This window comes from Ensifer sp. R1-3 (assembly GCF_056739175.1).
Genome location: NZ_CP096516.1, coordinates 339,670 through 453,211, shown reverse-complemented (window position 1 = coordinate 453,211; position 113,542 = coordinate 339,670). Strand labels below are relative to the sequence as shown.

103 protein-coding genes and 2 pseudogenes (2 of these 105 running past the window's edge) are annotated in these 113,542 nt (G+C 62.1%); 37 read left to right on the top strand and 68 right to left on the bottom strand.

The features are described from left to right. From M1D43_RS19465 to M1D43_RS19455, 3 genes are all read right to left on the bottom strand, one after another. Nucleotides 1–1,388, bottom strand: partial view of a tetratricopeptide repeat protein gene (locus tag M1D43_RS19465; protein WP_498814506.1) — the 5' portion only. The gene continues 334 nt to the left of window position 1, outside the view; 1,388 of the gene's 1,722 nt are visible here — the first part of the coding sequence; the start codon lies at nt 1,386–1,388; the stop codon falls past the left edge of the window. Nucleotides 1,389–1,437: 49 nt separating this feature from the next. Beyond that, entirely contained in the window at nt 1,438–1,683 is a 246-nt protein-coding gene (locus M1D43_RS19460; protein ID WP_015243329.1) for a DUF1127 domain-containing protein, read from the bottom strand. A 558-nt stretch (nt 1,684–2,241) separates the two neighbouring features. Continuing rightward, nucleotides 2,242–3,138, bottom strand: a complete 897-nt coding sequence (locus M1D43_RS19455) for a LysR family transcriptional regulator (RefSeq protein ID WP_027989199.1) — start codon at nt 3,136–3,138, stop codon at nt 2,242–2,244. A 122-nt stretch (nt 3,139–3,260) separates the two neighbouring features. Between M1D43_RS19455 and M1D43_RS19450 the strand changes: the two genes are divergently transcribed. From M1D43_RS19450 to M1D43_RS19435, 4 genes and pseudogenes are all read left to right on the top strand, one after another. Then, nucleotides 3,261–3,995: an SDR family oxidoreductase gene (locus tag M1D43_RS19450; RefSeq protein WP_015008520.1), complete on the top strand. Its 735-nt coding sequence runs from the start codon at nt 3,261–3,263 to the stop codon at nt 3,993–3,995. A gap of 114 nt (nt 3,996–4,109) precedes the next feature. Next, nucleotides 4,110–5,012: an SDR family oxidoreductase gene (locus tag M1D43_RS19445; protein ID WP_027989197.1), complete on the top strand. Its 903-nt coding sequence runs from the start codon at nt 4,110–4,112 to the stop codon at nt 5,010–5,012. Between the two features lie 321 nt (nt 5,013–5,333). Next, the gene (locus M1D43_RS19440) at nt 5,334–5,912 is read left to right on the top strand and encodes a cysteine hydrolase family protein (RefSeq protein WP_014530694.1); all 579 of its coding nucleotides are present in this window, start codon (nt 5,334–5,336) and stop codon (nt 5,910–5,912) included. A 313-nt stretch (nt 5,913–6,225) separates the two neighbouring features. Then, nucleotides 6,226–6,961: pseudogene (locus M1D43_RS19435) on the top strand (DUF899 family protein). A 108-nt stretch (nt 6,962–7,069) separates the two neighbouring features. Here the strand turns inward: M1D43_RS19435 and M1D43_RS19430 are convergent. The 7 genes from M1D43_RS19430 to M1D43_RS19400 form a co-directional block, all read right to left on the bottom strand. After that, nucleotides 7,070–7,768, bottom strand: coding sequence for a class II aldolase/adducin family protein (locus tag M1D43_RS19430; RefSeq protein ID WP_088202744.1), 699 nt, complete (start codon nt 7,766–7,768; stop codon nt 7,070–7,072). Further along, nucleotides 7,761–9,233 (bottom strand): FGGY-family carbohydrate kinase, encoded by a 1,473-nt coding sequence (locus M1D43_RS19425; protein WP_088202745.1) that lies wholly within the window; start codon nt 9,231–9,233, stop codon nt 7,761–7,763. The genes M1D43_RS19430 and M1D43_RS19425 overlap by 8 nt, the downstream gene beginning before the upstream one ends. Nucleotides 9,234–9,277: 44 nt before the next feature. Continuing rightward, a complete protein-coding gene (locus M1D43_RS19420; RefSeq protein ID WP_015243338.1) occupies nt 9,278–10,126 on the bottom strand; it encodes a sugar phosphate isomerase/epimerase family protein in 849 nt (282 codons plus the stop codon). Nucleotides 10,127–10,128: 2 nt separating this feature from the next. Next, nucleotides 10,129–11,127, bottom strand: coding sequence for an ABC transporter permease (locus tag M1D43_RS19415; RefSeq protein ID WP_088202746.1), 999 nt, complete (start codon nt 11,125–11,127; stop codon nt 10,129–10,131). Next, nucleotides 11,124–12,125, bottom strand: coding sequence for an ABC transporter permease (locus M1D43_RS19410; protein ID WP_088202747.1), 1,002 nt, complete (start codon nt 12,123–12,125; stop codon nt 11,124–11,126). The genes M1D43_RS19415 and M1D43_RS19410 overlap by 4 nt, the downstream gene beginning before the upstream one ends. Further along, a complete protein-coding gene (locus tag M1D43_RS19405; RefSeq protein ID WP_457813200.1) occupies nt 12,118–13,647 on the bottom strand; it encodes a sugar ABC transporter ATP-binding protein in 1,530 nt (509 codons plus the stop codon). The genes M1D43_RS19410 and M1D43_RS19405 overlap by 8 nt, the downstream gene beginning before the upstream one ends. A gap of 108 nt (nt 13,648–13,755) precedes the next feature. Further along, the gene (locus M1D43_RS19400) at nt 13,756–14,748 is read right to left on the bottom strand and encodes an autoinducer 2 ABC transporter substrate-binding protein (RefSeq protein ID WP_010975344.1); all 993 of its coding nucleotides are present in this window, start codon (nt 14,746–14,748) and stop codon (nt 13,756–13,758) included. Between the two features lie 273 nt (nt 14,749–15,021). Here M1D43_RS19400 and M1D43_RS19395 point away from each other — a divergent pair, with 273 nt between their 5' ends. Further along, nucleotides 15,022–16,092 carry a LacI family DNA-binding transcriptional regulator gene (locus M1D43_RS19395; RefSeq protein ID WP_015008525.1) on the top strand — a complete coding sequence of 357 codons (1,071 nt, stop codon included), beginning with the start codon at nt 15,022–15,024 and terminating at the stop codon, nt 16,090–16,092. A gap of 7 nt (nt 16,093–16,099) precedes the next feature. Here M1D43_RS19395 and ngg read toward each other — a convergent pair whose 3' ends face one another. The 7 genes from ngg to M1D43_RS19360 form a co-directional block, all read right to left on the bottom strand. Beyond that, nucleotides 16,100–17,887, bottom strand: coding sequence for an N-acetylglutaminylglutamine synthetase (gene ngg / locus M1D43_RS19390; RefSeq protein WP_127539784.1), 1,788 nt, complete (start codon nt 17,885–17,887; stop codon nt 16,100–16,102). Between the two features lies 1 nt (nt 17,888). After that, the gene (locus M1D43_RS19385) at nt 17,889–19,664 is read right to left on the bottom strand and encodes an N-acetylglutaminylglutamine amidotransferase (protein WP_088202750.1); all 1,776 of its coding nucleotides are present in this window, start codon (nt 19,662–19,664) and stop codon (nt 17,889–17,891) included. Nucleotides 19,665–19,787: 123 nt separating this feature from the next. Further along, on the bottom strand, nt 19,788–20,570 hold the full coding sequence (locus tag M1D43_RS19380) for a FadR/GntR family transcriptional regulator (protein ID WP_010975340.1): 783 nt from the start codon (nt 20,568–20,570) through the stop codon (nt 19,788–19,790). A 6-nt stretch (nt 20,571–20,576) separates the two neighbouring features. After that, nucleotides 20,577–21,374, bottom strand: a complete 798-nt coding sequence (locus M1D43_RS19375) for an ATP-binding cassette domain-containing protein (RefSeq protein ID WP_028009627.1) — start codon at nt 21,372–21,374, stop codon at nt 20,577–20,579. After that, on the bottom strand, nt 21,371–23,173 hold the full coding sequence (locus M1D43_RS19370; protein ID WP_127661936.1) for a dipeptide/oligopeptide/nickel ABC transporter permease/ATP-binding protein: 1,803 nt from the start codon (nt 23,171–23,173) through the stop codon (nt 21,371–21,373). Before M1D43_RS19370 ends, M1D43_RS19375 begins: the two co-directional genes overlap by 4 nt. Continuing rightward, nucleotides 23,170–24,117 carry an ABC transporter permease gene (locus M1D43_RS19365; protein ID WP_088202801.1) on the bottom strand — a complete coding sequence of 316 codons (948 nt, stop codon included), beginning with the start codon at nt 24,115–24,117 and terminating at the stop codon, nt 23,170–23,172. Before M1D43_RS19365 ends, M1D43_RS19370 begins: the two co-directional genes overlap by 4 nt. A 77-nt stretch (nt 24,118–24,194) precedes the next feature. After that, entirely contained in the window at nt 24,195–25,760 is a 1,566-nt protein-coding gene (locus M1D43_RS19360) for an ABC transporter substrate-binding protein (RefSeq protein ID WP_017276099.1), read from the bottom strand. A 339-nt stretch (nt 25,761–26,099) separates the two neighbouring features. Between M1D43_RS19360 and M1D43_RS19355 the strand changes: the two are divergent. From M1D43_RS19355 to M1D43_RS19345, 3 genes and pseudogenes are all read left to right on the top strand, one after another. After that, nucleotides 26,100–26,595: pseudogene (locus tag M1D43_RS19355) on the top strand (VOC family protein). Further along, nucleotides 26,582–26,803 carry a DUF4287 domain-containing protein gene (locus tag M1D43_RS19350; RefSeq protein ID WP_017276097.1) on the top strand — a complete coding sequence of 74 codons (222 nt, stop codon included), beginning with the start codon at nt 26,582–26,584 and terminating at the stop codon, nt 26,801–26,803. Before M1D43_RS19355 ends, M1D43_RS19350 begins: the two are co-directional and overlap by 14 nt. 556 nt (nt 26,804–27,359) lie before the next feature. Further along, nucleotides 27,360–27,857, top strand: a complete 498-nt coding sequence (locus M1D43_RS19345) for a hypothetical protein (RefSeq protein WP_088202802.1) — start codon at nt 27,360–27,362, stop codon at nt 27,855–27,857. Between the two features lie 314 nt (nt 27,858–28,171). On the opposite strand, the gene M1D43_RS19340 is transcribed toward M1D43_RS19345, so the two are convergent. From M1D43_RS19340 to M1D43_RS19330, 3 genes are read right to left on the bottom strand one after another with little or no spacing between them, the layout of a single operon-like run. Continuing rightward, on the bottom strand, nt 28,172–30,004 hold the full coding sequence (locus M1D43_RS19340) for a carbamoyltransferase family protein (RefSeq protein ID WP_010975332.1): 1,833 nt from the start codon (nt 30,002–30,004) through the stop codon (nt 28,172–28,174). Nucleotides 30,005–30,017: 13 nt separating this feature from the next. Continuing rightward, on the bottom strand, nt 30,018–30,167 hold the full coding sequence (locus M1D43_RS19335; protein ID WP_010975331.1) for a DUF5989 family protein: 150 nt from the start codon (nt 30,165–30,167) through the stop codon (nt 30,018–30,020). Between the two features lie 30 nt (nt 30,168–30,197). After that, complete coding sequence (locus M1D43_RS19330) at nt 30,198–30,629, bottom strand: hypothetical protein (RefSeq protein ID WP_017264347.1); 432 nt, start codon at nt 30,627–30,629, stop codon at nt 30,198–30,200. A gap of 416 nt (nt 30,630–31,045) precedes the next feature. On the opposite strand from M1D43_RS19330, the gene M1D43_RS19325 reads away from it, so the two are divergent. Further along, entirely contained in the window at nt 31,046–32,374 is a 1,329-nt protein-coding gene (locus M1D43_RS19325; RefSeq protein ID WP_026030659.1) for an SGNH/GDSL hydrolase family protein, read from the top strand. 29 nt (nt 32,375–32,403) lie between these two features. Here the strand turns inward: M1D43_RS19325 and M1D43_RS19320 are convergent, their stop codons facing one another. The 3 genes from M1D43_RS19320 to M1D43_RS19310 all read right to left on the bottom strand — a co-directional run bounded on the left by M1D43_RS19320 (nt 32,404) and on the right by M1D43_RS19310 (nt 36,273). Further along, complete coding sequence (locus tag M1D43_RS19320) at nt 32,404–33,084, bottom strand: response regulator transcription factor (RefSeq protein ID WP_040121066.1); 681 nt, start codon at nt 33,082–33,084, stop codon at nt 32,404–32,406. Next, nucleotides 33,045–34,871, bottom strand: a complete 1,827-nt coding sequence (locus M1D43_RS19315; protein ID WP_498814401.1) for a histidine kinase — start codon at nt 34,869–34,871, stop codon at nt 33,045–33,047. Before M1D43_RS19315 ends, M1D43_RS19320 begins: the two co-directional genes overlap by 40 nt. Nucleotides 34,872–35,115: 244 nt before the next feature. After that, entirely contained in the window at nt 35,116–36,273 is a 1,158-nt protein-coding gene (locus tag M1D43_RS19310) for an osmoprotectant NAGGN system M42 family peptidase (protein WP_088202755.1), read from the bottom strand. Between the two features lie 174 nt (nt 36,274–36,447). Here M1D43_RS19310 and M1D43_RS19305 point away from each other — a divergent pair, with 174 nt between their 5' ends. Together M1D43_RS19305 and M1D43_RS19300 are read left to right on the top strand one after the other, a co-directional pair. Beyond that, nucleotides 36,448–37,518: an ROK family protein gene (locus M1D43_RS19305; RefSeq protein ID WP_014527460.1), complete on the top strand. Its 1,071-nt coding sequence runs from the start codon at nt 36,448–36,450 to the stop codon at nt 37,516–37,518. Nucleotides 37,519–37,682: 164 nt separating this feature from the next. Then, nucleotides 37,683–37,985 carry a hypothetical protein gene (locus M1D43_RS19300; protein ID WP_010975324.1) on the top strand — a complete coding sequence of 101 codons (303 nt, stop codon included), beginning with the start codon at nt 37,683–37,685 and terminating at the stop codon, nt 37,983–37,985. A 188-nt stretch (nt 37,986–38,173) separates the two neighbouring features. Here M1D43_RS19300 and M1D43_RS19295 read toward each other — a convergent pair whose 3' ends face one another. The 6 genes from M1D43_RS19295 to M1D43_RS19270 are packed head-to-tail and all read right to left on the bottom strand — an operon-like array spanning nt 38,174 to nt 44,170. After that, nucleotides 38,174–38,683, bottom strand: coding sequence for a DUF995 domain-containing protein (locus tag M1D43_RS19295; protein ID WP_014527461.1), 510 nt, complete (start codon nt 38,681–38,683; stop codon nt 38,174–38,176). Further along, nucleotides 38,683–39,660, bottom strand: coding sequence for a glycoside hydrolase family 26 protein (locus tag M1D43_RS19290; protein ID WP_010975322.1), 978 nt, complete (start codon nt 39,658–39,660; stop codon nt 38,683–38,685). Before M1D43_RS19290 ends, M1D43_RS19295 begins: the two co-directional genes overlap by 1 nt. Next, a complete protein-coding gene (locus M1D43_RS19285) occupies nt 39,657–40,271 on the bottom strand; it encodes a DUF995 domain-containing protein (protein ID WP_017276091.1) in 615 nt (204 codons plus the stop codon). The genes M1D43_RS19290 and M1D43_RS19285 overlap by 4 nt, the downstream gene beginning before the upstream one ends. Before the next feature lie 4 nt (nt 40,272–40,275). After that, nucleotides 40,276–42,141, bottom strand: a complete 1,866-nt coding sequence (locus tag M1D43_RS19280) for a glycosyltransferase family 2 protein (RefSeq protein WP_017276090.1) — start codon at nt 42,139–42,141, stop codon at nt 40,276–40,278. Then, nucleotides 42,138–43,124, bottom strand: a complete 987-nt coding sequence (galE, locus tag M1D43_RS19275) for a UDP-glucose 4-epimerase GalE (protein WP_014527464.1) — start codon at nt 43,122–43,124, stop codon at nt 42,138–42,140. Before galE ends, M1D43_RS19280 begins: the two co-directional genes overlap by 4 nt. Further along, entirely contained in the window at nt 43,124–44,170 is a 1,047-nt protein-coding gene (locus M1D43_RS19270; RefSeq protein ID WP_010975318.1) for a UDP-glucuronic acid decarboxylase family protein, read from the bottom strand. Before M1D43_RS19270 ends, galE begins: the two co-directional genes overlap by 1 nt. 359 nt (nt 44,171–44,529) lie before the next feature. Between M1D43_RS19270 and M1D43_RS19265 the strand changes: the two genes are divergently transcribed. Then, nucleotides 44,530–45,678, top strand: a complete 1,149-nt coding sequence (locus M1D43_RS19265) for an AraC family transcriptional regulator (protein ID WP_010975317.1) — start codon at nt 44,530–44,532, stop codon at nt 45,676–45,678. Between the two features lie 80 nt (nt 45,679–45,758). Here M1D43_RS19265 and M1D43_RS19260 read toward each other — a convergent pair whose 3' ends face one another. Next, complete coding sequence (locus M1D43_RS19260; protein ID WP_010975316.1) at nt 45,759–46,505, bottom strand: SDR family NAD(P)-dependent oxidoreductase; 747 nt, start codon at nt 46,503–46,505, stop codon at nt 45,759–45,761. Between the two features lie 104 nt (nt 46,506–46,609). Between M1D43_RS19260 and M1D43_RS19255 the strand changes: the two genes are divergently transcribed. Further along, nucleotides 46,610–47,224, top strand: coding sequence for a TetR/AcrR family transcriptional regulator (locus M1D43_RS19255; protein ID WP_014527465.1), 615 nt, complete (start codon nt 46,610–46,612; stop codon nt 47,222–47,224). 104 nt (nt 47,225–47,328) lie between these two features. On the opposite strand, the gene M1D43_RS19250 is transcribed toward M1D43_RS19255, so the two are convergent. Beyond that, on the bottom strand, nt 47,329–47,748 hold the full coding sequence (locus M1D43_RS19250; RefSeq protein ID WP_010975314.1) for a DUF1236 domain-containing protein: 420 nt from the start codon (nt 47,746–47,748) through the stop codon (nt 47,329–47,331). A 280-nt stretch (nt 47,749–48,028) separates the two neighbouring features. Here M1D43_RS19250 and M1D43_RS19245 point away from each other — a divergent pair, with 280 nt between their 5' ends. Then, on the top strand, nt 48,029–48,940 hold the full coding sequence (locus M1D43_RS19245; RefSeq protein WP_457813197.1) for an SMP-30/gluconolactonase/LRE family protein: 912 nt from the start codon (nt 48,029–48,031) through the stop codon (nt 48,938–48,940). Nucleotides 48,941–48,975: 35 nt separating this feature from the next. Here the strand turns inward: M1D43_RS19245 and M1D43_RS19240 are convergent, their stop codons facing one another. From M1D43_RS19240 to ehuR, 23 genes are all read right to left on the bottom strand, one after another. Beyond that, a complete protein-coding gene (locus M1D43_RS19240) occupies nt 48,976–49,314 on the bottom strand; it encodes a slr1659 superfamily regulator (RefSeq protein WP_010975312.1) in 339 nt (112 codons plus the stop codon). Nucleotides 49,315–49,328: 14 nt separating this feature from the next. Further along, nucleotides 49,329–49,892: a slr1658 superfamily regulator gene (locus tag M1D43_RS19235; RefSeq protein ID WP_014527467.1), complete on the bottom strand. Its 564-nt coding sequence runs from the start codon at nt 49,890–49,892 to the stop codon at nt 49,329–49,331. Between the two features lie 4 nt (nt 49,893–49,896). Then, nucleotides 49,897–52,257, bottom strand: a complete 2,361-nt coding sequence (locus M1D43_RS19230) for a SpoIIE family protein phosphatase (protein ID WP_010975311.1) — start codon at nt 52,255–52,257, stop codon at nt 49,897–49,899. Beyond that, a complete protein-coding gene (locus M1D43_RS19225) occupies nt 52,254–53,432 on the bottom strand; it encodes a class I SAM-dependent methyltransferase (protein WP_015243357.1) in 1,179 nt (392 codons plus the stop codon). Before M1D43_RS19225 ends, M1D43_RS19230 begins: the two co-directional genes overlap by 4 nt. Then, nucleotides 53,429–53,947 carry a hypothetical protein gene (locus M1D43_RS19220; RefSeq protein ID WP_003525909.1) on the bottom strand — a complete coding sequence of 173 codons (519 nt, stop codon included), beginning with the start codon at nt 53,945–53,947 and terminating at the stop codon, nt 53,429–53,431. The genes M1D43_RS19225 and M1D43_RS19220 overlap by 4 nt, the downstream gene beginning before the upstream one ends. Nucleotides 53,948–54,022: 75 nt before the next feature. Next, on the bottom strand, nt 54,023–55,717 hold the full coding sequence (locus M1D43_RS19215) for a putative bifunctional diguanylate cyclase/phosphodiesterase (protein WP_010975308.1): 1,695 nt from the start codon (nt 55,715–55,717) through the stop codon (nt 54,023–54,025). Nucleotides 55,718–55,992: 275 nt separating this feature from the next. Further along, the gene (uxuA, locus tag M1D43_RS19210; RefSeq protein WP_010975307.1) at nt 55,993–57,201 is read right to left on the bottom strand and encodes a mannonate dehydratase; all 1,209 of its coding nucleotides are present in this window, start codon (nt 57,199–57,201) and stop codon (nt 55,993–55,995) included. Between the two features lie 9 nt (nt 57,202–57,210). Beyond that, nucleotides 57,211–58,269, bottom strand: a complete 1,059-nt coding sequence (locus tag M1D43_RS19205) for an L-idonate 5-dehydrogenase (protein WP_010975306.1) — start codon at nt 58,267–58,269, stop codon at nt 57,211–57,213. Continuing rightward, entirely contained in the window at nt 58,269–59,675 is a 1,407-nt protein-coding gene (locus M1D43_RS19200; RefSeq protein ID WP_010975305.1) for a TRAP transporter large permease, read from the bottom strand. The genes M1D43_RS19205 and M1D43_RS19200 overlap by 1 nt, the downstream gene beginning before the upstream one ends. A gap of 5 nt (nt 59,676–59,680) precedes the next feature. Then, nucleotides 59,681–60,253 (bottom strand): TRAP transporter small permease, encoded by a 573-nt coding sequence (locus M1D43_RS19195; protein ID WP_003525902.1) that lies wholly within the window; start codon nt 60,251–60,253, stop codon nt 59,681–59,683. Between the two features lie 67 nt (nt 60,254–60,320). Beyond that, complete coding sequence (locus M1D43_RS19190) at nt 60,321–61,295, bottom strand: sialic acid TRAP transporter substrate-binding protein SiaP (protein WP_003525901.1); 975 nt, start codon at nt 61,293–61,295, stop codon at nt 60,321–60,323. Nucleotides 61,296–61,334: 39 nt separating this feature from the next. Then, nucleotides 61,335–62,135: a FadR/GntR family transcriptional regulator gene (locus M1D43_RS19185; protein WP_013849962.1), complete on the bottom strand. Its 801-nt coding sequence runs from the start codon at nt 62,133–62,135 to the stop codon at nt 61,335–61,337. A gap of 194 nt (nt 62,136–62,329) precedes the next feature. Then, on the bottom strand, nt 62,330–63,604 hold the full coding sequence (locus M1D43_RS19180) for an MFS transporter (RefSeq protein WP_027988372.1): 1,275 nt from the start codon (nt 63,602–63,604) through the stop codon (nt 62,330–62,332). Between the two features lie 397 nt (nt 63,605–64,001). Beyond that, a complete protein-coding gene (gene doeB / locus M1D43_RS19175; protein ID WP_014530717.1) occupies nt 64,002–65,012 on the bottom strand; it encodes a N(2)-acetyl-L-2,4-diaminobutanoate deacetylase DoeB in 1,011 nt (336 codons plus the stop codon). Between the two features lie 4 nt (nt 65,013–65,016). Continuing rightward, nucleotides 65,017–66,198: an ectoine hydrolase DoeA gene (gene doeA / locus M1D43_RS19170; RefSeq protein WP_010975302.1), complete on the bottom strand. Its 1,182-nt coding sequence runs from the start codon at nt 66,196–66,198 to the stop codon at nt 65,017–65,019. Between the two features lie 44 nt (nt 66,199–66,242). Then, nucleotides 66,243–67,232: an ectoine utilization protein EutC gene (gene eutC / locus M1D43_RS19165; RefSeq protein WP_014530719.1), complete on the bottom strand. Its 990-nt coding sequence runs from the start codon at nt 67,230–67,232 to the stop codon at nt 66,243–66,245. After that, on the bottom strand, nt 67,229–68,233 hold the full coding sequence (gene eutB / locus M1D43_RS19160; RefSeq protein ID WP_088196533.1) for a hydroxyectoine utilization dehydratase EutB: 1,005 nt from the start codon (nt 68,231–68,233) through the stop codon (nt 67,229–67,231). Before eutB ends, eutC begins: the two co-directional genes overlap by 4 nt. After that, entirely contained in the window at nt 68,230–69,015 is a 786-nt protein-coding gene (gene eutA / locus M1D43_RS19155) for an ectoine utilization protein EutA (protein WP_498814396.1), read from the bottom strand. The genes eutB and eutA overlap by 4 nt, the downstream gene beginning before the upstream one ends. Continuing rightward, nucleotides 69,015–69,677: an ectoine/hydroxyectoine ABC transporter permease subunit EhuD gene (ehuD, locus tag M1D43_RS19150; protein WP_014530722.1), complete on the bottom strand. Its 663-nt coding sequence runs from the start codon at nt 69,675–69,677 to the stop codon at nt 69,015–69,017. The genes eutA and ehuD overlap by 1 nt, the downstream gene beginning before the upstream one ends. A gap of 2 nt (nt 69,678–69,679) precedes the next feature. Then, nucleotides 69,680–70,339 (bottom strand): ectoine/hydroxyectoine ABC transporter permease subunit EhuC, encoded by a 660-nt coding sequence (gene ehuC / locus M1D43_RS19145; protein ID WP_498814394.1) that lies wholly within the window; start codon nt 70,337–70,339, stop codon nt 69,680–69,682. A gap of 102 nt (nt 70,340–70,441) precedes the next feature. After that, a complete protein-coding gene (ehuB, locus tag M1D43_RS19140; RefSeq protein ID WP_014530723.1) occupies nt 70,442–71,293 on the bottom strand; it encodes an ectoine/hydroxyectoine ABC transporter substrate-binding protein EhuB in 852 nt (283 codons plus the stop codon). Nucleotides 71,294–71,351: 58 nt separating this feature from the next. After that, nucleotides 71,352–72,137, bottom strand: a complete 786-nt coding sequence (gene ehuA, locus M1D43_RS19135; protein WP_013849969.1) for an ectoine/hydroxyectoine ABC transporter ATP-binding protein EhuA — start codon at nt 72,135–72,137, stop codon at nt 71,352–71,354. Between the two features lie 170 nt (nt 72,138–72,307). Beyond that, nucleotides 72,308–73,693 (bottom strand): MocR-like ectoine utilization transcription factor EhuR, encoded by a 1,386-nt coding sequence (gene ehuR, locus M1D43_RS19130; protein WP_020479480.1) that lies wholly within the window; start codon nt 73,691–73,693, stop codon nt 72,308–72,310. Nucleotides 73,694–73,797: 104 nt separating this feature from the next. Between ehuR and M1D43_RS19125 the strand changes: the two genes are divergently transcribed. From M1D43_RS19125 to M1D43_RS19110, 4 genes are all read left to right on the top strand, one after another. Further along, nucleotides 73,798–74,292, top strand: a complete 495-nt coding sequence (locus M1D43_RS19125; protein ID WP_003525883.1) for an Lrp/AsnC family transcriptional regulator — start codon at nt 73,798–73,800, stop codon at nt 74,290–74,292. A 163-nt stretch (nt 74,293–74,455) separates the two neighbouring features. Next, nucleotides 74,456–75,952: an NAD-dependent succinate-semialdehyde dehydrogenase gene (locus M1D43_RS19120; RefSeq protein WP_014530725.1), complete on the top strand. Its 1,497-nt coding sequence runs from the start codon at nt 74,456–74,458 to the stop codon at nt 75,950–75,952. Between the two features lie 119 nt (nt 75,953–76,071). Beyond that, nucleotides 76,072–77,448, top strand: a complete 1,377-nt coding sequence (locus M1D43_RS19115) for an aspartate aminotransferase family protein (protein WP_003525879.1) — start codon at nt 76,072–76,074, stop codon at nt 77,446–77,448. A gap of 11 nt (nt 77,449–77,459) precedes the next feature. Further along, nucleotides 77,460–78,533: an alcohol dehydrogenase family protein gene (locus M1D43_RS19110; protein WP_014527483.1), complete on the top strand. Its 1,074-nt coding sequence runs from the start codon at nt 77,460–77,462 to the stop codon at nt 78,531–78,533. A gap of 376 nt (nt 78,534–78,909) precedes the next feature. Here the strand turns inward: M1D43_RS19110 and M1D43_RS19105 are convergent, their stop codons facing one another. The 5 genes from M1D43_RS19105 to ugpB all read right to left on the bottom strand — a co-directional run bounded on the left by M1D43_RS19105 (nt 78,910) and on the right by ugpB (nt 83,854). After that, nucleotides 78,910–79,536 carry a glutathione S-transferase family protein gene (locus tag M1D43_RS19105; protein WP_013849973.1) on the bottom strand — a complete coding sequence of 209 codons (627 nt, stop codon included), beginning with the start codon at nt 79,534–79,536 and terminating at the stop codon, nt 78,910–78,912. Nucleotides 79,537–79,656: 120 nt separating this feature from the next. Next, the gene (locus tag M1D43_RS19100) at nt 79,657–80,706 is read right to left on the bottom strand and encodes a sn-glycerol-3-phosphate import ATP-binding protein UgpC (protein WP_014530726.1); all 1,050 of its coding nucleotides are present in this window, start codon (nt 80,704–80,706) and stop codon (nt 79,657–79,659) included. After that, nucleotides 80,706–81,554, bottom strand: a complete 849-nt coding sequence (gene ugpE / locus M1D43_RS19095; protein ID WP_015008542.1) for a sn-glycerol-3-phosphate ABC transporter permease UgpE — start codon at nt 81,552–81,554, stop codon at nt 80,706–80,708. The genes M1D43_RS19100 and ugpE overlap by 1 nt, the downstream gene beginning before the upstream one ends. 8 nt (nt 81,555–81,562) lie before the next feature. After that, nucleotides 81,563–82,444, bottom strand: coding sequence for a sn-glycerol-3-phosphate ABC transporter permease UgpA (ugpA, locus tag M1D43_RS19090; protein ID WP_498814391.1), 882 nt, complete (start codon nt 82,442–82,444; stop codon nt 81,563–81,565). A gap of 117 nt (nt 82,445–82,561) precedes the next feature. Continuing rightward, the gene (gene ugpB, locus M1D43_RS19085) at nt 82,562–83,854 is read right to left on the bottom strand and encodes a sn-glycerol-3-phosphate ABC transporter substrate-binding protein UgpB (RefSeq protein WP_014530729.1); all 1,293 of its coding nucleotides are present in this window, start codon (nt 83,852–83,854) and stop codon (nt 82,562–82,564) included. A 367-nt stretch (nt 83,855–84,221) separates the two neighbouring features. On the opposite strand from ugpB, the gene M1D43_RS19080 reads away from it, so the two are divergent. The 3 genes from M1D43_RS19080 to M1D43_RS19070 all read left to right on the top strand — a co-directional run bounded on the left by M1D43_RS19080 (nt 84,222) and on the right by M1D43_RS19070 (nt 86,393). Then, complete coding sequence (locus M1D43_RS19080; protein ID WP_014530730.1) at nt 84,222–85,511, top strand: SDR family oxidoreductase; 1,290 nt, start codon at nt 84,222–84,224, stop codon at nt 85,509–85,511. Next, on the top strand, nt 85,511–85,984 hold the full coding sequence (locus M1D43_RS19075) for a DUF2269 family protein (RefSeq protein ID WP_015008545.1): 474 nt from the start codon (nt 85,511–85,513) through the stop codon (nt 85,982–85,984). The genes M1D43_RS19080 and M1D43_RS19075 overlap by 1 nt, the downstream gene beginning before the upstream one ends. A 181-nt stretch (nt 85,985–86,165) precedes the next feature. Continuing rightward, complete coding sequence (locus M1D43_RS19070) at nt 86,166–86,393, top strand: hypothetical protein (protein ID WP_014530732.1); 228 nt, start codon at nt 86,166–86,168, stop codon at nt 86,391–86,393. A gap of 33 nt (nt 86,394–86,426) precedes the next feature. Here the strand turns inward: M1D43_RS19070 and M1D43_RS19065 are convergent, their stop codons facing one another. Genes M1D43_RS19065 through M1D43_RS19055 form a run of 3 tightly spaced genes read right to left on the bottom strand, consistent with a single transcriptional unit; the run spans nt 86,427 to nt 90,555 of the window. Further along, nucleotides 86,427–88,667 carry a xanthine dehydrogenase family protein molybdopterin-binding subunit gene (locus tag M1D43_RS19065; RefSeq protein ID WP_014530733.1) on the bottom strand — a complete coding sequence of 747 codons (2,241 nt, stop codon included), beginning with the start codon at nt 88,665–88,667 and terminating at the stop codon, nt 86,427–86,429. Beyond that, a complete protein-coding gene (locus tag M1D43_RS19060; protein WP_014530734.1) occupies nt 88,667–89,164 on the bottom strand; it encodes a (2Fe-2S)-binding protein in 498 nt (165 codons plus the stop codon). The genes M1D43_RS19065 and M1D43_RS19060 overlap by 1 nt, the downstream gene beginning before the upstream one ends. A 2-nt stretch (nt 89,165–89,166) precedes the next feature. Continuing rightward, a complete protein-coding gene (locus M1D43_RS19055; RefSeq protein ID WP_014530735.1) occupies nt 89,167–90,555 on the bottom strand; it encodes a c-type cytochrome in 1,389 nt (462 codons plus the stop codon). 143 nt (nt 90,556–90,698) lie between these two features. Between M1D43_RS19055 and M1D43_RS19050 the strand changes: the two genes are divergently transcribed. Beyond that, complete coding sequence (locus M1D43_RS19050) at nt 90,699–90,872, top strand: hypothetical protein (protein WP_013849987.1); 174 nt, start codon at nt 90,699–90,701, stop codon at nt 90,870–90,872. Between the two features lie 26 nt (nt 90,873–90,898). After that, the gene (locus M1D43_RS19045) at nt 90,899–91,162 is read left to right on the top strand and encodes a hypothetical protein (protein WP_010975274.1); all 264 of its coding nucleotides are present in this window, start codon (nt 90,899–90,901) and stop codon (nt 91,160–91,162) included. A 9-nt stretch (nt 91,163–91,171) separates the two neighbouring features. Here the strand turns inward: M1D43_RS19045 and M1D43_RS19040 are convergent, their stop codons facing one another. Together M1D43_RS19040 and M1D43_RS19035 are read right to left on the bottom strand one after the other, a co-directional pair. Then, entirely contained in the window at nt 91,172–91,762 is a 591-nt protein-coding gene (locus tag M1D43_RS19040; RefSeq protein WP_010975273.1) for an alpha-ketoglutarate-dependent dioxygenase AlkB, read from the bottom strand. Between the two features lie 83 nt (nt 91,763–91,845). Then, nucleotides 91,846–92,508 (bottom strand): metallophosphoesterase family protein, encoded by a 663-nt coding sequence (locus tag M1D43_RS19035; RefSeq protein WP_014530738.1) that lies wholly within the window; start codon nt 92,506–92,508, stop codon nt 91,846–91,848. Between M1D43_RS19035 and M1D43_RS19030 the strand changes: the two genes are divergently transcribed. From M1D43_RS19030 to M1D43_RS19020, 3 genes are read left to right on the top strand one after another with little or no spacing between them, the layout of a single operon-like run. Next, nucleotides 92,507–93,073 (top strand): (2Fe-2S)-binding protein, encoded by a 567-nt coding sequence (locus M1D43_RS19030; RefSeq protein ID WP_014527493.1) that lies wholly within the window; start codon nt 92,507–92,509, stop codon nt 93,071–93,073. The genes M1D43_RS19035 and M1D43_RS19030 overlap by 2 nt on opposite strands. Continuing rightward, nucleotides 93,070–94,053 (top strand): FAD binding domain-containing protein, encoded by a 984-nt coding sequence (locus M1D43_RS19025; protein WP_014530739.1) that lies wholly within the window; start codon nt 93,070–93,072, stop codon nt 94,051–94,053. The genes M1D43_RS19030 and M1D43_RS19025 overlap by 4 nt, the downstream gene beginning before the upstream one ends. A gap of 1 nt (nt 94,054) precedes the next feature. Continuing rightward, on the top strand, nt 94,055–96,346 hold the full coding sequence (locus M1D43_RS19020; RefSeq protein WP_014530740.1) for a xanthine dehydrogenase family protein molybdopterin-binding subunit: 2,292 nt from the start codon (nt 94,055–94,057) through the stop codon (nt 96,344–96,346). A gap of 39 nt (nt 96,347–96,385) precedes the next feature. Here the strand turns inward: M1D43_RS19020 and M1D43_RS19015 are convergent, their stop codons facing one another. Next, nucleotides 96,386–97,714, bottom strand: coding sequence for a four-carbon acid sugar kinase family protein (locus M1D43_RS19015; RefSeq protein WP_014530741.1), 1,329 nt, complete (start codon nt 97,712–97,714; stop codon nt 96,386–96,388). Nucleotides 97,715–97,737: 23 nt separating this feature from the next. Further along, the gene (gene oiaX / locus M1D43_RS19010; RefSeq protein WP_010975267.1) at nt 97,738–98,994 is read right to left on the bottom strand and encodes a 3-oxo-isoapionate-4-phosphate decarboxylase OiaX; all 1,257 of its coding nucleotides are present in this window, start codon (nt 98,992–98,994) and stop codon (nt 97,738–97,740) included. A gap of 138 nt (nt 98,995–99,132) precedes the next feature. On the opposite strand from oiaX, the gene M1D43_RS19005 reads away from it, so the two are divergent. Beyond that, the gene (locus M1D43_RS19005) at nt 99,133–99,846 is read left to right on the top strand and encodes a transcriptional regulator NanR (RefSeq protein WP_014527496.1); all 714 of its coding nucleotides are present in this window, start codon (nt 99,133–99,135) and stop codon (nt 99,844–99,846) included. Between the two features lie 35 nt (nt 99,847–99,881). Here M1D43_RS19005 and M1D43_RS19000 read toward each other — a convergent pair whose 3' ends face one another. Further along, on the bottom strand, nt 99,882–101,876 hold the full coding sequence (locus M1D43_RS19000; protein WP_014527497.1) for a glycosyltransferase: 1,995 nt from the start codon (nt 101,874–101,876) through the stop codon (nt 99,882–99,884). After that, nucleotides 101,858–103,090, bottom strand: coding sequence for an HlyD family secretion protein (locus M1D43_RS18995; protein WP_010975264.1), 1,233 nt, complete (start codon nt 103,088–103,090; stop codon nt 101,858–101,860). The genes M1D43_RS19000 and M1D43_RS18995 overlap by 19 nt, the downstream gene beginning before the upstream one ends. Nucleotides 103,091–103,525: 435 nt before the next feature. Here M1D43_RS18995 and M1D43_RS18990 point away from each other — a divergent pair, with 435 nt between their 5' ends. The 10 genes from M1D43_RS18990 to M1D43_RS18945 all read left to right on the top strand — a co-directional run. Then, nucleotides 103,526–104,569: a sensor domain-containing diguanylate cyclase gene (locus M1D43_RS18990; RefSeq protein ID WP_014527499.1), complete on the top strand. Its 1,044-nt coding sequence runs from the start codon at nt 103,526–103,528 to the stop codon at nt 104,567–104,569. After that, the gene (locus M1D43_RS18985; RefSeq protein ID WP_014530742.1) at nt 104,566–105,546 is read left to right on the top strand and encodes an NADPH:quinone reductase; all 981 of its coding nucleotides are present in this window, start codon (nt 104,566–104,568) and stop codon (nt 105,544–105,546) included. Before M1D43_RS18990 ends, M1D43_RS18985 begins: the two co-directional genes overlap by 4 nt. A gap of 388 nt (nt 105,547–105,934) precedes the next feature. Continuing rightward, nucleotides 105,935–106,654 (top strand): IclR family transcriptional regulator, encoded by a 720-nt coding sequence (locus M1D43_RS18980; RefSeq protein WP_014527501.1) that lies wholly within the window; start codon nt 105,935–105,937, stop codon nt 106,652–106,654. Nucleotide 106,655: 1 nt separating this feature from the next. Then, a complete protein-coding gene (locus tag M1D43_RS18975; protein WP_014530744.1) occupies nt 106,656–108,392 on the top strand; it encodes a hypothetical protein in 1,737 nt (578 codons plus the stop codon). Further along, nucleotides 108,389–109,117, top strand: a complete 729-nt coding sequence (locus M1D43_RS18970; protein WP_014530745.1) for a hypothetical protein — start codon at nt 108,389–108,391, stop codon at nt 109,115–109,117. Before M1D43_RS18975 ends, M1D43_RS18970 begins: the two co-directional genes overlap by 4 nt. A gap of 13 nt (nt 109,118–109,130) precedes the next feature. Then, nucleotides 109,131–110,102, top strand: a complete 972-nt coding sequence (locus M1D43_RS18965; protein WP_010975258.1) for a membrane dipeptidase — start codon at nt 109,131–109,133, stop codon at nt 110,100–110,102. A gap of 105 nt (nt 110,103–110,207) precedes the next feature. Further along, the gene (locus tag M1D43_RS18960) at nt 110,208–111,281 is read left to right on the top strand and encodes an extracellular solute-binding protein (protein WP_014530747.1); all 1,074 of its coding nucleotides are present in this window, start codon (nt 110,208–110,210) and stop codon (nt 111,279–111,281) included. A gap of 125 nt (nt 111,282–111,406) precedes the next feature. Continuing rightward, the gene (locus M1D43_RS18955; protein ID WP_014527504.1) at nt 111,407–112,258 is read left to right on the top strand and encodes an ABC transporter permease; all 852 of its coding nucleotides are present in this window, start codon (nt 111,407–111,409) and stop codon (nt 112,256–112,258) included. Continuing rightward, nucleotides 112,255–113,085, top strand: a complete 831-nt coding sequence (locus M1D43_RS18950; protein WP_015008569.1) for an ABC transporter permease — start codon at nt 112,255–112,257, stop codon at nt 113,083–113,085. Before M1D43_RS18955 ends, M1D43_RS18950 begins: the two co-directional genes overlap by 4 nt. A 15-nt stretch (nt 113,086–113,100) precedes the next feature. Continuing rightward, nucleotides 113,101–113,542, top strand: the 5' end (the start) of a protein-coding gene (locus M1D43_RS18945) for an ABC transporter ATP-binding protein (protein ID WP_014530750.1). Its footprint extends 608 nt past the window's final position; 442 of the gene's 1,050 nt are visible here — the first part of the coding sequence; the start codon lies at nt 113,101–113,103; the stop codon falls past the right edge of the window.

Below are 113,542 nucleotides of genomic sequence, written 5' to 3'. Positions count from 1 at the left end.
ATCCGCGCGGTAAGGACGTGCCCGGCTATTGCCAGTACGTCAGCAGCGGGCATTCCGCCGTCCTCTAGCGCATTCAAGTCAGCGGAACGGGCGATTTCGGCAATCGCCGCTCCCTCGGATCGAGCAGCATCAAGGTCACCGCGCCGAGCTTGAGCAACCCCGCGCATATAATGCCAGGCGGCATCGACGAATGGGAAGTCGCCTGTCGGACGCGCAACCGCGAGGATCGTTTCCGGATCGCTGAACTGGGCATGCGCGAATAGGGGCGCGGCCTTGATCGGCTGAACGAACGCAGGTGCAGCGCGCGCGAGCTCGTCCGAAATTACCCCTGAGAGCTTCTGCGCCGCCTCGATGGCAGTCGGCCCGTCACCGGCCATTTGTGCCGAAACCAGCAGGAAGTGGATGTTGTGTGGATAGTAGCCGCCGGCATAGAGCCCCTCAGGTGCCACCGCTTGAAAGAAAGACTCATCCGTTGCGACCGCACGGCGATTTACCGCAAGCGAATCCGCATAACGTCCGACCCGGTAGTAAATGTGAGAGGGCATGTGAACCAGATGACCGGCTCCGATATCCATCTTCGCCAGGCGATCGGCGTGCCGCTCCGCCCGCTCAGGCGTAGTCGAGGCCTCGACTACATGGATGTAAAGATGGATCGCACCAACATGGTCCGGGTTGCGCGCTAGCACCCGCTCAAGTGTCGAGATAATCACCGCAGTCTTTCCCTTCGGTTTTGCGCCGGCGTCGGTCCAGTAATCCCAAGGGTTCAGGTCCATCAACGCCTCTGCATAGAGAACGGCGATATCGTCGTCTTTCGGAAACTTGTCTGCGACTTCAGCCATGGCCTCTGCATAGGCCTGGTCAAGAACTGTACGTTCGGTGTCTGGAGCATAGCGGCGGCTCAGGGCTGCGATCAACGCTTGCTCACGCGGAGATGCATTGGGCGCCAAGGCCACGGCTTTCGCCACCGCGGCCAATGCCACAGCATTTGCGTCGGGATCCATCGGTGCGTTGATGTTCGGGCCGAGCACGAGCGCTTCGCCCCAGAAACAAATCGCGCAAGATGGGTCAAGCTCCTGAGCTTGCTTGAAGCTGCGGGCAGCCTCGGCATGGTTGAAACCGAAGCTGAGCATCATCGCTTGGTCGACGTAAGCCTGCGCTTCCTTGCTGGCGGTAGAGGCGAAGGAACGATGACCGGTTAGATTTGGCCACAGAGGCACCTGTGCGCCCTGGGTAGCTGGCGTCGGAAGCTGGTTGCCGCTGAACTGTTTCAGCTCAGTGTTCTTCGCCAGGTGGTACTTCGCGTCATGGGCAAGGGCCGGAGCGGCGGCGAAGAGGATCGCTACGGACATAGCGCTGGAGAGAAGGTGCATTTTCATGGTCACTCTCATTGTCATTCTCAATGTTTCGATCTGACAGAGACGGTGGCATTCGGCCGCTTCACTCGCTCTGGCGCCATCTGCAGGCTCGTCCAGATTTGACGAGGTATTCAATTTCGAAACGCGTCACGCCGATGTCCTTGAGGATGTAATCCGGCATTTCCTGCAGAGTGCACCCGCGTGCACGACCGCTTTGCCGGCGCCGGTGGATTGCCTCGGCCACCTGTGCCGCGCAGCTCAAGAAGGCTGTGCCTAGCGCCGTGGTCAGAATGGCCGACGGATGGATGTTGAAGGACGTCTTAGACATGGTGCTTCCCTCTTGGTCTGAGTGCCGGCCTGTCGGTGGCCACTCGCCAATGCGGCTGCTGCGACAGAGTCACCGCCTCGTTGTTCGGGATGTGGCAGCAAAGGCTCGTCCCGCGCGCGCCGTCCTCGTTCCGCCCGCACGCAATCCCGTTGTTACTTAATACCCGGAGTAAGCCACTGCGGCAGTTCCGGAAGTAACAGGGACCAACCTTGGCATCGCCTCAGCCCACGCAACCGCGCACCACTGGGTGCTCACGCCCAGTCGACGCGACGTTTCGCGCCGGAGCTGTAAGTCTTTGGCCTGTCCTCCACGCACGGAGAGCATCTGCACCGATGTACTTCCATACCATCCAACACGGCAGGTTCTTATTATCTCTGGGAAAAGGTTGGTCATCAAAGAAAGATCTAAGTAAAAGTCGTACAAACAGTACGCATCGACGGACTTGTTGATTCACCAGATTTCTACAGGATCGGCTGACGGTGAGCCCTGTGCGCTCAAACCCGAGGCATGACGTCAGGGCGCCGATCGCGGGAGACCGTTGGCCTTTCTCGGTTCAGATCAACTCTCGCGGAGCCGGTATCGCTCAGTGATCCAATCGATGAACACGCGCAAGCGGGGCGAAAGCTGACGCGTGTGCGAATAAAGGACGTGCACTGGCAGTGGCGATGGCGGAAAATCCGTTAACACTTCTACGAGCGCGCCGCTCGCAAGCTCGGAAGCAACCCGATAGCGCGGGACTTGAATGAGTCCCAGACCGGCACAGGCCGATGCGACGTTCGTCTCGGGGCCAGTCACCGTGACGACAGTTGGCAGCGTCAGCTCGCGCGCCTTGCCCGCGACGACGAATGCAAAGGGCGCAACCGAGGGCGTATCGGAGGAGAGGAGCCCCACCATTTGGTGACCGTCAAATAGGTCCTCGGGGACGTGGGGCGTGCCGAAGCGAGCGAGGTACTCAGGGCTCGCGAAGGTGCCGCGCTTCAGCTCGGCCAATTTTCGGCCGATCAGCGGGGAGTCTGCGAGATGGCCCGCGCGCACGATGCAATCATACCCCTCGCGCACGATGTCCACCGGCTGGTGGGTTTCGCTGATATGCAATCGGATATCGGGATAACGATCGAGAAAAACCTGTAGGCCAGGCAGCAGGAAATGGCGCGCCTGCGTACCGTGAACATCAATACGCAACAGGCCCGACGGACTAGCGCCGCTGAAGACGGCCTCGGCGTCTTCCAGATCGGCGATGAGTCTGACGCAGCGGTGATAGTAAGCTTCTCCATCCAAGGTGGTCCGGACGACGCGCGTGGTCCGCTGCAGCAGGCGCACGCCCAGACGCCCCTCCAACTGTTTGACGGCATCGGTAATTGTCGAACGGGGCAGTCCAAGGTCCTCCGCCGCCAGCGTGAAGCTGCGCCTTTCGGCGACGCGGGCAAAGACTCGCATAGCATCGAAACGGTCCATGGCTATTATTCGACTCTTCCGGATAGTGATGCCGGACTATGCACCATTATCCGCTTTGCGAGAAGTGTCATATTTCCGTCGTCACCTACCCGCTTCGGCGCACCACACGAAGGAAGAAGCATATGGAAACGAACAAAGTAGCGATCGTCACCGGCGCGTCGCGAGGCATCGGCGCGGCAATTGCGGCGCGTCTAGCGAGTGACGGCTTCACGGTCGTCATCAACTACGCCGGCAAAGCCGCTGCCGCTGAAGAAGTTGCCGGAAAAATTGAGGCGGCTGGCGGCAAGGCGCTAACGGCGCAAGCCGATGTGAGCGATCCGGCGGCCGTCAGGCGCCTGTTTGCCACGGCGGAGGAAGCTTTCGGCGGAGTCGATGTCTTGGTCAACAATGCCGGCATCATGCCTCTCACCACTATTGCGGAAACCGGTGATGCGGTCTTCGACCGGGTCATCGCTGTAAACCTGAAAGGCACGTTCAACACCCTGCGCGAGGCGGCGCAACGCCTGCGCGTAGGAGGTCGCATCATCAATATGTCGACCAGCCAGGTTGGGTTGCTGCACCCGAGCTACGGCATCTACGCCGCCGCGAAGGCCGGCGTCGAGGCTATGACGCACGTGCTGTCGAAGGAATTGCGCGGCCGCGACATCACAGTCAACGCCGTAGCGCCCGGACCGACTGCTACTGACCTGTTTCTCGAGGGCAAGTCGGACGAGGTCAGGGACCGCTTTGCGAAGCTCGCGCCGCTCGAGCGGCTCGGCACTCCGCAGGACATAGCGGGTACCGTCGCCTTCCTCGCAGGACCGGACGGTGCCTGGGTCAACGGCCAGGTGCTGCGCGCCAATGGCGGCATCATCTGACGCGTCCTTAAACTCCAAGGCGCCCTGGCGCGATCCGCCCGCGACTGGGCACGCTGGGGTCCAGGATACGACTCCCAAGGCATCAACAAACGCACATCAAGTGAGGACCGCACCATGTCGAAGAAAATCATTCTGATCACCGGGGCATCGAGCGGCTTCGGGCGCCTGACTGCCGAGGCCCTCGCTGGAGCCGGCCACCGGGTATACGCCTCGATGCGAGACATTGTTGGCCGCAACGCGTCCAATGTTGAAGCTATAGCCGGCTTTGCTAGGGACAATGACGTTGACCTGCGCACCCTGGAGCTCGACGTCCAGTCGCAGGTTTCGGTAGACAGGGCCATCGATCAGATCATTGGCGAAGACGGACGCATCGACGTTTTGATACACAATGCCGGCCACATGGTGTTCGGACCCGCCGAAGCATTCACGCCAGAGCAGTTCGCCGAGCTTTACGATATCAATGTACTGAGCACCCAACGCGTCAACCGGGCGGCGCTGCCGCACATGCGCCGGCAAAAGCATGGGCTTCTCATCTGGATCTCAAGTTCAAGCTCGGCAGGCGGCACGCCGCCTTATCTTGCCCCTTACTTCGCCGCCAAGGCGGCCATGGATGCCATCGCTGTGCAGTACGCACGTGAGCTGTCGCGTTGGGGCATCGAGACGTCGATCATCGTGCCCGGTGCCTTCACGAGCGGCACCAATCACTTCGCCCATTCCGGCGTACCGGACGACCACGCCCGCCAGGCCGAGTATGAAGCCGGCCCGAATGCCGGTCTCGGCGAAGAGATCAAGAAGGCTTTCGCCGCGATCGTACCGCCGGACGCCGATGTGTCACTGGTTGCCGATGCCATTGTTCGGGTTGTGGGCACCGCGTCCGGCAAGCGTCCGTTGAGGGTGCACGTCGACCCGGCCGAAGACGGCGCCGATGTGGGATTCAGCGTTCTGGACCGGCTTCGCGCTGAGATGCTCCACCGGGTCGGCCTCTCCGATCTACTAAAACCCAGGTCCCTTGCTTGAAACTGGCCGCAACCGGGTTCAGAACGACGGCCTGACTGACATCAGCACACCGGAAGCTGGAGCGATACTGAGCCGGGGTCAAAGAACGGATAGGCGGCGGTCTCATTTGGCCACCTGTTCGATAGCGGTTGCGGACCGAGATCCTGCTGGGCAATTCCTCGGGGCTAGCACTTCCATTACCAACGCAGCCGCAGGGTAATCCGCGCACGTTTCGCGCACCTCGCCAGACCGTGAGAGCTGGAACTCCACTCCTTTCTTGGAGTTCTTACCGTCATGTTCGCTCTCAGGCTCGCACTCAGAATAAAGGACGCGGCGTACGAAATGAATCCAGAAAGGTGGACGCATCTGTGTGTAGATATGCAGCGCATGTTCGCCGAGGATACTCCTTGGCAAGTTACATGGATGCCGAAGGTATTCGACCAGGTTGTTGAAATTGCAACCCGGTTTCCGGAGCGCACGATATTCACGCGTTTTGTGCCGCCGTCCGCTCCTGAGGAACTGCCAGGCATGTGGCGGGCGTACTACGAGAAATGGCCGATGATGACGACCACCCAACTTGATCCGGTTTTGGTGGATCTGGTTCCGGACCTGAAAAGACTGGTTCCGCCAGCGCGCATTTTTGACAAAAGGACCTACTCGCCCTGGACGAATGGTCGCCTGCATAGCGCCTTACTTCATCAGGATATCGGCACACTGGTCGTAACAGGAGGCGAGACGGACATCTGCGTGCTGGCCGCGACGCTTGGGGCTATCGATCTCGGCTACAAGGTTATCCTGCTGAAGGACGCGGTATGCAGTGCGACCGATCAAACGCACGATGCATCGCTGGAACTTCTCAGCAAGCGCTTCTCAGTTCAAGTGAAGGTTATGAACACCGAGGAATGGTTGTCGTCATTTTAAAGCCTGCGCGAAACGAGCAGCGCGGTGTTCAAGGACGAGCCGGCTGGCGATAGTCTTGCTGCTTGCGGTCCGTAGCGCATTTTCGATGCGAGCGAGGTTGGCTGTTGCGAAGGTCCTCGGACGAGACCGACATTCGTCGTGCCGATTCTGTCTATGTCTCACCGGAACCTAAGCAAACTGTGCGCCGGAGATGCTGAACGGTATTGACGGCAGTGTTGCGGCACGACCGCCGTCCGGCGAGCCGATCAGCCGGCTGAGCGGGTCTCCTCAAGCTGTGTTACACTCCGGTTCATCGCTTCAATGGAGTGGTCCCATGGGCATAACGTTTCCGAACGAAAGTTCGAACTATCGCACTGCTCGCGACAAGCTGCTGCAGCGAGAAGCAGCACTCAGGCGCGAAATGGAAGCTGTAGCCGCAGAGATCCGAGCACTCCCCCCGCGGGGTCGTTCCCGAGGACTATGAATTCGACCACATCGACGGAAAAGGGAGACCGGCGAAGGTGCGACTCTCCGAACTGTTTCGGCCCGGTACCGATGTCTTGATCCTCTACCACTATATGTTCCCACGCCATCGCGGCGATAAGCGGCCCAAACCGAGCAGCGGGCCGATGGAAGAGCTGCCGATTGAAGACGGGCCGTGCCCCTCTTGTACTGCCCTCCTGGACAACTGGGAGGGAGCGGTGCCGCACGTAGAGGGTCTGGGAGCAAACATTGCGGCTGTTGCAAAGGCGCCGATAGAGCAGGTTGCGGCCTTTGCGGCTCATCGGGGCTGGCGCAATCTGAAGCTTCTTTCTGCGGCGAACAATAGCTTCAAACGCGACTACCACGGCGAGGACGCGGAAGGCCAACAATTGCCGATCCTCACCGTGTTTCACAAAGGCGCGGACGGGCTAATTAGGTTGAGCTGGGCTTCTGAACTGTTGTTCTTGCCTGCCGATCCGGGGCAAGATCCACGACATTTGGGCACTGTTGAGCCGATGTGGACCCTCTTGGACCTCACTCCGGGAGGGCGGCCTAGTACCGACGAACAGTTCGAATACCAAGGCTAGAGCGATTCCAGGAAAAGTGCGTAGCGGTTTTCCGTCCGGAATTACGGAAAAACAAGTGCCCCCCACCCCGCGGATCACCCACGCGGAGTGGCCAGCCCCTGCCCGCCCTCACGACACGCGCGAGCGCGCCACGTCGTTCACTCCCTCCGGGTCCGGCGCCTGGCCGTAGCTCATGCGCCGCATCTGGGCGATCACCCGCTCCATTTCGTCGTCCGGCAGTATGGGGGGCTCGCCGAGCGTCAGGGCCTGGACATAGATCCGCGACAGCGTCTCTACCTCGATCGCAAGCCACAATGCCTGTTCCAGCGTTTTGCCGAGCGATATCTGGCCGTGCTGCCCGAGCAGGCATGCAAGGCGGTCTTTAAGCGCGAGGAGCGCGTTGTCCGACAGGGCCTGCGTGCCGAAGGTCGCATATTCGGCGCAGCGGATCGTCGTGCCGCCGGCAATCCCCGTCATGTAGTGAAAGCTCGGAATGGTCTTGTGATGGCAGGCAAGTGTCGTCGCGTAGATCGAGTGGCAATGCAGGACCACGTCGATATCCGTGCGCGCGCGCAGAATGTCGCGATGGAAGCGCCACTCCGATGAGGGTCGATGGCCCACATAGGTGCCATCGAAGCCCATTTCCACCAGGTCGTCCGGCTGCATCGTGTCATAGGGCATGGAGGACGGCGTGATGAGGAAGCCGTCATCGGTGCGGACGGAAAGATTGCCGGCCGTGCCCTGGTTGATGCCGCTCGAATTCATCCGCCGGCAGATGTCCACCATTTCCCGCCGGAGTGCCAGCTTGTCCGTCTCAGTCTCAGCCATGAAGATTTCCTTCCGTGTTCTCGAATTTATCTCTGTTGCCCCGCATTGCTCGGGCGACCGCGCGCCAATCGGCGGCATAGCGGGAAAGGTCGGGATTGAGCCGCGCAAGATCGATGGACTCGCTGAGGGCAAGCGGCGCCGGCTTCTCGCGCGTCTCGTGACCGGCCAGCAGCGCCGCGCCGGCGGCAACACCATAGGCGTCGAGATTGAAGCGCACCTGACGCTCGGGAAGCAATGCCGCAACGACGCCCGCATAAAGAGGATCGCGCAGGAAGCTGCCGTCGAGCACGACAAGGCGATCCGCGGAAAGCGCCTCGATGCATTCCACCGTCAGCAGCGCACAATAGAGGAGCGCCAGGGCCTTGCGCTCCATTGCCGTCTCGGCATCAGGTCCAAGGATGCGCCCGCTTCCGGCGCTGCCGGGGAAAAGACCATCGTCGTCGCCGAAGGAGGGCGCCGCGATGGTCCGCTGCGCAACCAGACGCCCGAGGACCTCGATGGGGGCGTCGTCCGTCGGCGGATTGGAACCGGCGATATGGGAGAATTCCCGTCCGCCCATGGTCAGTATCCCGCCGAGGCGGTTTCCGAAAACGTCGCTGTTGAGCGTCATGCCCCGGTGCTCGTCGAGACGCTCGATTGGTGTCGAGCGTGAAAAGCCGACGATCCAGGTGCCCGTCGAGATCACCGTGAAATCCCGCAGTCCCGCGGCGTGATACCGATAATGATTTAGGCTGCTGTCGTGGCCGCCGGCCAGCACGCGCATTTCTGCCGGCAGTCCGAACCTCCGGACGAGTTCGGGCCGGATCCATCCAATCGTCTGCCAGGCCTTCGAGAATGGCGGCATCAGCCGCTCCCAGCCGCGGGCACTAACGATCGGTGAGAAGCGCCTTTCGGCGACATTCCAGAGATGCGACTGTGCCCCGAGAAAGCTCGCTTCCGACGCGGCGACGCCGGAAAGCCGCCAGGCCCAATATTGCGGCAGGCCGAGATACCAGCGGGATTTCCCAAAAGCATCCGGTTCGCGCTCCTCCATCCAATAGAGTTGGCGGGCCTGATGGGTCGCGCCATGCATGGTCGCGCTGCCGCGGTCGAGAAACGTACCGGCCAACGGGCTATAGCCGTCGCGGATATCCGGTGGCAATGGCTGTTCGTAATCGATCATCGGGAGGGCGGCGCCATCGCCGACGTCCGGATCCGCACCCGTCAAAACGCCGCCCGAGCCGTGCCCCGCCGCTACGACGGCAGCAAGACCGTGGCGCCGCGACAGAACCGCCAGCGTCTCGAAAACCCATCCGCCCAGCCTCGTGAGGTCGTGGTGGCGCCAGGGCGGTCCGGGGAGGACGGGATTTGGGACGCTGATCGTTTCGACCAGCGTCCCGTCGGCTGCAACCGCGCTCAGCTTGACATTGGTCTTGCCAACATCGAGGACCGCGACCGGAGCCGCACCGCTGTCTCGATCGTTCATCGCAACCACCGTCTCTTCTCCCCGACCGTCTTCGTTGCACTCCTTCAGATCAGGCCGTACTGCGTGGCCTTGTTGCGCAGGAACGGCAGGCCGTTGCCCATCACCTCTTCCTCGTCCTTTGCGACCGGGCGCCAGACGGCGAGGCCATAGGCCACTTCCGGCGGCATGTTGATGAAGCTTTCCATGGCGAGGCCGCCCTTGAAGCCGATCGCCGCAAGCGTCGAGAAAATCTCGTCCCAGCCGCAGGTGCCGTAGCCCGGCGTGCCGCGGTCGCTTTCGGAAAGATGGATGTATTTCAGGTGCTCGCGGGCATCGAGGATACCTTTGCCGACACCCTTTTCCTCGATGTTCATGTGATAGGTATCGAGGTGCACGAAGACGTTGTCGGCTCCGACCCGCTCGATCATCTTGACCGCCTGCCAGCCGGTATTGATCAGGTGGTTCTCGTAGCGGTTGACGGCTTCGACGCCAAGCTCAATGCCGCGCGACTTGGCGTGCTTGGCCGCGGCCTGCAGCACGCGGGCGATATTGTCATACTCCTCGACGGTCGGCGGCACGCCGGTGCGCTCGCCGATGCCGCCATAGATGACGCCCGACAGCGCCTCGCCGCCGAGATCGGCAGTCTTGTCGATCGCGATCTTCAGATGGTCGATCGCCGCCTCGGGCCGAACCGAGGCCCAGGCCCGCTCCGGCAGGCCGAGCGAGCAGACCGCGCGCAGACGGTTCTTCTCGAGGAGGCCACGGGTGTGCTCCGTGTCGACGGCAGGCGGATTGAGCATCGGGATCTCGATGAAATCGACCTTGTATTTGACCGCTGCGGCTACCGCCCGTTCGGCGCCGGGACGGTCCCAATTCATTGTCCACATGCTCGTATGAACGCCAAAACCCTGCATCGTCATAATCCTCTTCTGACAATTGAAATCTTGATCCTGGAAACGGCCCAACGCAGGATCATCACGCCGACGAGAAGGATGCCCCAGACGGCGGTAGCGAGATGCTGGTTGGCTCCGATGAGATTGAGCCCGGACGAAAGAAGCTGCAGCACCACCAGCGCGACGAAGACGGGGATCACCCGGCCGAAGCCCCCGAACGGATTGACGCCGCCGAGGAAGCACGCGAGCACCGTGATCAGCAGGTAGGACTCGCCATGCCCGATGCGCACCGAATTGAAGCGTGCCAGCATGATGATGCCGGCGATCGAGCACATGACCCCGGAAAGCGTGTAGACGAGCACGATCGCCTTGCGCGTGTTGATGCCTGAATAGCGCGTCGCCTCGAGATTCGAGCCGATCATATAGGTGTTGAAGCCGAGCTTTGTGCGGCCGAGAAGCAGATGCCAGGCGAGCACGCAGACGACGAAGACGATCAGCGGCACTGGAATGCCGGCGACGGAGCCATGGCCGATCACGCCGACGAAGGGCGGGAAGCCGGAGATGTCGCCCCCGCGCGTCAGGAACTCGCCGAGGCCGCGCAGGAAGATCATCATCGACAAGGAGACGAGGATCGGATGGGCGCGTGTGAACGCGATCACCAGGCCCATGACGACTCCGCTTGCCGCACCGACCATCACGGCAAGGAGGGAACCGACGAGGAAAATGCCGAAGCCCGCGTCGGCCCCTCCGTTCGCCTTGAGGACCCAGGCAAGGGTCAGTCCGGCAAGATTGGCGGTGAAGGTGATTGCGAGATTGAGGCCGCCCGTCAGGATCGGCAGCAGCATGGCAAGCGTCAGGAGTCCGAGTTCCGGCAGCTGGAAGGCGACGGAGCCGAAGGTCGCGGCACTCAGGAATTGCGGTGAGGCGATCCCGAAAACGAGCACGACAGCGACGAAGGCGAGCCCCGGACCGGCCATTTCCGGCCCTATGGCGGCCTTGATCCTTTCGAAGACTGTGGTCATCGTCCCGTTCCCTTCTGACCGACAAACGGCAGCAGGCGCTCGATCCGCGTGTTGGAAAGGGTGATGGCGATCAGGATGATGGCGCCGATGATCATCTTGAAGGCGAAGGGCGACACGCCCATCAGGTTCAAACCGTTCTGGGTGATCGAGATCAGAAGCACGCCGAGCACGCAGCCGAGCACGGTGCCCTTGCCGCCGCCGAGGCGCGCGCCGCCGAGTACGACCGCGGCGAGCACGTCGAGTTCGCGGCCATAAAGCGCATTCGGCACGACTTCCTGAGCATAATGCGCCTGGATGAGACCGCCGATGCCGGCCATCAGGCCAAGCCAGCCGAAGGCAATGAATTGCATGGCACCGATATTGATGCCGAAGCGCCGGGCGCCTTCCGGATTGTCGCCGAAGGCGTAAAGCTGGCGGCCGGTCGTGGTCCGCGTGATCAGCGTCCATGTGGCAATGACGCAGACGATCATGACGAGAACCGGAAGCGTGATCTCGATCCAGGTACCGTCGGGCATTTCACGCTCGAAGAAGATCACGCGGTCCGTCAGCCAGTCGGGCAGGTCGTAGATCGACACGCCCCGGGTGAAGAACATGAGCAATCCGAAATAGATATTGAAGGTGGAGATCGTGGCGACGATCGAAATGATCCGGAAGCGGTGGATCAGAAAGGCGTTGAAGCAGCCGAGCAGCACGCCCAAGGAGCCCGCGATGAGAAGCCCGGAGATCCAACCGCCGCCGCCGATCCAGCCGAGCGCGATCGCCGTGCCGTATTGGACGACGGAAGCGGCCACGGCGAAGGAGATATCGATGCCGCCGGCGATCAGCACCACCAGGAGGCCGACAGCGAAGATGATGTTGACGGCGCTGATGTTCAGGAGATCGAAAGCGTTGCCGAGCGAGAAGAAATTCGGCGTTGCGAAGGAAAGCACTGTGCTGATGACGACGATTACCCCCAGCAGCGAAAATTCCGTCGCATGAGTGCGGATCAAGCTACGCATAGACGGCCGCCTCGATTTCTTCCAGCCGCGACTGGCGCGGATCATAGGTTCCGACGATGCGGCCCTGCGCCATGTGCAGGACACGGTCGGCGTTGAAATAGACTTCCGGCACCTCGTCCGAGATCAGGATAATCGCAAGCCCGCTGTCGGCGAGCTTGGCGACGATGTCGAAGATCCCGGCCCTTGCCCCGACGTCGACGCCGACTGTGGGCGAATCGAGGATCAGCAGCTTGGGCTCGGTCGCAAGCCATTTGGCGATCGCCACGCGCTGCTGGTTGCCGCCGGAAAGCGTCGATATCGCGTCGGCCTGATGGCCGATCTTGACGCCGAGATCGGCGATCCAGCGGGAGACGAGACTTCTTTTGCGGTCTTCGGAAAGAAGCCCCCCGGAGAGAATCTTTCGCAGCGAGGCGATAACCAGATTGTCGGCGATCGGCTGCGGCTGGATGAGCCCGAGTGACAACCGGTCCTCCGACAGATAGGCGACGCCGGCCCTGATCGCCTCGCGGTTCGAGCCGAAGCGGACCTCCCGGCCATCGATACTGATCGTCCCGGTTGCGGGCTTGAGCATGCCGAAGAGGGCGAGCGCCAGTTCGGTCCGCCCTGCCCCGAGCAGGCCGGTTATGCCGACCGTTTCGCCGCGGCGAACGGTCAGCGAAATGTCTTCGAAGTCGCCCGGCCTCGTCAGGCCGCGAACCTCGAGAACGGCCGGCTGGTCCGTCTTCGGGCGCGCGCGGACGTGCTGATCGAAGGTCTTGCCGGTCATGAGTTCGGTGATTTTCGACTGCGTCATGCCGGCTGCGGGATAGACCCCGACCAGCGCGCCGTCGCGCAAGACCGTGATCCGGCTTGAAATCTCCAGCACCTCGGCAAGCCGATGGCTGACGAAGACGACCGCGACGCCCGAGGCGGACAGGCTACGGACGATTTCGAGCAGATGGTCCGTCTCCGACTGCGTCAGCGATGCCGTCGGCTCGTCCATGAAGACCAGCTTCGCCTCACCGACGAGCGCCCGGGCAATCGCCACGATCTGACGTTGGGCGATCGCATATTCCTTGAGTGGCAGGTCGACGTCGAGCGTGATGCCGAGGCGGCCCAGCGCATCGACCGCGATCCTGCGCATGCGGCCGTAATCCACCAGCCGCGGCCGGCCGCCGAGCACCTCGTGGAAGGCGATGTTTTCCGCGACGCTCATCTCCGGGAAAAGCGCGAGATCCTGCCAGATGACCTGAATGCCGCGGTCCTGTGCCGTAACCGGCGACATATGCGGATAGGTGTCGCCGTCATATTCGATCACCGCCCCCTCCGCGGGGCGATAGACACCCGTGATCACCTTGATGAGCGTGCTCTTGCCGCAGCCATTCTCTCCGGCGAGGCAATGGACCTCGCCCGGGCGCACCTCGAAGCTCACATTCTTCAGTGCTTTGACGCCGCCGAAGGTCATGTTGATGTTGCGAAGAGACAGAAGCGGCTTGTCCGTGCTCGCCGCGCTTGCCGACTGGTGCATGCTGCCGAGGCCCATCGATGGTGTTTCCAGAGGATCTGCCAGGCCGGCCGGAGCCGGCCCAGCAGCCGGGAGAACCCGTTGGTGGGGCGGGATGCGCTTGGCTCCCGCCCAACTTCTGTCCGTTCAGAGACCCATCGCGGCGAGGTCGGCGACCGTCTCCTTGTTGATCGGCACGAGCTGGTCGACGATGATGTTTCGATTTTCGAAGTCGGGGTGGATCACGCCGAGACCTTCGATTTCCTCGCCGTCCTTGATTTCCTCGCCCTTCATGAGCTTGGCGGCGAGCGTCACGAAGACTTCGCCGGCCTGCTTGGGATTCCACATGAAGCCGCCGGAAATCGCATCGGACTTGATGAGCTTCTGGCCCTGGCCGGGCGAGAAGGGCCCGAGAACGAAGATTTCGCCGACCTTGCGGCGCTCCTCGATAGCGCGCCCGGCACCAATTGGGCCCTGACTTCCGAAGGCAAGGAAGCCTTTGAGATCCGGATGAGCGGAGATCAGATCGAGCGCCGTCGAACGGCTCTTGTCCACGTCCTCTGCGACGCCGTAGCGATCGCCGACAAGGGTCATCTCGGGATGGTTTTTCTTGATGTATTCAATTGCTGCGTCGGCCCAGGCATTGTGCAGCGGCACGGTCAACGAGCCCACGAAGACGGCATATTCGCCCTTGCCGCCCATCTTCTCCGCAAGCAGCTTTGCATGCGCCTCACCGAAGCCGGTGGCCGACGCGAGCTCGAAATCCCAATCCGCGCCCTTCTGGCTGGGGGATTCATGCGTAATGACGATGATGCCCTTTTCCCTGGCCTTGGTGAGCACCGGCTCCAGCACCTTGGCGTCGTTGGGTACGACGCCGATCACCTTGACGTTCTGGGCGATCAGGTCTTCGATCGCGCGAACCTGCAGTGCCGGGTCGGCACTGGTCGGCCCGACCATGAAAGCGTCGACGCCAAGCTTTTCGCCGCGCTCCTTGATACCCGCCTCCATGGCGTTGAACCACGGTATGCCGCCGATCTTGACGACGACACCGACCTTGCCCGTATCCTGCGCCGCGGCGGTATAGGCACCCGCAAGCGAAAGCGACGCCGCCAGAGCGGCGGCAAGAATTTTCTTGATCATGTTTCTCCTCCACATGTTTCCCCGAGGGGAACGCTCCCGGGCGCTTCACGCGCCGGCCTCCAGCTTAATTCTTTTGCACGGAAGGGGATATCCCGCCGCTGACGGCCGCCTCCTCAGACGGCACCAACAACTTGCACAATCGATATTTCTTTTTTGCACAATCGATGGTGCAATGACTATCATTCAGACTTAATCTTTCGTCAAGCCGAAATCGGCACTAGAGCAATTCCAGGAAACGTGCGCATCGGTTTTCCGGGGTTTGGAGGAGGTCAGATGACGAACGGCGGCAGGAAAAAAGCGACGATCTATGATCTCTCGGTGCTGTCGGGAAGTTCGCCCTCTACCGTCAGTGCGGTGCTAAACGGCACGTGGCGCAAGCGACGGATCAAGGAAAGCACCGCGGAGCTCATCCGAAGCCTCGCCGAAACCCACCAGTACACTGCAAACCGGCAAGCGCGGGGCCTACGCAGTTCCCGTTCCGGCCTCGTCGGTCTGCTCCTGCCCGTACACGACAACCGCTACTTTTCTTCGCTTGCCCAGACCTTCGAGGCGCATGTGCGTAGCAAGGGCCAATGTCCGATCGTTGTCAGTGCGAGCCGGGACCCGGAGGAGGAGCGCAGGACGGCCGAAACGCTGATCTCCTATTCCATCGACGAATTGTTTATCTGCGGCGCGACGGATCCCGATGGCGTGCACGAGGTCTGCGAAGCGGCCGGCCTAAGGCATATCAACATCGATCTCCCCGGTACGAAAGTGCCGTCGGTCATCAGCGACAATTTCGAAGGCGGCCGCCTCCTGACCGAGGCGATCATCCGCCACTTCCCCGCCGAGCGGCCGCTCGAGCCCGACGATCTCTACCTGTTCGGCGGGCGCGATGATCACGCCACGCGCGAGCGCATCCGCGGATTTCGGGCGGTGAAGCAGGAGCTGCTGGGAAGCGATCCGGACGAGTGCATATGGCCGACCGGCTATGCCGCCGACAACGCGCGAAAGGCCTTCGAAGCCTTCTACGAACAGCATGGAAAACTGCCGCGCGGCTTCTTCGTCAACTCATCGATCAATTTCGAGGGATTGCTGCGTTTCATGGCCGAGCATCCGCTCGAAAATTTCACGGATCTCGTCGTCGGCTGCTACGATTACGACCCGTTCGCCTCCTTCCTCCCCTTCCCCGTCATCATGATCCGGCAGAATATCGAGGGAATGATCGCCAAGGCCTTCGAAGTGATCGAAGAACCGAGAGCATCCTTGCAAATACACATGATCGAGCCGCAGCTCGTGCCGCCGAGGACGGCGCTGACCGGCCCGCTCGATGCGCTGATGGACAGCGAGATGCCGCAGGAATAACGAGTCCCTACAGCGCTGTGCGACTGCCGGGGAACAGCAGCTCGATGAAGCTTGCCGCCGTCGGCTGCGGCTCGTGATTTGCAAGGCCGGGACGCTCATTGGCTTCGATAAAGACGTAATCCGGCTCCGCCGGATCGCGAACCATCAGATCGATACCGACCACCGGGATGTTGATTGCCCGCGCCGCGCGGCAGGCGGCGTCGACGAGATCGGGATGCACGATTTCCGTCACGTCATGGATGGACCCGCCCGCATGGAGATTGGCGGCCTTGCGAACGGTAATCTCCCGCCCCTCGTCCAGTATCGTTTCGAGATCGAGACCCTGCTCCGCTAGGCAGCGATCGGTTTCCGCGTCCAGCGGAATCCGGCTTTCGCCGCCCGTAGCGGCCTCGCGGCGGCGCGACTGTTTTTCGATTAGGGAAGCGATTCTGCTGCGGCCGTCGCCGACGACGCGCGGCGGCAAGCGAACCGCGGCGGCAACAAGCGTATAATCGATGATCACGAGACGGAGGTCTTCTCCCTCGAAACAGGCTTCCAGCAGTACCCGGTCACAGACCTGACGGGCCGCGGCAATTGCCTCCTCCAGCGCTTCCATCGTCGTGATGCCGACCGAGATGCCCCGGCCCTGCTCGCCGCGCGCCGGCTTGACCACCAGCTTGCCGTGTTCTTCGAGAAAGGCGCGAACGGCCTCCCGGTCCTCCCCCACTTCCACCTGGTCCGGGACGACGAGCCCTGCCGCGGAGACCATACGGCGCGTGATCGCCTTGTCGTCGCAGATCGACATCGCGACGCCGGAAGTCAGTTCCGATAGGCTCTCGCGGCAATGAATCGAGCGGCCGCCATGGGACAGGCGGAAAAACCCGCCTTCCGCATCGGTGATTTCGACATGGATCCCGCGGCGCGTCGCCTCATCCACGATCAGCCGCGCATAGGGATTGAGCGCATCGTAGGATTGATGCGGCATCGCGAAAAACTTCTCATTGATCGCATTCTTCCGCTTGATGGCGAAAAGCGGCATGCGCCGGAAATTCAGCTTCTCATAGAGCCCGATCGCCAACGTATTGTCGTGCATCACCGACAGGTCGACATAGGAAAGGCCGCGTGCCTGGAAATGCTCGGCAAGCTTGCGGACCAGATGTTCGCCGATGCCCGGCTGGCGCGCCTGCGGATGCACCGCGAGACACCACAGCGAAGCGCCGCGGTCCGGATCGTCAAACAGTCTCTGGTGGTCGATGCCGGTGACCGTGCCGACGATCTCGCCCGTGGCGTCGTCCTGCGCCACGAAATAGGTCAGCGACCGGTCGTCCCGCTCGGACGAGAAGAAATCGGATCGGATCTGGACCATGCCGCAAGCGGCATAGACCCGGTTGACGCCGTCTCCATCAGCTTCCGAAGCGAGCCTGCGGATCGTGATGCCTCGCGTGCGGCGGGTGTTTGCACGGTAGGTCCACAGGTCGAGCCGGTAGGTGTGGGACGGGTCGAGGAAAATCTCCTGTGGCGCCCGTGACAGAAGCACATGCGGGTCCCGTACGTAGAAGGCAATGTCCCGGCTCGAGGGGGCTTCCTCGCGCAATTCGGACAAGAGTTTCTCGTCGTCGGAAAACGTTTGGGCGAACAGGAGCCTGCCCCAACCGCAGTCGAGCACGACGTCCCGCTTCGCCCCTCCGGCGGTTCTCGACCCCTCGGCATCGCGCCCCGGCTGAGTATGCGTCCGCAACCGGTTCAGCCGGTGCGTGACCGCCTTGGTGCCCTTGCCGCGTTGACGCGGCAATGCGATCTCGCGCGACTTCTTCATGCTATACCCCCTGCGCTTCAAGCCACATTTCAAGCAGTCCGACCTGCCACAGTTCGGAGCCGCGCAGCGGCGTGATGTGATCCGACGGCTCCTGGAACAGGCGGTCAAGATAAGCATCTTGGAAGAGGCCCCGCTCGCGCGCCTTCTGCGAGCGCAAGGTATCGCGGATCAGATCGAGATACGGACCGGCGATATATTTGAGCTGCGGCACCGGGAAATAGCCCTTCTTGCGGTCGATGACCTCGCTCGGAATGACCCGGCGCGCCACGTCCTTCAGAATGCCCTTGCCGCCGTCGCGCAGCTTTTCCTCCGGGGGCATGCGCGCGGCAAGTTCCACCAACTCGTGGTCGAGGAAAGGCACACGCGCTTCCAGGCCCCAGGCCATGGTCATATTGTCGACGCGCTTCACGGGATCGTCGACGAGCATGACGTTGCTGTCGAGGCGGAGCGCCTGATCGACAGGCGTATCGGCGCCCTTGCGCAGGAGATGCTCGTTCAGCAAGTCGCCACTCACGTCGTCGTCGGCAATCCAGGCATCCGACAACTGGGTGGTCAAAACCGCGTGGGAGCGGTCGCGGAAGGCCTTGCCGTAATCCGCAACGACGTCGTTGGAGTTCATCAGCGGCGGGTACCAGTGGTAACCGCCGAAGACCTCGTCCGCACCCTGTCCAGACTGTACGACCTTGACGTGCTTCGAAACCTCCTTCGAGAGCAGATAGAAGCCGACATTGTCATAGGAGACCATCGGCTCGGACATTGCGGCGATGGTCCCGGGCAAGGCCCCCATCAGATCGGCGGAGGGGACGAATATCTTGCGATGATCCGTACCGAAGTGACCGGCGATCAGGTCCGAATAGACGAATTCGTCACCCTTTTCGCCGTTCGCCTCCTCGAAGCCGACGGAAAAGCTCATGAGACCGCGCTGGCCCGCTTCCGTAAGCAGCCCGACGATCAGGCTAGAATCGACGCCGCCGGAAAGAAGCACGCCGACCGGCACGTCGGCGATCATGCGACGCTTCACGGCAATCCGCAGCGCGTCCAAAAGCTGCTCCTGCCATTCCTCACGCCTTATGGCTGCGTCACCTGCCTGGCGGCGATAGGGCGGATCCCAGTAGCGCCGGTCCTTGAAGCTGCCGTCTCGTTCATAAACGCGAAGGGTCGCAGGCGGCAGCTTGCGCACGCCGTTCAGAATCGTGCGCGGCGGCGGCACGACCGCGTGAAAGGTCATGTAGTTGTGAAGGGCAGCCACGTCGATCGAGGTGTCGACTCCACCCGCCTTGACGAGCGCGGGCAAGGCGGAAGCGAAGCGCAAGGCGCCTTGGACTTCGGCGATATAAAGCGGCTTGATGCCGAAGCGGTCGCGCGCCATGACGACACGTCCGCTGTCACGTTCGTGAATGACGAAGGCGAACATGCCATGGAAGCGCGAGACGCATTCCTCGCCCCAGGCATGCCACGCCTTCAGGATGACCTCGGTATCCCCGGACGAGAAGAATCTGTAACCCTTCTCCTCAAGCTCCGACCTCAGTTCGCGAAAATTGTAGATGCAGCCGTTGAAGACGAGCGACAGGCCGAGGTCAGAATCGACCATCGGCTGCTGCGACTTGTCGGACAGGTCGAGAATACGCAATCGCCGGTGCCCCAGTCCGACATTCCCGCGCACCACCACGCCTGACGCATCCGGCCCGCGAGGGGCAAGGACGTCCGCCATGATCGAGACTGCCGTAACCGACGGCGAACCGCCATCGAACCTGACTTCTCCACAAATTCCACACATGAACCGGGTCGAAACCTCCATTGTTGGTACGAGACGCGCCGTCAGGGCCGCGGATCGATCCGCGGCCCTGACGCCGCTATGAAAACCCAATGCCCCACCGGGCCGACAGTTCCGCCATGGGCGTCACTTGGTCGCGGCTGCACGTTCGAGCATGTAGCTTTCGGCGAAAGCCATATGCTCGGCGGCGATCACGCGCGCATCCTCCGACCGCCCGTCCTTGAGCGCGGCCATGAGCCGGTACTGGAACGACAAGCCCGTTTCTCGCGAAAGCGACGTCGGGTCGGCATAGATCGCTCGTGCGGCCGGGAGTTCGCGCAGCAGATTGTGCATGAGCCCGCACACGAAGCCGAGAAGCGGATTCGGGCAGAGTTGCGCCAGCATCGAATGAAAGTCGAGCTCGGCGACGCGCTGGCGATACTGCTCGTCCAGATCGGCGGGGGGATGATCGTAGATGCGGATCGTGTTTTCGAGGGCGATGAGCTCCTCCCGCGTCACCCTGCCGGCCAGGAGCGCCGCTACCTCCGGCTCCAGCACCTTGCGCATGGCGTATATGTCGGAAATGCTCGGCTGATCGAAGAAGAAGTGGGTCGACAGAAGCTCCATGGCGTGCCGCGCCGAGGGCTTGGCGACGAAGGCGCCGCCTCCCGGGCCGCTGCGTGTGAAGACGAGGCCCTGCGTCTCCAGCGCTTTCATCGCCTCGCGTACGGTCCCCTTGGCCGCCTTGAACGTGTCGATCAGGTCGCGCTCCTGCGGAAGACGGTCGCCCGGCCCCAATCCTTCCGAGCGGATGTAATCCTTGATGCGATCGGCGATCGCCTCAGGTCTGCGTTTCGTACGCTCGGCCGGGACGAAGAGACGCTGGCCATCTCGACCGGTTTCCTTTTTCTTTTCGATGACCACTGGCATGAACCGTCACTCTTTCCTGATGCGGGGGGCGCTTGCGACAAGCTGTCGTGTATAGGCGTGCTCAGGGTCGGTAAAAAGGCGGGCGGCCGGTGCAGTCTCGACCACCTCGCCGAAATACATCACCGCCACCCGATCCGAGATCGCCTCGACCACCGCCAGATCGTGGCTGATGAAAAGATAGGAGAGGCCGAAGCGCTGCTTCAGATCGCGCAGCAGAAGCAGGACCTGCGCCTGGATGGACACGTCGAGCGCGCTCACCGGCTCGTCGAGCACGATGATCTCGGCCTCCGTCGCGAGCGCCCGGGCGATCGCGATCCGCTGCGCCTGCCCGCCGGAAAACTCGTGCGGGTAGCGCAAGAGCGTATCCTCCGGCATCTGCACCGCGTGCAGCAGCTCCTGCATCCGGGCGCGACGACGCGGGGCTTCGTAGCCGCACAAAAGCTTCAGCGGCGTCTCCAGGATTTCCTGGATCGTCTTGCGCGGGTTCAGCGAAGCGACCGGATCCTGGAAGACATATTGGATCGTTTTGCCGAAGGCCCTCGGGCCGGATCGCCGCAGTGCCGCCGCATCTCTGCCTGCGATCAGCATGCTGCCGGATGTCGGCTCCTCGAGGCCGACGAGAATGCGCGCAAGCGTGCTCTTGCCGGACCCGCTTTCGCCGACGACAGCGAGGGTCTCGCCCCGCGCGACATCCAGCGACACCGCTTTCACGGCCCTTATCTCATGCTTCGCCTTACCGAAAAAGCTGCGGCCTCCGCCGAAGGTCTTGCAAAGGTCCCGAACCTGAATGGCAGCACCCGTCATTGCGCCACCTCCGCCTTGCCGCCGGCAAAAAGCCCGGCAACACGATCCAGGAAGCGCTCGCCCGTTCCGAGCTCGGGCACGCAGGCGATCAGCCGCTTCGTATAGGGATGCTGCGGATTGGCGAGTACCTCCCGGGTTTTACCGGTTTCGACGATCTCGCCATCCTTCATCACGGCCACGCGGTCGCAGAATTCCGAAACGATGCCGAAGTCGTGGGTGATGAAGAGCAGCGCCATGCCCTGCTCGCGCTGAAGATCGCGCAGGAGCTCCAGGATGCGGGCCTGAACGGTCACGTCCAGCGCGGTCGTCGGCTCGTCCGCAATGATGATCTCCGGATCGTTGGCGAGCGCCATCGCGATGCCGACACGCTGGCGCTGACCGCCGGAAAGCTGGTGGGGATAATGCACCGACCGCTCGCGGGCGTCCGGGATATCCACCTTTTCCAGAAGCGCGACGGCTTTTTCCCGCCGTTCGGCCGCCCTGACCTGCTGATGCGCTGCGATCGCCTCCTCCACCTGCCGCCCGACGGGATACATTGGATGCAGCGTCGTGAGCGGGTCCTGGAACACATAGGCGAGGCGGCTGCCGCGTTTCGCGATCAGCCTGGTTTCAGGCATGGAAAGTACATCGTCGTTTCCGAGATAAACCGCACCGTTGCGGATCACACCCGGCGGCGAGGCGACGAGGCCCATGACGGACAGGGCGGTGACGCTCTTGCCCGAGCCGCTCTCGCCGATGAGCCCGAGGCATTCGCCCGGTTTTACATGCAGCGAGACGTCTCGAACCGCAGGGATTATCTCCTTTCCCTGCCGAAAACCCGTTTCCAGCTTCTCGATCGCCAGGCAAGCACCTTCAGCCGTGTTTGCCGGCGCGGTGCGGTCGGGGGCGACTTCGGTGACCGGCCCCGGCCGCGCGAGAGCGCCCGAGCGAAGCCGCGGGTCCAGCACGTCGCGGATTCCGTCGCCGAGAACGTTCAGGCTGATGACGATCAGGAAGATCATCGCGCCCGGCACGACCGAGACATGCGGGGCCGTGAATAGCTGCGCTCGCCCCTCGCCCAGCATGGAGCCGAGGTCGGCCTGGGGCGGCTGCGCGCCGAGGCCGAGGAAGCTGAGCCCGGCCGTCTCGAGGATCATCCAGCCTGCCGTCGTCGACATGGTGATGACGATGACCGGCATCACGTTCGGCAGAACTTCGGTGAGAATAACAGACAGATGTCCCTTACCGGAGAGCCGCGCCGCGTCGACGAATTCGCTATGGGCGTAGCCGAGCGTCACGCCGCGCACATTCCGGGCGAAGAACGGAATATTTACGAGGGCGATCGCATAGAGAGCATTCATCAGTCCGGGCCCGAGGGCGGCGACGATCGCGAGCGCCAGCAGGATGTAGGGAAAGGCCATCAGCATGTCGATGCCGCGCATCATGGCGTTATCGGTGCGCCCGCCGGCGTAACCGGCGATGATGCCGATCGCCGATCCGATCCCGGCCGCAATGAGGGTCGCGGCGAAACCGACCGCGATCGAGACCCGCGTGCCCCAAAGCAGGCGGCTCAGTATGTCCCGCCCGAGCTGATCCGTGCCGAGAAGATGTCCGGCGGTCAGCACCGGCTGCAACCGGTCGACGGGTGCCGTGGCATCCGGATCGGGCAGCGGCAGGATCGGGACCAGAACAATCAGCAACAGGATCAGTCCGAGCAGCACGAGCCCCCCCGTGGCGAGCCGGTTGTTGAGCAGCAGGTGCCAGGACGTGATCCGTCCCGATCCCCTCCGCGGAGCCGGCGATGCTGCGAGCGCGCTCATGTGCGAATCCTCGGATCGAGCATCGACTGCACGACGTCGGCGAGAAGGTTGAACAGCACGTAGCTCGCCGCCACGACGAGCACGCCGCCCTGTACCAGCAGGATATCGCGCGTAGAAATCGCCTTCACGAGCATCGCGCCGATGCCGGGCCACTGGAACACCGTCTCGACATAGACGGCGCCGCCGAGCACGAAGCCCGCCTGGATGCCTATTGCGGGAACGACGCTGACCAGCGCCGCGCGGAAGGCATGGGCGTAGATCACACGCCGCTCGGGCAGCCCCTTGGCGCGGGCCGTGCGCACATAGTCCTGCCTCAGGACCTCCAGCATCGCTCCGCGCGTCAGCCTCGCTATGACGCCGGCGGCAACGACGGCGAGCGTGGCGGCCGGCAGGATCAGATGGAGCAGAAGATCCTTGAGGTCACCGCCGCCGTAGACGGCGTACATGCCGGAGGCCGGCAGGATGCGCCAATGAACGGCGAAGAGGTAGATGAGCAGGAGCCCGAGCCAGAACGAAGGCGTGGAGATGCCGGCCAGCACGAAGAAGGTGATGACGCGGTCGGCCCAGCCGAACTGGCGCACGGCGGAGACCACACCTGCGAGAAGCCCGATCACCGAGCACAGGACCAGCGATACGCCGGCCAGCACCAGCGTTGCCTGAAACCGTTCCAGCACCTCGTCGAGCACGGGCCGGTTCAGCGCGAAGGACCGGCCGAAATCGCCCTGCAGCACGTTGCCGATCCAGATCGCGTACTGCTGCACCAGCGGCTTGTCGAGCCCGAGGTCACGATTGATGCGCTCGACGTTTTCCGGCGTCGCATAGGAGCCGAGAATGGCCGTCGCCGTGTCGCCAGGAATGAGACCCATGACGAGAAAGACGATGATGGAAAGCCCGAACAGGACGGGCACCACGGCAACAAGCCGCTTCAGGATATAGGCCTGCATGGATAACCCTCCGGGGAGGTCCGTGTTGGTCGCCACCGGCAGAACGAACATGCCGGCGGCGATTTCCGGTGCGCGAGCTACTCTTTCGTCACGCCATGGAGATCGAGGAGGAAGGAGGGCTGCAGCTTGAAACCCTTGACGGCGGCGGTCGTCACCGCATTCTGCTTCCAGTTGGCGACGAAGAGCCACGGCGCGTCGTCATGCACGATCGACTGGACCTCGCCATAGAGCTTGCCGCGTTCGGCCTGGTCGGTGGACCTGCGCGCCTTTTCCAGAAGCTCGTCCAGCTGCGGATTGGAATAGTAGCCGGAGTTGAAGCCTCCCTTGTCGGGCATGGCATCGGTGCGCAACGTCAGATAGGGGACGGTATCCGGATCGTTTGTCATCCAGGCCATCTCGGCCATGTCCGCCTTGCCCTCGAGGCCCGGATTTACGCGGCCAAGGAAGGTGTTCCACTCGTAGGTTTCGATCTTGACCTTGAAGCCGACAGCCTGGAGATCCGCCTGGATCGCCGCACCCATGGTGATCGGATCGAGCATGCCCGAGCCGCCTTCGGTGACGTAGAACGTCACCTGCGGATTTTCGACGCCGGCTTCCGCGAGCAGTGCCTTGGCCTTTTCGGGATCATGGGCATAGGGCTCCACCGAGCTTTCCACCCAGTTGAAGGCGGGCGGTATCGGGCCGGCCGCGACCGTCGCCGTTCCCCGCAGCACGTCGTCGACCAGCGTTTGCTTGTTCACCGCATAATTGGCCGCCTGGCGCACGCGCTTATCCGCAAAAGGCCCCTGCTTGGTGTTCAGGATGGTGAACCAGACATGTGGCCCCGCCTGCTCGGCCACGGCAAAATTGGCATCCTGCTCAAAGGTCGCGAGATTGTCCGGCGGCACCTCGACCATCACGTCGATACCGCCAGCCATCATCTCGGCGACGCGGGTGTTGGCGTCCGTGATGGGGCGGAAGACGACGGCCTGAAGCTTCGCGGCGCTATCCCAGTAGTCCGGATTGCGCTCCACGACGACACGCTGGTTCGACAGCCACTCGACGAATTTGAACGGGCCGGTCCCCGACGGGCTGCGGCCATATTCCTTGCCATGTTTTTCCACGGCGACCGGCGAAACGATCAGACCCGTGGGATAGGCGAGATTTGAAAGGAACGGCGCAAAGGCTTCGCTGAGCTTGAACTCGACCGTATGCTCATCCAGCACGTTAACCGCTTCGACGGAGGCGAAGTTGAAGGAAAGCGGGAATGGCCCGGTGTCGTAGAACGGATGGTCTTTCTTCAGCATGCGGTCGAAGTTGAACTTCACCGCCTCGGCATCGAAATTCGAACCGTCGTGGAACTTCACCCCCTGCCTTAGCGTGAACGTATAAGTCTTGCCGTCGTCCGAGATTTTCCAGCTTTCCGCAAGCGCCGGCTCGACCTCCAATGTACCGTCCTTGAAACGGACCAGGCCATCATAGACGTTGACCAGAATGCGGAAGTCATTGGTTGCGGTCACCGTATGCGGGTCCAGAGACTGCGGCTCGGCAATCTGGCCAATGACGAGAACGTCGGGCGGAGTCTGCGCTGCGGCCGGCGCGGCGGCGGCACCTGCAAAAGCAAGAGCGGCCAAGGCGATGGCGCTCCGAAACAGCCTCTTCATGGGGAAGATCCTTTCGATTTGGCTTCAGTTCGCGAGGGCTATTTATAACGATAAATATTCGCCTTGCAATGATTTATCATGATTGAATTACAGACCCTCCATCGAGCGCGACATAGAGAGGATGCCCCTCGACGAAGCCCCGCCCATGGTGACCCTCTCAATGGCGCAAAGGCGATCGACGTTGCCTCGGCCCGAGGCGTTCGGTCCCCAAAACGAGATGGATCGAAAGAGAGCACCGATTTTTGATGATGACGATGTCGGATCGGTTGCGGCTGGTGCGTCATCGTATCATCAGGTCGGGCTCTCGATCTGAAGGACAACGACCAGGAGGACGACGCGATGTCTAAGAACACCATTTGTCTATGGTACGACAAGGACGCTGAGGAAGCCGCCCGCTTCTATGCGGACACCTTCCCAGACAGCAAGATCGGAGCCGTCATTCGCGCGCCCGGCAAATACCCCGACGGAGAGGAGGGAGACGTGCTGGTCGGTGGAGTTCACGGTGGCAGGTGTCGCGTGCATCGGATTGAACGGCGGCCCCACATTCAAGCACAGCGAAGCTTTCTCATTCCAGATCAGCACCGAGGATCAGGAAGAAACAGATCGCTATTGGAACGCCATCGTCGGCAATGGCGGTCAGGAAAGCGAATGCGGCTGGTGCAAGGATAAGTGGGGCGTATCGTGGCAGATCACACCTCGCACTCTAATGGACGCGCTTTCAGCAGGTGGCGAACAAGCAAAACGCGCATTCGACGCGATGATGTCGATGAGGAAAATCGACGTAGCTGCGATCGATGCGGCACGAAAAGGGGTGACACGCAATGACCACCGATAAGATCAAAGGACCTGCTTCCTATTTTCCATCGATCGAGAAGAAATACGGCCGTCCGATCGGTGATTGGCAAGCGCTCGTGCGAAAGCACTATCCAGCAAAGCACATGGAACTCGTCGGTATGCTGAAGAGCGAGCATGGAATGGGCCACGGCCATGCAAATGCGCTCGTGGCGCACACTCTCGCGGAAGACAAGCAGGCAGCCGCCTAACGGAGTACGGTGCGAGGCGAAACATCTCGCTTGTTTCCGCCCCTTTGCGGTCGGAGCAAAGATCGTTGCAAAATGGGCGAGACTATTGTCCCACGGAAAATTGGAACTGTTGATTTTGCGATAAACTATGCCACAGAGGCAAAATAATCTGGCAATCGACAGCAGCAGCTGCCGATTGCCGCGCTACCCGGTAGGACTCGCAGCCACGTGACCTTTGAATCCCTCGTCGGTGTCGATCTTTGCCGCGCCTGCCTAAACGTCGAAAGCGACACGGATCGGGCATGGTCCGGACGCGCTGTCCGCACATTCCTTCGACAGCCGCTGCAAACATCCCGCGCACGCTGCAATCGGCGAAGGAATAGTCCAGGCCGCAGACACTGGGCCGGGATATATATCCAAGGGCATATGGCGCAAGCGGTATGATGACGATAGTCTCTGTGCCGTACTTGAAGCAGACATCAGGCATTCATCAAATTTTGAAGCGATCACGCGCCACCCGGGCGCCTTGCTATTATTGATATTGGCCTCGGCCCTCTTTCATAGACGTGGGCACAACATGCAAGCGCGACGCGTTATCGAGATTGTCCAGTCCGCCGGCTATCTGCCTGCTGAACTGATCTTGACCGGCTATTGGGCAAGCCAGTCCGGCCTCGTGGTTTTCATTCTCAACGGTGTTACTCCTCAGGCCGTCGATTTGGTGCTGGACCCGATCGTTGTGACGCTGCCGATGACGATCCCCGGCGTGCTTTATGTCGACGTCGGGGACAAGACGCGCGTTCGCGAGGCTGTGCTTTTCGCCCAGGAGATTTACGCCGCTACCAGATTGTTCCGTCGTCTGACAATTCGTTGTGGGATAGCTCCCAAGCTCATTGCGCCCGTCGACAGGGCAATTCGAAGCCTGGAAAGCCGGACCCTATTTGAAAGAGACGCACGCACGCCAGACGTCGCAAAGCCACAGGTTGCCACGCCTGTTCCCACCGGAAACCGCCTCGGCTGGCGTGCCACTGAGGCAAGGGCCTGGATTCAGTTGCAAACGTCCGACAGCTCCATCTGACGCAAATCTGCACAACTGCTTTATTGCTTCGATGATCCCCTTCCGCATCTCGATGCTTGTCACAAAGATGCGGGCAGCGCCGCGTCTGCGGCGCGGAAAGCCTTCTTTCAGCCCAAGGACTTGGTCTGGCTGGAGCCCCGTGACGAGCACAGCGATGAGGAAATCGAACAAGCTGCGGCGGGTATCCGGCTCTCAACAGGCCTTGGAGCGGGATGAGGAAAAGTGTGTGCGGTTTTCGGCCCGCATCCGCTCTAACGGCTTGGTATCGATCACGTTCTTGCTTTTAGGTCAGCCCGACCTAAAAGCATCGTGATCTAGTCGAGCTCGAACCGATCTTTGTAGTCCTGCCGCAAGTTCGAGGACTGATCTTCTTTCCGCAAGAAACAATTGCCCACCACGAGGCATTCGATCTCGGTCCCCATGAAGCAGCGGAAAGCATCCTCCGGGGTGCATACGATCGGCTCGCCGCGAACGTTGAAGCTGGTGTTGACCAATACGGGACAGCCGGTTCGCTGCTTGAACGCACTTAAAAGCTCCCAATAGCGTGGATTGGTGTCGCGATGGACGGTCTGCACCCGGGCGGAATAATCCACATGCGTGACGGCTGGGATACCCGATCGCGGAACGTTCAGGCGGTCTATGCCGAACAATGCCGCCTCACCGGCACCGAGAGGCAGCCTGTGGCGATCGAGTACGTCGCCTACAAGCAGCATATAGGGGCTGTCTACGTCGACATCGAACCACTCCGCCACGTCCTCACGTCTGACGGAAGGGGCGAAGGGGCGGAAGCTCTCCCGATATTTGACCTTCAGGTTGAGCGTCTTTTGCATGATCGGCGAACGCGGATCGCCCAGTATCGACCGTCCACCCAGGGCCCGCGGTCCAAATTCCATCCGCCCCTGCATCCATCCGACCGCCTTCTCATCGACGATCGCGTCAACGGTACGCGCGATCAGATCGTCGTCGCTCAAGACCGTGTAGACCGCGCCACTGGCAGTCAGCCGCTTCTCGACCTCCCGTTGGTCGAAAGCCGGGCCAAGATAGGCCCCTGTCATGCGGTCTCGACCGTCTGGGGATCGCCCGTTACCGAGATAGCCGTGCCAAGCCGCCAACGCCGAGCCGACCGCCCCGCCCGCATCACCAGCCGCCGGCTGGATCCAGATGTCGTCGAAAATCCGCTTCTTGAGGAGCTTGCCGTTTGCGACGCAATTCAGCGCAACGCCACCGGCGAGACAAAGGTGACGCTCGCCAGTTTCCTGACGGGCAAAACGGGCGAGCTTCAGAACGACTTCTTCCGTGACCGCCTGCACCGAAGCGGCGAGATCCATCTCGCGCTGGGTCAGGGGCGATTCCGGTCTTCGAGGTTCTGCGCCAAACAGTTCATGAAAGGCAGGAGACGTCATGGTGAGACCGGCGCAGTAGTCGAAATAGCGCTGGTCGAGGCGGAACGAACCGTCCTCCTTCAAGTCGATCAGGTGATCCAGTATTTTCTGTACGAATAACGGGCGTCCATAGGGTGCCAGGCCCATCACTTTATATTCGCCGGAGTTGACCTTGAAACCCGTATAGTAAGTAAATGCGGAATAAAGCAGACCCAGCGAATGTGGGAAGCGAATTTCCTTAAGTATGTCGAGGTCCTTGCCGCGGCCATGCCCCAGCGACGTGGTGCACCATTCTCCGACTCCGTCCATCGTCAACACCGCGGCGCTCGCAAAGGGCGACGGAAAGAAGGCACTGGCCGCGTGCGCCAGATGATGCTCCGTGAACAGGAGCGAGCCGGGCCATTCCTTCACTCCGGCAAGCTTGCCTAGATACCTGCGCAACAGCTTCTTTTGAAAAAGCTTTTCCTTGATCCAAAGCGGCATCGCCATCCTGAAGGAGCGGAAGCCGCGCGGACTTGTGGCGAGGTAGGTCTCCAGCAACCGTTCGAACTTCAGGATCGGCTTGTCGTAGAAGACGACATGGTCGACCTCCGTCATTTCGCACTCGGCGGCAGACAGGCAATAGGCCACTGCATTGGCAGGAAAGTCGGCATCGTGCTTCTTGCGGGTGAACCGCTCCTCCTGCGCCGCGGCGACGATGCGTCCGTCCTCAATCATCGCTGCCGCGCTGTCGTGGTAGAACGCCGAGATACCTAGAATACGCATGGGACCGGCCGGCTCAGAACAAGGTGTAGATGAACGGTGCCACCGCGGTACCCTGCGTCAGCACGACCAATGCGCCAAAGACGCCGAGGACGATGAAGATCGGCAGCAGCCAGAACTTCTTGCGGATACCCATATAGGTCCAGAGTTCGCGTACCAGTTCCATCCCGTTTCCTCCACTCGTGAACCCGAACGATCAGAACTGATTGCGCATCGTCGCCGGGTCCGGTTCGTTTTGTTCCCGCGTCGTCCAATATGTGTCGGCAGACTTGTCCAGGGAGGCTGCGAGCGGATCGTAGCCGCGCCACTTCAGGAACAATCCCATAGGCACGATGGCCGTGCCGTAGATCAGCAGCATCACAACAGGATTGACGACCTTGAACATAAGTAGACCGAGCCGCATCCAAAGCCGGTTCGGTACGGAAAGCGAGTTGGGGAAAGCAAGCGCCAGCAGGACGAGGACCGTGCCGATAGCGGCAAGTCCTACGGAAATGGACGATAGTGACCCGGTGACCAGCCACCTCACGAGCACGATACCAAGGAGGATGCCGCCGACGGTATAGCCGAAGCTCCGGTTCGACGGCCCCTCCACGGTGTGCTCGGAAAAGGACTCGTGAGACTTGCTCATTGGGCACTTCCTGCGCGGCCAGTGCTAATCGCTCTTTGAAATACCATCGGCGCGCGGTTTTCGTTCGCGCCATCCTTGAAATCAATAAGATAAGAGATGTGTATAGAACAAGCGGCGGTCGACCCGGTCAATATACCATTGGATATAGACGGCCATCGATACCAGTGCGAGGCAGAAGCTCCCCGGATCGCGCTCAAACTTGAAGTATTCAGCATTTCCATGAGACACGAGCAGAAAAATGGCGTATATACCGCTGCGCAAGTTTTTCCGTATTAATTTTATCTGAAAAAGCATTTTTGTGAAACAATCATGAGAGATTGAAACTCATATCAGCCTGACCATCAAGAGTGGGTCACCTGAGCCAGGGGACTCACAAAAGCTTTTTCGTTGAACGTTTCGCGAGAGGATAGGCCATCGTGACAAAGCGGCATCTTGGGCTTTTGGTATGCGCTATTCCCGGCCTGTACCTGTTGTTAAGTCCCATTTACGCCCTGCTGCATTACGAACTATTCGCAGCTGAAATTCCGCATTTCCTCCGTTACGTGCTGATCCCGGGCGTGCTAGCAGTAGCCTTCATCGTCGTAGGCCTGTTTGCAAAGCCGCAGTTTTCACTGCTCGTCGGTATCTGTGGTGCGAGCCTGTTGGCGGCTCTGTTTCTTTTTGAGGCGATGCACACCGTCTCGGTCGTGTCCGTTCGGCTGGGAATGTTCGGCCAACTCAGCGAAGCCGAGGCTGAGACGCTCACGCGCAACGAAAAGGTGGTTCCGGGATTCACGCTCCGTGGCCTGAATCGGCTTGCAGGCACTGACGAACTTTCCGAAGCGCTTCTGTCGGGTTTCCCGTCGACACAAGTGGTGCTCTGCACCTCGAACAAGGGCGTCGTCAGCTATACAGCGGACAGGTTCGGTTTCAATAATCCCGACCATGTATACGACAAGCGGCTCGACGTGATGCTTCTCGGAGATTCATTCGTCGAAGGCTTCTGCCTGCCTCCGGGCGAGGACCTTGCGTCTAGGCTGCGCGGGCGCGGCCTTAGCACGGCAAGCATCGGCATAAGGGGAAATGGTCCGCTGATGGAACTGGCGACGCTCGGCCGCTTTGGTGAGACTCTGCGACCCCGTCGCGTCGTCATGGTCTTCTTCGAAGGCAATGATTGGGAGAATCTGGAGCGCGAACTTACAGTTCCGTGGCTTCGCGCCGCGCTTTCGCCCAACGCGAACTATGGTTTGCAGGCAACCGCGAAGGAAACGATGGATCAGGCCCGAGAGATTTTGGCGGAGCGTAAGAATGCGCCGGTCACAAGTGTCGACCTCCTGACGAGAACAGCCTTGTTCCGCAATTTTGTCGCGCTGCAACAAACCCTCACGAGACTGGGACTCGTCTATCCGAAGATTACGCCGAGCAACCCCGAGTTCAGGCGTATATTGCACCGCGCGAAAGCACTCACCGAGAGCTGGGGCGGCTCCTTTACACTGGTCTACGTTCCCAGAATTGACCGTTTCATCGGGCCTTTCTCCTCGGATGGGCCTTTCGACCCGCTGCGGATGGAGGTTCTCGGTGCTGCGGCGGCAGAGGGCATCGAGGTCATCGATCTCCAAGAGGCCATACGCACTCGCCCCCAACCTATTCTCATGTACGCCCCTGACGCCCATTTCAGTCGCGACGGCGCCAAATTCGCAGCGAACGAGATCCTCACACGCTTGGCGGCAATGCCCGAGAATGGACAAATCGTCGGAAGCAATTGATCTTCCGGGAACGCGCCGACGGAATGCTGTCAACGGGTATCGAAACGCAGTCGCTGGGAAATATTGGCAAGCTCCACGCGGGTGGCGATGTTGAGCTTGCTGTAGACGCTGTGAAGGTGGAGCTTGACCGTGCCGGGAGCGATTCCAAGCCTTGCGGCTATTTCCCGGCTGCGCAAACCTGCGGCGGCCAGGCAGGATATCTCGAGCTCGCGGGGCGTCAACTTCTGCATGACCGAGCGGCGCTCGGTGTCGCTCTCACGGATCCGATCGATAGCGGCATTTAAACTGCGATCCGTGAAATAGGTGCGACCCTCAAGCACCGCCCGGATGCACTCGATGAGGGCGCTCGGCGCCTGTTCCTTGAGGACAATGCCACTCACCCCGTTTTCTATCGCCTCGGCAAGTTCTTCATCACTGATATCCGCCGTCAGAATGACGCACGCCAGTCTCGGTTGGTCGCTGCGAAGACGGCGAATAAGATCCGATCCGCCCATTTCAGGCATCCGTAGATCAACGACCGCGAGGTCGACGGGCTTGCTGGCGAGCGCTTCGATTGCATCTGCAGCTGTCCTGCACGTTGCAACCACCTCCCAGCCGGACTCGGCGCCGAGCAAACGGCGCAAACCATCGAGGACTATCCGGTGATCGTCGACGACGAGGATACGCACACTCACGGGTGAGCCGGGATTTTGATCGTTATCCGTGTCCACTGATCCACCTTGTCTATCGAAAGATTCCCACCCGACATTGACACGCGTTCGCGCAGGCTTCGCGGACCGCACTTGCTGGTCTCCAGTTCCGCATGCTCCAGCCGCCGGTCGAACCCGAAACCGATACCGTCATCATCCAAGGTCAAGGTCACTATTCCGTCATCGCGTCGGATCCGAGCCTCGAGGGTTCGCGCATTGCCATGACGTGCGGCATTGGCGGTCGCTTCTGCTATCATATGCATCAGTTCGTCGATCATCGCCACCGGCAAGCGAAGATCTTCGGGATATAGCACAAAGCGAAATTCTATCGACCATTGCTGCCGCAAACGCTGGGCCAAGGCCCCCATCCGAAGCGCCAATCGAGAGTCGCTGGCGTGGCGGCCGGACCCCGGTTCGAGCCTGCGGATGAGAGCACGTAGATCAGTCTGCTCTTCAGAAAGCATAGCCTGAATCGCCATTAAGCGCTCGTCGATCTCATGATATTCTCTCGACGAGCGCAATGTCTGAAGCTGCAGCGAGGTGCCTGCGAGTGCTTGCAGGACACCATCGTGGATATCTCTTCCAATCTTGACGCGCTCTTCAAAGGCGGCTGCATCGCTAAGGCGGCGCAGCAATATCGTTTGCTCGAAGAGTGTTTTCAATCGGTCAGCGACAATCTCGGCCAAGGCCACACCGTCGATGGTCAGGGCCGGCGGATCGAGGAGGAAAAGACGCGCCTCGACATCGCTCGCCTGGAACTGCACCGAAATTGCGGAGGCGATAGAGAATTCCGCAACGAGAGCCGGGGACACCGGCAGGCCGTCGCCACGCCATCGGTCGAAACGCCCCCCGCCGCGATGAACAAGAGCTCGGGAGCGCTTCGCGTCGATGACCAGAAGACTTGCATGCTCCAACGCCTCCGGTGTCCAGGGCAGATAGGTGGCCGGCGATAAGTGCCTGACGGCGCACACGCCGCTCTCCCAGATGGCCAGATTGGTCCAGGGCTCGTCACCATCGCTCCAGATTAGCAGTGCACGAGGAACACGCGCCACCTGCACCGCATATTCCAACGCCGCCTCCGCCGGCCATTCGAGCCCGTCGGACGCGGAGGGTGTCCCCTCGACCAGACGTAACAACTCCGAGCGCACCGCCTCTTGATGGGTACCCAGCCACGTGAGAAGAATGGTTGCCGTGACCAGGAAAAGAATGAACGACAGCGCGACGGCCGCGTCGGCGTCCGAACTGAACGGCCAGACCGTATTAGAGAGCGCAAGGTATATCAGGATCGCGACGCCAACGGATCCGGTCCATAGGGCACCGCGCCAAAGCCAGTGCAGGGTCGCTGCCAATTGGACAAATGGTATCAGCATGAAGACCGGACCGGATACGCGGTCCGCAAGGAACGCCAGGATCACCAAGCTGGAGACGTCGATCAGATGCCTGATGAAGGTCCCGCGCACCCGATGGACCTGGGCTTTCCAGACAAAATGGGCCGCCGCGATTGCATAGAGCAGATAGATGACGAGGAACCAGAAGACGAGGTCCGAGCGACCGGGCCGAATGGTAGCATCGATCCAGGTGATCCAGAGACTTCCGATCGCCAGAAGAATGCGCGCAACGGCGATAACACTGTCCGAGCGGGCGCGAAATGTATTCATCCATGTTTGCCGGCTGGTCGCAATAGCGGGCGCGCCTTCGAAGAGCGCGGCCGCCCAACCCGTCTCGGCGGCCATCCTGCCCTTGAGCGTGGTGTACCACTTGCGGAGATTGAAACCCCGCCGCAAGAAGCCCCGCGGCACCCTCATCATGCGCTCCTTCGATGACGATCAACCGTCTTCTGTATTGCGCGACGGATCGCCTCGAGGGGAGGAAATCCGCAGCGGAAGGCAGGTAACCGACAAATTCCGTGAAACTTACGGGGGATTATGTCGAATCGCAGCCTAAAGAACCAGCTTCGTTTCCGGCCCACAGCGCCATTCAACCCTTCAGGTGGCAGCGTAAACGATCGGGGCCGGTCTCGTCGCATGCAGCGAGTCAGAAAAGCGAGACGCCTCAGGATACGTCAGGCTCGTCCGCTTTCAGGTCCTGCTCGGCCTGTCGCACCTTCTGCCGGGTAAAGCCCCGAAGACCGGAGACCTCCTCGGCGTCGCGCTCGATCTGGACCTCGCTTGCCGCGTGATACACCGCGAGTTTCGCAACGGACATCAGCGCATGGAGGTGGATACGCTCGTAGCCGTGCGACGCGTCGACACCGAAAGTGACAAGGGCCGTACGGACGTCGTGCCCCGCCTCGACCGCGGAAGCAGCATCGGAACGGTAGTAGCGGAAGACGTCCTTCTGGACGCGGATGCCATGCTCGCCGCAAAGCTCGTAAAGCTTTTTTGAGAGGTGATAGTCGAAAGGTCCCGTCTGGTCCGCCATTGCGAGAGTCGCGCCGAACTCGTCCGAATTCTGGCCCGGCGCGGTCGTGCCGTTGTCTATCGCCACCAGCGAGGCGATTTCCGGGACGATTGCCGCTGACGCGCCTACACCTACTTCCTCGCCGATGGTGAAGAGCCAATAGGTGTCGACCGGCGTGTCCACCTTCTCACGCTGCATGGCCTCAAGCGCCGCAAGCATGATGGCGACCCCCGCCTTGTCGTCGAGATGCCGCGAAACGATGAACCCGTTCTCGAGGAATTCCGGCTGCGGATCGATGGCGACGATGTCGCCGACGTCTATTCCGAGCTGTACCAGGTCGTTGCGGTCGCGGGCGAGGGCATCGACGCGCAGCTCGATATGGCGCCAGCCTGTCGGTTGCGTGTCGACCTCCTCGTTGAAGGTGTGACCGGAAGCTTTCAGAGGGAGAATTGAGCCGCGATAGGTGCCCTTGCCGGAAAAGATCGAGGCGCGAGCCCCCTCCGCGAACCGTGCCGACCAGTGCCCGATCGATACCAGTTCGAGGCGGCCGTTTTCCTTCAGCGCCTTCACCTGAGCGCCGAGGGTGTCCAGGTGCGAGACGATCCCGCGGGCCGGCCGCTCGGCAGCCCCCGGCCGAAGAGCGCGGATCGCACCCCGGCGGGTCAGCTTGACTTCAAGGCCGAGGCGCTCGAGCTCACGCGCCGTGTAGCGCACCGCCTCATCGGTGAAGCCGGTCGGGCTCGCAATGTCGAGCAGAGCTTTCAGTCGGCTGGTGAGATATTCCGGGTCGATATTGATCGGTGTCTGCATGAATGCGTTGTCGCAAGCATGGATGCCCGCGTCAACAATGTTGCCGAAGCGACGGGCTCCCGCAGATCGTCACGCGCGTATCGAAAGTCGCGGACGGGAACATCGCACCGCCCGCTACGTTGTAAGGTACTCAGCTATTCGGCAAGTCCAGCGAGGCGTCGCTCGGGAGGTTGCGTGGGCAGATCCGCGAACGAAAAACGAAATGGCGTCCCGCTCATTCATGGGGCCAGCGATCTGCCGTCGGTGACGGTTGACGATTATAATCTGGAGCTGCGTGACGGCGACGGCTTCCTTGGCGACAGGGCCAACAAATTTGCCTTCCAGGAGAAGCTCGACGCGTGGCGCAAACGCGTGCGCAAAGGTGGCGACGATCCGCTGGGGCAGGCTTTGACCCAGGATCTGTCCAAAAAGCAAGTCGATGCCCTTCTGCGCGGCGACGACAAGGAGGCGGCCGCCCTGATCATCGGTGCGGTCGACGATTTCGCCGGCGAACTCGCCAGCGTTCTCGAACGGTTTCTGCAACAAAAGAACTGGAAGAATACGGAACGCGTGGTAATCGGCGGAGGCTTCCGGGGAAGCGCAGTAGGTGAATTGGCCATTGCCCGGGCAATGGTGCTACTGAAGGCTGAAGGCATCAAGATCGAACTCTCCCCTATCGTTCACCATCCGGATGATGCGGGACTTATCGGTGCCGCGCATCTCATGCCCGCCTGGATGCTGAAGGGACACAAGGCAATCCTCGCCATCGATATAGGGGGCACCAATATCCGCGTGGGCATAGTCGAGCTGCACCTGAAGGATGAAACCGATCTCTCCAAGGCCAAGGTCTGGAAATCGGATATCTGGCGACATGCGGATGACAAGCCCAACAGAAGCACGACCATCGAGGGGCTCATCGGCATGATCGAGAAGCTTATAGCCAAGGCGGACAAGGCGGACCTCGCGCCGGCGCCGGTCATCGGCGTGGCCTGCCCCGGTGTGATCAACGAGGATGGCTCGATCCTTCGCGGCGGCCAGAACCTGCCGGGCGGCAACTGGGAAAGCGAACATTTCAACCTGCCCGCCGCCCTTAAGGACGCCATTCCGCAAATCGGCGATCACGAGACCTTCGTGATCATGCACAACGACGCCGTCGTGCAAGGTCTGTCGCAGATACCCTTCGTGCAGAATGCATCGAGTTGGGGGATCCTGACGATCGGGACTGGCCTCGGCAACGCGCATTTCAGCAACAAGGCCGAAAATTGACGGCTGCTGGGCCGGTTCGACAGCAACTCCAAAATCAGGCGCGACAGGCCGAATGGTTAAGGGCCTGATGCGCAATCCCGGCGAATTGTCGGCTTTTCCTCGACCGTGAATTAAATCCTTTCGGCTAACCTTCCTTCACAACCAAAAAACGGGGAGTTGCAATTGTGAAGGTAAAGACGAAAGCATTGTTCGGACTGTTCGAAGCCCGCAAAACTGTCGCCCGCAGCACTCTTGCGGTGATGCTCGCCGCCGCTGCCTGGGGCTGCTCCTCGACGGTCAGCCAGGAAACGACCGCTTCGATCACGCGGGAAGTCGGCTACCCCTCGCCTGAAAGGAAGCCCGCGCTGGGCAAGCAAGCGGTCACGCAAAAAACGCCAAAACTCGTGCGCTCGGCCTATCTCGGGCGGGCTCCCTATATCTGCACGCCCAGCGGCTTCGGAAGCACCTCGCGCTGCTTCCTTCGTTAGAAGCAGTGCCGGAAAGGTGCGTATCGTTTTCCGTTCGGAATGCGCAGTTTCAAAAAATGAGGTCGTTTCACTGTTTCAGTGAAACCTACCAAGGGCGGGGTTGCGGGCCGTTCGATGCCGGGCTCATCTGCGGAGCCAATTTGCACTGCTGACACCGGCCGACCGCGCAACCCCTTCCCGGCCGGTGGTTACTCGACCCGGCCGAGTCTCGCCTCGATGCGGTTCAGGCTTGCGCCCACGTAATTGCCGCGTCGAAGCTTGGCGAACTCGTCATCTGGCCTCACCCGTGCGTTCTTGAAGACGTACCAGGCGCCATCCGGCTCCCGCCTCTGATAGATCACGCCACCCCGCTTGGCGTGGCTGAAGCAGGTCGTCGCTGGCGACGAGCCATCCCTGGCATGCCATTCGGCACGGAAGCATAGTTTCCCAGGACCGGTGATGAACCAGCGGCCTACCCCATAGGACGGTTTTCCGTTCTCCTTGGACCAGGCGATGAACCGGCGCGCCTGCACCGAGAAATAGCCTGCGCCCTCTTTCCATATCCAGGATTTCTGGCCGTAGAGTTGGTACAGTTCTGCGTGCGTCAGGGGAGTGGTCTTCCTCTCGGCACGCCCAGCGGCGGCTTCGGCGAACGAAGCACCGGCTATGCTGGCGGCCAGCGCGATGGCCAAAGGTATTCCTCGATATATCGATTTCATCACATGCCTCCATCGGGCACTTGCCCGCTAATGGTATCGCGGACGACCCGCCAATCGGGCCGGCCGTAGCCCTGCGGCCAGTCATAAATCTCGCGATCGTTGAAGTAGACCACGGCTGTCAGTTGCGGGAATTCCGCGTGGCGCTCGGCGACCGTTGCCGCCCAGCTTGCTACGTATGAACCACCGCCCTCGTAGCCGAGCTCGGCGACCATGATCGGCTTGCCGTAGTTCATCACCCGGCCGTATCCGGGCGCTAGCCGCTCCGCAAATGTCTGATCGCGGCCGGTCGTGCCCTGGTCGTAAGGCTGGTAACCGAATACCGAGAGCCCGACGATATCGACGACGTCGTCACCTGGATAGAAGGCCTCCAGCCCCTCGTTGCCTTTGGGAGACCACATGAACTTCGCGTTCTTCAGGTGGCTGCGGCAGACGTTCACCACGCGGCGATAGGCTGCCTTGAAGTCCTCGCCCCGCCAATGCGACCAGGAAAACTGGTTATCAGTTTCGTCCATTTCCTGACCCCAGCGGATGATGACGGGACTCTTGAGGGCAGCGGCGGCCGAACAGACCCGGGCCATGTTCTCGTCGCGTTCGCCGCTCAGGATTGAACGCAGGAGTTCCCCTTCGGTCACGCGCCACTCGGGCGACCATGACCAGGGTTCGATGGTGATCATGAGCGAGCGGCCGCGCGCTTGGGCATAGTCGTCGGCAAGCGTCAGCGTCGACAGATCGACGTCTTCCCACGGCAGGAAGAGATGCTCGATCTTTGAGCTGCCCGGCGTGCCGAAGTCGCCGTGAGGATCGTAAGCGCCGAAATCGACCGAGTTCTCCGTCAGTACGGGCCGCTTGTCCGATGGTGTCGCCATCGTCGGCGAATTCGGTTCGGGGATACCCCGCGGCATATTGGCCGCGAGCACGGTACCCGACAGCAACAGGCCAAGAGATGCGAAGGTAATGGCCTTTGATTTCCTGTTCATTGAACACCTCCAACCGCGTTCATCCCGGCTTTCCGGCGAACGCTATTCTTTGTTTCTTTCACTTGGCCCTCGAGACGCTCCTTGACGGCTGCGAGTTTGGCGGCGACCAGATCCTCCCTGACCAGCCGGTTGAACTCGTCGCCTGTCTGCGCCTCGGCATGTTTGAAGACGTACCAGTCGCCGGACGGCTCCCTCTTCTGGTAGATGGTTCCGTCGAGCGTGCGGTGGCTGAAGCAGGTCTTGTCGGGAGCGGCAGCACTCTGGCTGTGCCACACGGCCATCAGGCAGAGTTGGCCGCGGTCATTCACGCTCCAGCGGCCTTCGGCCCAGCTCTCCCCCGTTGCCGATTGCGCCCAGGCCCGGAACGCACGGTCTTCACTCTCCATCCGGCCGGCGCCGCTCTCCCATGTCCAGGTCTTGCCCTGGAAGATCATGTAGAGCTCCACGCCCGTCATGGTGCGGGCGTTTTCGGGAACGGCAACTTCCGCGGACGCCGGTGAATTCCAGAGGAAAAGGACGGTCGGCAAGATGCCAAGGACGAAGTGCCGGCCGAGCAGCGTGTGTCGGGTGCCGCGGCCCTCTCTCCCGAAGAATGGGACTTTCACTCTCATGTTCCTATCCCCTCTCTGAATTGCCGTCCCGCTGTTCCGCCGGGGCGGAAATCCAGCGTGGACGGAAGACGATCTTTCGCAATGCCGTACCGCCCTGCCCGGCTCCGGCCACCGCATAGCGCTCTTCGAAGAGGCGCAGGTGCCCACTGCCCCATGCGAGTGCCTCGAGCCCATCTTTCCCGTGTTCGGCCGTCGCGATGCCGGGCAGTGCGACGATCGCCAGGAGCCCGGCCCCTATTGCGGGACGATAAAAACGGGAGGCGGTGCCTACGGCGTTCTCCCTCGAATGCCGCAGGACGATGACCAGCAGAAGCAGGCAGTAAACTGCCGCATTGAGGATTGCGAAGAGGTAGAACCCCTTGGCGTTCGCGGCATCGTCGACGAAAAGGACAGGCAGGACGGCCGCAACCGCCAGGAAAAAGTAGGGCGCGAGCACGCGCAGGGGCAGCGGGTCGACCTCGGATGATCCCTTTGGCGTGACACGGAAATCCACGAAGGACCCGGTGATCCAGTCGCGCAGGGCGGCCAGCGTACCGGCAAGTGCCCATGGCCAGCGTGCAAAGAGGAAGAGCATGCACTCCCAGCTCAGGATCTTTGCGTCGTAAGGCCGAAAGGCGCCGGTTGCCCGCCAGCGATAGGCTAGCAGGACGAGGATGATCGAAAGCGGCGCGAAATAGGCCAGAAACTCCGGATAGGTCACAGCGACAAAGGTCTCTCCGCGTGCAAGGGCGATGATCGGCATTGCAAACATCAGCGCCATGAAGCACGCGAAGAGCGGATACCAGAGCTGCGAGAAGAGGAACTGGAACTTCAGTCGCAGCGGCAGCCGGCCAACGAGACGCGGCGAATATTGCAGCAGGAGCATGACGAGACTACGCGACCACTGGAACTCCTGGGTCACCAGGTCGGCAAAGGTGCGCGGACCGTCGCCATGGGCGATCGCGTCGAGTGCGTGAATGCCGCGCCAGCCTGCCGCATTCATCATCAATGTCGTCGAATGGTCTTCGGCAAGCTCCGGGCCGAGACCGCCGATCTCCTTGAGTGCGGACGTGCGCACCGCGTAGTGAGAGCCGATACAGAGCGGCGCGAGACCGCCATTGTATCCGGCCTGGAGAGCACCGTGCATGCTCGCCTCCGCATAGAGCCGACCGCGCGCCGACCAGCTCTCGGAAGCATTGCGGTCGCAGATGCTCGGCGCCGAGACGTAACCGACGTCCTGGTCGGCAAAGGGGCGAAGCATTTCGAAAAGATAACCGGGTGCGGGGACATGGTCGGCGTCGAGCTGAGCCACGAAGTCGTACCGGTCATAGCCGTAGTGATCGTAGAAGAAGGCAAGATTGCCCTCCTTGCAGCGCGTGCGCCGTGGCCATGTGGCCCGGTGATAGTCTTCCCGGCCTTTGCGGGTCGAGACGAGGACGCCATGGCTGCGGCACCAGTCTAGCGTCGCCTCAGACGGGTCCTCGTCGGCAAGCCAGGTGTCGTGCGGCACGTCCTGCGCAAGCATTGCCTCCAATGTCTCAGCCACGACCGAAAATGGTTCCGACGGAGCCTTGGTGACGACCATGGCGATGCGACTGCCCGCCGGGAGCCGCAACGGTCCATTTGGTTTCAGCGCGCCATAAAAGACGGCGATGAAATAGGCCGGCAGCAGCGTGACCCAGGCAAGGACCGCGGTCACGATGGTACTGCCCAAGGCGTCCACGTGATGGCGCGGCTCCAGCCACCAGGCCCAGAAATGGACGAGCGCTGCTACCCAGAGTCCTGCGCCGAGCAAAAATTCCATCCGGCGTTCGCGCGTGAGCACAGGTACGAGCCGCGGCTCACCGTCCTCGGAAATGCGCGTCGGTCCATTGGTGGAAAGGACGGTCATGACCGGACCTCCAGCCCGAAGAACGGGGCCGCCGTTCGCACGATCGTCTCGAGATCGGAATATCGCGGCAGGAAGCCGAGCGTCCGGCAAGCAAGCCCGGCATCCGCATAGAGAGCCGGCGGATCTCCGGCACGACGGCGGCGAAACACGACCGGGACGTCATGCCCGGTAATTTCGCCGATCGTTCGCAGGACTTCCTTTATTGAGAAGCCGCGCCCGGTACCGAGGTTAAGCGCGACGTTCCCGCCGCCCTTGGCGAGATGCCGGTATGCCAGCACATGAGCGCTCGCAAGATCGGCAACGTGGATATAGTCGCGTACGCAGGTTCCGTCCGGGGTATCGTAGTCCTCGCCGAAAATCTCCAGATGCGAAATCCTGCCTGCCGCGGCCATGAGCGCCCGCGGAATGAGGTGCGTTTCCGGGTCGTGCCATTCGCCGAGGTCACCCTCAGGATCAGCGCCACATGCGTTGAAATAGCGCAGCGAAACATAATTCAGCGCAAAGGCGGCCGCATAGTCGGCGAGCATGTGCTCGGCCACCAGTTTCGTCTTACCATAGGGGTTGATCGGTGCCTGCGGCGTCGCTTCGTCGATGGGCAGTACCGCCGGTACGCCATAGGTGGCGCAGCTCGATGAGAAGATCACTTTGTCGACACCCGTCTGGCGACATGCATCGAGGAGCGACAGCGTGCCGCGGACGTTGTTGTTGTAGTATTTCGCGGGATCGGCGACGGATTCGCCAACATAGGCGGAGGCGGCGAAGTGGATGACGGCATCCGGCTGGTGGGCCTCGATGACTTCGATCAGGTGCCTCCCGTCCAGGATATCTCCCTGAACGAATGGTCCCCAGCGCACGGCGGAACGGTTCCCGGTCGTCAGATTGTCGTAGACGACGGGCTCGATACCCTCCAGGCGCAATAGCTTTGCGGTGTGACTGCCGATATAGCCGGCGCCACCGGTGACGAGGATACGTGGCGCAACCATCAGACCAGCTCCGCACTTTCCCGCATCGACCGGGAGAGAAGGTCGTCGAAATAGCGGATCGTGTGCGCAAGGCCTTCGGCCAGATTGACCTTCGGACGCCAACCGAGCTCTTCCGTCGCGAGCGAGATGTCGGGACGGCGCTGGCGGGGATCGTCGACAGGCAGGGGCCGCCGGACGATCTTCGAGCGCGAGCCGGTCAACCGGATCACCTCTTCGGCGAGTTCGCCGATCGTGAACTCTGCCGGATTGCCGAGATTGACCGGCCCGGTAAGCGACGGCGGCGATGCCATCAGGCGCACGAAGCCGTCGATCAGGTCCTCGACGAAACAGAAGGAACGGGTCTGGGAGCCGTCACCGTATATCGTGATATCCTCACCCTTCAAAGCCTGGACGATGAAGTTGGAAACGACACGGCCGTCATCCGGTCGCATCCGCGGGCCGTAGGTGTTGAAGATACGGACGATCTTGATTTCGACCCCATGGGACTTGTGGAAGTCAAAGAACAGGGTCTCTGCGCAACGCTTGCCCTCGTCGTAGCAGGAGCGCGGACCGAAGGGATTGACGTTGCCCCAATAGCTTTCCACCTGCGGGTGGACATGCGGGTCGCCGTAGATTTCCGATGTGGACGCCTGGAAGATGCGTGCGCCACGACGAGCAGCCAGATCGAGGAGGTTGAGCGAGCCGATCACGCAGGTTTTCGTCGTCTGGATCGGGTCTGCCTGGTAATGCGGCGGCGATGCCGGGCAGGCCAGGTTATAGATCTCGTCGACCTCGAGGTCGATGGGCTCAACGACGTCGTGGGCGATGACGCGGAAAGTATCGAAGCGCTTGAGGGGCGCGATATTGCGCCTCAGGCCCGTCGAGAAGTTATCGAGGCAAATGACCTCGTGCCCGGCGCCGAGAAGCAGCTCGCAAAGATGCGAGCCCAGAAAGCCGGCACCGCCGGTAACAAGTATTCTCTTTTGGAGGCTTCGGCGCCGCAGTGAATCAGTAGCTTCATTCGTTCCGAAGAGAGTTCCCCTGAAGTCATTTCTAAAATAATTCACGGAATATTCCTCACACTATCTGCTAACTTCTAAAATTCATCCACAGCAGGCACAATAAATTGGTGATCGAAACTTTACCGTTCGAAACTACCTTAATTAATTTTCGGCAATGCTTGGAACAACTGTAGGTGTTTAATACAATCAGCGGATGGGGATTGTCATTATCACCCAATCCCGATTGTTATCCCGCCGTGCATTTCTACATATAAAGGGGTATAAACTGGAAACTGGAAGGTGTGCGCCGCCGATTCGATTCCACCCTGAGGCGAGTTGCGTCAGTGTGGGACAGATTCGACGCCCCGGGTAATCGCTCGTATGGGCTCACCCAAACGGGCAATCCCATTTCGCTGGAGGGTTGCATGACGAAGGACTCCGGATCAGGAGATGACCCTGTCGAAGTTCCGGCCTGGCCCGCTCATATGGAGCGGCGCCGTTGGCCGCGCGATCCAACAGCTCGAAAGGACCGTTTGGCCGAAAGGTCACCGGCGCTCGTACCTTCGCGATTCTCGACGCGCGATCTGCCGCCGCAAGAGCAATTTAGATCCTGGCGTGCGCATATGGCGCCGCTCGTGGACGTGCGCTTGCCCGACGGAGTGTCCGAAGAGGACGGCTTTCCGGCCGAGCTGACGGGTTGGCACCTAGGCGATTTGCTGATCGTTCAACAGGTGACGCCGGCACATAGTTACGAGCGCTCCCAGACGATGTTGCGCTCGAGCCCGATCGACCATTGGAACGTCGGCCTCTTTCGCAGCGGCCGGTCATGGACCGAAGCCGACCGCCGCGTGACCGAGACGGGGCCGGGAGAGTTCTTCTTCCGCTCGCTCGGCTATCCCTATCGTGGGCGGATGACGGATGCCGCATCGATCCTTCTCTTCATGCCCTATGAACTGCTTGCGGACGATGCGGGCAAGCTCGAAGGCGCCAACAATTCGGTCCTGTCCGGCAACCTCGCCGACCTCCTCGCCAATTATATCAACGGCATGGAAGAAAACCTCGGCAACATCACCGTGGAAGAAGTGCCGCGCATCGTTCGCACGATACGCGACATGGTCGTCGCCTGCGTGGCGGCGGTGAGACCAGATGCGGGAGGCTCCCAGGCGAAAATGGGAGTGATGGAGCGGGCGCACCGATATATCCATCTCAATCTTAACTCGGGCGACCTGACGCCCGAAACCATATGCCGGGAGCTCGGAATTTCCAGAACCCGCCTCTATCAGCTTTTCGAGCCGAGCGGCGGCGTGCTGAACTATATTCGAAGACGCCGGCTCCTGCAGGCCTACGCGGAGCTCAGCGATCCGACGAACAACCGGCCTATTGGGGAGATCGCGGAAGCGGCCGGCTTCGACCTTGCCGCGAATTTCACCCGTGCCTTCAGCCACGAATTCGGAGCGAGTCCGCGCGAGATCCGCAAGGCCGCGGCCACCGAACGCCTCGCCACGCCTGTTGCGCCGCGGGAGCGGGACCGCGGGGCTACGATCGGCGACTGGCTCAAATCGGTTCAAGGATGAGGGTTGAGCCGCGTACCCGCGGCACATGTTCGGGCGCCGTGCATTATTGACACTGTGATCATGGCCGCGGTTTTCCGGAATCAAGCGTTGGCACCGCCGTCGATGGTCAGCGAAGCGCCGGTGACGAACTTGCCTTGCGGCCCCGCCAGCCAGGCGACGAGTCCGGCAATGTCTTGCGGCTCACCGTAGCTGCCGGTGGCGATACGTTCCCGCTGCGCTTCGGCATGGTCGCCATCGGCGGGGTTCATATCGGTGTCGGTCGAGCCTGGATGAACGATGTTGACGGTGATCCCGCGCGGCCCAAGGTCGCGAGCCAGGCCTTTCGTCAGACCGGCCAGAGCAGCCTTGCTGGCAGAATAGAGGCTGATCCCCGGCCAGGGAACCAGTTCGGCCAGATTGCTGCCGATCGTGATGATCCTGCCGCCGTCACCGAGGTGCCGGGACGCCGAACGAATGGCCACGAAGGGCGCACGGAAGTTAACGGCCATCACTTCGTCGAAATCGGCGACAGTCGTCTCCTCCAGCGGAGCCGAGTGCCAGATGCCAGCGCTGTTGACCAGTATGTCCAGCCCGCCCAAGGCTTCGACAGTCTCGCGAATGGCCTGCTCGATGGCTTCGGCGTCGCGATTGTCGGCACGGATTGCAACCGCGCGACCGCCCGCCTGCTCGATCTCGGACACGACTGCCTGCGCACGCTCGGCCGCATTCACATAAGTCAGCGCCACCGCCGCCCCCTCCAGAGCAAGCCTCTTGGCGATAGCCGCGCCGATACCCCTGCTGCCGCCGGTAACGAAAGCGGTCTTTCCGGCCAAACTGATCGATGTCATCGGGAAACTCCATTCTGTAATGATCGATACACAAAACTTGCCCGAGCTTGCCAATACCTGTCAAGCGATATATTTATCAATCGCTACAGAAAAGAGTAGATCATATGTCCGACAAAGGCCGCCCCCGCAGCTTCGATCGTGCCGATGCACTCATGCGCGCCATGAAGGTCTTTTGGGAGAAGGGATACGAGGGCGCGTCGCTGACAGCGCTGACCGCTGCCATGGGCATCAATGCGCCGAGCCTTTATGCCGCATTTGGCTGCAAGGAAGCGCTCTATCTTGAGGCAATGGAGCTCTACGCGCAAACGGTCGGCACCGAAATCTGGGCGGCACTGGAGACAGCGCCGACGGCAAGGGAGGCGGTCAGCCAATTCCTTCTCGCGACAGCCGAAGCCTATTCTCAGCCGGATACTCCGCACGGCTGCCTGATAGCCCTCGGAGGACTTCACCAGGCAGCAATTCCCGAAGCGGTCTGCGAAGCGTTGACCCGTCACCGCAAGGAAAACATCGACAAGCTACGCCAGCGGCTGGAAGCTGCAATTGCTGGAGGCGAGTTACCCGATCGGGTGGATGCCGGGGCTGTCGCGACCTTTTATGCGACGGTACAACATGGAATGTCGATCCTCGCGCGCGATGGCGGCAGCTATGAGGCGCTGAAAAACGTCACCGACGGCGCCATGGCCGCCTGGGGCGTGTTGGCGCAAGACCCAGCGCCATAGGAATGCCCGGCGGGCTTAGGAACTCGCCGGGCAAGCTTGAGGTTCGAGCGGGAGAGGAAAGCCTACGCGGTTTCTCCCGATCGAACGCATTTGAGGCGCGTGATTTACTGAACGACCTGCACCACCGTGCGGCTCTTCGGCTCTACGATGACGCGCTTCTCGTTGACTACGGCGTAGGCATAGCGCGTATCGTCAGGGATCGGCGTAACCACCACCGTCTCAGGCAGCGGCTTTCCGACCACGATCTCCTGTTGAACGACGACCGGCTCTGCCGGAAGCGGCTGCGCCTCGACATACTCGATTACCTTCGGCGGCGGCGGGTCGATTGCCGCACCCGCGACCGCGCCGGCGACCCCACCAACGGCAGCCCCTACAGGACCGCCTATGACTGCACCTGCAGCAGCTCCGCCGGCTGCGCCGGTCACGGTGCTGTTCTTGGTCGTGCTCTGCGCCGCTGCTGGAATAGCAAAGCAGCCGAGCCCGAGACCCAGAACAATGGCACCTTTGACGATCAGATCTTTCATCAGGCATTCTCCCGTTATGCAAAATACGTCCCTTCCGCCAAACAACCCGTTGGGTTGAGGAGTTGTTCCGCACGGCTTTGACAGAACGCGTCACGCAGCGAGCTGGCGAAGTAGCCTTCAAATCGCCCTGCGGGAGGAAATCGATGCAGGCGATGGATGTATCGCCTGTTCCATCAGCCGGACTCGAACTATAAGTGAACCCCCTGCGGCCGCCAGAAGAACAGCCAGCGAAACTCGCGCGTCCTCACGCCGACGGCTCGCAGGATGTGGAGGAACAGCGTTGGCAGACAGCCCGCACTACGACATTCGCGATGAACGTTTCCGTTCCCTGATCGTTGGCAGCGCAGCCCTCGAAGAACTTTATCGCGGCTGCCGCTGGGCGGAAGGGCCGGTCTGGTTTTCCGATCTCGACTGCCTGATCTGGAGCGATATTCCAAACCAGCGCATGATGCGCTGGACGCCTGACGGCGGCGCTTCCGTCTTCCGCTCGCCCTCGAATTTTGTGAACGGCAACACGCGCGACCGCGAGGGCCGCCTGATCTCCTGCGAGCACGGCGGCCGGCGCGTGACGCGCACGGAACATGACGGCCGCATCACCGTGCTTGCAGACATTTATGAAGGAAAGCGGCTCAACTCGCCGAACGACGCCGTGGTGCACTCCGACGGCTCGATCTGGTTTACCGATCCAACCTACGGCATCCTGTCGGATTATGAAGGCCACAAAGCGGAACCGGAACAGCCGACACGCAATGTTTATCGGATCGATCCTCTATCCGGCGCAATCAAGGCCGTCGTCCGCGATTTCATCCAGCCGAACGGGCTCGCCTTCTCGCCGGACGAGGCGCGACTTTATATTGCCGACTCGGGATCTGCAAAGCACGAGGTTCCGAGCCATATCCGAGTTTTCGACGTCGCCGCTGACGGCGTACTCGCAAACGGCCGCTATTTCTGTTCCATCGACAACGGTAATCCGGACGGGTTCCGTTTCGATGTAGCGGGAAACCTTTGGTGCAGTGCTGCCGACGGAGTGCATTGCTTCGACACTGGCGGCACCTTGCTCGGCAAGATCCTCGTGCCGCAGACGGTGTCGAACCTAACCTTCGGCGGCCCCAAGAAGAACCGCCTCTTCATCACGGCCACGCAGTCGCTCTATTCCATCTACACGGCAACGAACGGCGTGCAATATCCGTAATGCCTCCAGCACGCCTTCGGACTTGGGAGCGCCCTTCAGCTTAGCCTCAGATCGACGCCAGGGTGGAGCTTCTTGAGGTTTGGCAGGGACTTCGTCTGCCAGGGAAACTCGGAGCTTCCGCGAACGGTAAACTGAATGTTCGGCCGCTTGCGCGCTTCGATGGTGAGCTTCGCAAGCAGGTTGATTCCGGAGGAATTGAGGAACTGCAGCCCCGTGAGATCCACAGTCATGCGCTCCGGCTCGGCTTCGAGCATATCCATCACGAGGGAGAAAATCGGGGCGTAGGCTTCGGTGCTCGGCAAGCGCATCGTCCCGTCGAAATAGATGTCCTTGTCTTCCGACCAAACGCGATAGTCGTCTTCCTTGATTTCCATGTTTTCGTCGTCCGTCAATTCGAGAGGTCGGGGATGGCGATAGAAGCATAGGTTTCCAGCGGTATCTTGCCATCCGCTTCGCCAGATCCGAAAATCCAGGCGAAGTGCGCACCATAATCGCTCATGAGCGTCAAAAGTCCAAGGCCGGAACCGGAGCCGGATCCCGAGCCTGTTGCGTTCGCCTCTATCCGCTCAATCAGAAGGTCGGACGGATCTCCTATCGTTATTTCAGAAAGCAGGTGGCGGAACTTGTCGGCCGTGCCCTTGTCGACGAGATTGGAAACCTTGGTTCGGAACGTGTTGGAGGCGATCGACGCCTCCACGACGATTTCGCCGCCTGCACGGAATTTGACGGCGTTCTCTATCAGCTCGTTGGTCAGATAGCCGACATTATGCCGGACTTCCTTGTAAAGGCCGCGCGACGTTTTGTAGCGCAGAGCCGCGAACTCGGCGACGAAATCGGACGTCATCGCGCAATGCTTCCAGCCGAGATCGAGCGGGCCGTCGAAGAGACGGAGTTTCGTCGAATTCTCGCCCGTCCCGACGGCAAGATCCTCCAGTCCATATAAGGTCGTCATCCGCTCACCTGTGCCTCATCACCACGAGAGTGATATCGTCATGAATTTTCTGGGTACCGATATGCGCCATCAGATCCTCGATGATGCCGGACTTGACGTCCTCGGCGCTGCTGCCATAGCGGCATCGAGCGCTTTCGCAGAGCCTTTCGATGCCGAAGAGCTCGCCGGTTCCGCTCTCCGCCTCCGTCACGCCATCGGTATGGAGGATGATCATGTCGCCGCGACCGAAGGAAATTTCGCGCGTCGCGACAAAGGCGGAAATATCCGGCTCCAACCCGATCGGCAGACCGAGATCCAGAGTGTCGATCCGCTCCACCCTTTCCAGATCTCTGATGACGATCAACTCCTCGTGCTGCCCGGAGAGCGTCAGCCTTGCGCCGTCATAGTCGAGGAATGCCAGAGAGAGATGCTTGTTGGTCCTGGTCCTGACGAGGTTCTTGTAGATCGCCCGGTTCACGCGATTGAGGAATTGCGCCGGCTCCATCTCGCCCATTTCCTGCAAGGCGCGGGCTACGGATTGGACCATCAGCATCAGCACGCCGCTCTCGAGACCATGCCCCGTCACGTCGCCGATGCCGATCTTCAGCCGCTTTCCATCCTGCAGCACGTCGTAATAGTCGCCGCCGACCTCGTCGGCGGGCCGCATATAGGCGGCGATCTCCAGTTCGGCGATTTCCTCGAGCTCGCCGGCCTTCGGCAGTACCATCATCTGGATACGGCGGGCGACGGCGAGTTCCGCGCCGAGACGCAGGTTCTCGCTGCGCAACTGTTGGTTCAGCGCTGATATCTGGAGGTTCGCCTCCTCGATCTCCTTCGTCCGATCCTCGACCAGCTGCTCGAGGTTCTCGGTGTGGAAGCTGATCTCTTCCGCCATACGATTGAAGGCGGCGCCGGCGTCGCCGACCTCGTCACGCGTCGGAATGTCGACCCGCACCGAATAGTCCTTCGCCTCGATGCGCTTGGCGGCATTGGCAAGCGCGCTTATGCCGCCGGTGATCCGCTTGGATATGGCGAATACGGCGGCAATGACGAAGAACAGGGACACGAGGAGCGCCAGGACCTGATAGATCAAGATCCTGTTGGTCGCCTCCGAGATCCCGGCTTGGGCGGCAAAAAGCGAAGCGTAGATTTCCCGCTCGGGCACGGCGATGCCGAGCAGCATCGCTTCACGGCGGACTGGGCCGGATGCCCAGAGGTTGGTCGGCTGCAACTGTTTCAGGACGACCAGATAGGGCACCCTCTCGCCGTTCTCCTCAAGGAAAATATGCTTGAGCAGTCCGTCCTCGCCCAAGGGCAATTGCGCAATCTCCGGCTGAACGCTGCGACGGAGAGAGCGGTCGAGACCCGTCACACCTCCGCTGGCGGCCGCGTTCGACGCGCGAAGGCCGATGACCTTTTCTCCAACCGGATTGATGGCAACGACGTTGCCGTCCGACATCGTCAGAAAGCCGAAACCGGTTTCGGCAACCTTAACGTTCTCGACGATCTCGGCCAATTGGTCGAGCGTGATATCCGTGCCGGCAGCGCCCAGCACACGGCTGCGGTCGCGCGACCACAGCGGCTGGAAGAAACTCACGATGAGCTTGCCGGTTATCGCGTCGGTATAGGGCGCCGTCTGAGTGATGTCGCCATTCACCGGACGTGACTTCGGATCGCGCGCCCATTGCTCCCAAGATTCGTAGAGTCCGGGAAAAAAGAAAGACCAGAATTCCGCCGAATTGTGTCCCGGGTAGAGCTTATCGAAGGTCTGCGCCTGGTCCGTATAGGGAGCCGTCCTGAATATCGGCCGCTCTTTCGGGCCGATATAATACATCTGCAGCTTCGACTGACCGTTTGCGAGCAGGCTCGGCGCAACAAGATCCAGGACCGCGCTGTTCTCGATGTCCGTTTGCACGTCGGGAAGCGGAAGGTGGTTCTGGTCAAGAAGATAGCCCCAGACGCTGACGACCGATGGAGGGCCCGGCAGGTTCTGAGCCCATCCCCCTTTCTGATCGTAGGCGACCGTCACGGTTCCCGGCGCGCCGCGCGCCATCGCCTCCCCGATTTGCGATTTTCTCACCGGCCGGTCGATCTGCTCCTGGAGAACGCCCGCCAATGTGCCCACATCGGAGTGGACCTGGTTGAGCAGCAGGTTGACCCGGGCAGCCGTGGTTGCCGCATAGGAGCGGATATAGTCCTGGTTGGCCTCCTCCAGGCCGCGGCCGACTTCCGCCGCCGCGTCGCGGGAAAGTCTCTGCACGTTCCAGAGCGCAAGACCGCCGGTGACGAGCAGATCAAAGAGCACCGCGCTTCCGACGACCAGCACGAACTTAGCGCGGAAGGAGCGCAGGCCCAAACGGGTGGTGTTTTCCCCGGGCAGGCTCATAGCGGCTTGCGCCCTGAGGCCGCCCAGATGGGCCAGCCGGCATAGCCCTTGGGATGGAGGGCGGCAAAAATGTGGTCCCGGAAACCCTGCCGGAAACGTTCGATGAACTCGGGCGGGTCCCCGCGCTTTACGGCCATTTCACCGGCATAGACGTTCTCCCACGCCGCGATGATATCGGCGAAGTCCTGAGGGTCTCCGTCGAGATTGGTGACCATGAACGATTCGACGTTGATATCGTCAAAGCCTGCGTCGACAAGATAGCGCTTGCTCTTCGGTCCGAACTCCACATCCATTTCGAAATGGCTAAACAGCCTCGCGACCTCGTTGTAGGTCCATTGAATGCTCTGTGCGCGCGGCTCGCCGAGACAGTGCGAATTTTTCTCGTTGGTTATATAGACCCGCCCGCCGGGCTTGCAGATCCGGAAGAGTTCCTTCAGGAGCACATCCGGCTGGTTGAAGATCTGCAGCGAATGGCGGCAGGTGACGAAATCGAACTGATTGTCCTCGAGCAGCATCTCGGAGGCATCGCCATAGGTATATTCGATATCCGTTACGCCAAAGCCGGACGCCACGTCGCGCGCATAGGCGAGGCTCGCTTTGGAATGGTCGAGCGCGACAATGCGTGCCGGCTGGAACTCCTTCCGCACCAGCATGGCGAAGTCGCCGATGCCACAACATATGTCTGCCATCGTCATACCCGGGCGCAGGCCGTGACGCGGGAGGATCTTGCGCTCGTGGCGCCAGGTCATTTTCGTTTGCGTGCGCAGGATCGGGATGAAGCTCGTGTTTTCCACGAAGCTCTGCCCGGGATAGAACTTTGAGTCGTAGACCTCGACGGTCACTTGCGGCTCGATCTTGTTCAAATGGGCGAACATGCGCTCGGTCCAGCCCACGACGCTCGAGGTCACGACGACGAAGCGAATGTCAGACCGCGTGCGACAGGCATCGAGAAGAACGCGCGCGAAGGCGTGATAGGCCGTGTTGTTCATCTGCACCAGGCGCTTGACGTTGATGTAGAGAACGCCCCGCACCTCTTCGATGGCGCCTTTAAGCATCGATATGCTTGCGGCGATCTCGTCGGCCGAGCGCGGCCGCACCACCCCGGAAAGAGCGAACTCCTGGCTGTTTGGGTCGAATTCCGCCTTGAAGGGAACTGCAAACGCTGTCGTACTCACCTCACCACTCCTTCAAGAGGCAGATCCACGACAAGCCTGATCGATGGCGGATCGCTTTCGTCGAGCCGCACGTCGGCATCGAAATTGATCGACAAGTCCAGAAGAACAGCCTCGCGACTCGGTGCGAGATCGGTGGAGATGGAATCAAGGTAGCGCGCATGGGCGTCGGCGTCGCGGGTCTTCGACACCGCCTCTCTATAAAACTGCCTCTGACCCGGCGGACACGGGAAAGTAAGCTCCACCCGTTCGGTCGGCCCCCATCGATAAACTGCGCAACCGATCCGGCCGTCGGGTGAGCCGCTGCGGAACGAGACCTCTAGGAGCTCGTTCAATGCGGACGAGAAGAAATTCGAGTGGCGAACAGGATCAGTGCGATTGTGACTTATCATTCGCGCCATGAAGGTCGACAGCTGATCGCAATGATTCCAATCGGAAAGAAAGGCACCCATCTCCATCTCGAAGTGGAGCAAGGGCTCGAAAGCGGCTTCCGTGGGCTGGTTCTCGGCTCCGTGCATGCGGCTTCCTCCCTTACGCAAAAACGTCACGAGATTCAAAGGCTAGACGAAATAATTTCCCGGCATTGACCCACTTCATGTTCGCTGAAGACCTGCCGCAGGGATGGCCGGCGTTTTTCGGAGAAAGTCTGCTATCGCTTCTGCACGCATCGGCACCCCTAAAAAATATCCCTGCAGGCGGTCGCAGCCTTCTTTCTGAAGCCAGATCGCCTGCTCCGCGGTCTCCACTCCTTCGGCGGTAACATTCATGCCCAGGCCGTGAGCGAGCGCGATGATGGAGCGCACGATCGTCTGGCTTTTCTCGTCCCTTTCTAGGTCCCTGATGAAATATTGGTCGATTTTGATCGTGTCGAAAGGGAAATTCTTCAGGTAGCTCAGCGACGAATAGAAAGTGCCGAAATCATCCAGCGAAATCTGCACACCCAACACATTCAAGGTATTGAGTGTATCGAGATTGTTTATCGTACGCTCCAGAAGCACCGACTCGGTGATTTCGAGCTCAAGGCGGTCTGCGCGCATGCCGACCAAGTCGAGCGTCTGGGCCACGCGGTCCGTAAGCCCCTCGTGGAGGAATTCGGCGGGAGACAAATTGACGGCGATCGTGAAATGGGACGGCCAGTCCATGGCTGCCCGGCACGCCCGCTCCAGCAGCCATCGCCCGATGTCGCTCATCAGACCGTCAGCTTCCGCCATCGGAATGAAGACATTCGGAGGGATGATGCCGACCAGCGGGTGACGCCACCGCAAAAGCGCTTCGAAACCGACGACCGACGAGGAGGGCTTCACCAATGGCTGATATTCTAGGAAGAACTGCCCCTCCTGAAGGGCTGTACGCAGGCTTCGGCGCAACATTTCCCTTTGTTCCAGCACGATGAGCATCGAGCGGGTGAACGTACTCGACCGGCCGCGACCGTCCTTCTTGGCGGCATACAGCGCGATATCGGCAGCTTTCATCAGTTGCTCGACCTCGTTGCCGTCGGCCGGCGCGACGGCAATTCCGACGCTTGCTCCGACGAAGACGTTGATGCCCTCGACCGTGAACGGTTCCTTGAAAGCGTTGATCAGTGCGTCGGCCAGACGTTCTGCCTCCCTCGGCTGATCGGCCCTCCACTGAATGACCGCGAACTCGTCCCCGGCTAGACGGTACGCGAATTCCCGATCCCTCAGCACGCTCCTGATCCGGTCCGCCGCCATCTTGAGCACGGCGTCGCCTGCCCCGTGCCCCAATGTGTCGTTGATCGGCTTGAAGTCGTCCAAATCGATCTGCATGAGCGCCAATCGGGCGCCGTTGGGCACAGGCAATGCGCCCCGCAACTGATCGCTGAACTGCCGGCGGTTGGGCAATCCGGTGAGGACGTCATGGGTCGCCTGATGCAGGAGAAGAGCACGATCGCTCTCGCCCTGACTGAACGTTTCGCGGTAGGTGGAACTGCTTTCAGCTTCGACGACACCGATGCCGCCCGCACTTCGGAAAATGACGAGCGTGCGTCGGCTCCCCGTGGATGGGTGGGCGATCTCGACGGTTCGCGGCAATCCGCTTGCGACGACGAATTCGATGGCGGACTTCGGCCCGGGCGCCAGCAGTTCCGGATAGGTGTGCCAAAGGGACGTCTCGACGAGAGAGTCGACGGCATAGGTTTGTCTGTGCCGCGGCGTGCATTCGACGAGCTGAAAACTCTCGTCATAAAGCGAGACAAGTTCGTCGGAATGGGCGAAAAAGTCGGCCTCGATGGAAGATGAAGCAGGCAGTGTCGTATCGCCGTCCGGCATTCTCGCCTTTCCCTTCCGTTCCGTGTCGCCCGAGCAAGCCCCAGAGGCTACAATTCGTTATCTTCGATGCATGTCAATTGCCGTTTCCCAACCCTGCCATTGCCAGAAAAATTATCGCGGAACGTGTCGCGGTCAATGGCGCACGACTGCAGAGAGTTAATTTGCGTGATTCCGGCGGAAAGATGGCTAACGATTGAAGTCGGCTGAAGGCACGCGGCGGCGGCCGATCCATCTTGTCACGATGGATCGATTTCCGATCGCTACGGGCGTCAGGATCAACGAGTCGCGGCAGACAGTCCATAGGTCGCGTGCGAGAGGGCCCGCTCAATGCCGCGCAATTCCGCAAGCCCCTTCAGGCGACCAATCGCCGGATAGCCGGGCTGAGCCCCACGGGAAAGATCGTCGAGAATCTCCTGCCCGTGATCCGGCCGCATCGGAATCTGGTGGTCCACCCGTCCGGCTGCGCGCCGCCGCTGCTCTTCCTGGAGCAGTTCGGCAATGACGGCCACCATGTCCGTGTCGCCCTCCAGATGCTCGTCCTCGTAGAAGGAACAGGGTGTCCGTACCTCCTCGCGAAGGACGTTGCGCAGGTGGACGAAATGAATCCGGGACGCGAACTGGCGGGTCATGGCCGGCAGGTCGTTGGCGGCAAGGGCGCCGAGAGAGCCCGTGCAGAGGGTGACGCCATTGGCCGGGCTGTCGACCTCCCGCAGCATGAAGGCGTAATCTTCCGCGTTCGACAGAATGCGCGGCAGGCCGAGCAGCGCCCATGGCGGATCGTCGGGATGGGCACAGATGTTGATGCCCGTCCGTTCCGCCACCGGCGCCACCTCCGCGAGGAACTCCACCAGGTGACGCTGCAATTTTTCGCGACTGACGCCGTCATAGGTGCGCAGATGTTCTCGAAGCTGCGGCAGACTGTAGCCGTCGGCGGAGCCGGGAAGCCCCGCGCCGATATTGCGGGAGAGCGCGAGCCGCCGCTCCTCCGTCATTTCACGAAACCGCCGCTCGGCTGCCTCACGCGTCGCCGTGTCGTAGTCCTCGTGGGCGGCCGGCCGCTCAAGGAGATGGATGTCGAAGGCTGCAAAGTCGATCCGGTCGAAGCGCATCGCCTTGGCGCCGTGACGCGCGGTCCAGCGCAGATCGGTGCGGGTCCAGTCGAGCACCGGCATGAAATTGTAGCAAACCGTCCGGATACCGGCGGCTGAAAGTCGGCGCAGCGTTTCCTGCCAATTTGCGACGTGTTCGCGCCAGGGACCGGTCTGCGTCTTGATGCACTCGGAAACGGGGACGCTTTCCACCACCTCCCACTCCAGCCCGCCTGCGCGGACCTCCTCCTGCCGCTTGCCGATCTCGTCGACGGGCCAGACGTCGCCGGTCGGAATGTGATGCAGCGCGCTGACGATCCCGTGCGCGCCGGCCTGCGCTGCGTCTTGAACGCTCACCCGGTCCACCGGCCCGAACCAACGCCATGTATGTCGCATGTGAACTCCTCAGGAAAGAAATGTCAGCTGCACCTTGCATGCAGCGGATCGATCGCCGGCCTGCTCGAAGGCCCGAACCGCCTCGTCGACCGGAAACTGATGGGAAATGATCGGCCGCACGTCGATTCGGCGATCCGAGATGAGCGCGACCGCAAGGGCGAATTCCCCGTCGAACCGCTGCGATCCGACGAGCCGCAACTCCTTGCCGACCAGCGCATGGAGCGGCAGGGTGATTTCGCCCGTCACGCCGACCTGCACGATCGTGCCGCGCGGCCGAACTGCCGCGACCGCGCCGCGTAGTGCCGGCTCGGCGGCCGAGCATTCGAAGGCCACGTGGAACTTGCCCTTGTCGGCCTCGTAGGCGGCAAGCCCGGCCGGATCGCGATGGACATTGACGATGCGGGTCGCTCCCATGGCCTTGGCCCTGTCGAGTGCCGCATCGGCCAGATCCGTCACGACGATCTCATCGGCTCCCGCATGGCGCGCCGCCGCCACCACGAGCGCGCCGATCGGCCCCGCTCCGGTGACGAGTACCTTCTTTCCCCTGATTTCGCCCGCCTGGGCGGCCGCGTGAAGGCAGACCGCCAGCGGCTCGGCACAGGCTGCCTCGCCGGGGCTCACCTGCGAGCCTGCGGGATGACATTGGACGGCCGGAACCACCAGCCAATCGCGGAACATACCCTGTGTGTGGGGGAGACGCATTGCACTGCCCAGGAAGCGCATGTCAAGGCAGTGGACAGGGAGTCCTTCCCCGCAAAAGCGGCAGGTTCCGCAAGGCTGGCTCGGATTGACCGCCACCAGATCATCGATAGCAAGGCCGGAGACGCCGGCCCCGAGCACCGCGACGCGTCCCGAGGCCTCGTGGCCGGGTATGATCGGCTCACGAACCCGGACCGGGCCGAAACCCCCGTCCTGGTAATAGTGAAGATCCGAGCCGCAGATGCCGCCTGCGGCCATCTTCAACAGCACCTCGCCGTCCCCCGGTGCGGGAACGTCGGCGACTTCCAGCCGAAGATCGCGCGGGCCGTAAAGGCGGGCGAAGCGTGTGCGCGTGGGTGCGCCCGACATCAGCGGATCAGTCCCACGGACTGCGGCAGCCACAACACGACGGCCGGAACGAAGGTGATCAGAATGAGGGCGATAAACAGCGGCACGAGCCATGGCAGGATCGCCATCGTCGTCCGTTCGACCGAGAGCTTCGCCACCCGCGACAGCACGAAGAGCACCATGCCGAGCGGAGGGTGAAGCAGGCCGATCATCAGGTTGAGCGTCATGATCAGGCCGAAATGCACGGGATCGATTCCGAACTGGGCGGTCAATGGCAGAAGGATGGGCACCAATATGGTGATCGCCGCGATCGTATCGAGAAAACAGCCGACGAAGAGCATCAGAAGGTTCACCAGGATGAGGAAAACCCATTTGTTGTCGGTGATCGTCAGGATCGCGCCAGAGAGCATCTGCGCGGCCTGACTGACCGTCAGGAGCCATGCGAAGATCGAGGCCGCCGTGACGATGAAGAGCACCGATGCCGTCGTCTCGATCGTGTCGAAAGTCGCCCGGGCGAGCGTCGACATCGTCATCGTCCGGTAGCGCACAAGGCCCAGGAACAGCGACCAGATCACGGCGGCGACGGCCGCTTCCGTCGGCGTAAACCACCCCATGGTCATGCCGCCGATCAGAATGATGGGCGTCATCAGCGCCATGACGGCGGAAAAGTCGAAGTACCAGTCGAGAGCAAGCAGCACCACGAGCGCGATGCCGACCGCAAGGTTCATCGACAGTCCGGCCGCCATCAGAAGATAGATGAAAAGCGGAACGGCAAGGACGACGACGACCTCGAGCGAGGCCGCAAGCAGCCGCTTCATTTCGAAAGGCGTATCCGAGCCCCAGCCGCGCTTGTAGGCGAAGATCGCCACCGTCAGCATCATCAGCACCGTCATGACCACGCCCGGCACGACACCGGCCATGAACAGCGCGCCGATGGAGACGTTCGCCATCATGCCGTAGATGACGAAGGGCAGCGACGGCGGGAAGATGGGTCCAAGCGTCGCAGACGCGGCGGTGACGCCGACCGCCGCATCGACCGGATAGCCATGGTCCTTCATGGCCTTGATCTCGATCGTGCCGATGCCGGCGGCGTCCGCGAGCGCGGTGCCCGACATGCCGGAGAAGATCACCGAGCCGACGATGTTGACCTGTGCCAGCCCGCCCTTCATCCAGCCGACGAGGGCGACCGCGAAGGAATAGATGCGGCCGGTGACGCCGGCGGAGTTCATGAGATTGCCGGCGAGGATGAAAAAAGGCACCGCAAGCAGCGGAAAGCTTTCGACGCCGGCAATCATCCGCTGCGCCGCGATGATGTCGGGGGCGACATTGTAGGAGACCAGATAGAGCACCGACGCTGCGGCCATGGAGATGGCGACGGGGACGCCGACCAGCATGAGTACGAGAAAGGAACCGACGAGCAGGAGCATGGGGATCAGTCCTCGACCTTGTGGAATTCCTCGGGCTTTTCGAGAACCGAATAGCCGCGGCGCTGATTGGCCACGAAGACCTGGATGGAGCGGATCAGCATCAGCACGAAACCGGCCATCACGCTATAGAAGACGATGTTGCGCGGCAGGTCTACTGTGACCATGCGTTCGTGGGCGACGATAGCCACGTAGCGCCACATCAGCCAGCAGGCATAGGCGAAGAAGACGATGCGAACGAGATCCACGAAGATCGCCAGGGCTCGGGCGACGGGTAGCGGCAGATAATGATAGAGCACGTCGACCTGGATGTGGCGCGACAGGCGCACGCACATGACGGAGCCCAGAAACACGACGCCGATCAGGCAGTTCGTGGCGATTTCCTCCGTCCAAGCATAGGAATCGTTGAGCACGTAACGGGTGAAGAACTGCAGGAACACGCATCCGGCCATCAGCCAGAAGACGGCGAGCGTCACCCAATCCTCGAAGGCATAGTTGGAGAGATCCGCGGCCGGCGGGGCCTCGTCGAAGGCATGGGCGATTTCTTCTGGCGTCGTTTGCAAATGGACTTCCTGGGACATGGCATCATCCGGCTTCTGGAAAAACGAAACGCCGGCCCGCCATGGAAGGCGAGCCGGCGAGAGTGGTTCACTTGATGGCGCGGATAGCCTCCCAATCTTCCTTGTTGTAGCCGAAGTCTTCGAGCTTCACCTTTTCATTGACGGTCTTCTCGAAGTCGGCCCTGTCGACCTCGGTCACCTCGATGCCGCGCTCCTTGAAGGTGGCGACGAGCTCCTTCTCGCGCTCTTCGATGATCTTGGTGGCACGCACGGCCGCCTCCTGCATCACCTCGGTGAAGATCTGCTTGTCGGCATCGGAGAGCTGCGACCAGAGGTTCTTCGAAACGACCGTGTTCAGATGATCGACGATGTGGCCCGTCAGCACGATATGCTTCTGCACTTCGAAGAACTTTTTCGCCTCGATCGTCGTCAGCGGATTTTCCTGAGCTTCGACGGTGCCGTTCTGGAGCGCGAGATAGACCTCGGCAAAGGCGATCGGCGTGGTGTTGGCACCGCAGGCCCGCGGCATGGCGAGGTAGGCCGGAACATCCGGTACACGCATTTTCAGGCCCTGCATGTCGGCGCATTTGGCGATCGGCCTGTTCGATGTGGTGTGGCGCGTACCGTAATAGGTGACGGCCGTGATGTGGTTGCCCGAAGCCTCCTCATATCCTGCGGCCAGGCGCTTGAATACGTCGCTCTTGGTATAGGCGATCATATGGGCGGGGTCGCGGAAGATATAGGGAAAATAGGTGACGCCGATCGGCGCATGATCGCGGGCGGCGAAGCTCGAGCCCGAAATGATGATATCGACGGTGCCGAGCTTCAGGCCCTGATTGATATCCGCTTCCTTGCCGAGCTGCGACGCCGGGAACACGTCGATCTTGTAACGCCCTTCGGTGCGCTTGGCGATCTCTTCCGCCGCCCAGACGGACTCGGTATGGAACGGCTCCGACGTTTCGTAGACATGGGCCCATTTGAGCGCCGTCTGGGCATGAGCCGATAGGGCTGATGCCAGGATCGTCGCGGTGGCACCGAGTAGCGTCAACAGTCTGATCGTCATCTTTTTCCTCCTCCCAAAGTGAAGTCGTCGCTGTGTGGATTACCGCCCGACGCGCCTCCACGCGGCGGGTATCGTGCTGTCAGATGGCTCCTCTCCGAAGCTCGCGGACAGGCGAAGCTGAGATTGATCGAGATGCGCGCGCATGGCTGCGCGCGCGGCAGCGGGATCCCCGAGTGCGATCGCGTCGCGAATGACGCGATGCTCCTCCATCGCGGCCCTCCAGGTCTCGGTGTTTTCGAAATAGCTCGCGAGCTTTTCGAAATAGGGCGTCATGCGCATGTCGTGGATGCTGCCGACGAAACGGTTCAGCGTCTGATTGGCGATGATGCTCGAAACGATAACGTGAAACTCGCGATCGATCGCAAGCGCGAGGCGGCGATCCTCGAGTGCGGCGGCCATCCGGGCCAGATTGTCGTCGAGAACGGAGATATGCTCCGGGCGTGCCAGCCGGGCCGCTTCCTCGGCGATGGCGCATTCGACCACTGCCCTGGCCCGCAACAATTCGAAGGGACCTTCGAAATCCTCGGGCGGCGCATCGGCCGCAGGCGCCGGACGCGCCGTCACATAGATGCCCGAACCCATGCGGATGTCGATGAAGCCTTCCACCTCGAGGACTATCAATGCTTCTCGGATTGTGGGTCGCGACACGCCGAACATCTGCGCCAGCTCGCGCTCCGCCGGAAGCCGCGAACCGTGCGCCAGTTCGCCCCTTTCGATCAGGGCTCGCATCTGATCCGCCACCTGGCGATAGAGGCGACGCGATTCCACGGCAGAGAACATCATGATCCCCGTTGAGGCGACCTGCGGCCAAGTGGCCAAGTGGTCATACCAATTCCCCATACTTTACTCGTGCTTGCGGTCGAGTCAACGGTGACTGCTGCAGCGCCTCACGACAAGTTCCGCCCTCCACAAAAAATGCCCGGCACTGAATGGCCGGGCAGTAGGCAGGGAATTGGCTATCCCTGCAGGGAAGTGGGTATCGCGACGCATCGATCTGCCGGCCAAGACGGCCGGCGGAGCGTCGATTCGAGTGGCTATCGTGCAAGCGCCCCGGCCGGGACACCTCGGTCGGCCTCGCGCTTGATCTGCCGGATCGAGACATTCATCCAGACCATGGAGACGGCTACGATGACGAAGAGCAGCATGAAGCAGCTGGACCAAAGGCCGGTCACATCCTTGAGGAAGCCGAAGGCGATCGGCAGGACGAAGCCGCCGAGCCCGCCCATCATGCCGACGATGCCGCCGACGGCGCCCACATGGGAGGGATAATAGACGGGTATGTGCTTGTAGACCGCTGCCTTGCCGAGGCTCATGACGAAGCCGAGCACGAAGGTCACGACGACGAAGACGATCGGGGTAACCAGGATCGGCATCGCACCGCCGGCAGCACCTGCAGGTATCGACAGAATGGCCGTTGCGACGGCAGACACGGCGAACATGGCATACATGATCCTGCGGGCGCCGAGCTTGTCCGACAAAGCGCCGCCATAGGCGCGGAAGATACTGCCGGGAATGGAATAGGCGGCGGCGATCATGCCGGCGGTCTCGATGTCGAAACCGTAGACGCCGACGAGATAGCGCGGCAGCCAGAGCGCGAGCGCCACGAAGCCGCCGAAGGCAAAGAAGTAGTAGAGCGAGAAGCGCCAGACCTGAATGTTCTTGAGTGGCTCGAATTCACTCAGGAAGCTCTTCCTTGGTGCACCGACATCGCGGCGGGCGCGGAATTGCGGATCGTCTTCCGTCGAGAACCAGAAGACGACCGCCGTGACGAGAAGCGCGGCCGCCCAGACCTCCGCGACGGCCTGCCAGCCGAAGGCGACGAGAACGAATGGCGCCAGAAATTTCGTGACCGCGGCGCCGACGTTGCCGGCACCGAAAATCCCGAGAGCGGTGCCCTGTTTTTCCGGCGGAAAGAAAGGCGAAACATAGGCGACCCCCACGGCAAAAGAGCCTCCCGCCAGACCGACACCCAGCCCTGCGAGGAGCATCTGCGGATAGGTCGCAGCATAAGCGAGCAGGAAGGTGGCGAGTGCTGCCGCCAGCATGGTGAGCGTGTAGACGAGGCGGCCGCCATAGCGGCTGGTCCAGATGCCCAGGACGATGCGGACGAGCGAGCCCGTCAGGATCGGCATGCCGATCAGGAGCCCGAACTCGGCTTCGCTCAGGCCGAGTTCATCCTTTATGCGCACGCCGATGATCGAAAAAATGGTCCATATGGCGAAACAGACCGTAAATGCACCCGTTGAGACCCACAAAGCGCGTCCTGGTGCGCCCTTATAGGTCGACTGCGTCTGGTGAAGAGCGGACATGATATCTCCCTGCGCGATATCCTCGCGCGATACGCGTCGTTGATCATGGGGAACAGCCGCGAGCAGGCATCGCGCTCACCCAAACGGGCGCATCGATCCTCTCCAGCAACCTTGCTCATGGCGCGCGACATTGGACGCCACCGGTGGTTTGCTCGGGCTCAAAATAATGTATGCAAGCAGCGTGCCAAACCGAAAGCCCCGGAAAGCGGGAGAGAATTCAAAAGTTTATTCGGCGCGGCTTTCATGCACCTTGATGGCATGGTCAAATATTGGGCCGCCCGCCACGCCATGCCCAATTATCGTGCAGGCCGCATTTGCGCTTCGCAGATAGGCAAAGACCCGCCGTACGGAGCAAGTCCGGCGGCGGGTCCCTTGCAAGAAGTCCTACGACTGCGGGTTAAATCTGCACCTCGACACCCAGGACCGCGCAGCAGTCGCCCGACTTGATCAGCCCGGGGTTATGTCGGGCCACCAGAACGCCATCCATCTTGGCTCGAACCTCGATCGGTTCCACGCCCGTGCGTCCGATCGGATAGATTAGCGCGATCGCTGCGCCGCGGTCGACCGCTCCGCCAAGGTCGATGAGGAACTCGACGAGACCGCCATCCTCCGCGAAAGCGAAACAATCCTCGCTCGGCATATCCAGCCATTTGGTGGGTTCCGCCTCGATCTCGCCCTTGAGTATCCCGGCATGCCTCAGCACGTTCGCGACACCGCGCTTTGCGACTGAAGCGGTCCTGGCAGTCGCCGAACCGCCACCGCCGAGCTCCGTCGTGATGAAGATCTTGCCCATCTCCTCGGCCGCGGTGTCGTACATTCCGACCGCGTCGATCTCCAGCATCTTCATGGAATAGGGCGCTCCGAACGCCCGGACGAAGTCGAAAGCTTTCGCTTCCTGGGCCTTGTCGGGCAGAATGTGCGCCGCGCAGAACGGCAGGAAGTCGAGCGTCTTTCCGCCCGAATGAAAATCGAGCACGATGTCTGCGAGCGGCAGCAGGACACGCTGGAAGTAATCCGCGATTTTCTCGGTGACTGTTCCATCCGGCCTCCCCGGGAAACTGCGGTTCATGTTGCCCTTGTCGATCGGTGATGTCCGCGTCTGCGCCTGGAAGGCAGGATAATTCATCGCCGGAACGATGATCACTCTTCCCTCGACGTCGGAAGCATCCAGCTTTCGCGCGAGATCGAAGAGAGCGATCGGCCCCTCGTATTCGTCGCCGTGATTGCCGCCCGTGAGGAGGGCGGTCGGGCCCTCACCGTTCTTGACCACGGTAACCGGAATCATCACCGAACCCCAGGCGGAATCATCGCGGCTATAGGGAAGGCGCAGGAAGCCGTGCTGGACGCCATTGGCCTCGAAATCGACCGTCGCGCTGATCGGCGACGGCCGCAAGTGGTGCTCCCTCATCCTCTCAGTCCTTGACCATCAGCTTGCGCGGCACGGAGGCGAGGCACTCGACACCGCTCTCGGTGATGAGAATGCTCTCGGTGGTTTCGAAGCCCATGTCCTCGAGCCAGAGCCCCGTCATGAAGTGGAATGTCATCCCCGGCTTCAGTTCCGTCTTGTCGCCCGGACGCAGGCTCATCGTGCGCTCGCCCCAATCCGGCGGATAGGAAAGACCGATCGGGTAGCCCGTGCGGTTGTCCTTGACGATCCCGTATTTCTTCAGCACGGCGAAGAAGGCGTTCGCGATGTCCTCGCAGGTGTTGCCGGGTTTGGCGACGGCGAGGCCCGCCTCCATACCCTCGATTGTCGCCTTCTCGGCGTCGAGGAAGGCCTGGGTCGGCTTACCCAGGAACACCGTGCGCGACAGCGGCACGTGATAGCGGTTGTAGCAGCCGGCGATCTCGAAAAAGGTGCCCTCGCCCCGTTTCAACGGCCGGTCGTCCCAGGTGAGATGCGGCGCGGATGCCTCGACGCCGGAAGGAAGAAGCGGCACGATCGCCGGATAATCGCCGCCGATGCCGTCGACGCCGCGCGTGCCCGCATCGTAGATTTCCGCCACGAGGTCGCACTTGCGCATGCCCACTTCGATCTTGTCGAAGATGCGCTGATGCATCGCTTCGACGATCCGCGCCGCGTTGCGCATGTACTTGATCTCGGTCTCGCTCTTGACCGCGCGCTGCCAGTTCACCAGCGCCGTCGCGTCGCTGAAACGCGCATTGGGCAGGTGTTTCTGCAGCGAGGCGAAGGCGGCTGCCGAGAACCAGTAGTTGTCCATTTCGACACCGATGCTGAGCGAACCAAGGCCGCGATCGGCGAGAATGCCCGAGAGATAGTCCATCGGGTGGCGTTCGGTTGACTGCACGTAGTGGTCGGGATAGCCGACGATATTCTTGTGATCGAGATAGGCAGTCAGCTTCGCGCCATTCGCATCCTGGCCGCGGCCGAACCAGATCGGTTCGCCCGAAGGCGGCACGATGACCGCCTGATGCACGTAGAAGGACCAGCCGTCATAGCCGGTGAGCCAGGCCATGTTGGACGGATCGCTCACGATCAGGAGGTCGACGCCTTTCGCCTCCATCGCCTTTCGGGTCTTCGCAAGCCGCGCTTCATATTCCCCAAGGGAGAATTTGAGGTTGGGTTGGGTCATGTCTCTTCCCTCGTTCTTCCGGCCCCGTTCCGGGGAAGCCGGTCTCAACTTTCGAATGTCGTACCTGCGTCCGCCGCGTTGGCCCGCGCGAAGGCGAGCGTGGCGATGGCGGTGTCCTGGACGCCGGTGCCGGTCAGGTCGGCAATGGTGATCTCGTCGGCGCGCGTGCGTCCGGGTTTCAGCCCGGCGATCACCTGGCCGAGTTCGGGGAACTCGGCCTCCGCCGACATGAGATGAGCGGCAATCGCGTGATGCAGCTCTCCGAGCCGGCGCGTCTGTTTGAGGCTGTCGGCGACGTAAGTCGCACGGGCGATCGCGTGCGGATCGATCTCGTTCTTGTGTTCAGCGTCCGAACCCATGGCGGTGACGTGCTGCCCCGGCTCGAGCCATTCGGCTTTGAGGACCGGCGTCCCGGACGGCGTCGTGGTAACGATGATATCGGCGCCAGTGATGGCCGCTCTCGGATCGGTTTCGGCCTTGACCGCAAAGCCGAGCTTCCCGCCAAGCGCAATGGCTGCCGCTTCAGCCTTGGCCGCATCGCGGGCCCAGATCCGCGCTTCCCGGATCGGGCGCACGAGCGCGAGCGCCTCGAGCTGAAGCCTTGCCTGCATGCCGGCGCCGAAGACCGCGGCCACCGAGGAATCTTCCCGCGACAGACGTCTCGCCGCGACCGCCCCTGCCGCCGCCGTCCGCACGTCGGTCAGATAGCCGTTGTCGAGCAGCAGTGCCTGCACCAGCCCGGTTTTGCTGGACAGGAGCACCATCATGCCGTTGGTGCTCGGCAGGCCGATTTTCGGATTGTCGAAGAAGCCCGGGCTGATCTTGATCGCAAAGCCGTCCAGCCCCGGCACATAGGCCGTCTTGACGTCCACCTCGCCGCGATGCTCCGGAATATCGAGCCGCAGGATCGGCGGCATCGCCACCGCCTTGGTGGCGAGAGCGCGAAAGGCATCCTCGACGCAGGCAACCGCTTCGCGATCGAGCGGCACGATGCCGCGCAATTCCGCCTCGGTCAGAATCTTCATCCGTGTCATGCCGCCTCCTCGCGGAATGGGTCCGTTTCGCCGTTCATCACGCGCAGGTGCAGGTCCATGTCGACGTTGCGCCCCGAGATAATAACCGCGATGGGGCCGTCGATGTCCTTGATCTTGCCGGCGAGAAGCGCCGAAATGCCGACGGCGCCCGCCCCTTCGACGATCTCGCGCTCCTCGGCATAGGCGTGGCGCATGCCGGCGGCGATCTCGGCTTCCGTCAGGAGGATTATGTCGTCGAGGAGCTCCCGGCACATGCGGAATGTGACGCGATTGTCGAGGCCGATGCCGCCGCCGAGCGAGTCCGCAAGGCTCGGTTGTTCATCGACGAGCACGGGTCCGCCGGCGGCGAAGCTCGCCTTCATCGCCGCACCGCGCTCCATCGTCAGGCCTATGACACGCGTCGCCGGTCTGCGCGCCTTGACCGCTGCCGCCACTCCGGCTGCCAGTCCACCACCCGACACCGGTACAAGCACCATGGCAACGTCCGGCATCTGCGCCACGACCTCGAGTCCGAGCGTCCCCTGCCCGGCGACGATCGCCGGATGGTCGAAGGGCGGCACCATCACGAGACCATTTTCCGCAACGAGCCTTTCGACTTCTTCCTGCGCCTCGTCCTGGGAATTGCCGACAATCCGCACATTGGCGCCGAGGCGTCTGATTTCGGAGACCTTGTTCACGGGCACCAGGTGCGACATGCAGATCGTAGCGACCGAGCCTTCCGCCTTTGCCGCATGGGCAAGTGCCCGGCCATGATTGCCGGTCGAGGCCGCGATTACGCCGAGCGCCCGGTCGCCGGCAGAAAGCGAAAGCACTGCATTGGTCGCGCCGCGCAGCTTGAAGCTACCGGTCGTCTGGTGGTGCTCGAGCTTTAAGCCGACCGGCACGCCGCAGAGCTCGCTCAACGAGCCCGACATTGCCAGCGGCGTCGTAAGTACACGGCCGGAAATGCGCCGTGCCGCCACCTCGATGTCGTCGATCGTCACGGGGAGAGAAACGCTCACGGCCTTTCCTCCTCGAGTGGCAGCTCCATCAGCCGTCCGAGTTGGGGGCGTACTTCCCGATCGCCGCAAAGGCGCAGGCAAGTCCAGGCTGTGGCGTAATTGCTGCTGACGACCGGTTTGCCGATTGCCTGCTCGATTTCGGCGATGACGCCTGCCGCACGAACAGCAGTGCAGGAAATGAAAAGCGCGTCCGATGCCGGCGCTGCGGCTTCCTTCGCGAAGGCCACGATCTCCTTTGGGCTGATCCGCGCCATCTCGCGGTCGTCGGTGAGACCCAGGCAGGTAAACCCGTCGATTGCGAAGCCGCGCTCGGCGAAATAGTCGGCCATGGGCCGGCTGGTCTCGGTCGTGTAAGGGGTGAGCACCGAAATCCTGTTTGCGCTAAGTGCACGCAAGCCTTGGACCGAGGCAGCCGTCGGCGTCACCACGGCCGCCTCCGGCTTTGCGGCCTTGATCGCCGCAGCCACTTCGCTGTCGCCGATGACCACGGAGGCGGAGGTGCAGGAATACATGACGACATCCATGGTCTCGTCCGGCAGGATCAAGGCTGCCGCTTCGGTGAGCGACGGCTGCATCGCCCGCAGATTCTCCGGCGTCACCGGATTGGCATAGGGGATGCGCGTGACATAGACCCCGATCCGGTCCGACGCGACCATGCGCTGGAAATCGACTTCCGTCGTATGGTCCGTGGCGAGGATGACGAGGCCAATCCGCTTATCGAGCGGCCGATCGTCGAGACGCGGCCTGCGCGCCGCAAGCGAGAGGGCGACAGCGGTTCTCATCAGCGCTCCTCCACCCGGGAATAGCGCGCTTCAAGCCAGCGCAAGAAGAAGACCGAGATCAGGCTCATAATCAGGAAGAACACGCCGACCAGCGTCATCGGCTCGATATAGCGATAATTACTGTTGGCGATACTCTTCGCCTGGTTCATCAGTTCGAGCACCGTGATTGCCGAAAGCAGGGGTGTTTCCTTGAACATGGCGATCAGGTAATTGGCGAGTGCCGGTATCATCGGCGGGATCGCCTGAGGCAGGATCACGTGTATCCAGGTCTGGCGGGGCGTGAGGTTCGTCGCCTTGGCCGCTTCCCATTGGCCGCGCGGCACGTTCTCGATGCCGGCACGATAGACCTCGGCGGCATAGGTGCCGTAGTGGATGCCGAGGCCGATGACGCCGGCGACAAGCGCGGGCAGGCGGATTCCGATGTCCGGAAGCACATAGAAGATGAAGTAGAGCTGCACGAGCAGCGGCGTGCCGCGGATGAACTCGACGGCAAAGCTCGTGACACGCGCGATCGGAGTCGGTGCGGTCATCCGCAGGATGGCGAAGACAAGGCCGATCACCGCTGCGACGACCGAGCCGAGCGCCGTCGCGAGGATCGTGATCTTCAGCCCCTCGATGAGGGTCGGCATGATCTGGCGGACGAATTCCCAATCCCATTCCATGGTCAGACCCTCACACCGTCGAGGCCACGCGAAACGCGCCTCTCGAGCCACCGCATGCCGAGCGAGATCAGCCAGGCCATGACGAAGTAAAGCAGCAGGATGGTCGCGAAGGGAATCAGCGTGCTGCCGGTCTGGGCGCGGACCACCTGGGCCTGAAACGTCATGTCGCTGAGCGAGATCAGCGAAACGACCGCCGTTCCCTTCAGGAGCTCGATGGCGTTGTTGCCGAAGGTGGGCAGCATCAGGGGCAGCGCCTGGGGCAGGACGATGTGGCGCATCGCCTGGAAGCGCGTGAGGTTGAGCGCGATGCAGGCCTCGCGCTGCTCGCGGCCGATCGCCTTTACCGCGCCCCGCACGACCTCCGCTCCATAGGCGCCGACATTGAGGCCGAGCGCGAGGACGCCCGCCTGAAGCGGCGTCAACGTTATGCCGGCGAACGGCAATACGAAATAGACCCAGAAGAGCTGCACAAAGATAGAGGTGCCGCGGAAGAACTCGATATAGGTCGTGGCGACCGCGCGAACGGCCATGAACCGGCTGAGGCGCCCGAGGCCGGCAGCGAAGGCAACCACGACTGCGAGCGCCGAACCCATGAGGGTCAGCTGCACGGTCACCCAGGCGCCCTGCAGGATCAATCCGATATAGCCGGACCAGTCGATCATCGTTTCGTTGTTCCAGTCAGAGTTTAGACTTGGTTGCAGCCGCCCATACCGCCTTCCTCCGCGCGGTGCGAATGGAAGGCGGCGGGAAGCCCCATCCAGGGCTTATTTCGCGGCGCAGAGCTTTTCGCGGGTGGTCGACATCGCAGCCTTGGCCGAGAAACCATAGGGCTCGATGATCTTCGCGAATTCGCCCGACTCCTTCAGCTTGGCGAGCTCGACATCGAAGGCGTCGCGGAGCGCCTCGTCGCCCTTCCTGAAGGCGGCGCCGTCGCAATAGACCGGCGCACCCTCGACGGGGGCCAGCACCTCGACGTTCGGGTCGTTCGCCTTGGAGACGAGATCGTTGATGGAAAGGACCGGCAGCGAGTAGACGTCGATGCGGCCGTCCTGCAGCATCTTCAGGCCGCTCTGGCCATCCGGCACCACAATGACGCGGTCGCGCGGCACGCCGGCTTCGAGCGCCAGCTTCTCCTCGGTACCGCCGCCCGGTGCGCCGATCTTGGCGTCCGGATTATCGGCGATGTCCTTGTAGCTCTTGAGTCCGAGCGGGTTGCCTTTCTTCAGCGCGAAGGCCTCGGCGTCGCAGAGGATCGGCTGCGAATAGGCGACGGCGGCACATCGTTCCGGCTTCATGAAGAGACCGGCGGTGATCGCGTCGTGGCGCCCGGCCTGCAGGCCCGGGATCATCGCGCCGTATTCGGAAATGGAGGCGACGACGTCGGCAACGCCGAGCCGCTTGAAGATCTCGCGGGCGACATCCGGTGCTGCACCGGAGACTTTGCCGTCGGCTCCGACGGCGGTAAAGGGCGGCTCGTTGGCGATGGCGATGCGCGCGAAGCCCTGCTCTTTCAGCTCCTCGAGCTTGTTCTCGTCCGCGGCGGCTGGCGTGGCCGCAGCAACTGCCATCAATGCGGTGGCGCCTGCCGCCATTGCCAGAAAATCTCTCAGTTTCATCGTTCCCAACTCCTCTGTTCTCTCGATGTTTTCCTTGAGGCAATGTCGGCCGTGAGGCTTAGACGCGGTGCCCTGCCGCTATGATCTTGCGCAGGAAAGTCTGTGTGCGCTCCTGCTTGGGATGCCGGAAAATGTCCTCGGGTTTTCCTTCCTCCACGATCTTGCCGCGGTCGAAGAAAAGCACCCGGTCCGCGAAATCATGGGCAAAGCCCATCTCGTGGGTGACGAGCAGCATGGTCATGTCCGTCTCGGACGCGAGCTTGCGCATGACGTTCAGGACCTCCTCGACAAGCTCGGGATCGAGCGCGGAGGTGACCTCGTCGAAAAGCATGATCTTGGGTGAGAGCGCCAGCGCCCGGGCGATCGCAACGCGCTGCTTCTGCCCGCCGGAAAGCTGTGCCGGCATGCTCTTGGCCTTGTCGGCCAGGCCCACCATGTCGAGCAGCTCCATCGCGCGCTTTTCCGCCTGAGCGCGCGCCATGCCCTTGGTCAGCATCGGCGCCAGCGTGACGTTGTCGAGAACGCATTTATGAGGAAACAGGTTGAAATGCTGGAAGACCATGCCGATCTTCTCGCGCATTTTATGGAGATGCCGCTCGTCGGCAGGGACGAGGTTGCCCGCCTTCTTCATGTGATAGAGCTGCTCGCCGTCGACCTGGATGAAGCCGTCGCTGATGGTCTCGAGCGTCATCAGAATGCGAAGGATGGTCGTCTTACCCGAACCGGACGGCCCGATGAGAGCCAGCTTCTCGCCCGGCATCACCTCCATCGACAGGCCGTCGAGCACGGTCAGGGGACCGTATCGCTTGACGATGTTGTCGATGCGAATGATCGGCTGGGACATTCACGCCTCTCCCTTTGAGACTAAAGCGCATGGCGTCGCTCCAAATCGCTGCACACTTCTGGGCGCCATGCGTTAATGTCCTAACGATGATCCGGTTCCCAAATCATGTCAATGTGAATAATAATATCATGACAATTATTCGAAAGGTGCTCAAAAGCTGAGCATTCGCCTCAAATGACGAGCAGCAGCGCCTCAGGCTCACCGAGCGCAAGAGAGGCGACGATGCCGAGCCCGGACTTCAGCTCCTGCTCGGTCGTCGAGCCGAGCGATATCCTGACCGCCGGACGCCAACCGCTGTCTGCCGTCCGGAAGGACGCACCCGGCGCAATCGCCACCCCGCGCAAGCGCGCCTGGGAAACGAAGGCATCTTCCTGGTGTCCCTCGGGTAGCGGCAGCCAGACATGCAGGCTCTGCGGATGGGTGTGGTGGCCAAGGCTTGCCAGAACCTCCTTGGCGATCGCGTGGCGAGTGGCGAGCGCCCGGCGCTGCCAGTTCACGAGTTCGCTCGCCGTGCCGTCGCTCACCCATTGCGTTGCGATCTCTGCAATCGCGGGGGTCGCCATCCAGTTCGAAACCAGATGCCGGTTGGCGACGGCGGCCACGTAGCGGTCAGGCGCCACCAGATAGCCGATCCGGAGGCCCGGCACGGTGATCTTGGTGAAGCTCGTCACATAAAGCGTGCGCTCCGGCGCCAGTGCGGCGACCGGGGGCAAACGTTCCTCCACCAGGGGACCGAGAATGTCGTTTTCGATGATGGCGATGTCATGCCGGCGCGCCACCTCCGCCAGCGCTGCCCGCCGCCCGGCGCTCATCAGGGTCGCGGTCGGGTTGATTACCGAGGGCTGCAGGAAGACCGCTCGGATCACGCCCTTGCGGCAGGCTTCGTCCAGCGCATCCGGGATCATGCCGTCGCCGTCTATCGCGAGACCCTGAAGGTGGATGCCGAGATAGGTCGAAAGCGGCACGAGCGTATGATGGCTGATGGCCTCCGTCGCGACCGTCGAACCGGGCGGTGCGACACTCATCAGCGCCACGGTCATGGCCGAGGTGGCGCCGTTCGTCAGGTTGATGTTTAGCGGCGAAACATCGAGCCCGCAGCGCAAGAGCCATTCTGCCGCGACATTGCGGTGACGCGGGAACACCATGTTCGGGCGGAAGGAAAGCGCCGAGCTCGGCGGCAGGTTCTCCGCAAGCCAGGCAAAACCCTGCCGCATCTTTTCCAGATGGTATTGCTCGCATACGGGTTTCAGGATCGAAAGATCGATCAATTCGCCAAGGCGCTCCGGCAGATAGGGCGGCTCCGGCTCGCGCGGCCGCGTCTGCACGAAGCTGCCGCGTCCGACCTCGCCGGATATCAAGCCGCGCCGGATGAGCTCGTCATAGGCGCGGCTCACCGTCTGCACCGAGAGCTTCAGATCGTCGGCGAGCTTGCGATGCGTCGGCAGCCGCATGCCGTTCTGGAGTCTCCCCTCCTGTATGGCGCGGGCGAACTGGTCCGCCAGAGAGAGATAGGCGGGGCGGCGCAGAAGTGTCGTGTCGGGCGTCCAATTTGTCATGATTTGAACAGTGATCAAAATCAGCTCAATTGACAATGTAAAAGTGAGCACCCAATGTCATTTCCCGGCTTTGACGTGACCACTACCGACGGAAGGACCTCTTAATGAAGCTCGATGCGATCGATCTGCGGATCCTCGAAGCGATCCAGGCCGACGGGCGTATCACCAAGCTCGCGCTCGCCGAGAAGGCCGGCCTGTCGCCGACGCCCTGCTGGATGCGGCTCAGAAAGCTGGAGAAAGCCGGCATCGTCACCGGCTATCACGCCCGCGTTGCGCTGCGCCGCGTGGCGCCGGTCGCCAGCGTCATGATGGAGGTGACGCTCGGCAATCACCGCCAGGCTGATTTCGATCGGTTCGAGCGCGCCATCGCCGCAATTCCCGAGATCGTCGCCTGCTGGTCGGTCGGCGGCGGGGTGGACTATATCCTCAAGATCATGACGGCGGACATCGACGCCTACCAGCGGCTGGTCGACGGGCTGCTCGAAAGGGAACTCGGTATCGACCGCTATTTCACGTACATCGTCACGAAGACGGTAAAGGAAGAAACGGTGCTGCCGTTCGGCTCGCTGTTGCCGCAGGCGCCGGCAGGGCAGGAATAGTCGGCAGAGGGTGTAGCCACCCCCTTCGCATCGGCACGCCACATAGACAATCTCTCTCCCTGTTGCCCCCACTTTGGTCAAACTCTCTCCGCCGTCACCGCCGATTGGACAATCTCTCTCGACAACCATGGCACTCTTTCCGCAACAGTCGAGGAGAACCGATATGACCGCCGTCTTTGCGCGCACAGCCTTTCACGACGCGTTGAAAAACCTGAACGACCGGCAATTGCTGCGGGAGCTGGCCTATGTCGGCGGCCGATGGGTTGCCGGGCGGGACGGTACATGCCTGGAGGTGAGCGACCCGACCAGCGGCGCTGCCCTCGCCTTCGTCGCCTCGCTCGACGCTGCCCAGACCTCCGAGGCGATCGACGCGGCGCAAAAGGCATTCAGGTCCTGGCGCAACATGCTGCCGCAGGCGCGCGCCGCCATCCTGCGCAAATGGCACGACCTGATGCTCGAAGCCCGCGAGGATCTCGCCCTGTTGATGACCCTTGAACAGGGCAAGCCGCTTGCCGAGTCGCGCGGCGAGATCGACTACGCGGCATCCTTCATCGAGTGGTATGCTGAGGAAGGCAAACGCCTCAATGCCGAAAGCGTGACGAGTCATCTTGCCGGGGCCGAAATGATCGTGCGCCGCGAAGCGCTCGGCGTCGTAGGCATCGTCACGCCCTGGAATTTCCCTTCGGCGATGATCACCCGGAAGGCGGCCGCCGCCCTTGCCGCAGGCTGCACCGTGGTGGCGCACCCATCCTCCGAAACCCCTCTTTCGGCTCTCGCGCTCGCCGAACTCGGCGAGCGCGCCGGCCTTCCCGCAGGCGTCTTCAATGTCGTCACCGGCAAAGCCGCAACGATCGTCGGACGAATGTGCGAGGACGCGCGGGTGCGCGCCATGAGCTTCACCGGCTCCACCGAGATCGGCCGGCTGATCGCCTCCCAATGTGCGCCGACGATGAAGCGGCTGGTGATGGAGCTCGGCGGGCATGCCCCCCTCATCGTCTTTGCGGATGCGAATGTCGAGAAAGCCGCCGATATTGCGATCGCCGCGAAGTTCGCGACGTCAGGACAGGACTGCCTTGCCGCCAATCGGATCTACGTCGAGCGGCCCGTACTCAAGGCATTCCAGGAAGCTTTTGCCGCACGAATTGCCGGCTTGAAAGTCGGTTCCGGGATGGAGCCGGATACGGATATCGGTCCGCTGATGCACGAACGCGCCGTCGCCAAGGTCGAGGAACAGGTTGCGGATGCTCTGAAGCTGGGCGCCGGGCTTGCCGTCGGCGGCAAGCGCCACGCCGCCGGGCCGCTCTTCTTCCAGCCCACCCTTCTAACGGATGTGCCCGACGACGCGCTGATCATGCGCGAGGAGACCTTCGGCCCCGTTGCGGCCGTAACCGCCTTCGACAGCGAAGAGGAAGTAGTCGCGCGGGCGAACGACACGGAATACGGGCTCGTCGCCTATGTCGTGACCGAAAACGGCGCCCGCCAGATGCGGCTCGCCCGCGCCCTCGAATACGGCATGGTGGCAGTCAATCGGGTGAAGATCACCGGCGGCCCGATCCCCTTCGGCGGGTGGAAACAATCGGGCCTCGGCCGGGAAGGCTCCCGCCATGGCATGGAGGCCTTCACCGAGCTCAAATATCTATGCATCGACACCGCTGCCTGACCTGAGCGATTCCGGCAACACTGCGCAGCGGTTTTGCGTCTGGAATTGTGCGAAAACAACAGGATAGAGCGTTTTCGCGGTTCGGCCGAAATGCTCCGGATTTCATGAAAGGAAAGACCATGCTCGAAAGAAGCAACGAACTCACCGCCTGGGACCGCGACCACTTCTTCCATCCCTCGACCCATATGGGGATGCATGCGCGTGGCGAGACCCCGACCCGCGTGATCGGCGGCGGCGAAGGCGTCTACATCACCGATATTTCCGGCAAGCGCAGCCTCGATGCCTTTGCCGGCCTCTATTGCGTCAATGTCGGCTACGGCCGCCAGAAGATCGCCGACGCGATTGCCGAACAGGCGAAGAACCTCGCCTACTACCACGCCTATGTGGGCCATGGCACTGAAGCGTCGATCCGGCTTTCCAAGATGATCATCGACCGGGCGCCGGAAGGCATGAGCCGAGTCTATTTCGGGCTTTCGGGCTCCGACGCCAACGAAACCAACATCAAGCTGATCTGGTACTACAACAACATTCTCGGCCGCCCGGAAAAGAAGAAGATCATCTCGCGTTGGCGCGGCTATCACGGCTCGGGCGTGATGACCGGTTCGCTGACCGGCCTTCATCTCTTCCACAACGCCTTCGACCTGCCGCGGGCGCCGATCCTGCACACGGAAGCGCCCTACTACTTCCGCCGTCCCGATCGCTCGATGAGCGAAGAGCAATTCTCGCAGTATTGTGCCGACAAGCTGGAAGAGATGATCCTCGCCGAAGGTCCCGACACCGTTGCCGCCTTCATCGGCGAGCCGATCCTCGGCACCGGCGGCATCGTGCCGCCGCCGAAGGGCTATTGGGAGAAGATCCAAGCCGTCCTCCAGAAATACGATATCCTGCTGGTCGCCGACGAGGTGGTCACCGGCTTCGGCCGTCTCGGCACCATGTTCGGTTCCGACCATTACGGCATCAAGCCGGACCTGATCACCATCGCCAAGGGCCTGACCTCGGCCTATGCGCCGCTTTCCGGCACGATCGTCTCCGACAAGCTCTGGCAGGTGCTGGTGAAGGGCTCGGACGAACTCGGCGCAATCGGCCATGGCTGGACCTATTCGGCCCATCCGATCTGCGCCGCCGCCGGCATCGCGAACCTGGAACTGATCGACGAACTCGGCATCGTCGAGAATGCCGGTTCGACGGGCGCCTATTTCCGGGCCGAACTGCAAAAGGCCGTGGGCGATCATCGCCATGTCGGCGAAGTGCGTGGCGACGGCCTGATGGCGGCGATCGAGTTCGTCGAGGACCGCGACGATCGCGCCTTCTTCGATCCGGGCCGCAAGGTCGGACCGCAGGTCGCAGCAGCGCTCCTCGAACGTGGTGTCATCGGCCGGGCCATGCCGCAGGGCGACATTCTCGGCTTCGCGCCGCCGCTCTGCCTGACGCGCGACGAAGCCGACATCGTCGTCAAGGCGGCAGCCGACGCCATTCAGTCCGTACTCGGCCGCTGAGGAAAATGCGCATGATGCATTCCGTTCCGAAGACCATGACCGCGGTGCTTTTGACAGGGCACGGCGGATTGGAGAAGCTCGTCTACAGCCGGGACGTACCCGTCCCGGCTCCGGCTGCCGGCGAGGTGCTGATCAGAGTCACTGCCTGCGGCATGAACAATACGGACGTCTGGGTGCGCGAAGGCGCCTATGGGACGGAGGACGATCCGTCCGCCGTCTCGACGTGGCGCCGCCACGGCAATACGCTGACCTTCCCGCGCATTCAGGGCACCGACACGGTCGGCCATATCGTTGCCGTCGGCGAGGGCGTCGACCGGGCGCGGATCGGCGAGCGCGTCATGGTCGACTTCTCGATCTACAACCGCGACGACGACAGTCTTGCCGACATCGATTACATGGGTCATGGCCGCGATGGCGGCTATGCCGAATATATGGCGCTTCCGGCCGAAAACGCCCATGTGGTCGCGACCGACCTGACCGATATCGAGCTTGCCACCTTCTGCTGCGCTTATCTTACTGGCGAGCGGATGTTGGAACGGGCGCGGCTTGCCGCCGGCGAGACCGTCCTCGTGACCGGCGCCTCGGGTGGCGTCGGCTCCGCGATCATCCAGCTCGCCCGCGCTCGCGGCGCCGTTCCGATCGCTGTAGCCGGACCGGGCAAGGAAGCGGCGATGCTCGACATCGGCGCGCAAGCCGTCGTGACCCGCGGTCAAGGCGACCTCGCAGAGGCGGTGGAGGCGGCAAGCGGCGGCCGACCGATCGATGTCGTCGCCGATCTCGTCGGCGGTCCCCTCTTCAACGATCTCCTGAAGATCCTGCGCCCGGAAGGCCGCTACACCACCGCCGGCGCGATCGCCGGGCCGGTCGTGCAGCTCGATCTCAGGACGATGTATCTGAAGCAGTTGGAGCTGCACGGATCGAGCCAGGGCAGCCGCGCCGATTTCCGCCGCCTCGTCCGCTATATCGAGGAGAAAAAGATCCGGCCGCTCGTCGGCGGCGTCTATCCGCTATCGGAGTTCCATCGGGCACAAACGGACTTCATGGCGAAGAACTTCGTCGGCAAGCTCGTGGTCGTGCCTGATTAAGGGTACGACGGCGCGGGCGGCAGAGCGGGATGGATCAGCTTGCAGGACGATATACCCCCACTGCCCTGCCGGGCATCTCCCCCACAAGGTAGGGCTTTCGCATATGGCCGATTTCGAGGAATCGAATGGCGAACAGAACGGAATCGCATCGAGAACAAACCCTTCGATGTTCCATGCCTGTTCCGCATATGCGATTCCCCTGCCCCACAAGGGGGGAGAATACAAGCGTTTCACTCTTTGCCCCCACAGCAGGTCCCCGCATACAGGAATCCTTGTTGAGACGCTGAGCGCGCCTCAAATGGTCTCCCCCCTTGTGGGGGAGATGGCCGGCAGGCCAGAGGGGGTGAACCTGCTCTGGATCATTCCTCATCCAGTTCTAACTCTGAAGGCTCGCAAATGCCTCCGCGATCCGTTGCGGCGCCTTGGGGCGCGCATACATCCGCTCGAGATACGCCTTAAGATTTGGAAAGTCATCGAGCAGGCCGTTTTCATTGCCCCAATCCAGAACATAGGCGGTTACGCAATCGGCGATACTTATCCTGTCGCCGACGATAAATTCCCGCCCTTTCATGTGCTGTTCGAGCACCGCTGCCATGGCCAGGAATTCTTCCTTGGCTAGCGCAATGTCTTCCGGCAACCGCTTTTCCTCGGGATAAAGAAACGTGTGCTTAGCCATCCGCCACAGTGGCTGTTCGAGTTCGGTGACCGCGAACAGAGACCAGCGATACGCCTGCGCCCGCTCCTTCAGGTCCGCTGGCATAAGCCCTTTGCCGCCATATTTTTCCGCCAGATACATGACGATCGCGGCAGATTCCGTGAGGACGAAGTCGCCATCGACCAGCACCGGAAGCTTGCCCGCCGGATTGAGCCGCAGGAAGTCGGGGTGATGGGCCTCGCCCGCCACTATGTTGACGGGCACGAACTCGAACTCCGCATCCAGCTCCTGAAGCGCCCAACGGGCGCGAAGCGAGCGCGTCGGACCTAATCCATATAGTTTCATCATTTCGGTTCTCCTGATCTTCCTGATCGTCCAAATGGCCACCTGCAAGGACGTTGGAGGAAAGGCCGTGCCGACAGCGGGTCGCAAAAATTTGGTAAACGGGGTCGCCTTGCCACCCTCGCGCTACAAGCGCCGGCCGGCGGCGTCGAACCAGTGCAGGCTTCCGGCCACCGCTGCGACCTCGACCTCCTCGTCGATCATCATGCGGGAGCGGCCGGCAACCCTGAAGACGAGCGGCTCGCCGTTCGCCAGGGTGCCGTGCACATAGCTTTCGGCGCCGACGAGTTCCACGGCGCCGACGCGCACGCGGGCTCTGAAACGCTCGCCGCCGTCCGTGTCACCGGCGAGGGTAATGTCCTCAGGTCGGATTCCGATTGTCGCAAGCCCCGGCTTCCCGACGAGAGCCGCCGGGGCCGACCAGGCAGCATTGCCGGTATTGAGATCGAGAAGGTTCATCGAAGGCGAGCCGATGAAGGTTGCGACGAATGCCGTCGCCGGGTTCTCGTACAGCTCGATCGGCGTACCGACCTGCTCGATCCTCCCCCCGTTCAGAACCACGAGGCGGTCGGCGAGCGTCATCGCTTCCAGCTGGTCGTGGGTGACGTAGACGCTCGTCGTGCCGAGCGCCCGCTGAAGGCGCTTGATCTCGACGCGCATCTGGACCCTGAGCTTGGCGTCGAGGTTCGAGAGAGGCTCGTCGAACAGGAAGGCGGCAGGCTCCCGGACGATGGCGCGCCCCATGGCCACACGCTGGCGCTGCCCGCCTGAAAGCTGCCGTGGCTTTCGATCCAGGAAGGGCTCAATCTCCAGGGACTTCGCCGCCTTGGCTATGCGGCGCTCGATTTCTTCCTTCGGCGTGTTGCGGTTCTTCAGGCCATAGCTGAGATTCTGACGGACCGTCATATGCGGGTAGAGCGCGTAGTTCTGAAAGACCATAGCAATGTCGCGCTCGGAAGGCTCCAGCCCGTTGACGACGCGGTCGCCGATGGAGACCTCGCCCGACGTGATGCTCTCGAGCCCCGCGATCATCCTCAGCAGCGTCGATTTTCCGCAGCCGGAAGGGCCGACGAGCACGATGAACTCGCCGTCGGCAATCGCAAGCGAAACGCCGCGGATCGCGGCGATGTCGCCGTGATAGGTCTTGTGGACATCCTTGAGAGTGATCGTTGCCATTACTTCTCCGTTTCGACGAGGCCCTTGACGAACCAGCGCTGCATCAGGACGACCACCGCGACAGGCGGGATGATCGCGAGGATGGCGGTCACCATAACGTAGTTCCACGGGGTCGATGCGTCAGTGAAATCGACCATCTTCCTGAGGCCGATGATGATCGTGTTCATCCGGCTGTCATTCGTGACCAGCAGCGGCCAGAGATACTGGGTCCAGCCGTAGATGAAGAGGATCACGAAAAGCGCCGCGATATTGGTCTTTGAAAGCGGCAGCAGAATATCCCGCATGAAGCGGAACGGCCCGGCATTGTCGATGCGCGCCGCTTCCACGAGTTCGCCCGGGATGGTGAGAAAGAACTGCCGGAACAGGAAGGTCGCCGTCGCCGACGCCATCAGGGGAAGCGTCAGTCCCGCATAGGTGTCGATCAGTCCGAGATCGACGATCACCTTATACGTCGGCAGGATCCGCACCTCCACCGGGAGCATCAGCGTGATGAAGATCATCCAGAAGAAGGCCATGCGCAGGCGGAAACGGAAGAACACGATGGCGAAGGCCGAGAGGAAGGAAATGACGATCTTGCCGACGGCGATCGCGATCGCCACCACGAATGTGTTGAACAGCAACCGTTCGAGACTGACGCCGACCACACGCTCGACTCCACCGGAAAGCGCTTCGCTATAATTCTCGGCAAGCCGCGTGCCGGGAACGAGCGGCATAGGCGGCCGGATGATCTCGACCGAGCTCATGCTTGAGGCGACGAAGGTATAATAGATCGGGAAAACCACGATGATGATGCCGATGATCAGCATCAGGTGCCCGATCAGGTTGGAGATGGGGCGCTTTTCAATCATTGGCGATCTCATCCATAGTGGACACGCCTTTCGACGAACCGGAACTGAAAGGCGGTAAGCCCAATGACGATCGCCATGAGGATCACGGACTGGGCCGCGGACGAGCCGAGGTTCAGGTTGACGAAGCCGTCGTTATAGACCTTGTAGACCAAGGTTTCCGTCGCCCTAGCCGGCCCTCCGCCCGTGACCGAGTGGATGATGCCGAACGTATCGAAGAAGGCGTAGACGGTGTTGACCACGAGCAGGAAAAAGGTCGTCGGCGCCAGCAGCGGGAAGATGATCGTCCAGAAACGCCGGGTGCCGCGCGCTCCATCGATCGCCGCCGCTTCGATGAGCGACTTGGGTATGGCCTGGAGCCCGGCGACGAAGAAGAGAAAATTGTAGCTGATCTGTTTCCAGGCCGCTGCAACGACGATCAGCATCATGGCGTGATTGCCGTTCAGCAACGGATCCCAGTGAAAGCCGTTCCGCCTCAGCATATAGGCGAAGGTGCCCATCGCCGGATTGAACATGAAGAGCCACAGCATGCCGGCGACGGCCGGTGCGACGGCATAGGGCCAGATCAGCAGGGTGCGATAGAAGGTCTTCCCGCGCACGACGCGGTCGGCGGCCGTGGCGAGAAGCAGGGCGACGCCCATCGCGAGCAGCGCGGTGAGGACGCTGAAGATCCCCGTGACCTTCAGCGAGTTGAGATAATTCGCCTCCGAAAGCACGGCGCTGAAATTGGCAAAACCGACGAAGCCGCTTTTCAGGCCGAACGGGTCTTCACGGATCACCGATTGGTAGAGCGCCTGGCTTGCCGGCCAGAAGAAGAAAACGATCGTCAAGACGATCTGCGGAGCGACGAGCAAGTAAGGGAGGATTTTGTTCGGAAAGACGACACGCTGCACGAGCAATCTCCTGGATCACGATGACCTCGGGGCCGGATCGGCCCGAGATCACGTCAGGGCGGCATGACCGCAGAAAGCCCGACGCCGTCGAACGACGGCGCCGGACACCTGCCTCGATCAATTGCTGATTGCTGCTGCGATTGCGGCGTCGCCGCGTTCGACCGCCTTGTCGAGCGCCGTCTTGGCATCCTGTTGCCCTGACAGCATCGCTTCGAACTCCTCGTTGAGGATGTCCCTAACCTGGGGCAGGTTGACCAGCCGGACGCCCTTCGAGTTTTCGGTCGGCGCCTTGCCCATCATCTGCAGGAGCGGCGTTTCGCGCCCGGGGTTCTTCTCGTAGAAGCCCGACTTCTTCGTTTCCTCGTAGGCGGCCATCGTGACCGGCATATAGCCCGAGATCTGGTGCAGCTTGGCTTGAATCTCGGTCTGGGAAAGGAAGTTGAAGAACTCCGCTACGCCCTTGTATTCCTCGTCCGACTTGCCGGCGAATACCCAGAGGCTCGCTCCGCCGGGGATCGTGTTCTGCGGGCCGTGGCCCTCGTAATAGGGCAACTGGCCGATGCCGTAGTTCACGCCGCTCTTGGCGATGTCGCCGAGACCGCCAGAAGACTCGGTCAGGATGGCACATTCGCCTGAGGTGAAGAGCTGCTTTGCCTCCGAGGTGCGCCCGCCATAGCGGAAGGCGCCGTCCTTGGCGAGATCCGCAATCGCCTGGAAATGTTCCACGTAAAGCGGCGCGTTGATCTGCAGCTTCACGTCGGTTCCGCCGAGGCCGTTTTCATTGGTTCCGTAGGGCACGTTGTTCCAGGCGGCGAAGTTCTCCGTCTGGATCCACGTCAGCCAGGTCGACGTCATTCCGCAAGGCGCCGCACCGCTCGTCTTGATCTTCTTCGCCGCTTCGAAGACTTCCGGCCAGGTCTTCGGCGGGTTGTCGACGTTCAAGCCCGCCTTCTGAAAAGCGTCCTTGTTGTAATAAAGGATGGGCGAGGAGGAGTTGTACGGAAAGGACAGCATCGTTCCGTCCGGCTTCGAATAATAGGCGACGATCCCGGGCAGATACTGCGATTTGTCGAAGGTGAAGCCGCCCTTCTGGAGGATCTCCGCTGCCGGCACGATCGCGCCCTCGGCGGCCATCATCGTGCCGCTGCCGGCATCGAACACCTGAATGATCGCCGGCGGCTGCTTCGACCGGAAAGCCGCGATGCCGGCATTCAGTGTCTCGGGATAGGTGCCCTTGAAGACAGGCACCACCTTGTAGGTGCTCTGGCTCTCGTTGAACTCCTTGGTGAGTTCCTCGATCATTTCGTTATTGGCACCCGTCATTGCGTGCCACCACTGCAGTTCCGTGGCGGCCTGCGCCTGAAAAGCGAAGCCGAATGCAATCGTTGTGGAAATGGAAATCAACCGCATAATATTCTCCTCCCTTGTACTCAACCACACCCGAGACGTTCGCCGACACTCCCGATGTCAAGCAAACGACTCGTTTCCTCTCCACTGCGTCTTTCCTTGAATCCCGACTGATTCGAAGACAAAAACAGCAGCAAATCAAAGTGCTATAGCCGCCTTTTCACATCCAGCACCGCCTCGATCCAAATAGAGTAGAGCCGGCGATTGTCGAGAGCCCTCGCGGAGAGGGTCTTAAGACTCTTTCAGCGGGAGAGTGCCGCATAAAAAACGGAGGTCAAGTCAAAAGGAACATCTTCCTTGCCGCAGTTGTTTGGCGTCGGACGTAGGGCGAGTGCGAATGGCGGCCCGTCCGGAAAGATTGTGAGGACGAATGACGAGAGTACTTGTGGTCGGCGCCTCCGGCCTGATCGGCTCGGCCGTGTGCGCAGGGCTCCATGGCCGTGGAAGCGAGATCGTCCGCGTGGTCCGGCCCGGCTCGGCACCAAGCTCCCACACGGCCGGCAAAGCCCTAGAACTCGACCTTCGGTCCGTCGGCCCTGAAGACTGGCTGCCGCATCTCTCAGGCATCGACGCCGTAGTAAACTGCGCGGGAACGCTCCAGGACGGTCCGGGGGAGGATACGACGGCAGTCCATGCCCGCGGTCCCGCCTCGCTCTTCAAGGCCTGCGAGCAGGCGGGCGTGCGCCGCGTCATCCACTTCTCGGCAATGGGGGTCGACAGGGCCCAGCCCTCGCCCTTTTCGCGCACCAAGCTTCAGGGCGACGAAGCGCTAATGGCATGCGATCTCGACTGGGTCATCCTGCGCCCCTCCGTCGTGCTCGGCCCTGGAGCCTACGGCGCAAGCGCGCTTTTCAGGGGCCTCGCCGCACTGCCCTGGCTGCCGGTCATGCCGAATACCGGATTGCTTCAGGTCGTGCGCCTCGAGGACGTGGTGCGCACGGTCGAGATGTTCGTCAACCCGAATGCTCCTTCGCGGCTCACTCTCGAGGTTGCGGGACCTGAGGCCCTGTCGTTCAAGGACGTGGTGGGCACCTACAGGCGCTGGTTCGGATGGCCCGCTGCTCGCGTCGTAAACATGCCAACCCCGCTCGCGAATCTCACCTACAAGCTCAGCGACATCGCCGGGGCTCTGGGCTGGCGACCGCCGACCCGCAGCACCGCACAAAAAGAGATCGGGCGCGGCGCCGTCGGCGACAACAGGGCATGGGTTGAGAAAACCGGGATAGAACCGATGGCGCTCGCAGACGCGCTGGCGAGAACGCCGGTTTCAGTCCAGGAGCGCTGGTTCGCCAAGCTCTATCTGCTCAAGCCCGTCATCTTCGTCGTCCTCCCGCTCTTCTGGATCACGACGGGCGTCATCTCGCTCACATCGGGGTATGAAATCGGCGTTGATCTGATGGAACGGGGAGGCGCCGGCGTTCTTGCGGGGCCGAGCGTCATCGCCGGAGCCCTCGCCGACATCCTGATCGGTATGGCAATCGCGGTTCGCCGCACAAGCCGCATCGGCCTTTATGGCGCGGTCGGCCTCTCGCTTTTCTATGCGATCGCCGGCACGGCCCTGCTCCCGGAATTGTGGAACGAGCCGCTTGGACCGCTTCTGAAGATCTGGCCCATCCTGGTGCTGCATCTCGCTGCCCTTGCTATCCTGGAGGAGCGTTGATGCTGTACTTCGTTCTGAAGTTCCTGCACATCATCGGCGCCTCCGTCCTCCTCGGCACGGGCGCCGGGATCGCATTCTTCATGCTCCTGGCGCATCGGACCGGCCGCACGGAAACGGTTGCGGCCGTGGCCCGCATCGTCGTCATCGCCGATTTTCTTTTCACCGCCACCGCCGTGGTGTTGCAGCCCGTCACGGGGATCGCCCTTGCATGGAACGTCGGCTATTCACTCGCGGAAGGATGGATCCTGCTTTCGCTTCTCCTCTACGTGGTCACAGGCGCATTCTGGCTGCCGGTCGTGTGGATGCAGATGGAAATGCGCCGGCTCGCCGAAACGGCAAGCAAGGCCGGCGAGCCGCTGCCGAAGCGTTATCATCAACTCTTCCGCCTGTGGTTCGCCTTCGGCTTCCCGGCCTTCGGCGCCGTCCTCGCGATCTTCTGGCTCATGATCACGCGGCCGATACTCGAATGGTAAACTCGAAGGCGGGTTGACCCGATTTGAATCGGAGCCCCCCGCGGTTCTCCCACCGATTGGAGAATGTGATTTCGACCGGCAAAGAGCGGGTCAATGACGGGATCATCCTTCACTATTCCACCTTGAGAATGCCGACCTCTTGCTTAATGATGCGTGATGATTGATGCGCGATGAGGCGAACATGAGAACGACCTTGGCTATTGACGACGATGTCCTGATCGCCGCAAAGGCAATGGCGACCCAACAGCAGCGGAGCGTCGGCGAGGTAATTTCCGAACTGGCGAGGCGTTCTCTGCGCCGGCCGCGCAGCGGCGGCGAGCGTAATGGAATTCCTCTCCTGTCGCCTCGTCCGGACGCACCGCCCGTGACGCTCGAGATCGTCAACGCCCTGCGTGACGAACGGGCGTGACTTTCCTGCTCGCCGTGGTGAGGACCTGCCGCTTCACGCGCGCCCGACGGCGCTTCGTATCCGATCCCTGGTAAAAGGCAGATCGTAAAGGCGCTTGCCGGTCGCATCCCTGATCGCGTTGGCGACGGCTGCGGCGGCCGGGCCCTGGGCCGCTTCCCCGGTGCCGAGGAAAGGTTCCCCGGGACGCTCGACGATATGGACCTCCACGCTTTCCGGGACACTTGCGAAGCGCAGGATCGGATAGCTCGACCAATCGGTGCTGGTGATCCTGGTCCGGTCGAAGGCCACGGCCTCATAGAGCGTCCAGCTGATCGACTGCAAAATTCCGCCTTCGGTCTGATTGCGGATACCGTCCGGGTTGACGATCTCGCCGCTGTCGATGGCGGAAACGGCGCGGATCACATGAACACGGCCCGTTTCGGGCTCGACATCCACCTCCATCGCCACCGCCAGATAGGCGGCAAGGTTCTTGTAGCGGGCGAAGCCGAAGCCGCGTCCGCGGTTGCGGGGCATCTGCGCCTTGTCCCAGCCGAACCGCTCCGCGGCCAGCTCGATCACGGCACGGGCTCGCGGGTCCTCCATGTGGCGTAGCCGGAATTCGACCGGATCTGCTTCGGCGATCAGCGCCAGCTCATCGATCGTGCTTTCGATGGCGAAGACATTGGCATAGGCCCCAAGCGCGCGAAGCGCCGATACGCGAAGCGGCATGTCGGCCAGGAAATGCCAGAGCACGCGCTTGTTCGGGATCACATAGAGCGGATCGGCATTTCGGTCGCCGTTGCCCGACGGGCTGATATTGAGCTTGGCAGGCTTCGGCTGAAAGGCTTCGGCCTTGTGGCGCGCCGCGAGGAGCGCACCGGCGCCGCCCGGGCGGGTGGAGTGGGTATTGCTCCAGAGGTCATAGGCCCAGCTGGCGATCCTGCCCTGATCGTCCAGTGCGGCGCTGATCTTCATGAGCATTGCAGGACCATAGGGCTCCCAGCTGTGCTCCTGCTCCCGCATCCACTGGACCCGGATCGGCTTGCCCCGTAGCTTGCTGGCGATGAGGGCCGCATCCGCAGCCGCGTCATCGGCTCCATTGTGGCCGTAACAGCCCGACCCTTCCATATGGATGACGTGAACCTTGTCCTCCGGCATGGCCAGCATCTCGGCGATCGCCGCCCGATCGGGAAAGACACCCTGCGTGTGCGACCACACGTCCAGTGACCCGTCCGCCTTCATCTGCGCGACGGCGCAGGACGGACCGATCGAGCCGTGGATCTGATAGGGCCGGCTAAACGTCGCCTCGAATATCTTGCCATCAGACGAAAGCATGCCGGCCTCGGCGACCGTCCCCACCTCGCTCTCGAGCCTCTGCAGTTCCGCCGGCAGGTCGGTCTGGTCGGGGAGCGTCTCGCTTTCCTGCCACTGCGCGGCCGCCGCCAGCGTCCGCATGGCGTTCACCGCCTGGAACTCTTTCGAGGCCACCACCGCCAGGAAATTGCCGTCGCGCACGACCGAGACGACGCCCGGCAGCGCCTCGGCGGCGCTCGCATCCACCTCCGCAAGCCTGGCAGCGGAGCTCGGCGGGCGTACGACGCGCGCATGCAGCATGCCTTTCAGGCGAAGATCATGAACATAGGCCGGCTGGCCCGTCACCTTACCCGGGATGTCGACGCGCGGCAGTGTTTTGCCGATCACGCGGAAAGTACCAGGCGGCTTCAAGGCCGATTGCGGTTGAGCTTCCACGTGCAGCATCTGTCCGGAAACGAGCTCGCCGTAGGTCGCCAGCCGTCCGTCTTTTGCCAGCACCGCCTTGTTTTCCGCCTTGAGTTCCGTCGCCGCCATGCCGAAGCGCCTGGCAGCTTCGGCGAGAAGCAGGGCCCGCACCTGGGCTGCAGCGTTCCTGATGGCGGTACCGCTGTTTTGCATCGACTGGCTGCCGGCCGTGAACCCTTCATTGGGGGTTCGGCCGGTGTCGGCCGTTATCAGCCGGATCTCCGCGGGGTCGACTTCGAGCTCCTCGGCGGCAACCTGCAACAGGGCCGTTCGAATGCCCTGCCCGAGTTCCGCCTTGCCGGTGAAGACCGTGACCGAATTGTCGGGATCGATGCGGATCCATGAATCGAGGAAGCGCTCGTCGTCAAGGCTGCCCGGCAGGGACACTGGCGGAGCCGGCGGCATTGCCGGCGGAAGCTCCTGGGCAAATGAGCGGCCGAGCGAGAAACCGACGACAAGCCCGCCGGCACCTGCGATGACGCTGCGGCGGGTGATTTCTTCCTGAAGAATGCCCATCAGCCGGCCCTCCCCTGGTCAGTGGCAGGCAACGAGGCGGCCTGCATCAGTTCGCCGGCGCGCCGGATCGCCGCGAGAATCCGCATATGGGTGCCGCAACGACAAAGATTGGTCGCCAGCGCCTCGCGGATTTCCTCTTCGCTCGGCTGCGCGTTACGGCGCAAAAGCGCATGCGCGCTCATCATCATGCCCGGAATGCAATAGCCGCATTGCGCCGCCTGCAGCTCGATGAACGCCTCCTGCAGCGGCCCCGGCTCGTCGATCGTTCCCAGGCCCTCGATGGTGGTGACCTCCCGCCCTTCCAGCAGCATGATCGGTACCATGCAGGAAAGCACCGCCTCGCCATCGACGACGACGGTGCAGGAGCCGCACTGCCCAAGTCCGCAGCCGTATTTGGCCCCGTTGAGCGCCAGCTCGTCGCGCAGCACGTAAAGCAGCGGCGTCGTGGGGTCTGCGTCGATCTGATGCGGGCTGCCGTTGACCGTCAGCGATATCATCTTCAATCCTCCTCGGCGCCGACATGGTGCGGCGCCCTTTCAATGCCGTCAGAGGGCCGGACTGCCACCTTGTAGGTCCCGGAACGGGTTCTGGCCGTCTGCTCGACGAGCCCCGCCCAGGGTGGCTCCTCAGAGAACCGCTCGCGCATGTAGGCAAGGAGATCGGCCACCTGGTGATCGTTGAGCAGATGCCGGAAAGCCGGCATCACTGCGCTCGCTTCTCCATCGGCCGGCGGAAGGCCGAACAGCACCACGTTGACGATGTTTTGCGGGTCCGGCGCATTGACGGCGGTGCTGAGTTCGAAATTCAGCCCCCCGAAGGGCTGGCGCCGCCCGCCCTCGTGACAGCTTGCGCAGGCGGCAAGATAGATCGCCTCGCCAGGCTGGCTGCCTGACGCACTGACCGGTGAACGCTGGCTATCCGCCGTCTGCTCCGGGCGTTGCCCTTCAAAAGCCTCGCGCAACTGCGCCGCCCTTTGCTCGCGTTCCGGCGTCGGGGCGCCCATGATCGATCTGACATAGGTGGCGATCGCCGCGATATCGCTGTCCGGCAGGAAGGCGAGATTGCCGGTCACCTCGGCCATGGGTCCGCGCGAAACGCCGTGGAATTCGTGCCAGCCATTGCGAAGATAGAAGGCGAGATCCTGCTCGTCCCAGGGGATCGGCGCCTTCGACTCCGTGTTGATCGCATAGGCCTGCCAGCCTTCCGCTTCGCCGCCGCCGAAGTGCCGGTCGCGGTCTTCGGCGCCGAATGGATTGCGGGGCGTATGGCACGCGCCACAGTGGCCGAGGCCCTCGGCAAGATAGCGCCCGCGGTTCCAGGCATCGCTCTGGCCGGGATCCGGCTCCCGCTCGCCGCTGTCGAGGAAAAGGAGCTTCCAGCCGGCAAGCAGAGGCCGGAACTTCAGGGGAAACGGAAGGTCGTTTTCCGGCGCCTCGGCTTTCACCGCAACACGCGTCATGAGGAAAGCGTAGAGGGCGCGATTGTCGTCTGCCGATACACGCGTGAAGTGCTCATAGGGAAACGCCGGATAGAGATGGCTTCCCTCCCGGTCGACACCTTCCCTCATGGCGCGCTCGAATGCCGCCTCGCTCCAGCCGCCGATGCCTGTTTCGCGATCAGGGGTGATGTTGGTGGAGTAGATCGTGCCGAAGGGGGTGGGCAATGCAAGGCCGCCGGCAAATGCCGGTCTCCCAGGCACGGTGTGGCAGGCGATGCAATTGCCGAGCGCCGCCAGTTGGGCCCCCTTGGCGACCAACTCCGCTGCAAAGCGCGCCTCTGCGGCCGTGGTGTCTTCGGGGATCTCCGAACGCCACGCGAATAAAAAGAAAGCAGCGGCAGCCACAAGGATGACTGCCGCGATGCCGATCGCCACCCTCAAAGCTCGCATCGGGAATCTCCGCCGATGGCGGGAAACGCCGCAATTGCCGATGTGTTCCGAGCGGCTTTGATGTTTGCGCGACGTAAACGCTACCCCGGAACAGATGCGCGCGCCTGTGGTTACACAGCCAGCCAATCAGTGGAGTTCCGAAAATGACCAAGACCAATGTCGAGCAGGCCCAGAAGGACGCACGAAAACAGGCCGAGAACACGAGCGGCGGCGGCCATCTGGGGGGCACCTATTACGGCCAGGAGCCGGATGCCAAGACAGCGACGACGGTGAAAAAGAAAGGCGACAAGGCCAGGCCCAACGATGGCCGGAATTAGCTTTGCCGCGACCCAGGGAGGTCTCGATGCCCGTCTATCAGCGGCTTCCGGTAAGGCCCGTGCCGGGCGCCATGGTCGTGAAACTCTACCACTCCGGCGATGCGGTGCGGGGATATGTGCGAAAGGTCACCGACCCCTCCGAGGATGACGTCATCTTTCCCGGAGAAGAAATGGAGGCTGAGTCGGCCTTCAGACTGGCGGCGAGCCACAGCGAAGGCTCGATCCCGATCTATGTCGAGCTCGTCGAGGACGTCGAATGGGATCCGTCCTGGGGCACGTTGACCGGCTGATCGACAGTTTCACGCACGGCCGCCGGCGCCAATCCCTGAACGCAGCTCCCGGAAGGTGACCGAATAGCGCAGGCGCTCTACGGGCGGGATGGAATGCTCCCATTCGGATCTCGCGGCGCCGGAGAGGAGATATGCCGAGCCCGGCTCGAGAATGACCGAGGTCCGCTCCCATCTGCCGGCCCGCTTTCGGCGCAGCCTGAATGTGCAGGAAGTGAGCAGCGATATCCCGACGACATCGCCGAACACAGCCTTGTCCCTGTGCCAACCGATCGGGGCCCCGACGTCGTATTCGGTGACCAGTGCCTGCTGGAGTCCCTCCGCCGGCAGTCCGGCAAAGTCGGCCGCCAGTTGCCGGAGCGGCAGAAGCAGCGGGGGGATGGCATCGATCCTCCGGACCGTTTCGGTGTCGAAGTCGTACTTCCAGCCGAATGAAACCACCCGTCTCTTGCCCTCGTAGCCGTGAAAGTCGAAAGGCTTGAAGGGAAGTTCCGGCAGTGCCTCCAGAAGTGCCTCCTGGAGCTTCCGCGGAACGATACCCGCTTGGTAGCGGAAGCCCTCAGGCAGATTGCCGGGCGGGTTTCCGAATAGGTCTCCTTGCATTGAAGCACCTCGTATTCGACGCAGGCCCTCACATCGAACAGCTATCGAGCCCGCACGTTCCCGCAGCGTAAAGCAGAAATGTTCTACCGCGCGGATTGGGGGAGAATATCAACCAGGCTGACCGGACGCAGGCCTCTCGCATCCACCCCCACATCGAACTGCCGTGGCATCGGCTTCAACCTGCCGTGGGAATGGCCGTGCAGGTTGATCGACTTCTTCCCCATCTGGTTCCAGGTCCGGAACGGATAATGGCAAAGGACGAGCAGCCGCCCATCCACCATCAGCTCCGCATAATGCTGCACGCTGTGCCAGCCGCCCGCCCCGGTCGTGTCGTTCGGATCGTTGTTGCCCACGATCAGATGCTTGCGGCCGTTCAGCCGGGACAGAATATCTTCGGCAAGCCCGTTTCTCTTTGCCGCGAAGTCGCCAAGGTGCCAGACCTCGTCCTGCGGCGAGACGGTTTCGTTCCAATTGGCGATCAGGGCGGCATCATGCTCGGCCATGTTGGAAAATGGACGGCGGTCGATGCGAAGCACACGCGGGTCGCCGAAATGCGTGTCGCCCGTGAAATAGATCATCTCGCCAATCGCTGTCCCTGCCCGGCCGCGGTCGTGCCGCATGCGAATAATCTTCGGAACATTCATCCGATTGCCGGGTTCTGGCAACCCCTGCCGTCGCGCGCGACTGACCTGCGCCGCTCCGGGCGCAAGATGCGGCGGCCGATGCAAATCGAGAGGGTGCGCCATGCCATCTCCCGACCGAACGCCGAAGGCGGCACCCATCCCGCCTGCCGGCTCAGCGCTGATCCTGCTGAAGATCAACGGCGTCGACCATTCGCTTTCGATCGACCCGCGCACGTCTCTGCTGGACGTTCTGCGTGAACATTTGAGCCTTACCGGGCCCAAGAAGGGATGCAACCAGGGCGCCTGCGGGGCCTGCACGGTTCTGGTGGACGGCCAGCGCGTCCTGTCCTGCCTGTCGCTGGCGGTTCAGCTCGAAGGCCGGGAGATCACCACGATCGAAGGCATTGCCAGCGGCGAGCTTCACCGGCTTCAGGTCGCATTCATAGAGCATGACGGTTTCCAATGCGGATATTGCACGCCCGGGCAGATCTGTTCGGCGATCGGAATGTTCCAAGAGTTTCAGAACGGCTTGCCGAGCGCCGTGACCGGGGATATGGCCGCGGCCAGGATCGAGTTCTCGGACGCTGAGATCAAGGAACGCATGAGCGGCAATCTCTGCCGTTGCGGGGCTTATGTCGGCATCTGCGAGGCGATCCACAGCGCATTTGACCGCGAGGTGGCGAAATGAAGAGCTTCGCCTATGCGAGAGCAGCAGATCTGGAAGCCGCGGTGAAGCTCCTCTCCAAGACGCCGAATGCGAAGCTCCTCGGCGGCGGCACGAACCTCGTCGATCTGATGCGCGAGAACATCGAACAGCCGGACGCGCTGGTCGATGTGACCGGGCTGCCCCTGGACCGGATCGAGGAGCGGCCGGACGGCGGCCTTGTTATCGGTGCTACGGTGAGGAACACGGCGGTCGCCGGCCATCCGGTGGTGCGGGACCGCTATCCGCTTCTAGCCCAGGCGATCGTGTTCGGGGCATCGGGCCAGATCCGCAACATGGCGACCGTTGCGGGCAACCTCATGCAACGGACGCGTTGCCTCTATTTCTACGACCACGCCGCGCGCTGCAACAAGCGTGCACCGGGAGCGGGATGCGATGCGATCGGGGGCTTCAATCGCATGCACGCGATCCTCGGAGCCTCGGACAGCTGCATCGCCACGCATCCGTCCGATATGTGCGTCGCCCTGGCGGCTCTCGATGCGAAGGTGAACGTCATCGGGCCCGGCGGCGCGCGTACGATTGCCTTCGAGGAGTTCCACCGTTTGCCTGAGGATACACCCGATATGGAGACCGACCTGCAGCCCGGCGAACTCATAACCGGCATCGAGATCCCGCCGCTCGGCTTTGCCAGGCGCTCGCTCTACAGGAAGGTCCGGGACCGCGCGAGCTATGCTTTTGCCCTGGTCAGCGTGGCTGCCGCTCTGGAGGTCGACAGCGGCAAGGTCAGGAACGTCCGCCTGGCACTCGGCGGCGTAGCGCACAAGCCGTGGCGGGCTACCGAAGCCGAGCGCGTTCTGGCGGGAGCGAACGCTGGCGCGGAGAGCTTCAGACAGGCGGCGGAAGCCGAACTCGCGCCGGCAAGAGGCCTCGCCCATAACGAGTTCAAAATCGAGTTGGCGAAGCGCACGATCGTCGGCGTGTTGGGCGAGTTGGCCGGAGGGTAAGATGAGCGTCCTGCAGAAGCTTATGGAAACCGTCGTCCAGTTCATGCCCGACAAGGCGCCGGACCCGCTCCTCCACAAACATGGTTACCTCGGCACGCCCGTCAGCCGCGTCGACGGGCAACGGAAGGTGAAAGGTGAAGCGCGCTTCGCCGCGGAATTCGAGATCGAAAATCTGGCCTATGCCGTTCCCGTCTGCAGCACGATCGCCAAGGGGCGGATTACCACGATCGACGCCTCCGATGCCGAGAGGAGCCCAGGCGTAATAGCCACCGTCACCGCCCAAAACGCACCGAAGATGAAACGGCCGCCGCTGATGGATGTAAGGCACATGGACAAGGGCTTCGCGGCCAGTGACCTCGCTGTCCTGCAGGACGGCGAGATCAGTTGGGATGGGCAGCCCGTCGCGGTTGTCGTTGCCGAAACGCTGGAACAGGCGGAGCATGCGGCTTCGCTCGTGCGCGTCGAATATGTTGAGAAAACAGCGCGCGTCTCATTCGAGGATCTCAAGGCGGAAGCGACCGTGCCGTCCGCCGTCATGGGCGAAGATCCGGAACTCGCGATCGGCAACCCTGAGAAGGCTTTCGCGGCGGCGGCATTCAAGGTCGACAACGTCTATCGGACACCGCACTACAACCACAACGCCATAGAGCCGCATGCGGCGATCGCCGCCTGGGACGAAGACGGCAGGCTGACGGTTTTCGACTCGACCCAATTCGTAAACGGCTGCAAGCATGCACTCGCCGGCATATTCGGCCTCAACGCGGAGAACGTTCGCGTCATCGCGCCTTTCGTCGGCGGCGGCTTCGGCGGCAAGGCCGCCTTGTGGAACCACACCGCGCTTTGTGCGGCGGCGGCCAAAGTAGCCAATCGCCCCGTGAAGATGGCGCTCTCGCGCGAAGAGGTTTTCCGCCTCATCGGCGGCCGCACGCCTTCGGAACAGCGCGTTGCGCTCGGCGCCGACGAGGATGGAAAATTCGCCGCGATCATTCACACCGGGGTGACCGCGACGACGACCCACGCCAAGTTTCCCGAACAATTTTCATTGACCCCGCGGCATCTCTACGCCTCGCGGACAATGTCCGTCGGTCAGAAGGTCGTCAATCTCGATACCGTCGCCAACACATGGATGCGTGCGCCGGGGGAATCGATCGGCACTTTCGCTTTGGAATCGGCCATCGACGAACTCGCCTACGAGATGAAGATCGATCCGGTCGAACTTCGCCGCTTGAACGAGCCCGAAAAAGATCCGACGAAGGGCACGGAATTTTCGAGCCGTCATCTCGTCGAGGCCTTTCGGCGCGGCGCGGAAAAGTTCGGCTGGAGCGGGCGGCCGGCCGAACCGTGTTCGCAGCGCGATGGAAAGTGGCTGATCGGGCAAGGCGTCGCGACGGCCTATTACCCAGTCTTCCGCTTTCCCGCCGCAGTTCGCCTTCGCATTTCCGCCGATGGCAGTGCAGTCGTGCAAGCGGCGGCGAACGAAATGGGCATGGGAACGGCAACGGTGCAGATTCAGCACGCAGCCGACCGTCTCGGCCTGCCACTTGAGATGGTTTCATTCCGCTACGGAGACTCCGACCTGCCGGATTCGCCAATCATCGCCGGCGGCTCTAGCCAGACCGGCAGCATTGCCGCAGCGGTGCAGGTGGCCGTCGAAAAGGCCCATCGCGAACTCGTCAAACTCGCGGGTAACGGCTCGCCGTTGGCGGGCGCGAACGTAGAGATCGAGGCGCGTGACGGCGGGCTCTTCGTGTCCGGCGAGGAAAGCAGGGGCGAAACCTACGCCTCGATCCTGAAGCGCGCCGGCCGTGACTTCATTGAAGTGGAAGAGACTTCGGGAATGCCATTCGAGGTGATGAAGTACTCCATGGCCTCCTACGGCGCGCAATTCTGCGAAGCTCGCGTCAATCATGAATCGGGCGAAGTGCGGATCTCGCGCTGGCTCGGCTCCTTCGATTGCGGCCGGATCCTCAATCCGAAAACGGCCGTCAGCCAGCTTCGCGGCGGGATCGTCATGGGGATCGGCATGGCTCTCGCCGAGGAAACCCTGCTCGACACGCGCCGCGGGCGGATCATGAATCCGTCACTGGCCGAATATCATGTCCCGGTGCATCTCGACGTGCCGCATATCGAGATCATCTACAACGACATTCCCGACGAGCATACGCCTCTCGGCGCACACGGGGTCGGTGAAATCGGCATAACGGGCGCGGCGGCGGCAATTGCGAATGCCATCTTTCACGCGACTGGAAAACGCATTCGCGATCTGCCGATAACGCTCGACAAGCTGCTATGAGAGTGGTTTCAGAGCTACGCACTCTTGCTCGGAAGCGCCTTAGGCCCGTCCATCCCGGATCATCGAAAAATAGTCGTCGAGGCCGACCTGACCGCCCTTGAGAGCGACCTCCATGCCGTCCACCCTGGGATCGGCGCTATGCGCGGTGCAGAGGGGGGAGCCGGGCGACTGCGGAAGCGGCAGCCGCAATGTAAGCGCGTCGAAAGAGAGCTGGCCAAGGGCGTGGCTCGACGTATCTCCCCCGGCGACGACAGCGCGGCGGAGCCCGGCGCGCGTCACCAGCTCTCTCAGGAGCGATCCGAGCCGTTCACCGATCCGGTGGCGCGAGCCATCCTCAACAGGAATGGCATCGCCCCGATCGGCAGAGGGGCCGAGCGCGGTGTAGAGAAGAACGCTCCGGCCCTTCTCCAGAGAGGCCAGCCCGCGCGCGACGGCATCCTCGAGTGCCGAGCCGGCATCCGTCGCCGCGAGTGCGACTGCATCGAGCGCGATCCCGTCGAAACCGTTCTGGATCGCATGACGGATTTGCCGCTCCGTCGTCGGAGAGACGCTGCCGGAAACCACCGCGATCCGGTCGACCGGTCCAGGCGGCGCGAATGCCGGCGCTTCGCCGATCAGGCCAAGGCGACGCCATTCGCGAACGAGTGCATATTCAATGCCGGACGAGCCGCAGACGAATTGCCCTTCGGCCGTTCGCGTCCGCCAGAGCTGCCGCCCGACGACGGCTTGGCTCCCCTCATCCGCGACATCGAGAAGGACGAGTTGGTGATCCGCGAGAGCCCTGTCGGCGAACGCGTCCACGTCCGGCGACGCGAGTTGCACGAGATCTACAAGAGCCGCGCTGAGCGATGTCTGACGCGAAAGGTGAAGGCGGATATCCGCCTCGTTCATGGGGGTTACCGGATGCCTGCTCATCACCGGATGGCGATCGATGCGATAGGTTTCGCCGCGAAAGGCGGCGAAGAGATTGCCGAAGGCGGTGTAGCGACGGATCTGCGGTGCGCCGATGACGAGCGGTACCGGTGCGGCGCCGAAGACATCCCGTCCGATCTCGATCGCCTTGCCTATGTTGCCGACACCGGGGCTCGAATCGAAGGTCGAGCAGACCTTGTAATGGGCGATCTCCGCCTTCAGCGCCTTCAGCCACAGAAAGGCCGGCGGAAGGTTTTCCGCCATCCAGCCCGGCGTCTGGCTGCGGCTGGTGCCCGCGAGCCCAAAGGCGCGGCAACGGGCGAAGCGCTCGAAGAGCGAAGGCTCGGGCACCTTGAGAAACAACGCGGTTTCGACGCCCTGGGAGGAGAGTGCCTCCATCACGTCGGTCGAGCCGGTCAGATCGTCGCCGTAGTAGCTGAGCAGGGGAATGTGCATCGGGACCTCCGGTCGCGTTGAAGTCAGGCGCCCTTGCCGTCGGCGAATTTTTCGAGCGATTGCGCCAGTTCGGGGTGATCCCTGGCATAATCCGCCAGCGGGATCCCGGCGACTGCCGCCTCCCAGGCCTGACGTACGGCCCTGACGCCGGCGCCGGGTCCGCCCGGATGGCTGACGATGCCGCCGCCGCAGAGATAGAGCAGATCGGTCGTGTGCCCGGTCCGTGCATAGGTCTCGGGCGCCTGTCCGCCCCATTGGCCCGACCCCACGACCGGCAGCGGACAATCGTCCTTGGTAAAGAGCGGCGTGCTCACCGCCTCGAAGGACTTCACGAAGCTCTCGTCAGGCTCCCAGTATTTGACGCGGATGCCGTTGATCTGGAACTGATCCACCCCGAGGAGCCGCCAGAACTGCTGCCAGACCGAAAACTCCATTCCCAAACCGCCATGGCGCGTGAGGATGTCCCAGCCGTTGCGATGGGCGTGGAGCACGAGGCCGGAGCGCTTGCGCAGGAAGGCGACGCCGCCCATTCCGACGGAATTGATGTTGACGACCGCCGCGTTGCCGCCGGCCGCGACCACCAGATCGTGGTTTCGCATCATCTCGTCGGGATCGGTATGGGATATGCCGAAGGCATACATGACCTTCTTGCCGGTCTTCTGCTCGTGGTCGAGGATTCTCGGCATGATGGCTGCTATCCGCGCACTCAGCGGCGAATAGGCCGGGCTCATCAACTTCTCGTCGTCCTTGATGAAATCCACCCCGGAGGAAAGCAGCTCGCCGACGAGTACGGCGGTTTCCTCTGGCCGCAAACCCAGCGCCGGCTTGACGATCGTGCCGATGATCGGGCGGCCTTCGACACCGGTCAGGCGCCGGCTGCCGACGACACCGAACTGCGGACCCGGATGCGCAGCCGCGAACTCCGGCGGCAGCTTCATATCCACGATGCGGATGCCGGTCATTCCCTTGATGGAATAGACGCCGCCGATCGCAATGGTCATCAAGGCGGAAAGATCCGTTCCCACCGCATCGAGCGGGAAGGCAATCTCCGCATCGGCGCGGTTGAAGCGCGTGGCGCTTCCCGCCTCGTCCGGCCATGAGGCCCGATCGGCGGGTTCGAGGTGGCGGATAGCCAGTACGCGCGCGGCCACCCGCGCCTTCAGCTCTTCGGTTTCGCCCGGAACCGGCACGAACGTTCCGGTCGACTGGTCGCTTGCGATCTTCTTCGCCAGGAATTCGACATCTCCCGGGGTCTCGATGCGGTAGGTGATGCGTAGCACGGGCAGCGCTCTTTACATTGGATTCAGTAGCGTCTTTCGCGCAACTGGTATAATGAGTATCTGAGTTAGGCAAGAGAAATCTCGCCTGCCGGAAGAATCCTGCCTATAGAGAATGAGCCGCAAGCTGCTGGAGTTCACATGGTCATGCAATCCGAGCCAATTATCCGCAGGAAACTCTCCGACGAGGTATTTGCGCGGCTGAAGGCGTTGATCGAAACCGGCGAGCTGCAACCGGGAGACGAGATGCCTTCCGAGCGGATGCTGATGGAGCGCTTCCAGGTGGGACGCCCGGCCATTCGCGAGGCGATGCAGGCGCTTGCCAATATGGGTCTGATCGAGATTTCGCATGGCGAGCGTGCCAAGGTGCTGCAGCCGACGGCGCGGTCGCTGCTTCGGCAGGTGGATGCCGCCGCCAAGATCATGCTTGCGGCCTCCTCGGATTCGCTGGAACACCTGAAGAGCGCGCGCATCTTCTTCGAACGCGGAATGGCACGGGAGGCGGCAAGCCGAGCCGATGCCGGCGATATCGCGGCGCTGGAGGAAATCTTGAAGCGGCAGCAGGCGGCACTCGAGGATTCCGATGCCTTCATCGCCGCGGACATGGCGTTCCACACCCGCATTGCGCAGATTTCCGGCAATCCGATATACACCGCCGTCAGCGAGGCGATGCTCGGCTGGCTCAAAGAGTATCATACGGAAATGCTGATCTGGACCGGCCGGGAGAACGTAACCCTCACGGAACACGAGGAAATCATAGATTGTATCCGCAGTGGCAATCCGGACGAAGCCGAGCAGGCGATGATCAGACACCTCGAGCGCTCCCGCACGCTCTATGCCCCGAAGGGCAGGTAGACCGGAGGCATCCCGCCCAACCTGCAGACCGCTGATCAGGCGGTTCGCGTGCGACCGAAAGCGCGCAATAGCAAATTTACGGAAACGGCGATCTTGTCGATATCGGGAACGTCCCGGGAATAGCGCCCGGTGTAGAGCTTGATGATCATCTTGTCCCGCTCGAATCCACGCAGGTCATAGTGAAGATGAAGGTAGTAACGCTGCTTGTCGCCGGTGCGCGTGATGTCCCCGCGCCGCTGTGTCACCTGCTTCAGATCCGCTTCGAGCGGCGCGAAGCCTTCGATGTTCAGCCTCACCTTGGTCGATTTGAACCGCGTTTCCGTCGAAACCGCCACCACCGCCTTGTCCAGTGAGAGGCTCACGAGCCGGCCTTCGACACCGTCCAGATCCACCGGCTCGTCGAGCTTGAACGCCTGCAGCAGGCGCCGCGGCTTCTCGAAGCAGATAAGCGAGGCGATGATCAGCACCACGATGTTGATGCCCGACCAAAGCGCCGCGATCGCCGAGAACGACCCCTCTACCCGCGCCGTCTCCGGAACGATGTTGATCAGGAGTCCCAAAGCCGTAACCACGATGAAGCCGGCGATCCAGGTGAAGGTATAGGCGTCGAAGACGTTTGCCTCGTTGCTGCTGCCCTTCGGGGTCACCTTGAAGGGCTTGCCGAAGGGCCTGACGAGGCTCGACAGGACGGTTGGCAGCATGCGGAAGGTCGAGAAGGTACCGACGGCGGTGGAGACCAGCGGAAGGTAGCGCGTCGGCGTGAGCCAGAACATCAGCAGGAAATAGGCCGCCAGCAGGGGAACCTGGTTCGAGACGTAGTCGGCGACATCCGTGAAGTAGAGCGGCAGGGCGCCGAACCACAGATAGACGATAGGAATGAGAAGCACGATGAAACGGACCAGATATTGCACGAGCCACGACATCGGCAGGAACATGACGCGCTGAAAGAGCGAGAGGCCGGGCCCGCGCAAGGGGCCGTTGTGCAGGTAGAGCGTCTGGATACCGCCTTGGCACCAGCGCTCGCGCTGGACGAAATAGCCGGTGAGATTCTCGGCCGCCAGCCCCATCGAAAGCCGCTCGTTGAGATAGCGCGTCTTGAACCCCCTGTTGAGCATCGACAGCGTCGTCAGTAGATCCTCGGTGATCGACTCGGTTGGAAAACCGCCGATGGCGTCTACCGCCTTGCGCCTTGCGATCGAACAGGAGCCGCAGCAGAAGCTCACGTCCCAGCCGTCGCGGCTCGGCGCGATCTCGTCGAAAAACAGGCGCTGCTCATCGGGCCATAGGTTCTCCAGTCCGAGATTGGACTGGATCGGATCGACGTTGAAGAAGTGCTGCGGTGTCTGCACGATGCCGATCGTGTCGTCCATGAAGAAGGGCAAGGTGCGCCGGAGGAAACTGCGATAGGGTACGAAATCGGCATCGAAGACGGCGATGAAATCGCCTGAACTGACGCGCAAACCGTTGTTCATGTTGCCGGCCTTGGCATGCGCGTTGTCGCTGCGCGTCACATGGATCGCACCGCGCCCCTCGCAGAAGGTCCTGAGCCAGTCGCGCCGGCCGTCGTCGAGCACATAGACATTCAGCTTGTCCTTGGGATGGTCGAGCGCAAGCGCCCCGACGATCGTGCGTTCGAGAACGTCGAGAGGCTCGTTATAGGTCGGGATGAAGACGTCGACCGTGGGGAGCTCCCGTTCATCGCGCTCAAAAAACTGCCGCTCGAGCCGATTCCCCTCGGCGCTGCGGTCGACGTAGCGGCTCATCAGGATGAGGAAGAGAACGACCTCCGAAAAGGCGAGGAACTCGACGATGAACACGAACCAGACCCAATAGAAATTGGGGCCGTCGTTCGGATAGGGAAGCACGGTTTCTGTGAAGCGCCAGAGCATGTAACGCAGCGCGATTGCAGCGACGAACGCGCAGGTAACGGCGCGCGACCAGCTCCTGTGGCGCGACCAGTTGAACGGGCCGAGGAGAAAAAAGGCGATGACGATTAAGGTCGGCGCCAGCGCTAGAAGAGACTGAACCACAAGCTTTGAACCCACTGCGCCAGGTGAAGGCTGCGCTTGGAGAAACGAACCTGCGCCGTTCGCCCAACCTGACAGAAATTCGCAAAATCGGTGTTGAGTGCCGACGGAGCGAGCGTGACGCGGATGCGGGCATTTCGCTCCTCCGTCTCCGGCTCGTTGGCCGCCAGCGAGTCCTTTTCCACGACCGCGGACGATCCCTTGACCGCCTGTACGCGGCCCCGGAACACATCGCCGCGACCGAAAAGCCGGACCTCCGCCTCGCGGCCGGGATAGATCTCGTCATAATCGACTTCAGGGACCAGAATATCGACGAACAACTCGCGGCAATCGAGGATGCGCATCATCTCGTTGTTCAGAACGACATTGGAACCGCTAATGACGTTACGGCTCCACACGACGCCATCGAAGGGCGACGGGATCGTCGCGGCTTCGAGACTTAGAACCCGCCTCTCCTCCTCGGCTATCTGCTGGTCCGTCTGTTTTGCCCGTGCCTCATTCTCCGCGATTCGCGTATTGAGATCGTGGATGCGAACGATCACCTCGTCCTGGCGCTGCCGGGAGTAAGGCACGTCGTTCTGGCCGTCGCCGACGAGGAATATCCCCTGACGCACGGCGTTGAGGCGTTGCTGCAGCAACTCCACCGTCAAATTGCTGATCTCGAGCTCGCCGCCGGCGGCCGCACCGGCGGCTTGCGCCGCCTCCACCATCTTGCGGGTGAAGATCCCCTTGGACTCCAGGTCCTGCCGCCGGACGAGGTCAACCCTTGCCACGACGTCCTGCGCGCGCGACACCTCGACCCTTTTCTGCAGGATCTGGACCTCGCGCTCCAGGCTGGCGATGGTCGCGTTCCTGAAGATGTCGAGCCGCCCGGCAAGATCATCCCGCAATCGCGCGAGTTCATCCCGCTCCCGCCGCAGCGCCGCGACGCGCTCGACGGCGGTTCGATGATCGGTGCGCAGCGACGCCAGGATCGCCCTGTTGACCCGCTGGTTACGGATCGTCGCGAGCGTTTCACCCTCTGCCACCGGCGTTCCGATTCGAGGCGCCGGTTTCTCGATCTCGCCGTCGATCGGCGCATTTATGACGGCAAGGCGTGCGTTTACCGTCCCATCCAGGCTGCTGTAGCCAGTCAATCCGGGCAGCAGGACGGCAATTGCAAGCGCCAGGAGGAGGATGCCGACGGTAATACGCGTGAGCCGATGATTGAGGATCATGTCCAATTACTCACTGAGGACAGCCGGTTCGGCTGATACGCTGCCGCAACTATTCTGCGACGCTACGCCCGGACTTGAGCCGCTTCGCCGCGTTTCGTCACGATTGAATGGTATTCTGTGTTGAACAACCCTCAAATTTGCATGTTTCGGTGGTGAACTGCGCAAAACTTCGGCGGGTGAACGAGAGTCCCCGCATTACTCTAGATCACGATGCTCTTAGGTCGGGTCGACCTGAAAGCATGAACGTGATCGATTCCAAGAAGTTGAGACGCGGGATGCGGGCGGAAAACCGCACACATTTTTCCTCATCCCGCTCTAAGGTTTAAGGATAGCGCGCCGACATTTTTCTGCGATAGGTCGGAAGGCCGCTGAACTTTCCCCTGGCAAGGGACGGGTCGCCTGGATCGCCATCTTTCACGAACGAGGGAGATAGAAATGGGACAAGCCGTACGAATGCCCACGAACGAACGTCAAAGGTTGCTCGCAGTCCGTTCGCTCAATTCAATCGGCAGCGCTCCCACGCCCGAACTCGCGACCCTGGCCGAGCTTGCCAAAGGCATCTTCGACGTTTCTTACGCCGCCATCAACATCATCGACGAAGACTGGCAGCGGATCGCCGGTCAGGCGGGCTTCAGGATCGGCGAATGCTCGCGCGAGATGTCCATATGCACGCGGGTCGTCTTCGCAGACGAACTCCTCATTGTCCCGGACCTGGCGGAAGACCGTGAGCTGAAGACGAGACCATATGTGGTCGGAAGCCCGCACTTCCGCTTTTACGCCGGCACGCCCGTCTATCTCGAGAACCTGCCCGTCGGCAGCTTCTGCATCCTCGATGTCCGGCCCAGGCATCTTTCCGACGGGCAGGCGCAGAACCTGCGCCGATTTGCGGCTGTCGCCAGTGCGCTTTTGAGCTTGCAGAAGGCAAATCTCGTGATGGGGCTCGCCCATAACCAACTACAGAATGCGGCCATTACCGATCCGTTGACCGGCCTGTTCAACCGCTCGGCCCTGTCGTCGATCGTCGACGGGGCTCTCCACAACGCCATCGCCGCGGGTCAGACCTTCGGCGCTCTTTATCTCGACATGGATGGTTTCAAAGCGATCAACGACGAGCTTGGCCATCACGCCGGCGACGAGGTTTTGTACGAAGCCGCCAACCGAATTCGCTCGGTCATCAGAGCAGGCGATATCGCGATCCGCATGGGCGGCGACGAATTCGCCGTTTTCATTCCAAATCCGCCCAACGCACCGGCCCTGGCAGCGGTCTCGCAGCGGCTGGTAGCGGCCTTTCGCGAACCCTTCCAGGTCGACGGCAAGGCGGTCCTTGCACGCATCAGCATCGGCGGCGCCCTTGCCCCGCTCAACGGGCAGCGACGAGCGGAGCTGCTGAACAGCTGCGACAAGGCTCTCTACTCGGCAAAGCGTGACGGCCGCGACCGGTTCGTCATCCTCGACGCCTTACGGAGACAACGACAATGAGAGCTGCATGGTACGAGAAGAATGGCGCCGCCCGCGATGTCCTTGAGGTCGGCGGGCTTCCCGACCCGCTTCCCGGCCCAGGAGAGGTCCGCGTCCGCATACATGCGTCCGGCGTCAATCCGTCCGATGTGAAGGCGCGGGCGGGACGGCCGCTCATTGCCCCGCGAATGATCCCGCACAGTGATGGCGCAGGCATTATCGACGCCGTGGGAACGGGCGTCGCAGGCGAGCGCATCGGCGAGCGGGTATGGACCTGGAATGCCGCCTGGCGACGTTCGAACGGTACGGCTGCCGAATATGTCGTCCTTCCACAGGATCAGGCGGTTCACCTGCCCGATAACGTATCTTTCGAGGAGGGCGCCTGCCTCGGCATTCCGGCGCTGACGGCACTTCGCGCGGTGACCACGGACGGAGGCGTATTCGGAAAAACCGTGCTGGTGACCGGAGGCGCGGGCGCAGTCGGCGCTTACGCCATTCAGTTCGCGAGGCTTTATGGCGCGGCGTGTATCATCACGACCGTCAGTTCGTCGGAAAAGGCCGAAATCTGCACGAGGCTCGGAGCCGACCACACGGTCAACTACAGAACGGAAGAGGTCGTCGACCGGATAGGGGGCATTACCCACGGGCGCGGCGTCGACCGAGTCATAGAGGTGGACGCCGCCACGAATGTCGCGATGCTGCCATGCATCATAGCGCGGGACGGTCTTTGCGTGATCTACGGTTCCAGTAAGCCCGTAGTCTCATTCGAGTTCTTTCCGATGATACTCGCCGGCGCTGCGGCGCGGTTCTTCATCGTCTATGAGATGTCGCCGGAAGCGCGCACCGAGACCGTCAGCGCGCTTCAAGGGCAGCTCGCATCCGGGCTTCTCAGGCATCATATCGCCGGAACATACGCGCTGGACGACATCGCCGCGGCCCACGAGGCGGTCGAAAGCGGAAAAACCATCGGCAACGTCGTCGTTTCTCTCGGTCAGTAGGTCGCGACAGGGCCCGATGAAAACCACCGCCCCGGAGACCGGGAGGTGCGTCCGGGTCGGGGCTGACGCCCGAACCGTTCGGCTCGAACCTGAGCGCGTAGTGGAAGTGCTCCGAGAGCCTCTCGCCCGCAATTCTTAAAATTTGGCGCGTCGCGGCCGGCAATTGAGCCTGGGCGCGATATTGGCTCGTCCGCGACGATGCTAGCTTCACAGTTCAAGCCGCTGAAAGGCTTCCGATTTTTCTGTTCATGAAGCGAGCACCAATTCGGCGCGAAAAAATACCCGTCGTTCGCGCAGAACGATGTTGACAGAAAGCAGATCTATGTCCAACATATACATACGATGTCTTCTAATAGAAGACAAGAGGTTTTACGGAATTTTTGAGAAAATGTCGGTTCGCCCCTTATCATCGGTGCTCAAGACCCTCGCAGCGTTCGAGTGTATCGCCGCGGCACCGGAGCCGTTGCGCCTCGTCGGCATCGCGCGCCAACTCGGCGAAGCGCGGGGTGCGGCCCATCAGCGCCTCGTCACTCTGGTGGAAGCCGGATGGATCGAGCAGACGCCCGACGGCCGCTATCGTTTGACGCTTCGCATCGTCGGACACGCGGCCATGGCGCTCGAACAATCCAATCTCGGCGTGCGCTTTGCAGGCGTCCTGGAAGAGATGGTCACGGAGAGCGGTGAGACCGCCTCGCTCGCCGTTCTCGACGGAAAATCCGCCGTCATCGTTCGGCGGGTCGAGTCGCGCGGCGTCCTTCGCGCGGACCTTCGGATCGGAACGCAGCTCCGCCTCGATCGCACCGCCTTCGGTCGGGTGCTCGTATCGTTCTCGCGTCCGGAAATAGTCGACCGGCTGAGGGCGCAGGGCGTCGAACTGCCGGATGACGAGACCATCACCGGGGTGCGCAAGTGCGGCTACGCCATTTCGGAGGTCGAGGGGCCACGGACCGTATCGGCGGTCGCCGCCCCGATCATCGATGCGCAGGGCGAATGCATCGGCGCGCTTGCGCTTTCCGGCCCGTTCACAGGTTTCGATACTGACAAGTGCGCCCGGATCGTCGTCGCAGCAGCGGCGGCAAGCGCCGCGCGCCTGCGAGGAGAACAATGAAATGAGCGCCCTGAAGAAACCCGCGCCGGAGTCGGAGGCTCACCGCATCGCGCGGCTGATGCGTTCCCCGGCCGACATCATGAAGCCAGAAAAGCTCGCCGCCATCCAGCCTTCACGCATCAGCGCCTCACGCGCGCTGATGAGCCGCGCCGTTCGCCAGCGCTGGCAGATCCTATGCAAGCGCTTCGACATCGACGCCAAGGGCAACGGCGTCGCCGAATACCGCATCGACATCGGCGGCTGGCGCTTCAGCTTTCCCGTCTATTCATTCGAGCCCTCGCCGCACGGCCGTACGGGCCGCATCATCGGCCGGGCCTGGGATATGATGGGCGCTCTGGTTGAAGGCGACATGAGCGAGCGGGATTTCGAAACGACCCGAGCCGAGCTTCCGAAGCTCTATGAGGGCCGCGCCACACCCGCAACGTTGATCTGGTGCCGCTCCAACCGCAGCGGCCGCTTCTTCGAAGGCGCAAAGGCAGCGCTCCAGGCCGGCCGCCAGCCCAACGTCGCCGAGCTCGCCCAGACCTGCTACCTGATGCGCAATACCGGCCTCGACGGCAATGGTACCTTCGGGACCAAATCCTTCCTCGCCTATGAGGGCGATCACCCGCTGCGCTGGTCGCTCGCCGCCCAGATGCTCTGCGCTTATATGATGCGCGTCTTTGCCCAGGATCTCCTTGCCCATCTCGTCCGGCTCGAAGCCCCTGCCGCCCCGCAGATGGCGATCGAGCTTCGCCGCTTCCTCGGGGTCGGCAACGGCTCGGCGCTTGGCCTGATGCTCTTCGTCAACAATCACCCGCGCCTGATCGAGCGATGGCTGTTCATCCGCGAGGAGGCGATCGCACGTGCCAAGGCGCTCACACCGGACGAAGCGGGCTCGGAGATTGCCAAACTGCTGAGCCTTGTCGACAAGGCGATAACCTTCCGGTCCGAGGACCGCGTGCAGTACGAGAACGTCACGCGCTCCGATGTCGTGGCGCGGGAACTCGGCGTGATCCGCGACGCCGTTGCGAATTTGCTTGCCCGCTGGCAGAGCGGCAGCCGTTTCGAAAGCGAGCCCTTTGCCGAGCTTGCTGCGTCCCTCGAGTGCCGCGTCCATGCGGAAGCCATGGAAACCCTCCATTCCCTCCTCATAGAGCTCGTCGCCGAAGAGGCCGACCAGCTCGTGGAAGGCCTCGTCATCGATGAAGAGCTGACGGGCCGGCCGGAAATGCCGGTCGCCCGGCTGCGCGAGATCCTGAGAAATGACTACGCCTGGGCTTTCGGACTCGACCTCGATATCGAGTCCGCAATGCGATACGTCTGGTACAAATCGGTGTCCGCCGAGGAGCCGCGCCGCGGCCCCGCTGCGGAAGTCGGCGACAACGTCGTCAATCTCGGCCTCGACCTGCCACGGCTCGTGGTTGCCCTCGACCGCGACCTCGCCGCCGCCGATCCGACCCTCAGCACGGCCCGCTTCCTGCTTGCGCATCCCCAACACCGGGCGATCGCCACGCGCGTGCAGGCGCTTGCCGGCACCGGCCTCCACTCGCCGCATGCCGACATCATGAGCGGAGCCTTCACCCCGGCTCATATCACCCGCCTTCTCAATGTCGGCATCCACGGCATCGACAAGACCCGCGATTTCCTCGACCGCAACCTGCGCGGCGTTCTGTTCCACGGCGCGCCTGTTCCGGAAGACATTGCCGCCGGCAGCGCCGACGACCTGTGGTTCTACCCTTCGGAGCCGAGCCTATGAGTTCCTGCCAGTCCAACCTTCCTTCGAACCTCACTGTCAGCCTTCGCGAACTGCGGATGGTCTTCGAGCGGTTGATACAGGTCACGCGGCTCGACGCGGGCCTCGTGCCCTCGCTCAGGGATTGCGCCCTTTATTCCGCAGCGCTCGGCCTCGGCGGCTTCGGCCGCCTGGCTCACAACCTCGAGGCGGTGCGATCGGCAAATCCGCATGCGCTGAGCCTAACAGCGGACGCCGAACGCCTAACTGTCGACTGCGGCGGGCAGCACGCGTGGATCGCCGCCGATGCGGTGCTCGATCTCGCAGCGGAGCGTCTGCGCACGCAGGGTTCGGGGAGGGTCGAGGTCCGTAGCGCCACCGAAATCGGCGAACTGAGGGTTGTCGAGGCTCTTGCGCAGCGTTTTCGACTGCAAGCTGAGGTCGCCATCGACGAGACAGCCGGCTCTGCCGAGATCGTCGTCTCGCCCGCCCGGAAGGGAATGGATGTGACGGTTCTCGAAAGAATCCGGCGCAACGGGCTGACCGTCGATGCGGCTCTCTGGTGGCAGCTGTTCCACCGGTCCGCCGAAGCGCTCGCGCCGGATTCCTACGTGTCGCGCCGCCACGCCGGTCCGATCATCGTCGAGGCCGACGGCAAGGTCATCGGCCGGCAGGACGAGGACGAGACGGACCTCTCACTGCTGATCGCCGGCGCCGCACAGCACGGCACGACCGTAATCAATAACTGAGCTGGAAACGACGATGATCATCGATGCACTTCAATGCGGACATTTTAACCGCGAGTCCTTCGAGGCGCTGCGGCGGGGCGGCTACAGCGCGGTGACGCCGACGCTCGGTTTCTGGGAAGGGACGATGGAGTCTCTCGACTCGCTTGCCCGCTGGCGAGACATGGAGCGTGACAACGCGGACCTCATCCTTATCGCCAGAACGGCCGCCGATATCGAGCGCGCCGAAAGGGAGGGAAAGCTGGCGGTCGTGCTCGGCTACCAGAATTCCAACCTCTTCGAGGATCGCATCGCCTTCGTCGAATTCTTCGCCGAACTGGGCGTGCGCGTCGTGCAGCTGACCTACAACAACCAGAACGAACTCGGCGGCTCCTGCTACGAGGAGAACGACAGCGGGCTTGCCCGCTTCGGCCGCGATGTCGTGCGGGAAATGAACCGCGTCGGCATGCTGGTCGATCTCTCCCATGTCGGCGACCGGACCACGCTCGACGCCATCGAGTGGTCGGAAAAGCCCGTTGCGATCACCCATGCCAATGCCGCTTCGCTCTTCGCGCATAAGCGTAACAAGTCCGACAAGGTGATCAAAGCCCTTGCCGAGCGCGGCGGGGTCATCGGTTGCGTCGCCTATCGCAACATAACGCCCGATGCTGCCTGCGCCACCGTCGACGGCTGGTGTGAGATGGTTGCCCGCACCGTCGACATCGCCGGCATCGACCATGTCGGCATCGGCACCGACATTTCGCACAACCACACCCCGCGCGACTACGACTGGATGCGCAAGGGCCGCTGGACCCGCTCGGTCCAGTACGGTGCCGGCTCGCCTCAACGGCCTGGCGCCGTGGCGAAACCGGAATGGCTGCTCAAGCCGGAAAGCCTACAGGACGTGGCCCCGGCCCTGCTGCGCGTCGGCTTCAATCAGGAGGAGGCGAACAAGATCCTCCGGGGCAACTGGCTCCGCCTCTACGCGGAGGTCTTCCGGCCGAACTGACCGGATCCAAAATCCGAATTCAAAGAACAAGAAGAGCCGCCGCTTTAGGCGAGCGGCCACGGGAATAGCAGACAGACGACCATTCGACATCAAGGAGAACCACGAATGGAAATGTTCAAGAAAGCATCAGCCACGCCGCTATCGCGGCGCAAAGTTCTCGGCGCCGGGCTTTTCGGGGCCGCAATGCTGGCCTCACCTTACATCCGGCGCGCCAGCGCGGAGGAAAACGTCCTCTACGTCAACACCTGGGGTGGCGACTGGGAGGCATCCGTCAAAAAGTTCCTGTTCGGGCCCTTCACGAAGGATACGGGAATAGAGATCCGTACCGTCTCGCCGATTTCCTTCGCCAAGCTCGCAGCGCAGAAGACGACGGGCGTCTACGAATTCGACGTGACCACGCTCGGCGTCGCCGATGTCGCGCGCGCCAATGGCGCCGGCCTCCTCGAGACGCTGGAGGGTCACGTCGACACCTCCAAGCTTTGGGAAGGCGCCATCTACCAAAATGGGCTGGCAACGCATGGCTTTGCCACACAGATGGCCTACAATGCCGCGAAATTCCCGGAAGGCTTCAAGAACTGGTCCGACTTCTTCAATGTCGAGAAGTTTCCGGGTAACCGCAGCCTGCAGCGTCACGCCGCCCGCGTCCTTGCGATCGCGCTGCTTGCCGATGGCGTTCCGGCCGACCAGCTCTTTCCCTATGACCTCGACCGCGCCTTCGCCTCGCTCGACCGGATCAAGGACCACGTCCGCGTCTGGTGGACGGCAGGGCCGCAGGCGCGCCAGATTCTGACCGACGGCGAGGTGGACATGGCGGGGCTCTGGGACAGCGACGCTTTCGGCGCCAAGGAGGCTTCTAAGGATCCGATCGAGATCGTCTGGGACCAGGCCGTCGTCGACAAGGCCTGCTGGATCGTCGCCAAAGACAGCCCGCGTGCCGAAAACGGCTTCAAGCTGATCAGCCATATCGGCCAGAATGCGGAGGGACTGGCGAAGTTCTGCATTGCCGACCAGAACGGCCCGATGAACCCGAAATCCTTCGATTTCATTCCCGCCGAGGTCGCGGCCAGAATGCCGACCCATCCGGAGCACCTCGCCCGGGCCGTCATGCTGGACGGGGCGAAGCTGCTGCCCCAGCTTGACGAGCTTTCCACCCGCTTCGAAAGCTGGGTCGGCATCTAAGCCGCGCTCCGGTCCCGGTAAGTGCGGCCGGAGAATGCAATCTATCGGATAGGGTGCCGGCAATGCCTGCGCCGGTACCCGCCGTCCGCGACGGAGACCCTATCCGAGGGTAAAGGAGCAATGTCATGAAACTCCGGACGTCCCCGGTCCTCGTGGAAGGGCCCATGCCGCTGATGGCTCCGGCGGTGATCTTCCTTGCGCTCTTCTTTCTCGTTCCGCTTGGCTACGTGGTCTGGATGAGCCTATCGCAGCCGGTGATCGGATTGCAGAATTTCGGCCGGCTGCTGAATTCCAGTCTGTTCGCCTCGGTCCTTTACAACACGTTCAAGACGGCGCTCCTGGTAACGCTGCTGAGCCTTCTCTTCGCCTATCCGCTCGCCTATGCCGCGGCGAACGGCTCGAAGCGCTTTGCGACCTTCCTGCTGACGGTCGTCGCGCTCTCCTTCTGGACCAGCTATCTGGTGCGCACCTATGCCTGGATGGTCATCCTCGGCAATCAGGGGCCGGTGACGGCGCTCCTCTCTTGGTTCGGTTGGGACCCCACGCCGAAGATCCTGTTCACCACCTTCAGTGCCACCCTCGCCATGACCCACGCCCTTATTCCTTTCATGACCATGTCGCTCTTCGCCGTGATGAAACGGATCGACCCGCTCTATGTCCGCGCTGCGGAAAATCTCGGCGCGCACCCGTTTCGCGCCTTCGTCTCCGTCTATCTGCCGCTGAGCGCGCCCGGCATCGTCAATGGTTGCACGCTCGTCTTCATCACCTGTCTCGGCTTCTATGTCATGCCCGTCCTGCTCGGGAGCCCACGCGACCAGATGATCGCCGGCATCATAGGAGACCAGATCGAGCAGACCCTCGACTTCGGCCTCGGCTCGGCGATTTCGATCGTGCTTCTGGCGCTGACGCTCGCGGTCTATGCGCTCTACAACCGCTTCTTCGGCCTCGACCGGCTTTGGGCAGGAGGTGACCGATGAGCGTCTGGATCCGTTCTCTGGCAATTCTGATCGCCGCCTTCGTCGCGGCGCCGATGTTCATCGTCATTCCGATGTCCTTCAGCTCGGCCGCGTCGCTTGCCTTCCCGCCGCCCGGCTATACGCTTCAGAACTACGTCAACTTCTTCTCCGACCCGAACTGGACGCAGCCGTTGACCAACAGCCTGCTGATCGGCTTCGGCACGGTCTGCGTGACGATGCTCGTCGCCGTTCCGGCCTCTTTCGCCCTGGTGCGGCACGTGTTCATCGGGCGCACGGTCTTTAACCTTCTGATCATGCTGCCGATGATCGTGCCCACCATCGTCATGGCGCTCGGCTACTACATCTATTTCGGGCAGCTCCGGCTGGTTCAGAGCTATCTCGGCGTGATTCTCGCCCACAGCTGCATCGCCCTGCCGATGTCGACGCTGATCCTGACCGCGGCGCTCAAGGGCTTCGACCGCTCGGTGGAGCGCGCCGCGATGAACCTCGGAGCTTCGCCGTTTGCGACCTTCCGGCTGATCACCTTTCCGATCCTGCGGCCGGCCTTCACCGTCGCCGGGCTCTTCGCCTTCATCGCATCCTTCGATGAGGCCGTCATCGCCCTCTTCATCTCCGGCCGCGACAAGGCGACCTTGCCGCGCCAGATGTTCAACGCCGTCCGCCAGGAGGCGGATCCGACCATCTCCGCCGCCTCGTCCTTTCTATTCCTGCTCGTTCTCGCCGGCGTCTGCATCTGGCTCGCGCCGCAACTCGTGCGCCGCCGCACGCGCCCTCTGGGCCAGGCCGACGGCAACGGCGCAGCCGAGCCGGCCGCCGCGGCATCCTGATTTTGGAGCATAGCCATGATTGCCCGTTCCCTCACCCTTCGCAACATCACCAAGACCTATGACGGCAGGCATATGGCTGCCGACGACGTTTCGCTCGACATCAAGGCCGGCGAGTTCGTCTCCTTCCTCGGCCCCTCCGGCTCCGGCAAGACGACGACGCTGATGATGATCGCCGGCTTCCAGCACCCGACAAGCGGCGAGATCCGCCTCGGCGAACGCGCGATCGACAACCTGCCGCCGCACAAGCGCAATATCGGCATGGTCTTTCAGAACTATGCGCTCTTCCCGCACATGACGGTCGCCGACAATGTGGGATTTCCGCTGCGCATGCGCGGCGTCGCCAAGCAAGACAAGGAGCGCCGTTGCCGCGAGGCACTGGCCAAGGTCGGGCTTCAGGGTTTCGAAGGGCGCGTGCCCGCCGAACTCTCCGGCGGGCAGCAGCAGCGCGTGGCGCTTG

Excerpts from the sequence above, each read along its gene's own strand:
- M1D43_RS19360 (WP_017276099.1), bottom strand. The coding sequence starts at position 25,760 with ATGAAGAGGCTGTTTCGGAGCGCCATCGCCTTGGCCGCTCTTGCTTTT.
- M1D43_RS19195 (WP_003525902.1), bottom strand. The coding sequence starts at position 60,253 with ATGTCCCAGGAAGTCCATTTGCAAACGACGCCAGAAGAAATCGCCCAT.
- M1D43_RS18955 (WP_014527504.1), top strand. The coding sequence starts at position 111,407 with ATGAAACTCCGGACGTCCCCGGTCCTCGTGGAAGGGCCCATGCCGCTG.
- M1D43_RS19425 (WP_088202745.1), bottom strand. The coding sequence starts at position 9,233 with ATGAACGATCGAGACAGCGGTGCGGCTCCGGTCGCGGTCCTCGATGTT.
- M1D43_RS19070 (WP_014530732.1), top strand. The coding sequence starts at position 86,166 with ATGAGAACGACCTTGGCTATTGACGACGATGTCCTGATCGCCGCAAAG.
- M1D43_RS19335 (WP_010975331.1), bottom strand. The coding sequence starts at position 30,167 with ATGGAACTGGTACGCGAACTCTGGACCTATATGGGTATCCGCAAGAAG.
- M1D43_RS19105 (WP_013849973.1), bottom strand. The coding sequence starts at position 79,536 with ATGATGAAACTATATGGATTAGGTCCGACGCGCTCGCTTCGCGCCCGT.
- M1D43_RS19100 (WP_014530726.1), bottom strand. The coding sequence starts at position 80,706 with ATGGCAACGATCACTCTCAAGGATGTCCACAAGACCTATCACGGCGAC.
- M1D43_RS19400 (WP_010975344.1), bottom strand. The coding sequence starts at position 14,748 with ATGATCAAGAAAATTCTTGCCGCCGCTCTGGCGGCGTCGCTTTCGCTT.
- M1D43_RS19265 (WP_010975317.1), top strand. The coding sequence starts at position 44,530 with ATGACGAAGGACTCCGGATCAGGAGATGACCCTGTCGAAGTTCCGGCC.
- galE (WP_014527464.1), bottom strand. The coding sequence starts at position 43,124 with ATGGTTGCGCCACGTATCCTCGTCACCGGTGGCGCCGGCTATATCGGC.
- M1D43_RS19220 (WP_003525909.1), bottom strand. The coding sequence starts at position 53,947 with ATGCACGGAGCCGAGAACCAGCCCACGGAAGCCGCTTTCGAGCCCTTG.
- M1D43_RS18985 (WP_014530742.1), top strand. The coding sequence starts at position 104,566 with ATGAGAGCTGCATGGTACGAGAAGAATGGCGCCGCCCGCGATGTCCTT.
- M1D43_RS19055 (WP_014530735.1), bottom strand. The coding sequence starts at position 90,555 with ATGCGAGCTTTGAGGGTGGCGATCGGCATCGCGGCAGTCATCCTTGTG.
- M1D43_RS19035 (WP_014530738.1), bottom strand. The coding sequence starts at position 92,508 with ATGGCGCACCCTCTCGATTTGCATCGGCCGCCGCATCTTGCGCCCGGA.
- M1D43_RS19410 (WP_088202747.1), bottom strand. The coding sequence starts at position 12,125 with ATGCGTAGCTTGATCCGCACTCATGCGACGGAATTTTCGCTGCTGGGG.
- M1D43_RS18950 (WP_015008569.1), top strand. The coding sequence starts at position 112,255 with ATGAGCGTCTGGATCCGTTCTCTGGCAATTCTGATCGCCGCCTTCGTC.
- M1D43_RS19405 (WP_457813200.1), bottom strand. The coding sequence starts at position 13,647 with ATGGGCCTCGGCAGCATGCACCAGTCGGCAAGCGCGGCGAGCACGGAC.
- uxuA (WP_010975307.1), bottom strand. The coding sequence starts at position 57,201 with ATGCGACATACATGGCGTTGGTTCGGGCCGGTGGACCGGGTGAGCGTT.
- M1D43_RS19230 (WP_010975311.1), bottom strand. The coding sequence starts at position 52,257 with ATGAGCCTGCCCGGGGAAAACACCACCCGTTTGGGCCTGCGCTCCTTC.
- M1D43_RS19420 (WP_015243338.1), bottom strand. The coding sequence starts at position 10,126 with ATGCAGGGTTTTGGCGTTCATACGAGCATGTGGACAATGAATTGGGAC.
- M1D43_RS19280 (WP_017276090.1), bottom strand. The coding sequence starts at position 42,141 with ATGACCGTCCTTTCCACCAATGGACCGACGCGCATTTCCGAGGACGGT.
- ehuB (WP_014530723.1), bottom strand. The coding sequence starts at position 71,293 with ATGAAACTGAGAGATTTTCTGGCAATGGCGGCAGGCGCCACCGCATTG.
- M1D43_RS19415 (WP_088202746.1), bottom strand. The coding sequence starts at position 11,127 with ATGACCACAGTCTTCGAAAGGATCAAGGCCGCCATAGGGCCGGAAATG.
- M1D43_RS19180 (WP_027988372.1), bottom strand. The coding sequence starts at position 63,604 with ATGTCCGCTCTTCACCAGACGCAGTCGACCTATAAGGGCGCACCAGGA.
- M1D43_RS19025 (WP_014530739.1), top strand. The coding sequence starts at position 93,070 with ATGAAGAGCTTCGCCTATGCGAGAGCAGCAGATCTGGAAGCCGCGGTG.
- M1D43_RS19340 (WP_010975332.1), bottom strand. The coding sequence starts at position 30,004 with ATGCGTATTCTAGGTATCTCGGCGTTCTACCACGACAGCGCGGCAGCG.
- eutA (WP_498814396.1), bottom strand. The coding sequence starts at position 69,015 with ATGAGAACCGCTGTCGCCCTCTCGCTTGCGGCGCGCAGGCCGCGTCTC.
- M1D43_RS19260 (WP_010975316.1), bottom strand. The coding sequence starts at position 46,505 with ATGACATCGATCAGTTTGGCCGGAAAGACCGCTTTCGTTACCGGCGGC.
- M1D43_RS19040 (WP_010975273.1), bottom strand. The coding sequence starts at position 91,762 with ATGCAAGGAGACCTATTCGGAAACCCGCCCGGCAATCTGCCTGAGGGC.
- M1D43_RS19450 (WP_015008520.1), top strand. The coding sequence starts at position 3,261 with ATGGAAACGAACAAAGTAGCGATCGTCACCGGCGCGTCGCGAGGCATC.
- M1D43_RS18965 (WP_010975258.1), top strand. The coding sequence starts at position 109,131 with ATGATCATCGATGCACTTCAATGCGGACATTTTAACCGCGAGTCCTTC.
- ehuD (WP_014530722.1), bottom strand. The coding sequence starts at position 69,677 with ATGGAATGGGATTGGGAATTCGTCCGCCAGATCATGCCGACCCTCATC.
- M1D43_RS19455 (WP_027989199.1), bottom strand. The coding sequence starts at position 3,138 with ATGGACCGTTTCGATGCTATGCGAGTCTTTGCCCGCGTCGCCGAAAGG.
- M1D43_RS19110 (WP_014527483.1), top strand. The coding sequence starts at position 77,460 with ATGATGCATTCCGTTCCGAAGACCATGACCGCGGTGCTTTTGACAGGG.
- M1D43_RS19215 (WP_010975308.1), bottom strand. The coding sequence starts at position 55,717 with ATGCCGGACGGCGATACGACACTGCCTGCTTCATCTTCCATCGAGGCC.
- ehuC (WP_498814394.1), bottom strand. The coding sequence starts at position 70,339 with ATGATCGACTGGTCCGGCTATATCGGATTGATCCTGCAGGGCGCCTGG.
- ngg (WP_127539784.1), bottom strand. The coding sequence starts at position 17,887 with ATGAAGAAGTCGCGCGAGATCGCATTGCCGCGTCAACGCGGCAAGGGC.
- M1D43_RS19030 (WP_014527493.1), top strand. The coding sequence starts at position 92,507 with ATGCCATCTCCCGACCGAACGCCGAAGGCGGCACCCATCCCGCCTGCC.
- M1D43_RS19345 (WP_088202802.1), top strand. The coding sequence starts at position 27,360 with ATGCAAGCGCGACGCGTTATCGAGATTGTCCAGTCCGCCGGCTATCTG.
- M1D43_RS19375 (WP_028009627.1), bottom strand. The coding sequence starts at position 21,374 with ATGACGGGTGCTGCCATTCAGGTTCGGGACCTTTGCAAGACCTTCGGC.
- M1D43_RS19315 (WP_498814401.1), bottom strand. The coding sequence starts at position 34,871 with ATGATGAGGGTGCCGCGGGGCTTCTTGCGGCGGGGTTTCAATCTCCGC.
- M1D43_RS19365 (WP_088202801.1), bottom strand. The coding sequence starts at position 24,117 with ATGCAGGCCTATATCCTGAAGCGGCTTGTTGCCGTGGTGCCCGTCCTG.
- M1D43_RS19045 (WP_010975274.1), top strand. The coding sequence starts at position 90,899 with ATGCCCGTCTATCAGCGGCTTCCGGTAAGGCCCGTGCCGGGCGCCATG.
- M1D43_RS18980 (WP_014527501.1), top strand. The coding sequence starts at position 105,935 with ATGTCGGTTCGCCCCTTATCATCGGTGCTCAAGACCCTCGCAGCGTTC.
- M1D43_RS19185 (WP_013849962.1), bottom strand. The coding sequence starts at position 62,135 with ATGGGGAATTGGTATGACCACTTGGCCACTTGGCCGCAGGTCGCCTCA.
- eutC (WP_014530719.1), bottom strand. The coding sequence starts at position 67,232 with ATGACACGGATGAAGATTCTGACCGAGGCGGAATTGCGCGGCATCGTG.
- M1D43_RS19050 (WP_013849987.1), top strand. The coding sequence starts at position 90,699 with ATGACCAAGACCAATGTCGAGCAGGCCCAGAAGGACGCACGAAAACAG.
- M1D43_RS19350 (WP_017276097.1), top strand. The coding sequence starts at position 26,582 with ATGACCACCGATAAGATCAAAGGACCTGCTTCCTATTTTCCATCGATC.
- M1D43_RS19240 (WP_010975312.1), bottom strand. The coding sequence starts at position 49,314 with ATGGAAATCAAGGAAGACGACTATCGCGTTTGGTCGGAAGACAAGGAC.
- M1D43_RS19205 (WP_010975306.1), bottom strand. The coding sequence starts at position 58,269 with ATGTCGGGCGCACCCACGCGCACACGCTTCGCCCGCCTTTACGGCCCG.
- M1D43_RS19250 (WP_010975314.1), bottom strand. The coding sequence starts at position 47,748 with ATGAAAGATCTGATCGTCAAAGGTGCCATTGTTCTGGGTCTCGGGCTC.
- M1D43_RS19125 (WP_003525883.1), top strand. The coding sequence starts at position 73,798 with ATGAAGCTCGATGCGATCGATCTGCGGATCCTCGAAGCGATCCAGGCC.
- M1D43_RS18975 (WP_014530744.1), top strand. The coding sequence starts at position 106,656 with ATGAGCGCCCTGAAGAAACCCGCGCCGGAGTCGGAGGCTCACCGCATC.
- M1D43_RS19330 (WP_017264347.1), bottom strand. The coding sequence starts at position 30,629 with ATGAGCAAGTCTCACGAGTCCTTTTCCGAGCACACCGTGGAGGGGCCG.
- M1D43_RS19380 (WP_010975340.1), bottom strand. The coding sequence starts at position 20,570 with ATGCCAGTGGTCATCGAAAAGAAAAAGGAAACCGGTCGAGATGGCCAG.
- ehuA (WP_013849969.1), bottom strand. The coding sequence starts at position 72,137 with ATGTCCCAGCCGATCATTCGCATCGACAACATCGTCAAGCGATACGGT.
- M1D43_RS18995 (WP_010975264.1), bottom strand. The coding sequence starts at position 103,090 with ATGATCCTCAATCATCGGCTCACGCGTATTACCGTCGGCATCCTCCTC.
- doeB (WP_014530717.1), bottom strand. The coding sequence starts at position 65,012 with ATGAGGGAGCACCACTTGCGGCCGTCGCCGATCAGCGCGACGGTCGAT.
- ugpE (WP_015008542.1), bottom strand. The coding sequence starts at position 81,554 with ATGATTGAAAAGCGCCCCATCTCCAACCTGATCGGGCACCTGATGCTG.
- M1D43_RS19060 (WP_014530734.1), bottom strand. The coding sequence starts at position 89,164 with ATGATATCGCTGACGGTCAACGGCAGCCCGCATCAGATCGACGCAGAC.
- M1D43_RS18990 (WP_014527499.1), top strand. The coding sequence starts at position 103,526 with ATGGGACAAGCCGTACGAATGCCCACGAACGAACGTCAAAGGTTGCTC.
- ehuR (WP_020479480.1), bottom strand. The coding sequence starts at position 73,693 with ATGACAAATTGGACGCCCGACACGACACTTCTGCGCCGCCCCGCCTAT.
- M1D43_RS19385 (WP_088202750.1), bottom strand. The coding sequence starts at position 19,664 with ATGTGTGGAATTTGTGGAGAAGTCAGGTTCGATGGCGGTTCGCCGTCG.
- M1D43_RS19020 (WP_014530740.1), top strand. The coding sequence starts at position 94,055 with ATGAGCGTCCTGCAGAAGCTTATGGAAACCGTCGTCCAGTTCATGCCC.
- M1D43_RS19190 (WP_003525901.1), bottom strand. The coding sequence starts at position 61,295 with ATGACGATCAGACTGTTGACGCTACTCGGTGCCACCGCGACGATCCTG.
- M1D43_RS19285 (WP_017276091.1), bottom strand. The coding sequence starts at position 40,271 with ATGAGAGTGAAAGTCCCATTCTTCGGGAGAGAGGGCCGCGGCACCCGA.
- ugpB (WP_014530729.1), bottom strand. The coding sequence starts at position 83,854 with ATGCGGTTGATTTCCATTTCCACAACGATTGCATTCGGCTTCGCTTTT.
- M1D43_RS19460 (WP_015243329.1), bottom strand. The coding sequence starts at position 1,683 with ATGTCTAAGACGTCCTTCAACATCCATCCGTCGGCCATTCTGACCACG.
- M1D43_RS18960 (WP_014530747.1), top strand. The coding sequence starts at position 110,208 with ATGGAAATGTTCAAGAAAGCATCAGCCACGCCGCTATCGCGGCGCAAA.
- M1D43_RS18970 (WP_014530745.1), top strand. The coding sequence starts at position 108,389 with ATGAGTTCCTGCCAGTCCAACCTTCCTTCGAACCTCACTGTCAGCCTT.
- M1D43_RS19200 (WP_010975305.1), bottom strand. The coding sequence starts at position 59,675 with ATGCTCCTGCTCGTCGGTTCCTTTCTCGTACTCATGCTGGTCGGCGTC.
- M1D43_RS19235 (WP_014527467.1), bottom strand. The coding sequence starts at position 49,892 with ATGACGACCTTATATGGACTGGAGGATCTTGCCGTCGGGACGGGCGAG.
- M1D43_RS19395 (WP_015008525.1), top strand. The coding sequence starts at position 15,022 with ATGACGAACGGCGGCAGGAAAAAAGCGACGATCTATGATCTCTCGGTG.
- M1D43_RS19290 (WP_010975322.1), bottom strand. The coding sequence starts at position 39,660 with ATGAACAGGAAATCAAAGGCCATTACCTTCGCATCTCTTGGCCTGTTG.
- doeA (WP_010975302.1), bottom strand. The coding sequence starts at position 66,198 with ATGACCCAACCCAACCTCAAATTCTCCCTTGGGGAATATGAAGCGCGG.
- M1D43_RS19120 (WP_014530725.1), top strand. The coding sequence starts at position 74,456 with ATGACCGCCGTCTTTGCGCGCACAGCCTTTCACGACGCGTTGAAAAAC.
- M1D43_RS19065 (WP_014530733.1), bottom strand. The coding sequence starts at position 88,667 with ATGGGCATTCTTCAGGAAGAAATCACCCGCCGCAGCGTCATCGCAGGT.
- M1D43_RS19080 (WP_014530730.1), top strand. The coding sequence starts at position 84,222 with ATGACGAGAGTACTTGTGGTCGGCGCCTCCGGCCTGATCGGCTCGGCC.
- M1D43_RS19115 (WP_003525879.1), top strand. The coding sequence starts at position 76,072 with ATGCTCGAAAGAAGCAACGAACTCACCGCCTGGGACCGCGACCACTTC.
- M1D43_RS19440 (WP_014530694.1), top strand. The coding sequence starts at position 5,334 with ATGAATCCAGAAAGGTGGACGCATCTGTGTGTAGATATGCAGCGCATG.
- M1D43_RS19255 (WP_014527465.1), top strand. The coding sequence starts at position 46,610 with ATGTCCGACAAAGGCCGCCCCCGCAGCTTCGATCGTGCCGATGCACTC.
- M1D43_RS19295 (WP_014527461.1), bottom strand. The coding sequence starts at position 38,683 with ATGAAATCGATATATCGAGGAATACCTTTGGCCATCGCGCTGGCCGCC.
- M1D43_RS19370 (WP_127661936.1), bottom strand. The coding sequence starts at position 23,173 with ATGAGCGCGCTCGCAGCATCGCCGGCTCCGCGGAGGGGATCGGGACGG.
- M1D43_RS19430 (WP_088202744.1), bottom strand. The coding sequence starts at position 7,768 with ATGGCTGAGACTGAGACGGACAAGCTGGCACTCCGGCGGGAAATGGTG.
- M1D43_RS19005 (WP_014527496.1), top strand. The coding sequence starts at position 99,133 with ATGGTCATGCAATCCGAGCCAATTATCCGCAGGAAACTCTCCGACGAG.
- M1D43_RS19015 (WP_014530741.1), bottom strand. The coding sequence starts at position 97,714 with ATGCACATTCCCCTGCTCAGCTACTACGGCGACGATCTGACCGGCTCG.
- M1D43_RS19075 (WP_015008545.1), top strand. The coding sequence starts at position 85,511 with ATGCTGTACTTCGTTCTGAAGTTCCTGCACATCATCGGCGCCTCCGTC.
- M1D43_RS19445 (WP_027989197.1), top strand. The coding sequence starts at position 4,110 with ATGTCGAAGAAAATCATTCTGATCACCGGGGCATCGAGCGGCTTCGGG.
- M1D43_RS19310 (WP_088202755.1), bottom strand. The coding sequence starts at position 36,273 with ATGCAGACACCGATCAATATCGACCCGGAATATCTCACCAGCCGACTG.